The following is a 115,343-nucleotide window of genomic DNA, read 5'->3' as shown; positions in this document are numbered from 1 at the left end:
TGACGTCCGGTGAATCGACTGCCGTTTCCGCGATCGTCGACGAGCGCGAGATCGCCGAGGTGATCGCGCGTGCGACCGGCATCCCTGCCAGCCGTCTCACGGAAGGCGAGCGCGAGCGTCTCGCCGACCTCGAGGCCGATCTGCACGCGCGTGTCATCGGTCAGGACGACGCGGTCGCTGCGGTGGCGCGTGCAGTCCGCCGTAACCGCACCGGGATGGGTGATGCGCATCGTCCGGTCGGCTCGTTCCTCTTCCTCGGCCCGACCGGTGTCGGCAAGACGGAGCTGGCCAAGGCTCTCGCCGATCGTCTGTTCGACGACGAGACCGCGGTGATCCGGTTCGACATGAGCGAGTTCGGCGAGCGGCACACGGTGTCGCGGCTCGTCGGTGCTCCTCCCGGATACGTCGGCTACGACGAGGCAGGGCAGCTCACCGAGCGCGTGCGGCGCAACCCGTACTCGATCGTGCTGTTCGACGAGATCGAGAAGGCTCACCCTGACGTGTTCAACCTGCTGCTGCAAGTGCTCGACGACGGACGCCTCACCGATGGGCAGGGGCGCACGGTCGACTTCCGCAACACGGTGATCGTGATGACCTCGAACGTCGGCAGCGAGTTCCTGGCTTCGCGTTCGGGTGCGCTCGGGTTCGTGTCGTCGCAGGATGCTTCGGCGAACGGCTTCGCGTCGATGAAGGATCTGCGTGACCGCGTGATGGGCAAGCTGCGCGAGGCGATGCGGCCGGAGTTCCTCAACCGCATCGACGAGATCGTGCTGTTCCAGAAGCTCACTCGCGACGAGCTGGCACGCATCGTCCGCCTCATGCTCGAGGCGAGCTCGACCCGTCTGTCGGAGCGAGACATGCGCATCGATGTGTCCGATGCCGCAGTGGCATGGCTCGGTGAACACGGCTACGAGCCGGAGTTCGGTGCCCGCCCGCTGCGCCGCTTGATCCAGCGCGAGGTCGACGACCGCATCGCCGATCTGCTGATCTCGGGTGCTCTCGATGACGGCGGCGTCGTGCGAGTGGATGCCGCAGCCGACGGCCTCGTGGTCGAGGCGGCGGTGCACGCCTCCGCTTAGGCGAAGTTCTCCGCGAATCGACGCAGCAGATCCTCGCCGCCCACACCATGGGCGGCGAGGATCTCTGCTTCCACGGCGTCGAACGCCTCGGGGTCGAAGTATCCGTTGCCCCGGTAGAACGTCATCCGGTCGGCGAAGTCCCGCGGGCTCGGCTCTGGGTGGAATTGCGTCGCGTACAGTCCGGTGCCGACACGGTACGCCTGCACGGGGCAATCGTCGTTCGTCGCGAGCAGCACTGCATCCGCGGGTGCGGCGACAGCGCTCTCCTTGTGCGCGGTGAAGACGCTCAGGGCCGGTGCGCTGGGCCCGAAGACGGGGTCGGTCGCCGCGGCATCCGTCGTCTTGATCTGCGTCGCTCGGGTGGCTTCGGGGTGCGAGAGGGTCAGCGTGCCTCCGAGCATGCGGGTCACGACGCCGATCCCGAAGCACGTGAAGAAGGCTGCGGCATGACCGTCGAGCGCACGAGCGGCGATGCATTCGAGGTCGGCCTCGACGCGCTGCTGCAACGGCGATTTCACGGCATCCGTCACGTTGAACGGTGAACCGCCGATGACGAATCCGTCGTGACGGGCGAGCACCTCATCGGTGAGGGGACCCGCGAGCAGGTCGAACTGATCCAGGTCCTGGACGGCGAGCCCTCGCTGGAAGGAGACGTGCTCCGCCTCTGCTGCGCCGCGCTCCGGCCGCACGCAGACATAGAGAAGCGAAGCCATGACGATAACCTACCGTCGCTCAGCGCGAGGAGTTCGCGGTGCGTCCGCGCACGATCCCGACGAAGGTCTCGACGTCGGGGGTCGTGCGCTCTCTGGGCCAGGCGAGCGCGACCGTGGAGATCGGGCCTCCGCGCAGCGGTCGGTGGTCTGTGCCCTTGCGCTGATGCAGCCGCGCCAGCGACATCGGCACGATCACGATGCCGACGCCCGTGGCGACGGTGGCGATCGCATCGCCCGTGGTGGCGAGCGGAGCGAACTCGGGCGTCAGAACGCCGGGGATGCCGAGCGGACCGAGCACGTCATCGAGCGGCGTGATCAGCACCTCTCCGGCGAGATCTGACGGCTCGAGCTCGTCGACCGCGAGCAGATGCGACTCTGCGGAGGCGACGACCACGGCGATCTCGTCGTAGAGCGGAATCAGGTGCAGAGTGTCATCGTCCAGCGGAAGGCGGATGAGCGCGGCATCCAACTCGTCGATCGAGGCGCGCTGGGGCTCGGTCTCGATGGGCACGAGCTCCAGCGTGACGTGGGGCATGCGCTGCTTCCACGTGTCGATCCACCTGCCGGGAGTGGCTCCCGCAACGGCGCCGAGGCGGAACACACGCGGAGCTTCGCGCACGGGGCTCGAGTCGAAGACGACCTGATCGCGTGCGGCGGACTTCTTCCCCGACGGCGAGGGGGTGCGCGACGGCGTCCTCGCGGAGGCGGGACGCTTCGCGGAGCCTCCGCGCCCGCGCTGTTTCACCATGGATTCAGGGTACCCGCGCCACGGCGGAGACCACACCACGGCGAATTCACATCGCGTTCACGAACCAGTTGCGTTCGCGATCCACGGGCGACGCCTCCCGCGCCTTGACTGTCGCAGTCGGCCGTCCCGCCGATCCTCACCCTGCACTGTCACCGAAAGGTCCACCCCATGCAGTTCACCCTGAAGCGCGGCCTCGCAATCGCCGCCGGTCTCACGCTCGCGTTCGGCCTCGCCGCCTGTGCCCCCTCGCCGGCTGCCTCCGACACCGAGGGCGATGCCACTGCCGCGGAAGGCACATTCGCCTCCGGCAGCGCCGACAAGCTGATCTTCGCCGTGCTGCCCGACCATGAGGGCGCCGACCAGGACGCCCAGCCGATCGCCGACTGGATCGCCGAGATCACGGGCAAGGAGGTCGAGCTCTTCCAGGCCACCGACTACACCGCCGTCGTGCAGGGCCTCGCCGCAGACCAGATCGACATCGCGCAGATATCCGCGTTCACCTACTACCAGGCGCAGAACGCGGGCGCGGACATCGAGCCCATCGGCGCGCAGATCACCCAGGAGGGCGCCGAGCCCGGCTACTTCTCGGTCGCGGTCAGAAATCCCGCCGCCGCTGACGTGACCTCGCTCGCAGACTTCGCCGACCAGCCCGTCTGCTTCGTCAACCCGACCTCCACCTCCGGTTTCGCGGTTCCGATGGGCGGTCTGCTCGAGGCCGGCGTCACCGTCGCCGACGACGATCGTCTCTTCGGTGAGGAGCACGACCTGAACGCGAAGAAGGTCGCCGAGGGCACCGACTGCCAGGTCGGCTTCGCCCAGGACATCGACGCCGACCCGCTGATCACGTCGGGCGAGCTCGTCGAGGTCGAGCGCGTGCAGGTGCCGGCCGCACCGATCGTGCTGCAGGCTGCACTGCCGCAGGACGTCAAGGACCAGCTCTTCGACGCACTCGCCGACAGCACCCAGTCCGACCTGACGGACGCGGGCGTCGAGCTCAACGAGTTCCTGACCGATGGCTGGTTCGGCTTCGGTGCCGTCGACGACGCGTACTACGACCTCATCCGCACGCTGTGCACCGAGATCGCTGACGAGGTCGAGGCCTGCCGGGCGTGACCCCTCGCACCCCGACGAAATCGACTCAGGAGTATTGATATGACGAGCAGTGACACCCCCGCCGTCCGGATCACCGATCTGGGAAAGACGTACCCCGGAGCCGGGAAACCGGCTCTGGAGGGGGTGTCACTGTCCGTCGAGCCTGGGGAGATCGTCGTTCTGCTGGGTCTCTCCGGATCCGGCAAGTCGACGCTGCTGCGTCACGTCAACGGCTTGGAGACGCCGACTGAGGGCGCAGTACAGTCCCTCGGCCAGACTGTTTCGAGCCTGCGGGGACGGTCGCTGCGGGCGCTGCGCGGCCGCATCGGTTTCATTTTCCAGCAGTTCGAGCTCGTCGGCGCGCTGACGGTCCTAGAGAACGTGCTGACCGGAGGGCTGTCGACCCTCAGAGGACCGCGCGTCGGCATCAAGACGTTCCCGCGCCGCATGCGGGAGAAGGCGCTCGGTCATCTCGACCGCGTCGGCCTGCTCGACTTCGCCTACCAGCGTGCCGACAACCTCTCCGGAGGTCAGCAGCAGCGCGTCGCAATCGCTCGCGCTCTCATGCAGGATCCGGAGATCCTGCTCGCCGACGAGCCCGTCGCTTCCTTGGACCCCGAGTCGAGCAGCCAGATCATGTCTCTCATCAGAGAGATCGCGGCCGAGCGCTCTCTGACCGTCATCTGCTCGCTCCATCAGGTCGATCTCGCCTTGAGCTGGAGCGATCGGATCATCGGACTGCGCGCCGGCTCGGTCGTGCTCGACACCCGCACAGACGATCTCAGTCGCGAAGAGGTGATGGAGGTGTACGGCCGCGTCGCCACGACGACGAGCGAGATCGCCGCACTCGACGACGAGCTCGCAGAAGCGCGCGCACAGGTGCTCCGCGAAGAGCTTCGCCGGAAATCGGCTCGCGAGAACTTCGCCGAGGAGATGGCGAACGAGGAGCCCGCATGACACTGCTCGCTCCACCCGCGCCGCCCGCCCTCGCAGAGCGCGTGGCTGCAGTTCCACGGCCGGCCCCTCGGCTGTCCACGATCGTCTCCTACGGCGCCATCATCGCGATCCTCGGTCTCGGCGTCTGGTCGTTCATCGCGCTGGACTACAGCATGAAGAGCATGGAGACCACCGGGAAGAACATCACCCGGTTCCTCAACATGGCGACCCCCATGCAGTGGCCGGGCTGGGATGTCGCAGGCCAGCGGCAGGCGGATGGGGCGACGGCGTACGTCACCACGTGGGTCGGCTTCGAGCCGATCTGGCAGATGTTCCTCACGATCATCATCACCCTCGCGCTGGTCGTCGCCGGCACCGCGCTCGCCGCCGTGCTCTCGATCCCGGTGGCCTACGGGGCCGCGCGCAACACGACGCCGAATCTCACCGTCATGGCGCTCTGCCGTGGCATCGGCGTCATCGCGCGTGCGATTCCTGATGTCGTGTTCGTCGTCATCTTCGCCTTCCTCTGGTTCAACTCCGGCACGTTGCCCGCGATCGTCGCGATCGGGTTGCACTCCGTGGGCATGATCTCGAAGATGTTCGCGGATGCGATCGAGCAGACCGAGGAGGGACCGCGGCTCGCGATTCGTTCCGCCGGAGGCTCGAAGTCGCAGGAGTTCTGGTCGGGCGTCGTTCCTCAGGTCCTCCCGGCGTGGGTCGCGGTGACGCTTCACCGCGCCGACATCAACCTGCGAGGGACGGTCATCCTCGGCGTCGTCGGAGTGGTCGGCATCGGCTACGAGCTGGACGGCGCGCTGCACGGCGGCCCCGCCGGCATGCGCCGTGTCATTCCCATCGTGGTCATCATCATCGCGCTGTGCGTCGTCTTCGAGATCGTCTCGTCGCTGCTGCGCACCCGGCTGCTGAACGTCCAGCCGACCGGCAAGGGCGTAGGCGACACGGTCGCTCGTGCAGTCGCCAGACGGAACCCGAAGGGTGCCGAATCGGCACAGCCGGAGCGCACGAGAACTCAGGACCGCAACGCGCGGATCGAGGCAGCGATGCACCGCCCATGGGATCGGAGTCGCATCAGCAACACGCTCTGGGTGTGGCTGGGTATTCTCGTCGTCGTCGGCGCGTTCGTGTACACGGTGCCGGATGTCGCCAAGATGCTCACTCCGGCCTGGGATCAGATCGTCAGCGAAGAGCGTGACCGGGCCATCTGGCCACCGCACTTCGGCAGCCGCGACTGGGCGGACGTCCTCGCTGCAGTGATGACGACCATTCAGATCGCCTTCGCGGCGACGCTCATGGCGACCATCGTCTCGGCGATCGTCGGACCGCTCTCAGCCCGCAACGTCGCCCCGAACAGCTGGGTGCGCAACCTGTTCCGCGGCATCGCGCTGTTCATCCGTGCGATCCCCGACCTCGTCGTCGCGATCCTGTTCATCATCGCCGCAGGGATCGGGCCACAGGCCGGTGCCCTTGCACTCGGCATCGGCGGCGTGGGACTTCTCGCGAAGCTCATCGGAGATTCGATGGAAGAGGTGCCGAACGGCCCGGAGCGCGCATTGGTGGCGGCGGGAGGCACTCGCACGCAGGTGTTCTTCTCATCGACCATGCCGATGTCGGTGCCGGCGATGGTGAGCCATCTGCTTTACCTGCTCGAGCAGAATATCCGCTCGGCGACGCTGCTCGGCATCGTCGGCGCAGGCGGAATCGGCTTCCTGCTGCTGAACGCGCTGCAGGGGCGTCACTTCGACGAGGTGCTGGCGTACGTCCTCGTCATCATCGCGATGGTGGTCGTCGTCGAGTCAGCCTCGATCCTCATCCGACGCGCTCTGAAGTAGCGTTCACGGCGTCACGCCGCAAGCCACAGCCCTTTCCGGTCGGTGGCGATCCGCAGGCCGGCGGCGACGATCTCGTCGGCACCGATCCGCGCGCCGCGAGCGATACGTGCGCCTGCACCGATCTCGGTGCGGACGCCGATGTGCGCGCCATCACCGACGGCGGCCCCCTGACCGATGTGCGCGTGCGCATCGATGTAGGCGTTGTCGCCGATCACGGCATCAGGTTCGACCCACGCGCCGCGGGCGACCTTCGTTCCCGCGCCGACGCGCGCTCCTGGTTCGACATAGGCGCCGGCTTCGACAACAGCCTTCGGGTGCACCTTCGCGCCGTGCGCGACGAGACCGCGGCCGTTGACGTGCTTGCGATAACGCAGCGTGGAGCCCTGGTCGTCTTCGATATCGATGTAGTTCTTACCCAAGATTCCTCCCGTATCCGGACATCTCCGGATATATGAACAACCACGGGATGGGCGAATTCATTCCCGAACGGAGATGGTGCTCACCGCTGGCAGTTCGGACACCAGAAGGTGACGCGTTCGCGGGTGGGATCGGCGCCCTGCGCGCCACGACGGATGAGTGTTCCGCAACGCCGGCACGGGCGGTTGGCACGGCCGTATACCCAGGTGCTCTGTCCCGGTCTGTCGACTCCGGTGAAGGTGCGGTTCGAGCGCAGCCTGTTGGCGCGGATGGTGCGCGCGCCGAGGTCGAGGAGGGCCCTGACGTCCACATTCGGCGTCAGGGTCGTCGGCAGGATTCCACGCAGGAACAGCAGTTCTGCCGCGTACTCGTTGCCGAAGCCTGCGACATTGCGCTGGTCGAGAAGGGCGACGTGGATGCTGCGGATGTCGGCGTCGAGACGGCGCGCGGCTTCGGCGAGATCCCAGTCCTCTGAGAGCGGGTCGGGGCCGAGATGCGCGAGCAGCTGTTCTTCCGTGCTGGTGGGGATGAGTTCGACTTCGGCGATGTCGATGCCGACGGCTTCGCGATCGTTCGTGCCGACGATCGCGCGGACCTTGAAGTCCGGATGCCGCCACCTCTCGCCGGGGCGGTAGAGGAGCCACGCGCCGTCCATGCGCAGATGGGAATGCAATGTCTGATCGCCGATGCGCATCAGCAGGTGCTTGCCCCGGGAGGCGCATCCGCGAATGGTCCTGCCGGTCAGATCAGCGGTGGCGAAGGCGGGGACGCGAAGGTCGAACCGGGTCACTGCTCCGCCGGCCAGCGCTTCATGGAGTCGCAGCGCGGTGCGGAAGACAGTGTCGCCTTCAGGCATGGGAGGCGGGAGGCGGTTCGACCGCCTGCGGCGGTGGGGTCGCGCGCTCGGTCAGGGAACGCGCGAGAATCGTGGATCCCGCCACGGCGGCCGGCATCGTGACGATGGCGCCGAGCGGGACGAGGAAACACAGCTGCGTCGCCACGCCGAACCCGATGACCCTGGCCCGCCCGGACCGCAGCAGTTCGGAGCGCGAAAGGGTGGTCAGTCCGCGTGCGTCGAAGGCGCGGCCGGTGAGTTCCCGCGCGACCAGGCGGCCTGACAGGATCACTCCGATGACGGAGGCGAGCACTCCGCCGACCACGGGGACGAATCCTATGACGATCGTGAGCAGCGCCACGAGGATTCCGAGGACGATCAGGCGGATGCCCTCGCCGATCGTGGTCAGCAGCCCGGTGTCTCCGGTGGGCTCAGGGCCTCCGAGCGAGCGCTCGATGCCGCGCCAGATGCGCTGGTAGAACGGGTCGCCGATCGTGAGCGTGAGGGCGGTGAACACCGCGCCGGCGAGTGCCAGGGCGGCGATGAGGATGACAGCGCCGAGGCTGAAGCGCAACAGTTCCTGCCAGGGGCTGACCCAGCCGTCGGCGAACGGTGTGATCCACTCGGTGAGTGGTCCGAGAGCGAGCGCGAAGGGAATCAGCGCACCCGCGAGAAGCACGAACGCGATGACCGCCGGGATCAGTCCGAGCGCAAGCAGCTTCGTATGCGTGCGCCACATGCCGAACCCCCGGCCGAGGATCCGGACGCCGGCGAAGAACTCTCGGAACATGGCTCCAGCGTACCGATCGCGCTACAGCGCCTTGCGCAGGGCGAAGCCGCGCGGGGTCGCCACGAAGCCGGCCTCCTGCAGAGCCATCGCGAAGTCGGTGCCGTAGATCGCCTCGCCGTTGATCTTCTCCACCGTGAGCGTCTCGAGTCGGCGCGCGCGAGAGGTCGCGACCAGATCGGATGCCGCGGCTCGCAGCAGTTCCGGATCGTCGTCGAACGCGAGCACGGTGCGCCCTCCCCGCTCGAGGTAGAGCACGAGCGACCCGTCGACGAGCACGACGAGGCCGCCCGCTTTGCGTCCTGGGCGATGCGACACGCCCTCGCGCCGCGGCCATGCGAGCGCCGCGCCGTACGGGTTCGCAGGGTCGGTCGCGGCGAGTGTGACAGCTCTGCGCGGCGCCGGGTCGGCGAGGGCTGCGAAGGTGCGGAGGCGATCGACCGTGGCGGATGCCGCGAACTGCGCCGCCCCGAGCTTCTCGATGACATACCCGCGTCGGCAGTGCCCTGCCTCTTCGAAACCGGCCAGCACCCGGTATGCCTGGGCGAATCCGCCGGGGACGCCCTCGGCCTGCACTGCACCGCGAGTGACGACGCCGTAGCGGTCGAGCAGCAGTCCTGCGCTCACGGTGGCGCGACGCGCCGCATCCGTCTCGGCCGCCGGCAGCAGCGACCACCGCCCACCCACCGCTGTCGGCCGAGCGGGAGTGCGCGCCAGGGACATGCCGCGATACGTGCGAGTGCGAGGCGCGCGTCGGGTCACCCGGTGCGCCTGCGACCCGCCGGCGAGCAGCGACCGGATCGGGGCGAACGTGTCATTGGTGACTCTGCTCGACCAGGTGAGGTTCCACAGCGACTCGAGCACCGACTGCTCGTTCTCGGCGCCGGTCATCTCGCGCAGCTGTGTGGCGAAGTAGGCGCCGCCGGCGCTCAGCGCGCTCAGCAGCTGAGATTCGAGGGAGTCGGGCGCGAGTTCGTCTTCCGGGTCGGGCAGCGTGAACGGTGCCAGATCTGCAGGATGCAGGGACACCCATCCGTCGCGCCCCGGCAGCGTGCCGTGCCCCGACCAGATGACCTCGCCGCTGGCGGTCAGCTCGTCCAGCAGCGCCGGCGTGTAGTCGCGAACGCGGGAGGGCAGGATGAGCGACTCCCACGCGCTGGCGGGGATGGGCACGCCGGCGAACTGCTCGATCACCGATACGACGCCGTCGAGTCCCTCCAAGGGCCTCCCGAGATGCTGCCATTCGGGCAGGAACCGGGCGTACGCCTCGGGGGAGACCGGTTCGACGCTGCCGCGGATGGCGGCGAGCGAGCGCATCCGCAGGCGTCGCAGCACCTCGGTGTCGCACCATTCGATGTCGGATCCGCTGCCGGCCGCTTCTGGCAGGAAGTAGCCGCTGGTGAGGCGACCGGCGTTCTCCAGCCGCTGCAGCGTGTGCCGGGCGACGGCCGAGCCGATGCCGAAGCGGAGCGAGACGGCATCCGTCGTGAACGGGCCGTGCGTGCGCGCGAATCGGGCGACCAGGTCGCCGAGTGGATCGGCGAAAGGCTCGAGGAAGGCGACCGGGATGCCGGTGGGCAGAGCGACGCCGAGCGCGTCGCGGAGGCGTCCGGCGTCCTCGATCGCGGCGACATGAGGGATGCCGGCGATCGTGACAGGGATCGCTCGACGGGCGGTGATGAGGTCGTCGAGGTGCTGCTGCGCGGTGATCTCTTCCTCCAAGCGCAGCGCGACCTCCGCCGCATCAAGCGGCCCCAGCATCCGGAGCAGGTCGGCGACGCCCTCCAGCCCTCGTACGCGACGCTCGGGGTCGAGGCGCTGCGCCTCCTGCTCCCACTGGGCGAGCACATCAGGGTCGAGCAGCTCGCGCAGCTCGACGGTTCCGAGGAGCTCGCCGAGCAGTGCCGGATCGACCGACAGCGCGGCCGCTCGACGCTCGGCGAGTGGTGAGTCGCCCTCGTACATGAACGCGCCGACATAGCCGAACAACAGGTCGCGTGCATACGGCGACGGTTGCGCGGGCTCCGTTTCGACCAGTCGCACCTTGCGCTCGGCGATGGCGTTCGTGAGCCGTCTCAGCGACGGCAGGTCGTATACGTCCTGCAGCACTTCGCGCAGCGTCTCGAGGATGACAGGGAACGTGGGGTGGCGCCGTGCGACCTCGAGCAGCTGCGCGGATCGTTGGCGCTGCTGCCACAGCGGCGTGCGCTTGTTCGGGTTCATGCGCGGCATCAGCAGGGCACGTGCAGCGCACTCGCGGAACCTCGAGGCGAATAGGGCAGAGCCGCCGACCTCCTCGGTGACCACGTGCTCGAGCTCGTCGGGGTCGAACACGAACAGTTCGGCGCCGGGCGGCTCAGCATCGGCATCCGGGATTCGCACGATGATGCCGTCGTCGCTCGCCACAGCCGACCCGTCGACGCCGAGGCGCTCCCTGACGCGCGCGTTGATCGCGAGCGCCCACGGCGCATGCACCTTCATCCCGTATGGGGAATGAAGGATGACCCGCCAGTCGCCGACCTCGTCTCGACCGCGCTCGACCGTCAGCGTGCGATCGGTTGGGAGGGTGCCGGTGGCTTCACGCTGCTCGCTCAGATGCGCGAGCAGGTTGATGCGCGCCTGTCCGTCCAGACCGGCCTCGATCAGGCGCTGCGCGGCCTTCTCCGGGGCCGCGGTCGAGACCTCGCGGGAGAACTTCCCCAGTGCCTCACCGAGCTCGTAGGGGCGGCCGATGCCGTCGCCGTGCCAGAACGGCACCTTGCCCGGCTGGCCGTATGCGGGCAGCACGTTGACACGGTCGTGGGTGATCTCGGCGATGCGCCAGCTCGTCGTGCCGAGCGTGAAGACGTCGCCGACTCGGGACTCGTAGACCATCTCCTCATCGAGCTCGCCCACTCGGCGGCCCGCTCCCTCGCCGGCCACGAACACACCGAACAGGCCGCGGTCGGGGATCGTGCCGCCGCTGGTGACGGCGATCCGCTGCGCGCCGGGCCGTCCCGTGAGAGTGCCGGCGTCGCGATCCCAGATGACACGAGGGCGCAGCTCCGCGAACTCGTCAGAGGGGAAACGCCCAGCCAACAAATCGAGGGTCGCTTCGTAGGCCGAGCGGGGGAGCGACTGGAACGGCGCGCTGCGCCGCACGGTCTCGAACCACTCCTCGACGCTGATCGGCGTCAGGGCACAGGCGGCGACCGTCTGCTGCGCGAGAATGTCGAGCGGGTTGCGCGGCACGGCGATCGCCTCGATCTTGCCTGCCAGCATCCGTTCGGTGACGATCGCAGTGTGCAGCACGTCGCCACGATGCTTGGGGAAGAGCGCGGCGCGACTGATCTCGCCGACCTGGTGGCCGGCGCGTCCGACGCGCTGCAGGCCGGATGCCGCGGACGGCGGCGCCTCCACCTGGATGACGAGGTCGACCGCGCCCATGTCGATGCCGAGTTCGAGGCTGCTCGTCGCGACGACGCAGCGCAGGATGCCGGACTTCAGCTCTTCCTCGACGAGGGCACGCTGCTCCTTGGAGACCGACCCGTGGTGCGCCTTGGCGAGCACGGCATCCGCCCCAGCGGTGGATCCGGCCTGCGCCATCATCGCGGCAGGAGGCCCCGTGGGTTCCGGAACGGGCACCCCGATGCGTTCGGCGTAGATCTCGTTGAGCCGGCCGGTGAGGCGCTCCGCCAAACGACGCGAGTTGGAGAAGACGATCGTGGACTTGTTCTCGAGGATGCGATCGACGATCGCCTCCTCGACGTGCGGCCAGACGGATCCCGTGACCTCGGTGTACTCGGCCGGATCGTCGCTCGTGAGCGGGGCACCGGGCGGGGGAGGCGGGTTGGTCATATCATCCATCGGCACGACGACCGACAGGTCGAATGTCTTGGATGCCTTAGGCGCGACGATCTCGACGGGCTCGGAGCCGCCGAGGAAGCGAGCCACCTCGTCGATTGGGCGCACCGTCGCCGACAAGCCGATGCGCTGTGCGGGCGGGGTGTCTTCGCGGCCCGCTCGGCGCAGCGCATCCAGCCGCTCCAGGCTCACGGCGAGGTGTGCGCCACGTTTGGTCGCGGCGACGGCGTGCACCTCATCGATGATCACAGTGTGCACGTCGCGCAGAGTCTCGCCGGCACGGCTCGTGAGCATGAGGTACAGCGATTCGGGAGTGGTGATGAGAATGTCGGGCGGGTCGGAGACGAGCTTCCGGCGGTCGCTCGAGGTGGTGTCTCCGGATCGGACGCCGACGCTCACCGCCGGGGCCGCCAGCCCCAGCCGGCGGGCGGACTGCCCGATGCCGACCAGGGGGGAGCGCAGGTTGCGCTCGACGTCGACGCCCAGCGCCTTCAGCGGTGAGATGTAGAGGATGCGTGTGCGGGCAGTGCCTTTCGCGGGGACCGCATCTCCAGCATCCGTCCGCTCGCGGAAGACGCGGTCGATGGCCCAGAGGAACGCAGAGAGTGTCTTACCCGACCCTGTCGGGGCGACCACGAGCGCATGCCTGCCTGCCGAGATCGCATCCCACGCGCCCGCCTGCGCCGGCGTGGGCGCAGTGAAAGCCCCCCGGAACCAGTCCTGTGTGGCGGGGGTGAAACGGTCGAGCACATCGCTCATCCCTCCATCATCGTCTGTGGGTGGGACATCGGGCTGTCTCCTCATCTCGGACCTCGCAGATCGACAGTGGCCTGGTCAGTGCCACAGGGTTCGCCGCAGCCCATCGAGTTCTCGCCGCTCTTCGTCGGAGAGTGCGTGAAGGGTCTGGCTGTGCGCCCGGTCTGCTGCCATCGCGAAGAGGTGCGCGTGTTGGGGTGCCGTAGCAGCGAGCGAAGCGAGGCACTTCTGTAGTCGGATCTGCACTTCGATGATCCCCGCCCCGTCTCGCGAGATGGGCCGGAACGCGTCAACGATGAGATCGCTGAGTGCGACGGGTCTGATCCAGATATGCGGATACTTCACGGCTGCGTCTGGGTCGGTCTGCAGCGCCTTCGACAGAATGCGCTGCAGAACGCTGAGGATCTCGATCGCGGTGCCGGGGTCATTGGTCGACGGCGACAGAGCTCGGCTACCGATCTCAGCGAGAGCGATCATGCCGAGGCGTGGATCTTGTTCGTAGGTGCGGTGGGCTTCGATGCGGAAGGTGCCCACGACTGCCTTCCGCGTCTCGCTGTCCAGGGCTGTCGCCGAGCGGATGACGGCGAGTGGCGACATTGTGTCGGCGTATCGGCCCGCGAGGGCGAGCACGTGGATGTCGCAGTCGAGTCGGGAAGCGATGCGCTCGAGAGCGGCGACATCGACGAAAGTGACGTAGCCGGACTCGTGCGACGGAACAGATTCACCGATGATCTCCTTGGAGTCGGATGTCCGAGCCCCTAGTGAGGGAGAAGCGGCATAGGCGTTCAGCGTGGTCGATGCCGCTGCTTCGACGCGGTCGATGATGTCGGCCATGCGCCCGAAGGTGGAGAGGTGTGCAATCCACCGCAAGAGCGTGACGACGATGATGGCGACCATGATCAGCGTGCCGAGGAACAGGATGGTTCGTCCTTGGTCGCCGTAGTATCCCGTCGATAGGGCGATGATGCCTACGAGGGAGAACGTGAAACCGCCGACGAACGTAGAAAGAGCGTTCTGCGAGGTGGGGTCTTCGACGAGGAGTTGGGTCGCCCGAGGTGTCGCGGTGGTCGTGGCGGAGGAATACGCGGTGACCATCGCGGTGATTGAGAACGTCGTCACCGCGAGCATGGAGGTTGCGATGATCTGCAGGATTGAGCCGACTGAGTCCTGTCCGAGATCGATCACCAACATGAAGGGGAACAGCGTTCCCACCCACCCGGCAGCGAGTACGAAGACGATCGAGACCGCGGTGACCAGAGCGGCTCGCGCCCAGACTTTCTTTCCCAGCCGACGAAGGAGAACCCGGATGTTGCTTGTCACGGGGTCACCCCGCCGCGGGGACGCGCTGAGGGGCGTGGCTTCCTGCGGCATCCGCCCCGGGCCGACGAGTTCCTGCGCGAGGCGCGGGCGATCAGCGCATTCAATGAGAATTCGACGGCCGGGAGACGCACGACACCACCTTCCATGCGTGATCTTCGCTCGATCAGATACACGAACGGGGAAGAGAGTCTCCGGAGATGAACGCGTCCGTCGACATCGAGAGGAGTCTGGGCGAGAGTCATGCGCTCACCATACGCCTCGCCGTTCGCCGACCCGATGGGGTTGCAATGCGCGTCACACCCCCAATCTTCCATGGATGCATCTGTGCAGGTCGTATTCAGTGCGGAGCCTGGTCCGCGTACCGTGGAGTGCATGCCGAACGGTGCGTCGACCAATCTGAACAAGGTTTCAAATCCGACACAACTTCGCAAGCAGACGTGGGTGTACGCGTGTCGCCGCACGCTGCAGGAGTTTGCGAAGGACGGGTGTGTCGATGGTGCGGGAGCGTTGACATTCTTCGGGGTGCTATCGATCTTCCCGGCCGGGCTGGCGATCGTGGCATCGATCGGGATACTCGCCGACAGTGAGAGAGTCCTCGATCGTCTGCTTTCGCTGCTGGATGAGGTCGCTCCGCGGGCCGTGACCGACACTCTTCGGGCCCCGTTGGCCGAGGCTGCCGGAGCTTCAACCGCCGGTCTTACTCTGATCGTGGCGATCGTGACGGCGGTATGGTCAGCTTCGCTCTATGTGGGTGCGTTCGGCCGCGTTCTCAATCGGATCTATGGCGTTGATGAGGGGCGGCCATACTGGAAGCGCAAGCCCGCTCAGCTCGGCGTCACGATCATCTTGCTGCTTCTCGTTTTGATCGTTGTGGCCGTCGTCGTGTTGTCGGGGCCGGTGTCGCGTGTCGTCGGCGGTGCGCTCAACATAGGCGACGCCGCTCTGACCACCTGGGACGTCTTGAAGTGGCCGATGCTCACGGCCGCAGTCGTCTCGATGATCACGTTGCTGTACAAGGGCACGTCGAATCTGAAACAGCCGCCGCTGCGGTGGCTGAGCATCGGCGCCGTACTCGCTGTCGCCATGCTCGCCATCTCATCCGCAGGCTTCATCGCCTACGTGTCGAACTTCGCCGACTACAACAGAACCTTCGGCACGTTTGCCGGAGTGATCATCTTCCTGCTCTGGTTGTTCCTCATCAATCTGGCGTTACTCTTCGGCGCCGAGTTCAACGCTGAACTGGAGCGCGGAAGACAGCTGCAAGCGGGGCAGAAGGCAGAGTCGCAGCTGCAGCGCTCTCCACGAGACACCACTGTGAGCGAGAGGGCAGCACGCTCCCAGAAGATCACTGAGGAGCGCGGCATTCGATTGCGGCGGGGGGAAACGCTCGTGCCGAGGTCGGACACGCTCTTCAAGCGCAGCAGGCGGTTCCTGGAGAAGGTTTCGCGCGGGTTGAACCGGCGGCGGCCCTAGCTTCGCAGCATCAGGGATGGACCTCCTGGGTCAGCGCGGCGCCCGTTCCGACCGAGTCTTTGCCGATCACGCTCAGCGTACCGTTCGGCTCGAGGACGAGTGCGCCGACGAGTGCCACGTCGCCGAAACCTCCGCTGCGGACAGCCTGCATCATCTCGTGGCCCGCACCACCGGACGCGTCGTGATGGTCGGCCACTCCTACGGCGGAGCCGTCATCAGTGAGGCCGCGCTCAGCGACTGACGTGAAGAGCCTCTCGTACGTCGACGCATTCATCCCGGCCGAGGGCGAGATCCTCCTGGCCCTGCTGAACGTGATCCCTACCCTGGTGCTCCCGGGGACGTCGCCGATCGCGGCGAACGGCACCAAGCACACAGCACGACGAAAGTGAGGATTGCGGAAGAACGCGACCACGCCTTCGCGCTGCGCTCGATCGTGTCCGCTCATCGCCCACCGACCATCGTCCAGCGCACCGAGATCCTCCGCATTTCGGCGCTGGCCATCGCACTCGACAGCATCGTCACGAGCTTTGCTCGATCCACCGTAAACAATCGTTTTCAGCAGGGAGAGCTTGGGGCGGCATGCCGAGCAGTCAGCTCGCGCTGAGAATCAGATATCGCTCGTCATCGGTTCGGCCGCCCCAGTACACGTCGTCGTCCAGCATCTGCAGTTGAACGTCGGCCCGAAGACTCCCGACGAGTCGGGCACACTCGGAGGCCTTCAGACCCACACCATTGCTCCACTTGCCTTCGATCAGGACGAGCACGCCGCCCGGAGCCAGCAGCTCGATCCATCTCTGCAGTGTTTCGGAAGGGTCGCGCATCGCCCACAAGACGTGGCGGCAGAGAACCACTTCGAATGAAGCCGGAGGTAGTGGCGGCTCCGAGGCATCCGCCACTGAGAAGACCGGACGCGGTACGACCTTGGCCGCCTTCTCTCGAGCCCGCCGGATCATCTCCGTCGAGAAGTCCACTCCGTGCACGAGATGCTGCCCCTCTACCGCGAGAAGAGCGGACAGCGTTCCCGTGCCGCACCCCAAGTCTGCAACGCGACGGCCGGGTTCCCCGATCAACGGGAGTAGCAGATCGGCCCACGCGCGGCGAACCACCGGATCTCGGAGACCATGATCGGCGGCCTGATCGAACGTCTCTGCCTCTCGGTCCCACAGATCTCTCGCGTCTTCGATCACTCGCCGATACTTGCAGGAAGCACTCCGGAGTTCCACCCACGCCGAGCCTGCGAGTTTCGGCGAGGAAAGCGGCCAGCTGCCGGCGATCGCGCCGCGTAAGCAGGATCCGGTAGAGGATTTCGGCGGGATCTTCGGCCCGCTCCTTGGCGAGGCTTCATCGTGGCGGGAGTGCCGCCAGCGTGGGAACGTCATACCGAGTGTCGAAATGGTGTGGGGTCGTTCGTGGTCCATATGTGACGAGTGATCGATCCGCATCATCGCCGAGACAGGAAAGGCACTGCCGATGTACAACGATCCCATGATGGCGATACTTCTGTACCGGATGGAAACGAGGCGTGCCGAGAAGAACCTCGCCCACAAAGGGGAACGATGCGACGGCAGAAGGCGATCGACGGCGCCGGTACCTGAACGCCTGAAGCCGGGGCGGCTCTTGTCGTGGATGCGCACGTTCTATCGACGACGTGTCGAATCTCGAGGGCCTCGTTCGTAGCATCATCAGATAGACCGAAATGTGATCGCACACGAGACAAAACGGACGGCTGAGTATTCACGGTAGCGAGGTGAGTTTGATGGGGGACGGCTTGGTCTTCATACACGAGGTAGTCGCGCGCACCCACCGCGAGGAATGGGCCCGCATCGTTGCGGGACTCGCACGGCGATGCGGCGACCTCGACCTCGCGGAAGAGATGACCGCGGAGGCGTTCGCTTCTGCCGTCGAGCATTGGCCCGTGGACGGTCCACCGCCTAATCCTGGTGGGTGGATCACAACGACCGCGTACCGAAAGATGATCGATCGGCTGCGGCGTGAGGCGCACCGAGAGTCAAAGTATCTGGAGGCGCTCATCCTCTGCGATCCGACTCCATCCGAGCCTGTCGGCGCGGTGGAGGACGATCGCCTGCGACTGCTGTTCATCTGTTGCCACCCGGCCCTGACAATGAAGGCACGCGTCGCCTTGACGTTGCGTATGGTGGGCGGCCTCAAAGTATCCGAGATCGCGCACGCTTTTCTGGTTCAGGAGAGCACCATGGGCCAGCGGATCACTCGAGCCAAGGCGAAGCTCAAAGCGTCAAAGATCCCGTACCGCATGCCCGCTGCTGGTGACCTTTTGGAGCGGATCGACGGCGTGCTCGCGGTTCTCTACCTCGTGTTCAACGAGGGCTACTTCGCATCCGGGCCGAATGTGGCACCTCTCCGTCGAGACCTCACAGGCGAAGCCATCCGTCTCGCCCGACTGGTACGGGAGTTGCTGCCCAAAGAGCACGAGGCAACAGGGCTCCTGGCACTCATGCTGTTCTCGGAGGCGCGCGCGGACGCCCGGCTCAGCGCCGACGGGAGAGAGCTGATCCGTCTGGACGAGCAGGACCGCGGATCGTGGGATCGAGCGCTGATCAGCGAAGGACTCTCCCTGTTGGGCGGCGACCGTTGGCCGACGGTCAGATCCACTCCACGCAGACGGTTCATGCTCTTGGCTGAGATCAACGCGGTTCACGTCGAAGCGCCGCAACCCCGGGACACGAACTGGGAGCGGATCGTCTCGCTCTACGAACAATTGGAACTCATCGACCCAAGTCCACTCGTCACTTTGAACAAGGCGATCGCAATCGGCGAACTCGACTCACCGCTGGTCGCCTTGTCCATGGTAGAGCGCCTCCGCGGTGCCCTCGACGGCTTTCACGGCTTTCACGTGACACGCGCCGAGTTGCTGCGCGCGTCAGGCCAATCCGAACGTGCGCGCGCGGCTTACGGCGTCGCCATCGATCTCGCCCACAACATCGCGGAACGAACGCACCTCATCCGTCGCCGGAATCAACTAGCGGTACCAGCCGGGTATGAGAACCCGGATATCACAACGAATGGAGACATCAAATGAGCAGTGAGTATCTGGTCATCCACATGACCGACTCAACGGGAAAGCCCCTGTCCCAGACCGAAGATCAGCGATTGCTCGGGAAATGGGCCGAGGAAGGCCAAACTGCCGCGCGACTGCACGACGGCGCCCCCGTTGCAGGCCCCGAGCAGGCCAAGTCTGTGGCTGTTCGAAACGAACAAGTGCTCGTCACCGACGGGCCGTTCCCCGAGCTCAAAGAGTGGTTCGCCGGCTACGACATCATCACCGCCGACTCGACCGAAGAGGCGGCGACATACATGGCTAAGCACCCCACAGCCACAATCGGACGGATATACATCCTCCCCGTCGTGAAGCTCCCTTGGGACGAGAAATAAGCCCACCCGCCCCCTCTCAACCAGCAACAAGAAACGAGACGAACATGCCTCAATACGCCGTTCTCATTTACGCGAACGACTCAGCGCACGCGCCCGAAGCGACGAAAGAGCAGCTACGCGACTGCGATGATCACTATGACTCAATGGTCGCCACGGGAAAACTGCACAGCGCGTACGCATTCACTCCGCGCGACTACGCCCGCACACTTCGCGCACACGGCGCAACAGATGGCCCGTACAACGCGAACGGCGACGTCGTCGCCGGCATGTACATCCTGAATGCCGCAAGCCTCGATGAGGCGGCCGCACTCGCCAGCAGGGACCCGGCCCTGATCTCCGGCGGAGGTGTGGAGATACGTCCTGTGCACAGCGGTGGTGAAGTGGCGGAGCATGAGCCCGTCGACGCCGGATCTTCGACAAATGCATCTGCTCGAAGTGAACGATGACTACACAATCTCTGGTTTCCCAGCAACTCAGCCTCGGCCCTCGAGTACTATCACCACAGCTTCGGAGGAAGGCTCTCGTTGCATACCTTCCAGGAGTTCGGTCGCACCGACGAACCTGCTGATGCGATTGCACATGGCGTTCTCTCAGGGCCGGTCTCCTCTACGCCACCGACGGAGAGGAGACCGTATCGATGGTCGGAGTCAGTATCGCGCTCCTCGGAACGGCCGACGGCCCTACGCTCACTCGCCGGTTCGACGCACACGCTCAGAGCGGTCGCGTCCTTGATCCGCTTCAAGAGCGGAGCTGGGGCGCATACGTCGGACAAGTAGTCGACCGATTCGGAATCCGCTGGCTGATCGGCTGCGGAGACGACGAACGCGCGATGCGCGAGTGTGAATAGTGCGCGAGAGTAGGGGAGTTTCTTCGCGCGCCTTCCGCCCGACTTGCCAGTACTGGTGGGGGCCGGCAATCATGATCTTTCAGAACCGCTGTCCGCTGCGCTGACATCGGCGGGAATGTGGTCGCAATCGAACGCAACTCTGCACCTCGATGGTGCGACCATCATCGGGCTGGACTCGCACATTGCCGATCGTGATGACGGAATGTCGGAGGGTAGTAGTTCAATGAACATACGAAGAGTTCGACGATGAGTTCTCCGGTGTTGAATGCGCTGCTGGACGATGTCGTCACCACCCTCTCCTCGGTGGACCAGACGATCAACCAGCTGATGGCGACGAAGTCGGCGCTGTTGGCGACTGCTTCGCGCATCGCCGATGATGAGCCGTTCGATTCTATCGAATCGCGTGAGATGTCACAGCGCGCGGTGGCCACCGAGATCGCCGCCGCCCTGCGGCTGAGTGATCGTACGATCGAGTCCCACATGGGCACCGCTTCGCGACTCTCGGAGCGATTTCCCGCGACGGCCGCTTCATTCGGCGACGGTCGCATCTCGCAGGCTCACGTGCGGGTCATCATGGATGCCGGGGATCAGATCGAGGATGCTGAGAGCAGAGCCCGCTACGAAGCGATCGTGGTCGCGCGTGCCGAGGCGGAGACCCCGAACCGGTTGCGTCCGTTCGCCGCTCAGACGGCGGAGCGGTTTCGGGAGACATCGTTCACCGAGCGACACCGCGAAGCGCGGGAGAAGCGCGGAACGTGGGTGAAAGGCCGCGACGACGGCATGGGCGAACTCGTGTTGTTCGGGCCGAGCGCGATCATCAACGGCACGCACGATAGGGCGACCCAGATGGGCTGAAGGTGAAGGCCGAGAACGCACGGGCCGCGAAACGGACCGGTGGCGCTTCGGTGGGTGCTGCGGCGGATGACTTCGCAGATGAGCGGACGTTGAATCAGCTGCGGTTCGACCTGCTGGCCGATCTGATCCTCACCGGTACGCCGACCGGCCATGAGACCGACGACGGGCTGCTGGGTGAGATCCGCGCGCACGTTGACATCACGGTCCCGGTGCTGTCGTTGACCGACCCTGATGAGATCGCCTCTCCCGCGCATCTGGAGGGCGTCGGGCCGGTCGACCCCGCAACAGCTCGGATCCTGACCGGCAATGCACCCGGATTCGACAGGGTCTTCACGCACCCGGTGTCTGGAATGGTGCTCGGAGTGGACAGATATCGCCCCTCGGCAGAGATGCGGCGGTACCTGCGGGCCCGGGACAGACGGTGCAGATTCCCGGGATGCAGGTTGCTGGCGAGGCTCTGCGATGACGACCACACGATCGATCGCGCGCACGGAGGTGCGACGACGCTTGCCAACCTCGCCGATTTCTGCCGCCGACATCATGTGACCAAGCACCAGACTCCATGGAAGGTGCGACAACTCGGCGGTGGGGTATTGGAATGGACCAGCCCCACCGGCAGAAGCTACGTCGATCGCCCGCCGGGCGTCGCCACTTATGTCACCTTCGAAGACGTCGCCGACCGGACGCCATTCGAGCCGCCGTTCTGACGAAACGGTCGACAACCGGTCCGGTTCGATCCTGACGCGCTGGTCTTCTGGCGGATGCCGCGCTGCTCATGCTCTGGCGCCGTCGGCGTTCCGAGTCACCTCACCACTTCCTTGATCCGGCCCTCCTCATCGATCTCCAATGTCAGATCCAGCTCGAGCCGAGCCAGGAACGCATCATCGTGGCTCACCACGAGCACGGCGCCGCGGTACGCACGCAGTGCCTCGACCAGCTGGTCGACCGTGTCGAGATCGAGATTGTTCGTCGGCTCGTCCAGCACCACGAGATGCGGTGCCTGATCCGCGAGCAGCAGCTTCGCCAGCGCGACGCGGAAGCGCTCGCCGCCCGACAACGTGCTCACAGCGCGATCGGTTGTGTCGCCGCGGATGAGGAACCGTGCGAGCCTGTTGCGCAGTTCCTTCTCGGGGCTGGCTGGGGCGCCCTCAGCGATGTTCTCAAGCACTGAGCGCGATTCGTCCAGCCCGTCGATGCGCTGCGGCAGATACCCGATGCGATCGGTGTGGCCGCTCACGGAGGGCGTCCCATCCGCTTCGCCGTCCACCAGTCGCTCCAACAGTGACGTCTTGCCGACGCCGTTGCGCCCGATCAGCGCAACTCGCTCGGGTCCCTGGATCACCCAGGAACGCTCCTCGACGCCGATCGTGGCGATGCGGCGCGTGCTCGACACATCAGGATCCGGCAGGTCGATCTTCATCGAGGCGTCGCCGCGCACCCGCCGTCCGGCCTCGTCGAGCGCAGCCCGCGCCTCGCTCTCCTTCTCCGCGACCTCGGTGCGCAGCCTCCCGGCCGAGACCTGAGCCGCCATCTTCCGGCCGTTCGCGATGATCTTCGGAACCCGCTTCTCGACGAACGCCTTGTTCGCCACACGAGCTCTGCCCGCCAGCTTGGTCTCTGCCTCGATGCGCTGCCTCTTCTCCTTCTTCAACGACTGCTTGGCGTCGCGCTCGGCCTGGCGCGCAGCATCCTGCTCACCGTCCAGCCACGCACGCCATTCGGAGTACGGACCGCCGAACACGCTCAGCGTGTGCGCATAGAGCTCCGCGGTATCGTCCATCAGCTCGAGCAGCGAAACGTCGTGACTGACCACGACGAGCGTGCCCTTCCAAGACCGCACCATGTCCGCGAGGCGTCCTCTCGCGTCACGGTCGAGGTTGTTGGTCGGCTCATCGAGGAGCGTGATCGGCGCTCGACGCAGGCGGATGCCGGCGATCGCGACGAGCACCGCCTCACCACCGGACAGCTCGCCGACGTTGCGGTCGAGGAACGAAGGATCGAGCCCGGCCTCGGCCAGCGACACCTCCGCTCGCGCTTCGATGTCCCAGTCGTCGCCAACGGCGTCGAAATGTACAGAATCGACGTCGCCCGCCGCGATGGCGCGCACAGCATCCAGCGCTTCTGCGACCCCGAGCAGCTCGGCGACGCGGCGATCGACGTCGAGCGTCAGCCGCTGAGGAAGGTAGGCGACGTCTCCGGTGGTGTGGATCGTGCCGGACGTCGTCCTGAGCTCTCCGGCGATGAGGCGCAGCAGCGTCGACTTGCCGGAGCCGTTGCGTCCGACGAGGCCGGTGCGGCCGGAGCCGAACGAGCCCGTGACGCCGTCGAGTGCCGCCTGACCATCCGGCCAGGTGAAGGTGAGGTGATCAAGAGTGACCGACGCGCGAGTGGTCTGCATTGACATGGGTGTCTCCCGAGAGTGTGCGGATGCACTGACACGGGTCGCTGCTCGACGCCGAAAGGCGGAGGCGAAACCGGTAGGAAGGATCCGTGTCAGCGCGCGGAAAGAAGAGCGCGGAGGCGACGGATCAGATCAATGAACTTCCAAACACGGCGGACAGGACGTGACGACGATACCCGGGCGTGTCGCTCCGCGCAAGCCCCGGGCGTGTCGCAGTCGTCATCCGTTAATCGATCAGTCTTCTCGGCGTCACCGTTGCGAGCTAGCGTGGCCTGCATGAACACGCATCGCCGCGCCCGTGCTGCAGCTCTCGCGGCCTTATTGGTCGTCGGTGCCGCCGTCTCGACCGCAGCTCCGGCCGTCGCCGCACCTCCGCAGGAGGCGCGCGGCCAGTCGGATCTGCGGTTCGCCACCTTCAACGCATCGCTCAATCGCGGCGCCGAAGGTGCGCTCGTCGCCGATCTCTCCACCCCTGGCAACGCGCAGGCGGATGCCGTCGCCGAGATCATCCAGCGCACGAACCCCGACGTGCTTCTGATCAACGAGTTCGACTACGACGCAGAAGGCGACTCACTGCGGCTGTTCCAGGACAACTACCTGTCGGCGCCGCACGGTGACGCAGAGCCCGTCGAGTACGCCTATCGGTACTCCGCACCGGTCAACACCGGCGTTCCCAGCGGATTCGACCTGAACAACGACGGAGCGATCTCCGGTGGAGACGACGCGTGGGGCTTCGGACTCTTCCCCGGTCAGTACGGCATGGCGATCTATTCGAAGTATCCGATCGATCAGGACGCCATTCGCACGTTCCAGAACCTCCTCTGGGCGGACATGCCCGGCGCGCTTCTGCCCGACGACCCCGCGACCGCGGAGCTCGCCGACTTCTATTCGCCGGAGGAGCTCGCCCGGTTCCCGCTCTCGAGCAAGTCGCATTGGGACGTGCCGATCGAGGTGTCGAAGAACAAGACCGTGCACTTCCTCGTCTCTCACCCGACCCCGCCCACCTTCGACGGTGCAGAAGACCGCAACGGCCGACGCAACCACGACGAGATCCGCCTCTGGGCCGACTACATCGCAGGAGGCAAGGCCGGGTCGTACATCGTCGATGACCAGGGCAACGAGGGCGGCCTCGGGCGCAACGAACTGTTCGTGATCGCCGGCGATCAGAACGCAGACCCTAATGACGCCGACTCCACCGGCGGCGCGAGCCAGCAGCTGCTCGAGAGCCCGCGCATCAACACCGCCTCCGTGCCGACCAGCACGGGCGCCATCGAAGCGTCCGAACTGCAGGGCGGCATCAACCTCGAGCATGTGGGCGATCCGGCGCAGGACACCGCGGACTTCTCGGAGCCGCCGGGGAACATCCGCGTCGATTACGTGCTGCCCAGTCGCCAGATCAAGATCGTCGGATCCGGCGTCTTCTGGCCGGCGTCGGATGACCCGCTCTCGCGCCTGACCGGCGTCTACCCGTTCCCCTCCAGCGACCACCGCCTCGTCTGGGTGGACGTCGACGTTCCGGGCGGTGGCAAGAAGCACTGAGGCGTACCGCGGAGCATCGCGTCCGCCGCACGGGGGTGTTGTGAGGGCCCGCGCTCGCTAGCGTGGAGTCATGGCTGACGACCGGATGAGCGGCCACGAGGCGCGACAGCGGATGAGCTGGGGCGTCGGCATCGCCCTCGGCATCGCGATCGGAGTGGCATTCGCCGTCGCGTTCGGGATGGCAGGACGACGCACGTCGTCCGAGGAGGAAGGCGCAGATGCCGATCATGATGACGACGCCGACTCGACCGGCGAATCCGATTCAGCCCGCTGAGGCGTCGCGCCACTTCTCGAGGAAGACGCGCACGTCCGCCAGCTCGTCCTCAGAGATGCTGTGGGTGAGCCCCGGGTAGACGCGTCCGGTCAGCTCGGAGTGATCGGGCAGCCACCCGGCGGTATGGGCGATCAACGCAGCGGGGATCACGTCGTCGTTCGTGCCGCGGCCCCAGAACACTCTGGGGCGTGCCTCTCGGAGCACGGTGTCTTCTGGCAGGTCGCCCGGGGAGGCGTAGCCGCTCAGCGCGACCACGGCATCGAAGCGCGCGGGTTCGAGCCGCAGCGCCTGCAGCGCGACAGCGGCGCCCTGCGAGAACCCGAGCAGCGCCACGGTCGGCGCATCGCCTGCGGCCTCGTCGAGCCACCGCAGAAGCGCACGCGCGGCGAAGGTCACGGCATCCGGATCTCGTCCGTTCAGCCCATCGATCGCGTACCAAGACCTGCCGGGCAGGGGCCATGGTGGCGCCAGGGGAGCCGCGACAGAGGCGACGGCGATGTCATCGGGAAGGAACGGCGCGAGCCCGAACAGATCGTGCTCATCGGCGCCGTACCCGTGCAGCAGCACGAGCAGCGGCAGGCCGGTGCGCGCTTCGGGCGCCCAGCGCGTTGCGGCGGCGTCGATTCTGATTTCCTCGCTCACACATCCATCCTGCCAGCCGCCGCAGACACTGTTCCGGCACAGACACTGTTCCGGCACAGACACTGTTCCGGCACAGACACTGTTCCGGCGCAGACACTGGTAGAAATGAGGCATGTCGGTGCGCACACCTGATCCTGACCCCGAGGGGGGCGACGACGACCTCTCCCGGTTCAGCGAGCTACCGGCCGACGCGAACAATCCCGCATGGTTGAGTGAGTTCGAGCTCGCAGAGGCGAGGCGACGGCTGCCGATGCTGTATGTCGAAGCGATCCCCGTTCGCGCAGACGGGTCAGGGCTGGTCACCGAACTCGGCATCCTGCTGCGGTCCACGCCGCTCGGTGAGATGACACGCACGATCGTGTCGGGTCGGGTGCGTTACGGCGAGACCGTGCGCGACGCGCTGTTCCGGCACATAGAGAACGACCTCGGACCGATGGCCTTCCCGCTTCTGCCGTTGCAGCCGCTGCCGTTCACCGTGGCCGAGTACTTTCCGCTCCCCGGCGTCAGCGCGTATCACGATGATCGGCAGCATGCCGTCTCGCTCGCGTTCGTCGTGCCGGTCACCGGCACATGTGAGCCGCGCCAGGACGCGTTGGAGATCACGTGGTTCTCTCCCGAGGAGGCGGCGTCGGATGCCGTATCCGCCGAGATGGAGGGCGGCCGCGGCACTCTGATCAGGATGGCGCTGGCGAATCTCGGCCTGCTGCGCTGACGGCTCCGGAGGGTGCTGATCGCAGAAGCCCCTTCTTCTCTTTGATCCAATTTCCTATAGGATTGGCATCGTGGGTCGCACGTGTGCCCCTTTTCGCCTATAGGAGACCGCAATGACGCGATTGTTCAATGATCCGGATGACTTCGCCGCAGAGTCCGCAGTCGGCTTCGCTGCGGCATCGGGTCATTGGGTGCGTCCGGTGACCGGAGGCGTCGTCCGTTCCACACGCGGTGCTGAGCCGACGGTGTCGGTGGTGATCGGCGGCGGGAGCGGGCACTACCCGGCGTTCGCCGGTCTGGTGGGTCCGGGGCTGGCGCACGGAGCAGCGATGGGGAACCTCTTCGCCTCTCCGTCTGCGCACCAGGTGCACAGCGTCGCCACCGCAGCCCATGAGGGGCGCGGCGTTCTGCTGAGCTACGGAAACTACGCCGGAGACGTGCTGCACTTCACGCAGGCGCAGGAGCGCATGCGCGCCGCGGGGATCGACTGCCGCACCGTCGTGGTGACCGACGACATCTCCAGCGCACCGGCGAGCGAGATCGACAAGCGCCGCGGCATCGCCGGCGACCTCGTCGTGTTCAAAGTCGCAGGCGCCGCAGCCGAGGCCGGCCTCGATCTCGATGATGTCGAGAGGCTGGCATCGCTGGCCAATGCGCACACGCGGACGCTCGGGGTGGCCTTCGGGGGCTGCACCCTGCCCGGCGCCGACGAGCCGCTCTTCACAGTGCCGGAGGGGCGGATGGCCGTCGGTCTCGGAATCCACGGAGAGCCAGGCATCGATGAAGTCGACGTGCCGACGGCGGCCGGTCTGGCCGCACTGTTCGTGTCGTCGCTCCTGGAGGAGATCCCTGAGGGCGTGGAGCAGAAGGGCGCGCGTGTCGTCCCGATCTTGAACGGACTCGGCAGCGTCAAGTACGAAGAGCTCTATGTCGTGTACGCCGAGATCGATCGGCTGCTGGTCGAGGCCGGGATCGTCGTCGTCTCGCCAGAGGTGGGGGAGTTCTGCACGAGTTTCGACATGGCGGGCGTCTCGCTCACACTGCTGTGGCTCGACGATGAGCTCGAGCCACTCTGGCACGCGTCGTGCGACACCGCGGCATTCCGACGCGGAGCCGTCGAGGGACGCGTTGCGGTCGACACGGTCGAGGCCGTCGAAGAAGACATCGTGATCGGGCCGGCGAGTGACGGTTCCCGCCGTGCGGCAGCGACGATCGAACGCGCGCTGAACGCGATGGCCGCGATGCTGGATGCCGAGGCGGACGAACTCGGACGAATCGACCGCATTGCCGGTGACGGCGACCACGGCATCGGAATGCAGCGCGGAAGCCGTGCAGCCGCAGCCGCGGCATCCGCCGTCGCGGCCGAAGGGGCGGGCGCTCGCACGGCGCTGCAGCAGGCCGGCGACGCCTGGGCCGACAAGGGCGGCGGAACATCCGGCGCCATCTGGGGCGAGATGCTCGTCGCGCTCGGCGCCACGCTGGGCGATGACGACGACGTCGACGCGGCGCGAACCGCGGCCGGAGTCACCGCCATGAAGGATGCCGTGATGTCCTTCGGCAAGGCCAAGGTGGGCGACAAGACCATGATCGACGCGATCGTTCCATTTGCCGATCGCCTCGCTGACCTCGTGGACTCGGGTGCCGACCTCATCAGTGCATGGGCCGATGCCGCCGGTGCGGCCGATCAGGCGGCCAAGGACACGGCAGACCTCACCGCCAAGCTCGGCCGTGCCCGCTCGCACGGCGACAAGAGCATCGGCACTCCCGACCCGGGTGCGGTCTCGTTCGCACTCATCGCATACACGGTTCTCGACATCCTGAAGGGGAATGACTGACATGGCACTTCGACTGGTTATCGGCTCGGACGACGCGGGCTACGACTACAAGGAACGCATCAAGGCGGATCTGCTCGCCAACCCGCTCGTCGAGTCCGTCGTGGACGTCGGCGTCGACGCGGACGGGCACACCAACTACCCGAGGATCGCGACGAACGCGGCTGAGAAGGTCGCCGCCGGCGATGCCGATCGCGCGATCCTGATCTGCGGCACCGGGCTCGGTGTGGCGATCGCGGCGAACAAGGTCAGCGGCATCCGCGCCGTCACCGCACACGACTCGTTCAGCGTCGAGCGCTCAGTACTGTCCAATGACGCGCAGGTGCTCTGCATGGGCCAGCGGGTCATCGGCATCGAGCTGGCACGGCGCCTCGCATCCGAATGGCTGACCTACACCTTCGACCCGACCAGCGCCTCTGCCGAGAAGGTGCAGGAGATCTGCGCCTACGAAGGCTCCTGAATGGCGCCGGCGGTTCGTGACATTCTCGATGAAGTCGCACTGTCGGGTGCGTGAACGGCCGTCGGCGAGGGAGAATCAAGCATGACGATGGAATCCGAGAGCCGGCTGTCCGGTCTGCACGCGACGATCGAGCGCCGCGGCCTGCGCGATCACGTGTACGACCGCATCCTGCAGCTGCTGCTGAGCGGCGATGCCTCGCCGGGCGCACGCCTATCCATCGACACGATCGCCCGTCAGCTCGATGTCTCACCGACGCCAGTGCGCGAGGCGATGGTGCTGCTCGAGCGCACCGGTCTCGTCACCCGCGAGGCGCTCAAGGGCTACCGCGTCGCTCCGCCGCTCGACGCAGCCCAGCTCGCCGAACTGTTCGAGGCACGCATCATGCTCGAATCGACTGCCGCGAAGCTGGCGACACCGGCGGCAGCGCTGATGCTGGACGAGCTGCGGGCGGCAGAGGAGGCCCACCGCGTCGCAGGTGAGCGCGTGATCACCGGGATGGGTGCGGGTTCCCCTGCGGTCGAGCTCACCACGGCGTACTTCACGGCGGATGCCGATTTCCACCGTGTGGTCTTCCGCCACTGCGGCAACAGCTATCTGGACGACATGTCCGAATCGCTCGGCGCACAGCTGCACCGCATGCGGCAGTCGGTGCTGCACGGCGTAACGGATGTGCGGGAGGCGATCGCCGAGCACGAGGCGATCGTCGACGCCTTCGCGAGCGGCGATCAGGATGCACCGGAACGTCAGATGCGCCGCCACATCGAACAGGTGCGCTCGCGTTCGCTGGATCTCGAACGCAGCTGATTCCGTTCCGCGAGCCGGCCTCGGGGTCGCACCACGATCTCGCGCCTTGACGCTTCTCCTATTTCCTATAGGATCTATGAAGATTCGATCACTTTTCGAGTACGGATACGTCAACGGAGTCGTCATGACCGCAACGCCGCACCCCCTCACCAGCGATAACTGGCCCATCGCCGTCTGCATGCACGGGTTCTCTCCCGTCACCGCAGACGGCACGCCCCTGCACGATGCATCGGCAGAGACCTGGGACGGGGTGTTCCGTCGGGTGTCACGACTCGGCTTCACCGCGATCGAGATCGCGGACAGTCACATCCGCCCCTCCGAGCTCACCCCCGAGCGGCGCGATGAGCTCAAGTCCATCGCGGCATCCCACCAGGTGCAGCTCGTCTCGGTGCACGTGCAGCGCCAGAGCGTCATCGAGCCGGGCAAGGGAGAACAGAACCTCGCCTACGCGCACCGGGCGATCGACGCTGCGGCCGAGTTGGGCATGCAGGTGTTCTCGACCGGCCTCCACCAGCCGTTCACCCCTGCCCAGCGCAAGGCGCTGTGGTTCTGGACCGCGCAGGGCACCGTCGACCCCGATGACGCGGAGACGCGGGCATTGGCCGTCACTCGTCTGCGCGAGCTCGGTGAGCACGCGGCATCCGTCGGTCTGCCGATGGCTCTGGAGATGTACGAGGACACGTACCTCGGCACCGCGGACAGCGCCGTCCGGCTGATCGAGGAGATCGGGCTGGACAACGTGGGGCTCAACCCCGACATCGGCAACCTGGTGCGCCTGCACCGTCCGATCGAGGACTGGCGCGAAATGCACGAGAAGACGCTTCCGTACGCGAACTACTGGCACGTGAAGAACTACATCCGTGATGAGGCCGGCGACGGCAGCTGGCAGACCGCCGTGCCGACCAGCATGGAGCTCGGGCTCATCAACTACCGCGACATGGTGGCTCGGGCCGTCGAGCTCGGCTTCAAGGGCCCGTTCCTCATGGAGCAGTACGGCGGCGACAGCCTCGGCGTCTGCGCGACCAACCGCGACTACCTTCGCACGCTGCTGCCAGAGCCCGCACGCGCCTGATCTGCATCCTGCAACTCGACGCATCCGAAATTCGACCCAGGAGACGATAATGACCAATCAGGAACGCCCGATCTACGCCGTCATCGGCAGCGGATACATGGGCGGCGGCATCGCTCAGTGCCTCGCGATGTCCGGCGCAGAAGTGCGCATCGCGGACGTCGACATCGAGATCGCGAAGCAGAACCGCGACCGACTCATCGCGGAGGCCGAGCAGTTCGTCGCGGATGATCTGTTCCCCGCGGGCGCTGCAGAGATCATCGCGGGGCGCGTGACGGCGGCCACGATCGAGGATGCCGTCGCCGGTGCCTCATTCATCGAAGAGGCCGTACCGGAGAAGATCGAGATCAAGCACGCCACGCTTCGGCGCATCTCCGAGGCGGCCGCGCCGGGAGCGATCATCGGCAGCAACACCTCGACCATCCTGATCGGCAAGCTCGCGGAGGCGGTCGTGAACCCCGAGCGCTTCCTCGGCGTGCACTTCTCCAACCCAGCGCCGTTCATCCCCGGCGTCGAGCTGATCCCGCACGCTGCGACTGACGAGGCCATCCTGCCTGTCGTCGAAGCGATCGTGGCGGCCACGGGCAAGGAGACCGCTCGTGTCAAGGACGCGACCGGCTTCGTGCTCAACCGTCTGCAGTACGCGCTGTTCCACGAGGCGACCCAGCTCGTGGAGGAGGGCGTCGCCACGCCGGAGGACATCGACACGATCGTGCGCACGACCTTCGGGTTCCGCCTGCCGGTGTTCGGCCCGTTCGCGATTGCGGACATGGCAGGACTCGACGTGTACTCCTTCTGCTACGCATCGCTGCAGACCGAGTTCCCCGAGCGCTTCGCCACTCCGAAGGCGCTCTCCGACCTGGTCTCGGCAGGAAAGCTCGGCACCAAGTCCGGCGCCGGATTCCTCGACGTTCCCGCTGAGCGGACGCCCGAGCTCATCGCGTACCGCAACAAGGCGTACGTCGCGATCAAGAAGCTCATGGATGAGCTCGGCCCCGCACCCATCCACCCCTCGAACTGACCATCCACCCCTCGAACTGAGAGGAGCAGTGTTGTCCAGGACATTCCCCACCGAACGAACCGTCATCCTGACCGGTGCCGCGAGTCCGCGCGGAATCGGCCGCGCCACGGCGTTCCATCTCGCCGAGCTGGGCTGGAACGTCGGAATCATCGACGTCGACGGCGAAGCGGCGGCGCAGACGGCGGCTGAGCTCGCAGAGGCTCATGGGGTGCGTGCCGTCGGCGTCGGCGCGAACGTCGCCGATCGTGAGCAGGCCGTCGCGGCAGTCGACGCGCTCGAGGCGCAGCTTCCGCAGATCGTCGCAGTGGTGAACTTCGCCGGTGTGTCCTCACCGGTGCCGTACCTCGAGGTCACGCCCGAGGAATGGCACCGCGTCGAGTCGATCAACCTCGACGGCGTGCACTGGATCACTCAGCGAGTGGCACGCACACTCGCAGGCAACGGCGTCGGTCGAATCGTCGGCATCTCCTCCGTGTCGGCGCAGCGCGGTGGCGGCACGTTCTCCAAGACTCCGTACTCGGCGTCGAAGGCCGGCGTGATCGGCCTGATGCGCTCGATCGCCCGCGAGCTCGGCCCGCTGGGCGTGACCGCGAATGTCATCTCTCCAGGACCCATCGACACCGACATCATGGGCGGCACCCTCACCGAGGAGCGCAAGACGGCGATGGCGGCCGACGGTGTCCTGTCGCGCATCGGCACACCGACCGACATCGCTGCAGCCGTCGCCTATCTCATCAGCGAGGATGCCGGCTTCGTGACGGGGCAGACCCTGAACGTCGACGGCGGCCTCTACATGCACTGAAAGGTCTCACCATGACCCGTCCCTGGTCCAAAGGCCGCATCGCCTTCCTCGTGCTCGGAGTGATCTGCGTGGCCGCCGGCCTCTTCATGATCATTCCCGCGCTGGGCAGCTGACGCCCTCCCACCTAGAACCTCGCTCAAAGGAGAGTTCATTCGTGTCTGAAACCGTACCCGGCGCCACGGCGCCGTCCCTGCTGGCGAGTCCGCATCTCGCCAGTGGCATCAAGAAGGCGACGTTCCGCCTGATGCCGATGCTCATCATCCTGTACTTCGTCGCGTTCCTCGACCGCACGAATGTCGGTTTCGCGGAAGCGGCGTTGGAGACCGACCGAGGTATCTCTGCCGGTGCCTACGCGCTCGGCGCCGGCATCTTCTTCATCGGCTACGCGATATTCGAGATCCCGTCGAACCTGCTTCTGAACAGGTTCGGTGCCAGGTTCTGGCTGGCGCGCATCGCGATCACCTGGGGCATCGTCGCCGCGGCGTTCGCTTTCGTCAACGGCGAGACCATGTTCATCATCCTGCGATTCCTGCTGGGTGTGACAGAGGCCGGGCTCTTCCCCGGCGTGATCATGTTCCTGTCGCAGTGGTTCCCCAACAAGCGACGCGTGCAGATGTTCGCGCTGTTCTACCTGGCGCAGCCCTTCTCGCAGATGCTGGGCGCACCGCTGTCGGGCGGGCTGATCAGCTTCGGCGAGGAGGTCACGCCATGGGCCGGATGGCAGGTGATGTTCTTCGTCGAGGGCATGCTGGCCGTCGTCGCCGGCATCGCGGCGTTCTACTTCCTCGTGGACTCTCCGCAGAAGGCGAAGTTCCTCTCGGATGACGAGAAGCACGCGCTGCGAGTCGTGATGGAGCACGAGGATGCTGTCAAGGAGACCGACGGTCCGCGGGGCATCGGCGCCGCGATGGTGAACTGGAAGGTCTGGTACTTCACCATCATCTACTTCTGCCTGCAGATCGCCGTCTACGGCACAACCTTCTACCTGCCGCAGCAGGTCTCCGGCCTGATCGGACAGGACGTCGGCTGGCAGGTCGGTCTCGTCTCGGCCATCCCGTGGGCAGTGGGTCTGTTCGCCTGCTACTACGCAGGCAAGCATGCCGACACGATCAAGCGTCGCCGGGAGTGGGGCGCGTCGTTCTTCGTCATCACCGGCGTCGCGATCCTCGTCTCGGCGTGGGCCGGAGCGAACGGTCAGGGCCTGATCGGTCTGCTCGCGATCACGATCGCGGTCTCCGCATTCCTCGCCGCTGGGCCGATCACCTGGTCGTTCCCGACCTCGTTCCTCACCGGGGCGGCGGCGGCCGCCGGCATCGGCCTGATCAACTCGCTCGGAAACCTGGGCGGCTTCGTGGCACCCATCATGCGCACCGGCTTCAACGAGGCGGTGCCGACCGAGAGCGGCGCCTGGGGTGTGGTGTCGCTCGGCGTGTTCGCATTCCTCGCCGCCGCCATGATGTGGGCGACCCGCTTCTTCAGCGCGAAGGCGGACGCCCTCCTCGATGACAAGGCAGCGACGCCGGGACACTGACCTTCCCTGCTTCGAGGAATGCGGTGCGCACCGGCAACGGTGCGCACCGCATTCGTGTTCACCGGTGCTGCGTGGTCAGGCGCCCCAGCTCCGCGATGAAGGCGTCCACATCGGCCTCCTGGGTGTCGAAGCTGCACATCCAGCGCACCTCGTTGCGCGCAGCATCCCAGTCATAGAAGCGGAACGACTCGCGCAGCCGGTCGGCGACGCCGTCGGGAAGCGTCGCGAAGACGCCGTTCGACTGCGTCGGCTGAGCGAACTCGACGCCGCGGATGGAGCCTTCAGTGAGTCCTGCCTCGATACCGGAGCGCAGCCGTGCCGCCATCGCGTTCGAGTGACGGGCGTTGCGCAGCCACAGGTCGCCCTCGAGCAGCGCGATGAGCTGCGCGGAGACGAAGCGCATCTTGGATGAGAGCTGCATGTTGTACTTGCGGCCGTAGATCAGACCGGAGGATGCTTCGGGGTTCAGCACGACGATCGCCTCGCCCAGCATCGCGCCGTTCTTGGTGCCGCCGAAGCTGAGCACATCGACGCCGGCGTCACGGGTGAATTCGCGCAGCGGCACGTCGAGGGCGGCGGCGGCGTTGGAGATGCGAGCGCCGTCCATGTGCAGGCGCATGCCGTGGCCGTGCGCGTGGTCCGCGAGAGCGCGGATCTCGTCGACGGTGTAGAGCGTGCCGAGCTCGGTGGACTGCGTGATCGACACGACGAGCGGCTGTGCACGGTGCTCGTCGCCCCAGCCCCATGCTTCGCTGTCGACGAGCTCAGGGGTGAGCTTGCCGTCGTCCGTCGGCACCGTGAGCAGCTTCATTCCGCCGATCCGCTCGGGAGCGCCGCCCTCGTCGACGTTGATGTGGGCGGTGGATGCAGTGATCACGGCGCCCCAGCGCGGAAGCATCGACTGCAGGCCGACGACATTCGCGCCGGTGCCGTTGAAGACCGGGAACGCCTCGACGCCGTCGCCGAGGTGGTCGCGGAAGACCTCCTGCAGGCGCTCGCTGTATGCGTCTTCTCCGTAGGCGATCTGGTGGCCGTCGTTCGCTGCGGCGATCGCCGCGAGGATCTCGGGGTGGATGCCGGAGTAGTTGTCCGACGCGAATCCCCGGATCGCGGGGTCATGCAGTGTGCTCACCGCACCAGCCTATGTCGGATGTCGGTCGTCCTCGCTACGCTTCTTCTCGTGAGCGAGACTGCAGATTCCGCGGGAGCGATCGGCGAGGGCGTCGAGCGCTCTAGCCCCGGAGGTCCGAGTGCGAACCGGGCGTTCATCAACGTGCTCGTCAACACGCTCATCGCCAACGTCACGACGAGCTTTCTCTGGTTCGCCCTCACGTTCTGGGTGTACATCGAGACGCAGTCGGTGCTGGCCACCGGCATCATCGGCGGCGCCTACATGCTGTTCGTCGCGTTCTTCGCCATGGTGTTCGGCACGATCGTGGACCGGCATCGCAAGCATTCGGTCATGCTGCTGTCCAGCGTCGTGTCCGCTGGCGCGTTCGCGGCGGCCGGTGCGCTCTACCTTTGGCAGCCGGAGTCGGCGCTGCTCGACCTCGGCGGGCCGTGGTTCTGGCTGTTCTCCGGCATCATCCTGTTCGGAGGAGTGATCGAGCAGCTGCGCAACATCGCCCTGTCGACGACCGTCACGCTGCTGGTCGAAGAAGACAGGCGCGCGAACGCGAACGGCCTCGTAGGCACTGTGCAGGGCATCGCCTTCCTGGTGACCAGCGTGTTCTCCGGACTCTCGATCGGGTTTCTCGGCATGGGCTGGACGCTCGTGATCGCGATCGTCGCGATGGGTGTCAGCTTCGTGCACCTGCTCTTCGTGCGCATCTCCGAAGACACTCCGCAGCCCGATCCCGATTCCTCGAGCGCGCTCGACTTCCGCGGCAGCGTCAAGGCGATCCGCCTCGCACCAGGACTGTTCGCCCTCATCATCTTCTCGACCTTCAACAATCTCATCGGTGGCGTGTACATGGCCCTGATGGACCCGTACGGACTGACGCTGTTCTCCGTCGAGATGTGGGGCATCGTGCTGGGCGTCACCTCCACCGGATTCCTCATCGGCGGCGCGCTCGTGGCGAAGTTCGGCCTCGGCAAGCGGCCGATGCGCACGTTGCTCCTCGCCGTGATCGTCATGGGACTTCTGGGCGCGGTGTTCATGCTGCGCGAATGGTGGCTGCTGTACGCCGTCGGCATCTGGCTGTACATGATGCTGATACCTCTCGTCGAGGCGTCGGAGCAGACCATCATCCAAAAGGTCGTGCCGTTCCAGCGGCAGGGTCGAGTGTTCGGCGTCGCGGCGGCGATGGAGGCGGGAGCGGCTCCGATCACGGCGTTCCTGATCGCGCCGATCGCGGAGTTCGTGATCATCCCCTACATGGACACCCGCGCCGGTCAACAGCAGTGGGGATGGCTGCTTGGCGAGGGACAGGCCCGCGGCATCGCGCTGATCTGCCTGTTCGCCGGGTTGGTCATGGTCGTCGCGGCGGCGTCGGCCTTCCTCACCCGCTCCTACCGCAAGCTCACCGAGCTCTACGCGCACGCGCCGGCCCAGTCGGTCGGCGGTGTGGATGGTGAGGGCGCGGAGTCCGGCGAGGCACCGGATACTGCGGGCTCTGAGGCGCCCATGTTCGAAGCGCCGCCGCCTGTGCGGGGCATGCCGCCAGAGGTGCCCGACCGGCATTCCTAGAGTTCGATCACCTGATCATTGAGTGTCGTGGCATCCGCATCCCATAGTCCGAGAACGGCGCCGGCGAGCGATTCCGGATCGAGCGCCTTTGCACGGAACACAACGGATGCCGCACGCAGAGGTTCTCCGCTGTTCTTCGCGGATCTCGCGAATCCGTGCGCGACGGCGCGCGCCCATGCTTCACTCGCGGCCTTCACCGCGGCGTAGTTCGCCCCGCCCGCGAGCGGGCGCGCGACGGCAGTGGACGACACGATCGCGAAGCGCCCGGCATCCGAAGCCTGCAGCGCACCATCGAAGGCGCGGCTCGTCGCACGCACTGCGCGGAGCGCGGGCATGAGGGCCTCGAGATCCTCGTCGGACTGTCCGGCAAGACCTCCACCCCCTCGCCAACCGCCCACCAGTGATACGACACCGTCGACCCGGTCGAGCCGCCCGGCGAGTGCGGACATATCCTCGAGCGACGTCGCGTCAGTCACGGCGACGTCAGCCCCGGCATCCGCGACCGCAGCGAGGCGATCGTCCGATCGTCCCGTTGCGATAACACGTGCGCCCGCCGAGACCAGCGCCCTCGCGACAGCCAGTCCGGCTGCGCTCGTCGCGCCCGCGATCACCACCGTGCGTCCTTCGAGCCCACCCCCGAGGCTAGGCATCAGAGGCTCGAATGCCCGCCGTCGACTCGATCACGGGTCGCATCTTCTTCTCCAGCGCCTCGAAGAACATCGACAGGGGGAACTCGTCGTCCAGCACTTGGTCGGTGTATCCCTTGGGCGCCCCGGCGAGCACCTCAGCAGGCAGTCCACGCGCCCAATTCGACGCAGGGTTCGGGCTCAGCACGCTGCGCACCAGCTCGTACGCCGCCAGCCAGTGTGCCGTCTTCGGGCGGTCGATCGAGCGCCAGTACAGATCATTGACCGCGTCGCTGAGCGCGATCACGGCCGCAGGAACCTCAGCCCAGTCGAACGCGAGCTGTGTGTCGGTCCAGTGCAGCACGCCGCGCTGGTGCAGCCAGGCGAACAACAGCTGCCCTCCGAGTCCGTCGTAGTTGCGCACCCGCGAACCGGTGATCGCGAATCGGAAGATCCGGTCGAAGATGACCGCGTACTGCACGAGGTCGGCGTGCTCGAGCATCTGCTGCTCGGTGGCGGTCAGATCGTCACGGGCGGACAACCGCTTCTCGATCGCCACGCTCTCGCGGAACGCTGTGAGGTCGCAGCGCAGCTCCTCGAGCGAGTACAGGAAGTACGGCATCCGCTGCTTGATCATGAATGGGTCGAACGGCAGGTCACCGCGCATGTGCGTGCGGTCGTGGATGATGTCCCACATCACGAACGTCTTCTCCGTGAGATCGTGGTCATCCAGCATCCGCGCAGCCTCGGCGGGCAGCTCGAGCTTGGTGATCTCGGATGCCGCGCGCACGACGCGCCGGTAGCGGGCGGCCTCGCGGTCCTGGAAGATCGCGCCCCAGGTGAAGGCGGGAATCTCCCGCATCGCGACTGTCTCGGGGAAGAGCACTGCGCAGTTCGTGTCGTATCCGGGCGTGAAGTCCACCAGGCGCAGCGAGACGAACAGCTTGTTGGCGTAGTCAGCTGCCTCCAGCTCAGCGATGAACTCGGGCCAGATCGCCTCGACGATGAGCGCCTCGACGAGCCGGTCCGGCGAGCCGTTCTGGGTGTACATCGGAAAGACGACGAGGTGGCGGATGCCGTCGATGCGATGCCGCTGCGGCTGGAACGCCACCAGGGAGTCGAGAAAATCGGGCACGCCGAATCCGGATTCGGCCCAGCGCTCGAAGTCGTCGACGGATGCTGCGAGATACTCGGCATCGTGGGGAAAGGCGGGCGCGAGCGCGCGTATGCCGGCGATGATCGCCGCGACGTGGATTCGTGCAGCGTCGTGGTCGGCGGATGAAGGGATCGACCCGTCCTTGATCTGGAACTCGCGCAGCGCGATTGCGGCGTTCTTCAGGCGCGCCCAGGCCGGCGAAGTCTCAGCGGTGCGGGCATCCTCTACAACCTCGGGCTCGCCGACGATTGCGTTGATCTGCGGGTGGGTGGTGGTCATCGGGACCTCCGATCGGGTCATGAAGAGGAAATTTTCCGGCATAAGCCGCTGTTGTCCGATATTCTTTCACCTATGGAGGATGCTGTCGACCGTCAGATCATTGCCGAGATCTCCAGGGACGCCCGGGCGACCCTTGCGCAGCTTTCGGATGCCGTCGGGTTGTCGAGCTCAGCAGTGCAATCGAGGTTGCGCCGGCTCGAGTCGCGGGGAGTGATCGCGGGGTACCGCACGATCTTCGATGCGGAGGCGCTGGGCAAGCCGCTCTCGGCGTTCATCGAGATCACGCCGCTCGATCCTGGCCAGCCGGACAACGCACCAGAGCTGCTGGAGCCGTTTTCGGAGATCGAAGCGTGTCATTCGGTGGCCGGTGACGCCAGTTACATGCTGTTCGTACGTGTGGCATCGCCGCGCGCGCTGGAGCAGCTGGTGAACGAGGTGCGTCTTGCGGCGAACGTCCGCACGCGAACCACGGTCGTGCTGCAGACCTATTACGAGAACCGACCGATCGCCGTGGAGACCGCGGACTGAGTCAGAGCACGGCGCCGACCATCGCCTCCCCGAGCGGTGTGCGCAGATGCAGCATCCGCGCACCGTCGCGCTCGCTGGCGATGAGGCCGGCGTCTCGCAGGATCGTCAGATGGTGGGATGCTGTCGACGCAGCGATTCCGGCATCCCGCGCGACGTGCGATGTCGTGCGCGCGCTGCCAGCACCAAGGAGGATCTCTGCCCGCGCAGAGCCAAGTAACGCGCCGAGTGCGTCTGCGGTCTCCGTCGTGCTCCGCGCCCAGCCCGCCGTGACTCCGCGCGCTGGATAGAAGAGCGTCGGCTGGGCGGGTGGCTCCGTGAGCACCATGCACCCCCACGACGACATCACCGAGGGCACGAGCACGAGCCCGCTTCCGCGGCAGTCCACCTGTTCGCTGTGCCTGCGCAGTCGCACGCGCACGGCTCCGGCGCCCCAGCTGACGTTCGGATGCAGGTCGTCGGCCATCCCGGAGATGCCCGACGTGGCGATGGTGCGCGAGCGCACGGAGATGTCGGCGCGCAGCAGGCGATCGAGCTGCGGCCACACCGGGGCGATCGCGGCATCCCACACGTCCTGCCAGGCATCCGCGATCATCGTTCGCGCGCGTGCCGGCCGCTCTTGCATCTCGCGCAGCGCGCGCTGACGCGATCCGGTCGATCGCAGCACCATCTTCCCGAGGTCGACGCGCATCGGATCGAGTGGCGCCGAGCGCAATGCGTCGACCTCTGCATCCGGAGTCATGTCCCAGCTCGGCGCGGCAGTGAGGAAATCCGGCAGGTAGCCGTCGTTACCGATGACGGTCGCGAGCAGCTCGAAGCTGCTTTGGGGGAGTCCCTGCCGCACGGCGCGCAACCATCCCCACTGCAGCGGATGCTGCTCCGGACGCAGCAGAATGCGCACGGCGTGCGCGAGTTCGTGACCCGGCGAGACCCCGAAACGCACCGCCTGAATGTCGCCGGGACTCAGATCGAACTCGACCCGATGCTGCGGGTGGTCCACGCCCTCGACCGGGCGGCCGGCCACGATGTTTCGATCCACATCGAAACTCTATGACGATGATGCGGCGCTGTCGAGACTGGACGCATGAACACCGCACCTCTCTTCGAAGGAATCGTCGCCGCCGGCGACATCCGCATCGGCATCGGCCGCTCCCGCCGGTTCGCCGGCACTGAGCACGGCGCAGACATCTCGTACTTCTACGTCGAAAACCAGCCCGGCGAGGGTCCTGGCATGCACTGGCACCCGTACTCCGAGACACGGGTGGTGCTGGAGGGCACCGCACGCATTACTGTCGGTGCTGAGTCTTCCGTGGCCGGAGCCGGTGACACCGCTACCGGTCCTGCACACGTCCCGCATTGCTTCACCAATGTCGGCGAAGGCGTACTCCGCATCCTCGGCATTCACGCTTCACCCGCCATCATCCAGACCTTCCTCGACTGATCACTCACCAAGGAGAAACACCGATGTCATTTCAGGCCTACCTCGACACCGTTGAGACCAAGACAGGGCTCACGCCGCGCCAGCTCGTCGATCTCGCACGCGAGAAGGGATTCGACCAGAGCACCAAGGCCACACCGATCCTCGACTGGTTGAAGACCGATTACGACCTCGGGCGTGGCCACGGCATGGCGATCGTTCACGTAATCACGAAGGGTCCCCAGATCAGCACCAAGCACGTCGGCACCGACGGTACGCACGCAGACGCCGTCGACACGCTCTGGCTCGATGGCAAAGACAGTAACCCTCACCAGTAGGCGCATCAGCACGCCGACTAAGATTTCCTCCGTGGCAGCATCCTCGAAGCGCAAGACGTCAGCACCTCGGCGGAAGCCGGTGCGCACCAGCGGCAACCCGGCCAAGCGACCCATCGTAGAAGCGCCGCCGATCACGGCGCGCGACTGGATCGGCGCTGCACGGCTGCGCACACTGCCACTCGCGGTCGCTCCGGTCGCCATCGGAACCGGCGCCGCACAACTCGTTGACCGCGAGCTGCACTGGGTGATCGCGCTTGCCTGCCTCGCGGTCGCGGTCCTGATCCAGATCGGCGTGAACTTCACGAATGACTACAGCGACGGCATCCGCGGCACGGACGACCAGCGCGTCGGTCCTGCGCGGCTGACGGCATCCGGTCAGGTGCGCCCCCGCAGTGTCCTGATGATCGGGCTGGCGTTCTTCGCGCTCGCCGCGCTCGCCGGGCTCGCGATCGTCATCCGCACCGGCCAGTGGTGGATGCTGGCAGTCGGCGCAGCTTGCCTCGTGGCCGCCTGGTTCTATACGGGCGGCAAACGGCCCTACGGATACTTCGGTCTCGGCGAAGTGTTCGTGTTTGTGTTCTTCGGGCTGGTGGCGACGCTCGGCACCACCTGGGTACAGGCTTTCCAGTTGCCGCAGGAAGCCTGGCTCGGCGCCGTGGCCGCAGGGCTCTTCGCGTGCGCCGTTCTGCTTGCCAACAACCTGCGCGACATTGACCAGGACCGCCAGGTCGGAAAGCGCACCCTCACCGTGCTGATCGGGCGTCGAACGACGAAGATCGTCTACACGGTGTTCATGGTCGTGCCGTTCCTGATCGCGGCGTTCATCGCTCTGCTGTACCCGATCGCCTGGCTCTCGACGATGGCGCTGCTGGCTGGCATCCCTGCGACGATCATCGTGTGGTCGTATCGTCAGTCGCGTGAGCTCGTCGTCGCCCTCGGGCTCACGTCGCTCACCGCACTCGCCTACGCCGGTGCGCTGTATTGGGCGTTCGTCGGCTGAGAGACGTCAGTCCTTCGCAGTCGGGTTGCCCGCGGCGGTGTCGTGTGAGGCCGTGCCGTGCGATGCGTCGTCGAGCGCGGCATCCTCAGCATCGGCATCCTGCGCGGCAGCGCTCTGCCTGGCCGGCGACGTGCGGGCTTCGCGTCGCTGGTAGATCTCGGATGACGCCCCCGAAAGCGGCCCCCGCAGGAACAGGATCGAGATGCTCATGCCGATCAATGCGGCGAAGATGGCCGTGAGCCACCAGAGCTCTCGCATGATCGGGAACACCCACATCACCGCGAGTGGCACGAGGAACGCCAGCAGCCGCAGCACGGAGTAGACGAGGAGTGGCGGCATCTTCATCCCTCCAGTCTAAGCACGCTCGTGCGGCGCCAGACACGAGCCTGGCGCCGCACGGGTCGCCCCGAGGTCAGGGCTCAGTTGCTGCGGCGCATCGCCCGCACGCCGACGACGAGTCCGACGATCGCCACTGCGAGCGCGGAGATCCATCCCCATGCCACTGTGACGTTCGCGAAATCCCCGGAGAGCAGCGCCCGCTCGGCTTGAACGACCCAGTTCACCGGATTCACCGAGGCGACCGCCCGCATCCAGGCGGGTCCGTCATCGAGGGGGAGCAGCATCCCCGAGAGGATCAACAGCGGGAAGATCAGAGTCTGCTGCACGCCCCAGAACAGCCATTCCCGATTCTTCGACGCCAGCGCCAGTGAGTAGGACAGCGCCCCGAGTCCCACACCGAACACGGCAAGCAGCGCGAGGCCGACGACAAGGCCCAGAGGGTTGATCACGAACCCGAACGGCCAGGCGATGAGGACGATGATCAGCGCCTGGATCACGATCGGTGCGACCTCCTTCAGTGCGCGGCCGATCAGGAGCGATGGCCTGGCCAGAGGCGCGACAAGGGTGCGTTCGTGTGATCCCGTGCTGATCTCGTACTGCAGGTTCGATCCGGTCGCACCGGTACCGAACAGCACGAGCATGACGAGCACGCCGGGGACGAACCAGCGCAGCGTCTCGCCGGCGGGCTCGCCTGAGCCTCCGATGAGCAGTGGTGCGAACAGCCCGAGGAACACGAGCGGCTGCAGCAGGCTGAAGATCAACGAGAACGGGTCGCGGACCACAGGCTTCAGCTCCCTGGTCAGGACATTCCAGCTGTCGCGCGCGAGGTTCGAGCGTACGAGGGTGTCGGTGGTCATCAGAGGACTCCTGTCTTCTCAGCGGCGACGGATGCTGTCGCTTCGGTGTCTGCGTCTGTCTCGGCGTCCGTGCCCGCACCCTCGCCGGCTTCGCGAAGCGTGCGCCCGGTGAGTGCGAGGAAGACGTCATCGAGTGTCGGAGGTACTCCGGTCGCGCTGTGCACGGTGATGCCAGCGGCATCCAGCTCGCGCACGATCACAGGCAGCAGCCGATCGCCGTTCGGCGCGGTGAGGGAGAGGGAGGTATTCGCGTCGCTGATCTCCGTCTGCGCGAGAGAGTTCAGGATCGGGCGTGCTCGCGAGGCCTGCTCGAGATCGGTGAACCCGAACGTGAGCACATCGCCGGCGAGGTTCGACTTCAGCGCCGCAGCATTGTCGTCGGCGATGATGCGTCCCTTGTCCATGATCATCACCCGTTCGGCGTAACGATCGGCTTCTTCCAGGTAATGCGTGGTGAGGAAGACGGTCGTGCCATGCTGTCGGCGGAGTTCGAGGATGTGGTCCCAGAGGTTCGCCCTGCTCTGCGGGTCGAGGCCGGTGGACGGCTCGTCGAGGAAGAGCAGCGGAGGCGCGTGCATCAGACCGAGCGCGACATCGAGTCGGCGCTTCTGCCCTCCGCTGAGCTGCTGCACGGCGCGGCCCGCGAAGCTGCCGAGATCAAGTGACTCGATCAGTTCATCTGCGCGGCGGATGCTGTCACGCTTGCCCATGCCGTAGAACTTGCCCTGGCTGAGAAGTTCATCGCGCACGCGTTGCGCGAAGCTGCCGCTGGTGAGCTGTCCGACGTATCCGATGCGTGCTCGGACCTCAGCTGGATCCCTTCGGATGTCGTGCCCGACGACGCTCGCGGTCCCGGAGGTCGGCAGGATGAGTGTCGTCAGCATCCGCAGGCTGGTCGACTTTCCGGCGCCGTTCGGGCCGAGGAAGGCGACGAGCTCGCCGCGGGCTGCGGTGAAGGTGAGGTCGCTGACCGCCGCGACCTGGGCCTTCTTGACGGTGAAGACCTTGCTGAGGCCTTCGGTTTCGATGATCGGTTCGTGTGCCATGAAGGCAGAGTAGAAAATGATGCGGACAGATCCTGTCCGCATGATCTGGCAATCTTGAGGACATGTCCGACACGACAACCCGCGCCCTCGCGCTGCTCAATCTCCTGCAGACGCACCGGCACTGGCCGGGTACCGAACTGGCGATGCGACTCGGCGTGACCGAGCGCACGGTACGCAGAGACGTCGACCGGCTGCGAGACCTCGGCTACCGCGTGGAGTCCACTCCGGGAGTGGCCGGCGGCTACCGGCTCGAGGCCGGCAGCGCCGTGCCGCCACTGCTGCTCACAGATGACGAGGCGGTCACCATGGCGATCGGGCTGCGAGTCGCTGCGACTCAGCAGCTGGCCGGCGGGCCAGAGCTCACACTGACGGCGCTGGCGAAGCTGGAGCAGGTGCTGCCGTCCGATCTGCGCAGACGCGTCAACGCGCTCGCCGCATCGGTTCATCCTGCGCAAATCGGGAATGCCCCTGCGGTGTCGCCGGTCGTGCTCGGTGAACTCGCCCTCGCGTCGCGTGACCGTGAACGAGTGCGCCTGCGGTACACCGACCGACACGACGTGGAGAGCGTCCGGCGGGTGGAACCTCATTCCCTTTCGTCTGCGGGGCGCAACTGGTACCTGCTGTGCTGGGACCTCGATCGAGACGACTGGCGAACCTTCCGCGTCGATCGGATCGAATCGGTGGAGCACACCCGCGTGCTGTTCGACCCGCGCGACATCTCCGAGGAGGAGGTCGCGGAGCGAGTGCTCCTCGCGTCGTCGTGGTCGCCCCAGAAGCTCGAGGCGGCTGTCGTCATGGACCTCCCTCTCGACCAGATGGATCAATACTTCGGAGTGTGGGCGCATGGCGCGACGGCTCACGATGAGACACGCACCCGTTGGCCGATCGGAGGCTCGGACTGGCGTGAGACGCTCTACGGGATGCTGTGGATTCCTGCCGGCATCGAATACACGACCGACTTCCCTGAGCCGCACCGCGCGGAGCTGCGCGAGTCGCTGGAGCGGGCGCTTCGAGCGCTGGATGCGCCGCCTCCAGCCGCGCGTCGGTGATCGGCGTCGCGCAAGTCCTCGACGAAACGTGTCGTCATCGCGGGTCTCATATGGTTATCTCAGGTTGCGACCCTGGTCAGAGAAGTCACGGCCGGGTAACGTCGAAGACATCGCGGCGGTCCGGGTGGTCCCGGGCTCCAGTTCATACCTGAGGGTGTTGCGGGTTCGACTCCCGCCGTCGCGTCCACTTCAGAAGGGCCGGACGGGTAGTGTCTGCGGAAGCGACAGTGCGCGCTCGGGAGGAACCATGAAACGCGGATCCAACATGCCCGCGGTCGGGACGTACAACCAGACCCTGGTTCTCGACATCATCCGTCGCTCACCGTCGGGCGTGAGCCGGACCGAACTCGCGGAGCTCACCGGCCTGTCCGCGCAGACGCTCAGCAACGTCGCGCGTCGGCTCACTGTCGCAGATCTGATCGTCGAGGGCGAACGCGTTGTCACAGGTCCTGGAAAGCCGCGCACCTTGCTCAGGCTGAACCGCAGCGCACGGTTCGCCGTCGGTATCCATCTCGATCCATCGATCGACACGTTCGTCGTGGTCGATCTGTCGGGAGCAGTCGTCGCGCACATGGAGACGCCGCCCGACGATGCGGACTCGTCACCGGAACTGATCGCTGCGCTCGCCGGCAGTGCGAATGCGCTCCTGAAATCGGCAGACGTCCCCTTCGACCGCGTCCTCGGCATCGGCGCCGCGGTGCCGGGCCCGATCGACGACGCGACGGGGATGCTGCTGACGCCGCCACTGCTCCCGAACTGGCACCACACTCGCGTGCGCGATCTGCTGATCGAGGCGACGGGCCTGCCGGTCGTGGTGGAGAAGGATGTCGTCGCGGCTATGGTCGGCGAGCTGTGGGCGGATGCGGATCATGCGCTCCGGGATGCTGCGCTCCTGTACTACGGCGCAGGCGTGGGCCTCGGAGTGGCCATCGACGGCGACGCCGTCCGGGGTCGCACGGGAAATGCCGGCGACATCGCGCATCTCTCCATCGACCCGAGCGGCCCCCCGTGCCAATGCGGGCAGCATGGCTGCCTCGGGGTCACCGTGGCGCCGGAGCGACTGCTCCTCGAAGCCGGAGTGACCACCTCACTCGACATCCCCTGGGGAGCGATGCACGCAGCCATCGACGATCTCCGTACCCGCGCGCAGGGCGGTGATTCTCGCGCCCTCGCAGTGTGCGCCCATGCCGCCGAAGTGTTGGCGCGGGCGATCGTACTGATGAACAACATGCTCGACGCGGGCACGTTCGTGATCGGAGGCCCGGTCTGGAGCCGGCTCAGCGAACTGTTGGAGCCGAGGCTGCGCGCCGTCCTCCCGACGATCGCGCAGATCGCGACGACGCGCCCCCTCCGCCTCGTCGAGGCGCGGTTGGGTACGGATCTCGCCGCAGCGGGAGCGGCATGTCTTGTGCTGGACGGCGCGTTCACGGCCCGGACATCCGGGCTGATGATCAGCGCGTCCTGACCGCTCGACGCCATGAGCAGGACAGGGGTTGACAGAATATTTAAATATGTTTGAATAACACCGGCGCGATGTTGCGCACCAAGAGTGAGCAAAGGAGCTCCGATGAAGAAATCACTTGCCGGACTGAGTATCCTTGCCGTCAGCAGCCTGGCCGTCGCGCTGAGCGGCTGCTCGGGCGGCACCTCGAGCGGCAGCGACGACACTCTGCGCATCGCTTATCAGAAGACCTCGTCCTTCACGGCTATGGATGACCTCATGAAGACGGTCAAGGCCGAGTACGAGAAGGAATATCCGGACCGCAAGGTGGAGCTCGTGCCGATCGAAGCCGAGCAGGATCAGTACTTCACCAAGCTCGCTCTCATGAACGGCTCGGCTGACACCGCGCCGGATGTCATCTACGAAGACACATTCCAGATCCGCTCGGACGCCGCAGCCGGCTACCTCCTCCCGATCGACGACTACCTGGCCGACTGGGACGACTGGAGTCTGTACGACGACGGCGCGAAGCAGGCGGGTGTGGGCGATGACGGAAAGACGTACGGAGTCTCGCTCGGCACTGATACACGCGGCATCTACTTCAACAAAGACCTCTTCGAGTCCGCCGACCTGCCCTCGGACTGGAAGCCCACATCTTGGGAGGACATCCTGGACGCGGCACGCGCGATCAAGAAGAGCAGTCCGGACGTCACGCCGCTCAACATCTACGCGTCGAAGACGCTCGGCGAGGCCACGTCGATGCAAGGCTTCGAGATGCTGCTGTACGGCACGGGTGACGAGCTCATGGACTCCTCGACGAACAAATGGGTGACCGAGTCGGCAGGCTTCCTCGATGCGCTCGACTTCTACAAGACCGCCTTCGAAGAGGGGCTCGCCCCCGACCCAGCGGACGCGCTCGATCCAGGATGGGGATCCAAGGTCCAGAACGAGCTCATTCCACAGGGCGAGTTGGCGATCGCGATCGACGGCTCCTGGCTCCCGAGCGGATGGATCGCGGGCGACAACGCGTGGCCGGAGTGGCAGGACACCATGGGCCTCGCCGCCATGCCGACCCAGGACGGTGGCGGCGACGGCTTCACCTCGATGTCTGGTGGATGGACGCTCGCTGTAGGTGCCAACGCCAACGACCCTCAGGCCGCCTTCGACTTCATCGCCCAGGCGATGACGCCTGAGAACGCGCTCACGTATCACCAGGAGGCGGGTCAGATCGCCGTGCGTTCCGACGTGGCCGCCAGTCAGGAATACCTCGACTACAACCCCTCTTTCGAGTTCTTCTCCTCGCTGGTCGAGTACACGCATTTCCGGCCCGCGACGCCCGACTACTCGCAGATCTCGTCGAACATCCCGGTGGCCACCGAGTCGGTCATCACAGGGCAGTCCTCACCGGAGGAGGCGCAGCGCGGATACGACGAGGCGCTGATCGGAATCGTCGGCGAAGAGAACACGCAGGCGGGCTGAACGTCTCATGACCGCCGTAGCCGTCGCGCGGCCCGGGCACAGCCCGAGCCGCGCACTCTTCCGCCTGCTGCCGCTCGTTCCAGCGGTGCTGCTGCTGGCCGCATTCATGCTCGGTCCGATCGTGTACTCGCTGTACGGATCGCTCACCGACCGGGCACTCACCGGGCCACGCGCTGCGAACCCGCAGTTCGTCGGGCTCGACAACTACATCGAACTGCTGGGCTCCGCCGAGTTCTGGAACTCCCTCGTCCTCACTGTCGTCTTCGTCCTGGCGTCAGCGGTCATCGGCCAGAACGTGCTCGGAATGCTGCTGGCGGTGCTCATGCGCAGCTCGGCGCGGGCCGTGCGATCCCTCGTCAGCGGGATCGTCGTCCTGGCATGGGTGCTCCCCGAGATCGTGGCGGCCTTCGCGCTCTACGCCTTCTTCGCGAAGGACGGCACTCTCAACTCGGTGCTCGGCTGGTTCGGCATGGAGCAGACCGCATGGCTGTACCACCTGCCGATGCTGTCGGTCATCGTGGCGAACATCTGGCGCGGGACCGCCTTCTCGATGCTGGTGTACAACGCCGCGCTCGCCGAGGTGCCGCCCGACCTGATCGAGGCGGCGACCATCGACGGAGCGAACGCCTGGCAGCGCTTCATCCAGGTGACACTGCCGGTGATCCGGCGGTCGATCTCCACGAATCTCCTGCTGACCACGCTCCAGACGCTCGGGGTGTTCACCCTCATCTGGGTCATGACCGGCGGCGGGCCGGGCACGGCATCGGCGACGCTGCCCGTGCTCGCCTACCAGGAGGCCTTCAAATTCGCCCAAGTCGGCTACGGCACGGCGATCGCCACCGTGACACTCCTGATAGGTGCGGTGTTCTCCATCATCTACATTCGTGTGCTCAAGCCGGAGGTGGACTGAAATGGCCGCGCAGACCATGACCGAGACGCGCACGCTCGTCACGCCTGGGCGGAAGTCGGTGAGCGTGTCAGCCCCGCGCAAGCGGGCTCACACGGTCACAGCATCCATCATCCTGAGCATCATCGGCGTACTCTTCCTCGTGCCGCTCCTGTGGGTCGTGTTCGCGTCGTTCGATGCGAATGCCACCGTCTCGATGCGGATTCCGGAGTCGTGGACGCTCGACAACTACACGGGCGTCATGACGTGGGAGCTCACGTGGCTGCCACTGCTCAACTCAGTGCTGATCTCCCTCGGCACCGCGGTCATCACGGTCCTCGTCTCGCTGCTGGCGGCCTACCCGCTTTCGCGGTACGCGGCTCGGTATCAGAAGCCGTTCATGTACGCGATCCTTTTCGGCACCGGCCTGCCGATCACGGCCATGATGGTGCCGGTCTACTCCCTCTTCGTGTCTTTCGGCCTGCTCAACTCGACGTGGGGAGTCATCGTCTTCATGTCGGCGACCTCACTGCCGATGGCGATCTGGATGCTGAAGAACTTCATGGACTCCGTACCGATCTCACTCGAGGAGGCCGCCTGGGTCGACGGCGCGAGTTCGATGCAAGCACTTGCGCGCATCGTGGTGCCTCTCATGCGACCGGGGATCGGCGTGGTGTTCATCTTCGTCTTCACTGGTGCGTGGGGGAACTTCTTCGTCCCGTTCGTACTCCTGTTCACCTCAGATCGTTTTCCTGCCGCCGTATCGATCTTCAACTTCTTCGGGCAGTACGGCACGATCGCCTACGGCCAGCTCGCGGCGTACTCGGTGCTCTACGCAGCACCGATGGTCGTCCTGTACGTCATCGTCCAGAAACTCTCCGGCTCGTCCTTCGCACTCGCCGGTTCCGTCAAAGGCTGATCCGAACCCCCTCATCTCCTGAAGGAGCCTTTCATGCACGACCGTTCCCGACTCGCCCTCCTCCGCGTCGACCGTTTCGTTCGCGAGCGACTGCGCACCCGCATCCACCGCGCATCCGCACCGATCGCAGCCACCCGCTGGGACGCGGCCGGCGAGCCCGTTCCGTTCGCGGAGGCCGCGGCGGGCGAATACTCGCCGATCGCTCCCGGCGAGCTGTGGGGGCGCCCGTGGGGGACGACCTGGTTCCGCCTGCAAGGCGGCATGCCCGCGTCGTGGCGGGATGCTGACGGCGCACTGCCCGCGCGTACGCGGGCCGAGATCGTCGTCGACCTCGGCTTCACGCAGGGGCAGCCCGGCTTCCAGTGCGAGGCGATGGTGTGGGATGTGGCAGGCAGGCCCATCCGCGGGATCGCCCCGCTCAACAACGCCGTCGCCGAAGCGGTGGACGAGGCGGGCGTCATCGACGTCTACATCGAGGCGGCCTCCAACCCGGACGTCGGAAGCCTCTTCACGTTCGACCCGACCCACGTCGGCGACCTCGCGACCGCGGGCAGTGACCCCATCTACACGCTGCGCCACATCGACGTGCGCCTCCGCGACCTTGAAGTCGCGGATCTGCTCGCCGACACGCTCGCGCTGCGCGGCCTCGCCGAGGAACTGGACGACGGATCCCCGCGGCGCGCCGACATCCTCGTCGCCCTGGAGCGGATGATCGACGTCGTCGACCCTGATGACGTCGCCGGGACCGCGACCGCCGGGCGTGAGGTCCTCGCCCCCGTCCTCGCGAAGCCGGCATCCGCTTCCGCCCACACGCTGCACGCCGTCGGCCACGCGCACATCGACTCCGCGTGGCTGTGGCCGGTGCGCGAAACGGTCCGCAAGGTGTCGCGCACCTTCTCGAACGTCCTGTCCCTCATGGACGAGGATCCCGACTTCGTCTTCGCCGCGTCCAGCGCCCAGCAGTACGCGTGGATGAAGGAGTACTACCCAGACCTGTTCGAGCGGATCCGTGCCCGTGTGGCCGAGGGGCGATTCATCCCGGTGGGGAGCATGTGGGTCGAATCCGACACCAACATGCCGGGATCGGAGGCGATGGCACGACAGTTCATCGCGGGCAAGTCGTTCTTCCTGCGTGAATTCGGGATCGATACGCCAGAGGCATGGCTCCCTGACTCTTTCGGGTACTCGGGGGCGCTCCCGCAGATCGCCAAGGCTGCCGGCATCCGCTGGTTCCTGACGCAGAAGATCTCGTGGAACGAGACCAACAGATTCCCCCACCACACGTTCCAATGGGAGGGCATCGACGGCACGCGCCTGTTCACGCACTTCCCGCCCGTCGATACGTACAACTCACGAGTGACCGCGGATGAGCTCGCCCACGCCGAGCGCAACTTCGCCGACAAGGGCCGTGCCACGGTCTCGCTCCTCCCGTACGGCTACGGCGACGGCGGCGGCGGGCCGACGCGCGAGATGACGGCAGCGGTGGCCCGTACTGAATCACTCGAAGGATCACCGCGCGTCGTGCACAGCTCCCCGCGGAAGTTCTTCGAGACCGCTGAGGCCGAGTACCCCCGGCCCGAGGTCTGGTCGGGTGAGCTGTACCTCGAGTTCCACCGTGGTACGTATACGAGCCAACTGGCCACCAAGCAGGGCAACCGGCGCAGCGAGCACCTGCTGCGGGAGGCGGAGCTCTGGGCCACCACCGCGAGCGTGCGCCTCGGCATCCCCTATCCCGCAGAGCGGCTGCAGCGGGTCTGGGAGACCGTCCTGCTGCAGCAGTTCCACGACATCCTGCCGGGGTCCTCAATCGCATGGGTCTTTCAGGACGCCGAGCGCAACTACGCCTTCGTCGCGCGCGAGCTCGAGGAGATCATCGGCGACAGCCTGCGGGCGCTCGCCGGGGAGGGTGCACTGACACTCGAGGCGAACGCATCTCCGCATTCCAGAGAGGGCATCGCAGCGCTCGGCGCCGGTGCGAGCGACGGCGCGAAAGACGTTGAACCTCGTCGCGATGGAACCGCTGGATGGGTGCTCGACAACGGCATCGTCCGTGCGACGGTGGACGATCGCGGCCTGGTCGTCTCGGCTGTCGACATCGAGACGGGGCGAGACATCGTGATGCCCGGCCGTCCGGCCGGCCTGCTGCAGCTGCACCGGGACACCCCGACGCAGTGGGATGCCTGGGATGTGGACGTGCACTACCGCAACACCGTCACCGATCTGACCGAAGCAGTCTCGGTCGGGGTCGACGGGGCGTCCCTCGTGGTCGAGCGCCGGTTCGGAGCGTCCGCAGTGACCGAGCGGATCAGCCTGCGCGAGAACTCGCGCGTGCTGTCGTTCGCCCTTGAACTGGACTGGCACGAGAAGCAGAAGATGCTGAAATTCGCCTTTCCTCTCGACCTGCATACCGATCGCGCCGCGTCGGAGATCCAGTTCGGACACATCGAACGCGCGACGCACACGAACACGTCGTGGGATGCCGCGCGGTTCGAGACCGTCGCCCACCGGTGGATCCGGGTCTCAGAGCCCGACTTCGGCGCCTCGATCGTCAACGACTCGACGTACGGTCACGACATCACGCGTGAACAGCGCGATGAACGCGGCGGCACCATCACGATCGCGCGACTGTCGCTCATCCGCTCGGCACTTTTCCCCGACCCTGAGCAGGACCAGGGCCTCCACGAGCTGCGAGTCGGCCTCGTGATCGGCGCGGATGTCGCCGAAACTGTCGCCGAGGGATATCACATCAATCTCCCCCCTCGTCGTCTCGCGGACACCGCCTTCGATGCGATTGAACCCCTCGTGACCATCGACCACCCCGGTGTGGTCGTGGAAGCGGTCAAGCTCGCCGAGGATGGCAGCGGCGACGTCGTCGTGCGCCTCTATGAGTCCCTGGGGACTCGGGTGCACGCGACGCTCACGACCGGGTTCGCGTTCGCGGACGCGCGCCAGACCGACCTGCTCGAACGCGAGGTGGCCCTCGATGGCATTGATGTCGACGGCGACGGCGTGCGGCTCGAACTGCGCCCGTTCCAGATCGTCACGATGCGCTTCAGCCGCGTCTGAGACCGTCCTGAACGGTCAGGAGAATCGAGCGAAGGCGAGCGACAGCGCGGCCAATGCGACGGCGATGAGCGCCATGGCTGAGTAGGAGCCGGTTGCGACGGCGAGCAGCGGTCCGATGGCGGGTCCGAACGCGCCGACGAGCGTGATCGGCGCGGCGAAGACGCCGTTGATGGCTCCGTAATTGCGTGCACCCCATCGGTCGGCGACGGCCGACCCCTGCACGAGCGTCTGCGCGCCGCGGACAGCTCCGGTGGCGATGCCGATGGAGATGAGCAGCCACGGCGGTCCGGGGACGAGCGCGAGGAGAGCGAGGAATACGGTGCTGAGTGCAGCCGTCGCGGCGAGGGGGATCCAGGGAGCGGCGGTGTGCGGGATCGCGACGTACAGCAGCCGCCCGATCACCTGCCCCGCGCCGAGGAGGCCGAGCGCCCAGGCGGCGAGCTCGTAGCTCATGCCCTTCTCGGCGAACAGTGGGATGAGTGCCAGGGTGACGCTGAAGAGAGCTGCCGCCAGGGTGAGCATGGACAGCTCCAGCATCCAGAAGCGTCTGGTGCGGACGACAGCGCTCACGCTGTGCACCTCGACGCTGTCGTCGTGGGGGATCGGCGTCCAGGTGCGTTCGAGGCTGAACCAGTGCAGGGGCACGGTGGTGATCAGCAGGACTCCGGCGAGAAGAAGGAAGGTCGTGCGCCAATCGGTGATCGTGAGAAGCCCGGCGACGATGGGCGCGAAGACGGTGGAGGCGAGACCCCCGGCCAGAGTGAGGATCGTCATCGCGCCGCGGCGGCGCGCGCCATACCTTCGGGCGATGACGGTGAATGCCGCCTGATACAGCACGGCAGATTGGGCGATGCCCGCGATCACCCATCCGGCGGTGAACACCATCGGACTCGGTGCGAGCGCGACGGCGACGATCCCGATCGGTCCGAGGATGCTGCCGAGAGTCATGATGAGGTGCGGGCCGCGGGCATCTAGCCACCGCCCGACGAACACCCCGGCCAGGGCTGAGACGACGAGACCGGACGAGAACGAGAGTGTGACGAAGGCGACCGACCAGCCAGTGTCGTCCGCAATCGCAGGCGATGCGACGATGAGGGCGTAGAACAGGATGCCCCAGCTGACCACCTGCCCCACCGAGAGCGCGGCCAGCCGGCCACCCAGGCGGGGTGGGGCCTGCACGGCGGTCATACCGAGCGGAGTGCGTCGGCGGCCGCATCCAGCGCGCCGTCGTTGAGAGCGAAGTACGCCCATTTGCCGCGTTGCTCACGCGTGACCAGCCCGGCGTCGGCGAGGAGCTTCATGTGATGAGAAACGGTGCCCTGCGAGAGTCCGACCGGATCCGTCAGGTCGCAGATGCAGGCCTCTCCGCCGTCGCCTGCGGCGATGAGCGAGAGCAGCCTGACGCGAGTGGGATCGCCGAGAGCCTTGAACACGCGCGACACGCGCTCCGCATCCTCAACGGTGAGAGAGGATGTGACGCGCGGCACGCAGCAACTGCTCGTTTCGCTGGTGGTTGGCAGGCTCACGGTTCTAGTCTGACACGTATTGACATTCTTCGATAGATGCGTGACAGTCTGCATATTGAAGATTTTCGATTTGAGGAGATGTGATGTCTGAGCTTCCCGTCGTCGTCATCGGAGCAGGTCCCCAGGGTCTCGCCGCAGCGGCTCATCTTGTCGAACGAGGCGTCGACGTGATCGTGATGGAACGCGGCGCCGGGCCGGCGGCCGCGATATCCGAGTGGGGCCATGTGCGCCTCTTCTCGGCGTGGCCGGAGTTGACGGATGCGGCCGCTCGCCGTCTTCTCGAGCCGACAGGATGGAGCGCGCCGATCTCGGGCTACCCGACCGGAGCTGAATGGGTCAGCGACTACCTCGCGCCCCTCGCTGATGTTCTGGGGGAGCGGATCAGGTACGCCACGACCGTGACCGGCGTCTCCCGCCAAGGTCGCGACAAGGTCGTCGACGGTGGCCGCAAGAGCCAGCCGTTCGTGGTGCACGCGATCGATCGGGACGGCAACGAGTCCCGACTGATCGCCCGAGCCGTCATCGATGCAAGCGGCACATGGGGATCGCCGAACCCGGCAGGCGCCGATGGGTGCCCGGCGCTCCGCGAGACCCAGGCGTCGAGCTCGATCTCCTACCGCATTCCGGACGATGTGTCCGCGTTCGCTGGATCGCATGTCGTCGTCGTTGGGGCGGGGCATTCCGCAACCCACGCGGTCCTGCGGCTGAGCGAGCTGGCGCGGCGCTCGCCCGGAACGCGGGTGACCTGGATGCTGCGCCGGGGGAGCGCCGCGAACATCTTCGGCGGAGGCGCAGGAGACGGGCTTCCGGAGCGGGCCGCGCTCGGCTCTCGCGCCCGCAAGATGATCGACGAAGGCCTGGTGAATGTCGTGACCGGATTCCGCGTCGCGGAGTTCCGCCAGGATGGCGAGTCACTGACGATCGTCGCCGAGGACGGTGCCGTGGTCACTGATGTCGCGCACGTCTTCGCTCTGACCGGGTTCCGGCCCGACACGGAGATGCTGCGAGAACTGCGGATCGACCTGGATTCCACTCTAGATGCCGTCGCAGGCATCGCCTCCGAGATCGACCCGAACATCCACTCCTGCGGGTCGGTGTCCGCCACCGGGGCCAGAGAGCTCGCGCAACCCGAGCAGGGCTTCTTCATCGCCGGGGTGAAGTCCTATGGTCGTGCGCCGACGTTCCTCGCTCTGACCGGCTACGAGCAGGTGCGCAGCATCGTCGCGCACCTCGCGGGAGATCACGAGGCTGCAGCGCGCAACGAACTCGTGCTGCCGGATACCGGTGTATGTGGTGGTTCGGGCGACTTCGACAACAACGTGGGGACCTGCTGTGCTGCCCCCGCCGTTCTTCAGATCGGCGCGCGTCCCGTCCCCGTCGGCTGACCGCGCACGCGAAAGGGTGGGACCTCAGGTCGAGGTCCCACCCTTTCGCGTGTCAGTCGATGAGGCGGGCAGCGAGTCCGCGGACCTTCTCGTCGACGGCGTCACGGAGCTCACGCACGCCCTCGGCTTCCCAGTTCGACGGGTCAGGGAAGGACCATTCGACCAACTCTCCACCGACAGGGCCGGGGAGGGGGAGGCCCGGCTTCATCAGCACGACCACATCGGCGGATTCGAGATCTTCGATCGTCACCGCACGCGGACGTGCTTCGCTCGTGTCGATCCCGAGTTCATGCAGTGACTCGGCGATCGCCGGGTTGATCGTTTCGGCCGGGCTGATGCCCGCGCTCGTCGCTACCAGCTCCTCGGTGTCAACATTGGTGAGCAGGTGGGCGCCCAGCTGCGAACGCCCCGCGTTGTGATTGCAGATGAACACGACGGTCTTCGACTGGGTCATCGTTTCTCCGCTTTCTAAGTTGCAGCATGGTCGTTGCGCTTGCATGATCTACTCACCGGATGGCGAGCAGGTGAACGCTCCGCAGCATGGTTGCATTCGATATCGATGGATGTCAATATAGACGCATGTCGAATCAAGAGGTTGAGCTGGTCATCGTCGGTTCCGGACCCGCCGGATATACCGCTGCGGTCTACGCCGCTCGCGCAGGGCTCGAGCCGGTGGTGCTCGCCGGTTCCGTCACCGCGGGCGGTGCGCTGATGACGACGACCGAGGTGGAGAACTTCCCCGGATTCGTCGACGGCGTGCAGGGGCCTGAGCTGATGGAGTCGATGCGCGCCCAGGCCGAGCGGTTCGGCGCCCGCATCCTGCTCGATGACGCCACCAGCGTCGACCTCGACGGTCCGGTCAAGATCATCGAGACCGGCGCCGGTGAGACCTTCCGCGCTCGCGCCGTCATCCTCACCATGGGATCCGCCTATCGCAAGCTCGGACTGCCCGAAGAAGAGCGACTGACCGGCCACGGGCTCTCATGGTGCGCGACCTGCGACGGGTTCTTCTTCCGCGATCAGGACATCGTCGTCGTCGGCGGCGGCGACTCCGCGATGGAGGAAGCACTTTTCCTCACCCGCTTCGCGTCGAAGGTCACAGTCGTGCACCGCCGCGACGAGTTCCGTGCGTCGACGATCATGGCGCAGCGGGTGCTGGATCACCCGAAGATCGACGTCGCCTGGAACAGTGAAGTCGCAGGCATCATCGGAGCCGAGAAGGTGCGTGCGGTCACGCTCCGCGACACAATCACCGGTACCGAACGCGAACTGCCTGCCACCGGGGTCTTCGTGGCCATCGGTCACGACCCCCGCTCCGAACTCGTGACCGGAGTCATCGACACGGACGCCGAAGGATATGTGCTCGTGGACCATCCCTCGACCCGCACCAACCTGCCCGGAGTGTTCGCGGCCGGCGACCTCGTCGATCACACCTACCGTCAGGCGATCACCGCCGCAGGCACCGGATGCGCCGCAGCGCAGGACGCCCAGCAGTTCCTCTCCGATCTCGCAGACGCTCCGGTGCACGTGTCCGCAGCGGAAGAGGTCTTCGCATGAGCACCGCAACCGTTCCTGCACTACCTGCGACGCGTCGCCTGTCGACGCTTGACCGGTGGCTGCCGCTGTGGATCGGGCTCGCCATGGTCGGCGGCATCCTCCTCGGTCGATTCGTCCCCGGCGTGTCCCCGTTGCTCGCGAGCCTCGAGGTCGGCGGCATCTCCGTTCCCATCGCCCTGGGCCTGCTGGTGATGATGTATCCCGTCCTTGCGAAGGTCCGCTACGACAAGGTCGCGGCCGTCACGGGCGACAAGAAGCTGCTCATCTCCTCGCTCGTGCTGAACTGGTTGATCGGCCCCGCGCTCATGTTCGCGCTCGCCTGGATGTTCCTGCCCGACCTGCCCGAGTACCGGACGGGTCTCATCATCGTCGGGCTCGCCCGATGCATCGCGATGGTCGTCATCTGGAACGACCTTGCCTGCGGCGACAGAGAAGCCGCCGCCGTGCTCGTCGCGATCAACTCGGTCTTCCAGGTCGTGGCGTTCTCACTGCTCGGGTGGTTCTACCTCACCGTCCTGCCCGGCCGGCTCGGGCTCGACACTCAGGGGCTGGACTTCTCGGTCGGCTCGATCGCGCTCAACGTCCTCATCTTCCTGGGTGTCCCGTTGCTCGCTGGATTCGCATCACGGTTCGTCGGGGAGCGTCGCAAGGGGCGTGAGTGGTACGAGGAGAAGTTCCTGCCGAAGATCGGCCCATGGGCACTGTACGGGCTGCTGTTCACGATCGTGCTGCTGTTCGCTCTGCAAGGGGAGCAGGTCACGTCCCGCCCGCTCGACGTGGCCAGGATCGCGTTGCCGCTGCTGGTGTACTTCGCGGTGATGTGGTTCATCGGACTCTTCACCGGCAAAGCGCTCGGTCTCGGCTACGCACGATCTTCGACGTTGGCGTTCACCGCTGCCGGCAACAACTTCGAACTCGCGATCGCTGTGGCCATCGGCACGTTCGGTGCAGCGTCGGGGCAGGCGCTCGCAGGCGTTGTCGGCCCGCTGATCGAGGTGCCGGTTCTCGTCGGGCTCGTCTATGTCTCGCTCTGGGCGGCCCGTAAGTGGTTCCACACCGATCCGTACACCGCCGCTCCATCCGCCGTCGAGAGGGTGCCATCATGAATGTCACATTGACCGCTGACGAGACGTGCAGTCCCGTCAGCACGCATGCGATCGGGCAGGATGCCGCATCCTCGGTGGCATCCACGCTGAAGGCGCTGTCGGACCCGTTGCGACTGCGGATGCTCTCCGCCATCGCCTCCGACCCGCGAGGGGAGTCCTGCGTGTGCGACCTCGCCGAACTCGCCGAGGTGTCGCAGCCGACCGTGTCGCACCACCTCAAGGTCCTCAAGGACGTCGACGTGCTGACGTCAGAGCGCCGCGGCACATGGGTCTGGTACAAGATCAACCCCCAGCGTCGCCGCGCCGTCACGACGCTGCTGGATTCGTTCGCGCCGGCCACGGTTGCAGCGCCAGCGGCGGATGGTGCGTCCGAAGACATCCTCCGACCGGATTTCGATGCGCGCGTCACGCGCCTCGCCGATGAACTGGCTGCAGAGGTTCCTGACGTCGACGCTGCCGCCGTCCTCACCGTCGTCCGGGAGTCGTACACGGCTCTCGCCCGCACCGCCCGGGTGACCTCGGCCCTGATCCCGCTCACAGAGCGGTTCGCGCGTCAGAGGCTCAGCGACCTCACCCGCGACCGCGATACGGCCGTGCCCCAGGTGCTGTTCGTCTGTGTGGCCAACGCCGGTCGCTCGCAGCTCGCCGCAGCTCTTGTCAATCAGCTCGCAGGCGGCAAAGTCGTCGCCCGCTCTGCCGGCTCCAGCCCCGCGGATGTGATCCACCCGCACGTGCGATCACTGCTCGCCGAGATCGAAGGAGACGGGGCCGCAGAGCGGTTCCCGAAACCGCTGACGGACGATGCCGTCAGAGCGGCGGATGTCGTCATCACGATGGGCTGTGGCGATGTCTGCCCGATCATTCCGGGAGTCCGCTACGACGACTGGGCTGTGGGCGATCCGGCGCTCGCATCACGCGAGGGCGTCGAAGCCATCCGAGACGATATCGCCGCCCGAGTCCGCACCCTCGTAGACGACCTTGTCCACTGACCACTTCTCAACACCTGGAGACAGCATGACCGACACCACCAAGCCCTCCGTCCTGTTCGTCTGCGTCCACAACGCCGGCCGCTCGCAGATGGCAGCCGGATTCCTCCGCGACATCGCCGGCGACCGCATCGAGGTCCGTTCCGCCGGATCCATGCCGGCCGATCAGATCAATCCGATCGCGGTCGACGCCATGGCAGAGCTCGACATCGACATCACGGCAGAGCAGCCGAAGGTGCTCACCACTGAAGCGGTGCAGGCCTCTGACGTCGTCATCACGATGGGCTGCGGTGACGCCTGCCCGTTCTTCCCCGGGAAGCGGTACGAGGACTGGAAGCTCGACGACCCGGCGGGTCAGGGCATCGAGTCGGTGCGCCCGATCCGCGACGACATCCGGGCACGCATCGAGACGCTCGTCGGCGAGCTGGTCTGACGCGCAGTTTCCGAGCTGTTTTCCTTGCCCCTGTACGATGTGCGCCGCATGCAGTACGCCGACAATCCGCGGCGGACATGCGGATTGAGGGAGTCAAGATGGCGAAGACAACGAAGGCCGTGAAGTCGGCGAATGCTGCGCTGGATGCCGCGGCCGAGGCCGCGAAGGATGCGAAGCGTCTGAGTAGGACGCTCCCGAAGAAGGCCGCGAAGAAGCTGCGCGCACTCGCCGACGACGCCAAGGACGTGTCGAAGGCGAAGAAGAAGGTCGAGCGCAGTCCACGCAAGGTGGAGAAGAAGGCCGTCGCCGCGATCGAGCGCATCGAGAAGACTGCAGACAAGATCGAGAGCAAGCTCGCGGCGAAGGCAGAGGCCGCGAAGAAGGTGCAGGCAGAGGCCGCGAAGAAGGTCAAGAAGGCCGAGAAGGCTGCCAAGGCCGAGAAGTCTGCCAAGGCCGACAACGTATCGGTGCAGGATGCTGTGAAGCCGGTTGATGAGGCGGTTGCGAAGCCTGCAGCAACCAAGCTTGCGGTGACGAAGCCTGCGGAGACGAAGCCTGCCGCGACCAAGCCCGCAGCCACGGGCACTGCGGCTCCGAAGGCCGCGGGATCCGACCTGTCGACGCTCACCGTCGTACAGCTGCGCGCACGCGCAGCTGCCGAGAGCCGCACCGGATTCTCGCGGCTCAACAAGGCGCAGCTGATCACTCTTCTGTCGGCTTGAACCCGTCGATGCAGGAGTATCTCGACCACTCCGGCGCTGCGACCGCTCCGCGCACGCTGATCGACATCCTCCGGGCATCGGCCACGCAGCATCCGCAGGCATCGGCCCTCGAAGACGCCGACGGCGCGCTGAGCTATGCCGAGCTGCTGGCGCTCGTCTGGCAGACCGCCGCCCGGCTTCGAGAGAATGGCGTGGAGAAGGGCGACCGCGTAGGAGTGCGGATGCCGTCAGGCGACCGTGAGCTCTACATCGCGATCCTCGGGATCATGGCCGCAGGTGCAGCCTATGTGCCGGTCGATGCGGATGACCCCGAGGAGCGGGCGGATCTCGTCTTCGGAGAGGCCGGGGTCGCCGGTGTGATCACCGGAGCGGGCGCCTACGAGCCGCGTGCGGCCGAATCGCACGCGCCGACGAGGGCACTGTTCGACGGAGAATCACCGCACCCGAGTTCGAGCGCGATCGTCACAGTCGAGATACCCACCATCGATGACGACGCGTGGATCATCTTCACCTCCGGCTCGACCGGTGTGCCGAAGGGCGTCGCCGTCACACATCGCTCGGCCGCGGCCTTCGTCGACGCAGAAGCTCGACTCTTCCTGCAGGACGCACCACTCGGTTCTGGCGACCGAGTGCTCGCGGGCCTCTCCGTCGCATTCGACGCGTCGTGCGAGGAGATGTGGCTCGCCTGGCGCTACGGCGCATGCCTGGTTCCTGCACCGCGAGCGCTGGTGCGCTCCGGAGAAGACCTCGGACCCTGGCTTCTCGGCCACGGGATCACCGTCGTCTCCACCGTGCCGACGCTGGCCGCGCTGTGGCCGCAGGATGCCATCGAGAACGTCCGCCTCCTGATCTTCGGGGGAGAGGCCTGCCCGCCGGAACTCGTCGCACGACTCGTCTCGGACGGACGTGAGGTGTGGAACACCTACGGGCCGACCGAGGCGACGGTGGTCGCGTGCGCGGCGCTGCTCGACGGCGAAGGCGCTGTGCGCATCGGGCTGCCGCTGGACGGCTGGAACCTGGCCGTCGTGGACTCGGCCGGCAACCAGGTCGCAGACGGTGAGGTGGGCGAGCTGATCATCGGAGGCGTCGGCCTCGCCCGATACCTGGATCCTGCGAAGGATGCCGAGAAGTACGCGCCGATGCCGTCTCTCGGCTGGGAGCGCGCCTACCGATCGGGCGATCTCGTACGCGCCGATCCTGCAGGTCTCCTCTTCCAGGGTCGTGCCGATGACCAGGTGAAGGTGGGCGGTCGCCGCATCGAACTCGGCGAGGTTGAATCCGCGCTGCAGGCGCTGTCCGCGGTCTCCGCCGCCGCCGTGGTCGTGCAGCGTTCCGATGGCGGCGTGCCGCTGCTCGTCGGCTACGTCGTCCCTGCCGAGGGCTTCGACCGCCAGACCGCCCGCGCTGAGCTCGCCGAGACGCTCCCCGCGCCGCTGATCCCGCTCCTCGCCGTGATGGACGACCTTCCGGTGCGCACCTCCGGCAAGGTCGACAAGGCCGCCCTGCCCTGGCCGCTCGAAGACACCGACGGCTCGGACTCGTCGCTGTCGGGCACCGCGGCGTGGCTCTCCGAGCAATGGCTGGCGGTGCTCGGCATCCGTCCCGCCGATGAGAAGGCCGACTTCTTCCAGCTCGGCGGCGGCTCCCTCGCCGCCGCTCAGCTCGTCTCCCGCATCCGCGTCCGCGCGCCCGAATTCACGATGGCCGACGTCTACGATCTGCCGAAGCTCCGGCAGATGGCGGATGCCGTCGAAGAAGAAGCCTCCGACGACGAGGTCGAAGCGACCTTCAGCACCGCGCACCCCACGCCGAGGATCATGCAGTGGGTGCAGAGCATCGCCGGTGTGCCGTTGTTCATCCTCACCGGCATCCGCTGGACGCTGTGGCTGCTCACCGGCAGCTGGCTGATGCAGCTCGTACCGGGATTCGAGTTCCTGCCGGACGCGCCCTGGTGGGTCATCGTCATCGGTCTGCTGATCTTCGTGATCCCGTTCGGTCGGATGGCCGTCTCGGCCGGTCTTTCGCGGCTGTTGCTCGCAGGAGTGCGACCCGGTGACTATGCCCGCGGGGGAGGAGTGCATCTGCGCCTCTGGCTCGCCGAGCAGATCGCCCACCAGATCGATCCGGTCGGCCTGGCCGGTGCGCCATGGGTGACGTATTACGCGCGCGCTCTCGGCGCGAAGATCGGCCCGAACGTCGACCTGCATGCGTTGCCGCCGGTCACGGGCATGCTCGACGTCGCGGAAGGTGCGGCGATCGAGCCCGAAGTCGACCTTTCGGGGTACTGGATCGACGGCGACACCGTGCGCATCGGCGGCATCCGCATCGGCAGGGGCGCCACGATCGGCGCGCGCAGCACCCTCGCGCCCGGGACGAAGATCGGTCGTGATGCTGAGATCGCACCGGGGTCAGCGGTGTTCGGCAGAGTCCGCGCCGGTCAGCGATGGGCGGGCTCTCCTGCGGTGCGCGTGGGCGGAACATCCAGCCCGCTCGCGCCGGAGCGTCCTGCCGCTCCGCGAAGATGGCTCTGGGCCTACGGCCTGTCGTCGGCCGGTCTCGCGCTGCTGCCCTTCGTCGCGTACGCCGTCGGCCTGCTCGTGATCGCGCAGGCGATCCGCGGGTCCGCTTCGCTCCCCGAGGCTCTGCCGGCTGTCGCCGCGTGGCTGATACCGGCGACGCTCGCTGCCGGAGTCACGCTCGCGGTGCTGGTCGTGGTGCTCACTCGACTGCTGTCGATCGGCCTGGATGAAGGCATCCATGCCGTTCGCAGCCGCGTCGCCTGGCAGGCCTGGTCGACCGAGAGGTTGCTGGACTCTGCCCGCACCATCCTGTTCCCGATCTACTCGAGTTTGTTCACGCCGATCTGGCTGAGGATGCTGGGTGCCAAGGTCGGTCGCGAGGTCGAGGCATCCACTGTGCTGCTGATCCCGTCCATGACGACGATCGACGACGGCGCGTTCCTTGCCGACGACACGATGGTCGCGGCATATGAGCTCAAGGGCGGATGGATGCGCCTGGACCGCGCGCGCATCGGCAAGCGCGCGTTCCTGGGTAACTCGGGCATGGCCGGTCCCGGTCACCGGGTGCCACGCGACGGTCTCGTCGCCGTGCTCTCGGTCGCGCCGGAGAAATCCAAGCCGGGCTCGTCCTGGCTCGGTTCGCCCGCCATGCGGCTCCGCCGCGTGGTCAACGATGCCGACCTCGAGCGCACTTACCGTCCGCGCGGCGGGCTGCGTGTCGCCCGCGCACTGTGGGAGCTGTGCCGCTTCATTCCGGTGATCGTCAGCTGTGCGCTGGGAATGGCTGTCCTGTTCGCGCTCGCTGCGATGATCGATGCCTGGGGCATGGCCATGACCGCCGTGCTCTCCGGTGTCATCGTCATGCTCGCCGGTCTGTTCGCGGCCGCCATCAGCACGATTGCGAAGTGGGTCATCGTCGGGCGCATCCGCCCTGGCGAGCATCCGCTGTGGTCGAGTTTCGTCTGGCGCACCGAGGTCTCCGACACGTTCACGGAGATGGTGGCCGCACCGTGGTTCGCGAACGCGGCCGCCGGCACGCCGATCCTCGCGATGTGGCTGCGCTCACTCGGCGCCGAGGTCGGTCGCGGCGTCTGGACCGACAGTTACTGGCTTCCGGAACCCGACCTCGTGACGCTCGGAGACGGAGCGACCGTGAACCGCGGTTGTGTGGTTCAGACGCATCTGTTCCATGATCGGGTGATGAGCACTGACACGGTGACCCTCGAAGCCGGGGCGACGCTGGGCCCGCACAGCGTCATCCTCCCCGCCGCATCGATCGGCGCGGATGCCACGGTCGGCCCCGCGTCACTCGTCATGCGCGGCGAGACCGTTCCGGTCGGCAGCCGCTGGAGCGGCAACCCGATCGGACCGTGGCGAGCAGTCAAGGTCCGCGCGTACCAGTCTGCCGACCTGTGAGCGGCGATCCGTACGTCGCGCAGAGCGGCGACGCGAACCTGAGCGTCGACCACTACGAGCTCGAACTCGACTACAAGGTGACGACGAATCGTCTCAGCGGCACCGCGGTGCTGCGCGGATACGTCCACGCGGCGACCAGCGCGCTGTCGTTCGATCTCGTGGGGCTGCGCGCCTCACGGGTGCGCCTCGACTCCGGCAAGTCGGTGCCGTTCCGCCAGAGCGACCGCAAGCTGCGGATCACCCTCGCCGCGCCGCTCGCCGCCGGTGACCCGTTCGCGGTCTCCATCGCCTACGCCGGCGCTCCGAGGCCGCGCCGATCGCGATGGGGCACGATCGGCTGGGAGGAGCTCGAGGACGGTGTGATCACCGCCTCGCAGCCGACGGGGGCGCCGACATGGTTCCCGTGCAACGATCTCCCCTCCGACAAGGCGACCTATCAGCTGACGTTCACCACTGATTCCGCCTACACCGTCGTTGCAGGCGGCACCACGTCACGGTCGATCCGCGGCGGGAAGACGACCTGGATCTTCGGCCGTGACATCCCGACGGCCACATATCTCGCGACCGTGCAGATCGGTCGGTACGTTGCGAGGCCGATCGACTTCAAGGGCGTGCTGGGCGAGATCCACTACCCGCGCGCACTCGAGGCCCGCGTGCTCGCGGACTTCGCAGACCTCCCCGAGATGATGCGGGTGTTCGAGGAGACGTTCGGCGCCTATCCGCTGCCGGACTACCGGATCGTCGTCACGGAGGACGAGCTCGAGATTCCCCTCGAGGCGCAGGGCGTCGGCATCTTCGGAGCGAATCATGTCGACGGCGAAGGTGGATCGGAGCGTCTCGTCGCCCACGAACTCGCGCACCAGTGGTTCGGCAACAGCGTCGGCCTGTCGCAATGGCGCGACATCTGGTTGAACGAGGGCTTCGCCTGCTACGCGGAATGGATCTGGTCCGAGCGTTCAGGCGGCCGTGCCACGCACGCTGAGGCCGTGGATCATCACCGTCGGCTCGAGGCCCTGCCCCAGGACGTCATCCTCGGCGAACCCGGTCCTGACTTGATGTTCGACGATCGGATCTACAAGCGCGGTGCGCTCACCCTCCACGCCGTGCGACTGACGGTCGGTGACGAGTCGTTCTTCCGGCTGCTGCGCGCGTGGGCCGAGCGCTTCCGCTGGGCCACCGCGACGACGGCTGATTTCATCGATCTGGCCGAAGAGGTTACCGAGTCATCGCTCGCCGACCTGTTCCATGCGTGGCTGGAGGCGGCGCCGCTTCCGGCGCTGCCTCTACGACTGCCACACTGACGATGTGGCCCGGCGGGCCGGCAGCGGGAGCGACCACGATCCGCTCGTCCCGGCCGGGAACGCGGACGACCCGCCCGCCCGGCAGCAGCATTCCGGAGCGCTCGCCGAATGCAACATCCGAGGGCGGGACGCGCAGCCCCCGCCCGTCGGCCTTGACCGCGGCTTCGATTTCGGTCCATTCGCGCAGTCCTGGTGGCGTGCGGGGCGCGAACAGGCGCGCCAGCTCGCTCATCGAGGCGTCGACATCCGAAGTGCGATGCTCGATGTCGATGCCCACGGCGGATGCCGATTCCAGGGCGACCGCGGCCGCTGCGACCATGTCTCCGGCGTAGCTGACGCTCACGGCGAACGGGGCACCTTTGGCGTCTGGCCGGCCGTGATCACCGCCGCAATGCTCGCAGACGCTCTCGATGCGAACGGCGCCCGACACGATCCCTGGAACCAGCGCCTCCAGGAGTCGTCGTCCGGTGGCGAATCGGCGCGCCCGCGCGGCATCCATGCCGTCGTGACGAATCCTCTGAGACGGCCCCAGCATTCGCTCCGCATCGAGCAGGTCGGCGTCGTCGACTGCGCGGGTCCAGGCGATCCGCACCGGACCCAGAATGGTCTCGTCGATCATCACGCCCCTCAGCGTAGGCCCAGTCGAGCTCTCCGAGTCGGGAGTCCAGGCGCGGATAACCCGCCTAGAATGGAGGTGTGGCGAGACTATTGATCGTCGGGGGCTTCCTGGCCCTCGTCTTCTGGGTGTTCAGCATCGTCGACTGCGCAGTGCAGCCGGCGACGCGGCACCGTGGCGCGTCGAAAGCCGCCTGGATCGCGATCGTGGTTCTCATCCCCGTGCTCGGCGGCATCCTCTGGTTCGCTCTCGGACGCCGGCGTCCGAGAGATCAGGAGAGCATTCGTCGAGCCGCTCCCGACGATGACCCTGAGTTCCTGCGCAGCCTCGGCAAGACTGAACAGGACGAGCGGATCCGTAGGCTCGAAGAGGAACTCGCCCGCCTGGACGACGAGACAGACCCGCCGGCGGCTGAGCCGCGATCGTGACGGCGTCGCCGGCATCGGATGCCGCGGCATCGCTTCTTGCTGAAGTCATCGCGCACGGTGTGCGCGACATCGTGATCGCGCCGGGCTCGCGCTCACAGGCTCTCGCCCTCGCTGCCGTCCGCTTCGCCAGGCAAGGCGATGTGCGCGTGCATGTGCGGATCGATGAACGTGTCGCCGGATTCACGGCACTGGGCCTTTCGCGCGAGACGCGCGTTCCCGCGGCCGTCATCTGCACATCCGGTACGGCGGCGGCGAACCTGCTCCCCGCGGCGATGGAGGCGTTCCACTCCGGTGTGCCGCTGCTGCTGCTCACGGCCGACCGCCCGCCCGAACTGCGCGGCGTCGGAGCCAATCAGGCGACGATCCAGCCGGGGCTGTTCGACCCATTCGTGCGGCTCTCACTCGACGCCGCTGTCCCCGGCGACGGATCGTGGGACGGCCTCGCAGAGAAGGCTGTCGCTGCGGCGATGGGGGCGGATGCCGCGCCCACAGCCCTCTCGGGAGTCGCCGGGCCAGTGCACCTGAACCTTCCGTCACGCGAGCCGCTCTCCGCTGTACTGGCAGAGGGCGCCGAGGTCGCTCCAGGGACTGCGCCGACAGCGACGGAGGGGGAGCCGTTCGTTCTGACACGCGGCCTCCGCACCGTGGTGATAGCTGGAGCGGATGCCGGAGCAGAGGCCGAGGAGATCGCCCATGCCGGCACGTGGCCGCTGATCGCCGAGATCGTCAGCGGCGCACGCTACGGCCGCTACATCGTGCACGGCTACCGCGAGATGCTGCGCGACGATATCCTCGGTGGCCGGATCCAGCGTGCCGTGGTGTTCGGGCATCCCACCCTCAGCCGCGAGGTCACCGCCCTCCTGCGCCGCGACGACGTCCAGGTGATCGCAGTGCGCTCCGGCGGTGAGGAACTGAATCTCAACGGACGTGCGGTGGCCGCAGCATCCGTCGCCGTCGCCCCCGGCGAAGCCGACCGCTCCTGGATGGGGGCGTGGATGGAAGCCTCTGCGGCATCCGTCGTCGACCTCAGTGAGAACGCACCGGATCAGGAAGGGCTCGCATCGACCGACTTCGCCGCTCGCCGAGACGCGGTGCGCACCGAACTCGAGGCAGTGCGGCGTCCCCTCGATCGCGAACTGCTCGTCGATGCCGTGTGGCGTGCGACGTGGCCGCACGACCGTCTGATGTTCGGGTCGTCGCGGTTGGTGCGGGTCGCCGATGCCGTGCTCGGCGGCAAGAAGGTGCCGGTGCATGCCAATCGAGGCTTGGCAGGCATCGACGGCACCATCTCCACCGCCATGGGCATCGCACTCGCCAGCCAGGCCGAGGGCGCAGCCGGTGTCACCAGGGTGCTGTTGGGCGATCTCGCGTTCCTGCACGACATCGGTGCGCTGCTGCTGCCGCCGGACGAGCAGGAGCCACGCATCCAGGTCATCGTAGGCAACGATGGCGGCGGCACGATCTTCGATTCGCTGGAGGTGGCGTCGTCCGCCCCGCGCGAAGACCTCGACCGCGCCTTCTACACTCCGCACACGACCAGCCTCGAGCAGCTCGCGCTCGCGTACGGCTGGACGTATCAGCGGGTCACGACGCGCGCTGCGCTCGACCAGGCGCTCACCACGCCGGCCGGGGGCCGGCAGCTCATCGAGGTGCCGCTTCCTCGTGACTGATGTCGAGACGAGCAGATTCACCGCATGGAGTGCCGAGATCCGGCAGGTTCACGGAAGGATGTACGCATGAGCACACGAGGCTGGTCAGGCGAAGCATCCGAGATCCTGCAAGTGGACGAGGCGTTCCTTCTGGCGAACGTCGCTCCAGGGAGCCACCCCGGCTACGGCGGTGACAAGAAGAGCGGAGTGAAGGACCTCGCGGCCGGAACCGAGTCGCTCGGTGAACTGCAGGAGCGCCTGTATGCGGCGAGTCGCACGGGCGACACGACGGATGCGGTGCTGCTGGTGTTGCAGGCGATGGACTCCGCGGGCAAGGGCGGCATCGTCCGGCACGTCGTCGGCGGTGTCGATCCCCAGGGGATCGCGCTCACCGCATTCAAAGCGCCGACCGAGGAGGAGCAGGCGCACGACTTCCTGTGGCGCATCGAGCAGCGGCTTCCGCAGCCCGGATTCATCGGCGTCTTCGACCGATCTCACTACGAAGACGTGCTGATCGGGAAGGTGCGCGAGCGCGCCTCCGCGGACGAGATCGAGCGGCGATACGACGCGATCAATGCGTTCGAGGCCCAGGTGGCCGCATCCGGCACCCGCATCGTCAAGGTGATGCTGCACATCTCGCCGGAGGAGCAGAAGGAACGCCTGATGGAGCGCCTCGAGCGCCCGGACAAGCACTGGAAGTACAACCCCGGCGACGTCGACGAGCGGATGCTGTGGCCGAAGTACATGGACGCCTACCAGACGGTGTTCGACCGCACTTCGACCGAGGTCGCCCCCTGGCACGTCGTGCCCGCCGACAGCAAGTGGTACGCGCGGCTGGCCGTGCAGGAACTGCTGCTGGCAGCGCTGGAGGACATCGACCCGCAGTGGCCGGCCGCCGATTACGACATCGAAGCGGAGAAGAAACGCCTGGCCGCGAGTTGAGCTCGGGCAGGCCGTCGCTCAAAGCGGGGTCGTGCAGCCGCAGGAGTCCCGGACGACGAGTTCATGATCCGCGAACTCATGCACGGGGACAGCAGTGTCGCCGGTGAGGATCTCGATCGAGCGCGCGGCGATGGCGCGTATCGGCTGGCGCACAGTTGTGAGTGGAGGGACGGTGAACTCCGAGTGCTCAGTGCCGTCGAATCCGATCACGGCGAGGTCTTGCGGAACTCGGAGACCCAGCAGATAGGCGGCGTGGAGCACCCCGTTGGCCTGTTCATCCGTCGCGCACGTGATCGCGCGCGGGCGATCGGAGCTTTCCAGCCAAGGGATGCTGACGGCCGAAGCAGCGGCGCGAGAAGAATCGCTGTTGCGCTCCTCGTGGCGGATTTCACGGCCGCTCGCCGCGATGGCACGGAGGAAGCCGCGACGGTGCTGATCGGCACCCACGGACTGGGCAGGGCCGTTGAGTAGGCCGATGCTCTCGAACCCGTGTTCAGTCAGATGAGAGGTCGCCGCCTCGGCGGCCGATTCGTAGTCGATGGTCACGGAGGAGACCTGCGAGTCCGAGGCGAGCGGATGCAGGGCGACGACGGGGATCGATGCCTGCTGGAATGCCGAGAAGTCCGGCTCATCGAGCAGCGACACCATCACCACTGAGTCCACGCGCCGTTCGACGAACGCTGCGATATGCCGGGCTTCGCGGGCCGTATTGAGCCGGGAATCGCCGATGAGCAGCAGATCGCCGCGTTCGATGGCTGCGTCCTCCAGTGCTCCGGCGAGCTCACCGAAGTAGGGGTTGGCGATATCGGGGACGATGAGTCCGATCGTGGCGGTCCGGCCGAAGCTCAGGGCGCGAGCGAGCGCGTTCGGTCGGTAGTTCAGCTGCGCAGCGGCGGCGAGCACGCGTTCCTTCGTCTCGGGAGACACATTGCGAGGCCCGTTATTGAATACATAGCTGACGACGGCAGTGGAAGTGCCGGCGAGCGCGGCGACGTCACGTCCGGTGGACATCATTCTCCTCTGTGGTCGCTAAGCGGTTAGACCTGCATGGATGCTAACAGGATCGATGCATCTTGCGGTGCGCTCGGTATGTCGTTTAGAGTTCAATCTAACCGCTTCGTCTATGCGGTTAGAATCCGGCGTCGAGAAGTGCGCCCCACAGACATCAGGAAGGTGAACCCATGAAGCGTTCACGAGCTGCGTTGCTTGCCGGACTGGCGATCGGTGCACTGTTCATCTCGGGCTGTTCCGCCGCGGACGACTCCGGCTCCGCTGACGGGACGTTGCAATTCCTCGGCACCGATGATCCAGCGACCTATGCCCCCGTCATCGAGGCATTCGAAGCGTCGCACCCCGACATCACCGTCGAGTACACGCAGGTGCCGTTCGATCAGTACTCCAGCACACTGCAGCAACGGCTGGGAGCAGGGGACGACACCATCGACGTCTACGGCGTCGATCAGCCCAATCTCTCCCAGCTCGCGGCACAGGGCTTCCTCGAAGACCTCAGCGATCTCGAGGACGAGGCGAAGGCCGCCACCAGCGAAGGCCAGTACGAGATCAACCGGTACGACGGCAAGATGTGGGCGCTGTCGGTGTGGAATTCCACCCAGCTGATGTTCTACAACCGCGATGCACTGACCGCTGCCGGTATCGAGGCACCCACCGCGGATCCCGACGCTCGTTGGACCTGGGAGCAGGTCGCAGAGGCAGGTCGCGCCGCGCAGGCGGCCGGTACCCCGTACGGCCTGGTCCTCGAGCAGATCGAGGCGTACTACCAGCTGCAGCCTCTCGCGGAATCGCTCGGCGGGGGCTCTGGCATCGTCGGTGACGACATGCTGACTGCCGACATCGCGAACGATGCGTGGGTGCAGGCGATGAACTGGTACGGCGAGACATTCGCCAGCGGACTCGCCCCGCGCGGTGTCGGCGGCTTCCAGACGGCACCGATCTTCAGCGACGGCGATGCCGCCTTCTTCGTCGGAGGGCCCTGGGATGTGGGCCGGATGGCTGCGGATGCCGACTTCGACTGGGGTGTCGCGCCGATGCCGTACTTCGAGGGCGGCGATGCGGTGACGCCGACAGGCTCCTGGTCATGGGGAATCAACACTGCGTCGAAGAACAAGGACGCTGCTCGTGAATTCATCGAGTTCGCGGCGTTCGATGCGGCCGGTGCGCTGTCGACGGCGGAGGCGACGACGATCATCCCCGCCAACACTGACGCGGAAGCCGAATATCTTCCCGGTCTCGAAGAGCTCGGCGGTGAGCACGCGGCGGGCGTCGCCGATCTCATCTCCTACGAAGTCGAGAACACCGCGGTCTCGCGCCCGACGTCGGTCGGGTACGTGCAGTTCGAGGCGGAGATGAACAAGGCCTTCGCCGACATCCGTAACGGTGCAGACGCCGCCGAACGGCTGGAACAGGCCGCGAGCCAGATCGAAACCGCTTGGACAAAACTGTAATGACGACGCGTCTGTCGTCCGGTATGGGCGCTGTCGCCCATACCGGCGCGGCGGCGCGCAGGCCACGGTGGCGGAGCCGTCCGGCGCTGATCGCGCTCGCCTTTCTCGCTCCTGCGCTGATCACACTACTGGTCCTTCGCATCGCACCAGCAGCTGTGGCGCTGTGGCAGAGCCTGTTCCAGAGCGGGTTGCTGAGCGGAGATCGCTTCGTCGGCCTGGGCAACTATGTCGATCTGTTCGCGAGCCCGGACTTCCAGGGTGCCCTGGGCGTGACGCTCCTGTTCACGGTGCTGATCAACCCGATCCAGGTCGCCGTGTCATTCCTGCTCGCCGTGCTCTACACGAAGCGGCTCGCCGGTGCGAAGATCTGGCGTTCGCTCGTCATTCTGCCCATCGCCGTGCCTCCGGCCGTCTCCGCGGTGATGTGGAGCGTGATATATCGTCCGGATGGCCTGGCCAATGCGTTCCTCGATCTCTTCGGCATCCCTCCGCAGCCGTTCCTGACCTCTCCGCAGCAGGCGCTCGTCTCCATCATGGTCCTGCTCTCGTGGATCGGTGTCGGCTATTGGATGATGTTCCTGATCGCGGGAATCAACGACGTTCCGCGGTCGTACTATGAGGCGGCGTCGCTGGACGGCGCCTCGTCATGGCGGCAGTTGTGGAGCATCACGTTCCCGCTCGTCCGCCGGCCGCTCGCATTCGTGCTGGTGGCGGACACCGTCTCGAACCTGCTCGTGTTCGCGCCGGTGCAGATCCTCACCAAGGGTGGACCGGAGGGCTCGACCAATCTGCTGATGTACGACATCTTCACTCGCGCGTACACGCTGGGAGATCTGAACACCGCGCAGGCGGAGGTCGTGATCCTCGTGCTGGTCACCGTGCTGATCGTCGGGTTGCAGTTCCGGCTGTTGAAGGCGGAGGACTGACATGACTGTGACCACTGCTGGGCGGCGCGTGCGCCGCAGTGCCCCGCGGCGCCGTCTCGGACTCTTCGGCACCTCGGTGCTGGGCGCGGCGATCGGGATCGCGTTCCTCATTCCGCTGTGGTGGACCGCGATCAACTCGCTGCGACCCGGTGCTGAGACCTTCCGTTATCTCAACCCGCTCGAATGGCAGACGTTCATCACGCTCAGCCCCACGTTCGACAACTACGTGGTTCTGGCGAGCTCCGACTTGGGACGGGCCATCCTCAACTCGCTGTTCATCAGCCTGGCGACGGTGGTCTTCGGACTCGTGATCTGCGCGACTGCCGCGTATGGTCTGGCCGCATTCCAGTTTCGAGGCCGCGGCGTGCTGTTCTCCGTCGTCATCCTGTCGTTCCTCATTCCGTTCGACGCGATAGCCATCCCGCTGGCCGACATGTTTCGCGACTGGAATCTGCAGAACACGTTCTTCGGGCTGATCCTGCCTGGACTCGGCAACGGCATGGCGATCTTTCTGCTGCGGACCTTCTTCCTCGCCGTCCCCGAGGAACTGATCGAGGCCGCCCGACTCGACGGACTGGGATGGTGGGGCGTCTTCTGGCGGATCTACCTGCCGTTGTCCGTGCCCTCGCTCATCGGAGCAGGACTCATGCTGTTCCTGTTCCAATGGCAGGCCTACGTATGGCCGCTCTTGATGGGCACGGATCGCGCGCACATCGTTGGTCCGGTCGCACTGTCCAACCTGCAGGGGCAGTTCGCCGTCGACTACGGCGTGCTGTTCGCGGCATCCGTGATCCTGATCCTCATCCCGCTGGTGATCATCCTGAGCTTCCAGCGGTACTTCATCCAGTCCGTCTCCACGACCGGACTCAAGTAGCACTGTCGCCATGCCGCTGGCATGGCCGGAATAGGAGTACGCGCATGCGCACCCACCGAATCATTCTCGACACCGACCTCGGCACCGATGTCGACGACGCGATGGCATTGAGCCAGCTGCTCGGCCTGAGCGACGTCGATCTCATCGGCGTGACGACGGTGTACGGCGACGTCACGCTCCGTGCCCGTCTGGCGCGGCGCATCATCGCTCTGTCGGGACGCGACGTGCCGGTGTACGCCGGGCGCGACACGACGCTCTCTGGCCGTGAGGTGTGGTGGGCAGGGCACGAGGGCGCGCTGTACGACGATCTGGAGACCGAGCGGGTCGAGGACGAGGATGCTGTCGACTTCCTCGTCAGGACCGTGATCGCCCAGCCCGGCGAGATCGACGTGGTCGCGATCGGTCCGCTCACGAACATCGCCGCAGCTATCCGGTCCGATGATCGATTCGCCGGTGCGGTCCGCCATCTCTGGATCATGGGGGGAGATTTCGTCGGCGACGAACCGGAGCACAACCTCCGCAGTGACTCGGCGGCCGCCGAGATCGTGTTCGCGGCCGGCATCCCCACGACGATCACCGGCCTGGAGATCACGCGTTTCGTGGAGATACGCAAGGATCAGGTGGATCGGATGGGCGAGGCAGGCGATCTCGGTCGTCTTCTGGTCGCCGAGATCGAGCAGTGGTGGCGGTTCTGGAACGAGGAGTGGAACGTCCCGCATGACCCAGTGACAGTCCTGACACTGGTCGAGCCGGCGCTGTTCGCGTTCTCGGACACCGGGAGCATTCGGATCGAACGCGTCGGTGACGGAGAAGGGCGCACGGTGTTCGAGCCGGGGGAGGGCACGATCCGCGTGGTTCAGCGGATCGACGCGGTCGCCGTCGCGGAACGGATCGTCGACGCGATCGTCGAGGCCGGTACAGTCGCCAGTACGTGACTCAGGCCAGCGCGTCGACCAGCGGGCGGAACTTCACCCTGGTCTCCACCAGCTCTGCTTCGGGATTGCTCGCAGCGACGATTCCGGCACCCGCGTATGCGGTGACGCCGAGCGTCGTGCCGTCGTCCGTGCCGCGCAGGGATCCGACCTCGAACTGCGCGCAGCGCAGCGCGATCGCCCACTCGCCGTTCCCGTTGCCGTCGACCCAGCCGACCGGCCCCGCATAGCGGCCACGGTCGAACGGCTCGAGCTCGCGGATCGCGGAGATCGCGGCCTTCGTTGGGGTGCCGGCGACGGCCGCGGTCGGATGCAGCGCGCCGATCAGATCGAGCGCCGAGGCCCCGTCCGACAGCTCGCCCTCCACATCGGTCGCGAGATGGAAGAGGTTCGGCAGCTTCAGCAGGAACGGCTGCTCGCTCGATGCCAGAGCCCTGGTGTGCGGGCGCAGGGAGATCAGCACACTCTGCACGGCGTACTGGTGCTCGTCGATGTCCTTCACGCTGGATGCCAACGATGCGGATGCGGCATTGTCCTCATCGGCATCCGCTCCACGCCCGATGGTGCCGGCCAGCACGCGCGCGGTCACCGCACCGTCCTGCACGGTGACCAGCGTCTCGGGGCTCGCGCCGATCAAGCCGTCGACGGCGAACGTCCATGTGTCGGGATATCCGGTCGACAGCTCACGCACGAGCCGGCGGAGATCGCTGCCACCGGGGACCGTTCCGGAGAGATCGCGTGCGAGTACGACCTTGCTGAACTCGCCCTCACCGATGCGACCGAGCGCAGCACGGATCGATGCCTGATATCCGTCCGGACTCTGCTGTCCGGGGCCGAGCGTGCCCGCCCAGTGCGGCCCGTACGCGCGTCGCTCGAGCGTGGCATCCGGTCGATCCTGTGGAAGGTCTTCGCCGGCGAGTGCGATGCGTGTGATCCAGCCGCGGCCCTTGCGCCTGCCGAGAATGACGGAGGGCACGACCAGGACGCTGTCCGAGGCGGAGTCCTCATCGAACGTCAGAGCGCCGAAGCCGACCAGACCGGTACCGGGTAGATTCACCGGATCGTCGATCTCGGCCGCCGCAGCCAGCTCACGCCAGGCATCAGCCATCATCTCGGAGCGCATGGGCGCGGTGCCCGCGGGGACGCGGATGAAGGCCGGCATCGAATCGCCGACCGCGACGATGCCGTCGCCGCGGCGAAGCCAAGCCAGGGGAGCGGAGGGGTGCGCGTATGCCAGAAGGTCCTCGACCGGATCGATCTCACGGGTCTGCACGATCAGGCTTCTGCTCACATCCCCAGAATAGTTGTCCGATCCGGTGCATAGAGTGAAGGTATGAGCGTGCGACCTGAACCCGGTGCCGAGATGGTGTTCCAGTGGCGGAAATGGGACGGATCGCCGCACTGGCGGCACGAGTCGGTCTACCTCGGAGCCGACGCGTGGGGCGACTGGGTCGGACAGCCGATCGGGTGGCGCAGCGCACGACCCGGCGCGGGGTTCGAGGCCGTCGGTCCCAACGTCACCCTCGTCCCGGCATCCGGCGATTTCGCGCTCACCGTCAACCGGAATCACCCGGGCGGCATGCGCGTCTACATCGATCTCGGCTGGGACATCCACTGGTCGGACGATCCGCTGCTCGCCACTGGCATCGACATGGACCTCGATGTCGTCCGGATCGAAGGGGAGCGCGGCACCTGGGTCGACGACCGCGACGAGTGGGCCGACCACAGCATCCGATACCGGTATCCGGCCGAGATCATGACGCACCTCGAGGAACTCGCCCTCGACCTCGAGACGCGGGTGCGCGCACAGGTCGCCCCGTTCGATGACGCGGTTCCCGATCTGTGGCTGGATCGCCTGGAGGCGCTGCACCTCGACCGACCTAGACTGGACGCGTGACTCAGTCCAAACGCGCCGACCTCGGCAAGGATCCCCAGCGCGTCAGCGGCATGTTCGATCAGGTCGCCGCAGGCTACGACCGCACGAACACCGTCATGACGTTCGGCAACGACGCGTTCTGGCGTGCGGCCACCACTCGTGCAGTCGCGCCGAAGCGCGGTGAGCGGATCCTCGACCTCGCTGCAGGCACGGCGTCATCATCGGCATCCATCGCGATGAGCGGAGCAGACGTCGTCGCAGCCGATTTCTCGCCGGGCATGCTCGCGGAGGGCAGACGACGCCACGGCAATCTGAAGAACCTGTCGTTCGTCGAGGCCGACGCCATGAACCTGCCGTTCGCCGACGACGAGTTCGACGCGGTGACGATGTCCTACGGCCTGCGCAACGTGCAGCAGCCGAAGAAGGCTCTCGCCGAACTGTTCCGCGTCACCAAGCCAGGGGGACGAGTCGTCATCAACGAGTTCTCCACCCCGCCAGGCAAGGTGTTCCGGGGTCTGTACCGCTTATACAACGCGCAGGTGCTGCCGCGAGTCGCTCGGGTAGCCGGCACGAACGGCGACGCCTATGACTATCTGAACGAGTCGATCAAGGACTGGCCAGATCAGCGGACGCTGTCCGCGTGGCTTCGCGAGGTGGGCTGGACCGACGTCGCGTATCGCAACCTCTCGTTCGGCATCGTCGCGCTGCACCGGGGGATCAAGCCGGCGAAGGCGAACAAGCCGTCGAACACCGCCAAGGCGACCAGGACCGCACGGCCGAAGAAGGCGTGAGCCCCAGGTAGGGTGGAACCGTGACTTCGAGCCCTGCCGCCCCGGGTTCGCGCCTCGCGAGCCGTCTCGGCTTCAGCGACCGCGTGTTCATCGGCCGCGCCGCGCGGCGGGTGGCCGATCAGATCGAAACGGGGCTCGACCTCGTCGAGAACGGCCTCGCCGAAGATCTGCGCGTCGCCGATTCCGTCGCGGATGCGGCGAGCCGCTATCTCTACGAAGCGGGTGGCAAGCGCATCCGTCCCGTGTTGACGCTGCTGACCGCACAGCTCGGTGAGGGCAACATCCCCGCCGTGATCGACATCGCCAAGGCGTTGGAGATGACGCATCTGGGCTCGCTGTACCACGACGACGTCATGGACGGCGCCGACCGCCGGCGAGGCGTCCCAGCGGCGCACGCCGTCTGGGGGAACAGCGTCGCGATCCTCACCGGAGACATCCTCTTCTCGCGTGCGAGCCAGTTGATGTCGCGCTACGGCGACCGTGCGATACGGCTGCAGGCCGACACCTTCGAGCGTCTCGTCATGGGACAGCTGCACGAGACCGTCGGCGCGCAGCCGGGGGACGACCCCATCGAGTTCTACATCCAGGTGCTCGCAGACAAGACCGGCTCGCTGATCGCTGCCGCGACCCAGGGTGGTGCGATCTTCTCGAACGCTCCTGCGGAATTCGAAGAGCCGCTGCGTGTCTACGGCGAGAAGGTCGGCGTCGCCTTCCAGCTCCTGGATGACGTGATCGACCTGTCGGCGAAGCCCGAGGAGACCGGCAAAGTGCCCGGCACCGACCTTCGCGCCGGTGTGCCGACCATGCCATACCTGCTGCTGAAGAAGGAGACGGATGCCGCATCCGCTGCCCTTGCTTCGCAGATCGACGAGGGTGTGGCGCGCATCGCTGACGGCGCCGACCCCGCGATCCTCGACCAGCCGCTGGCCGAGCTGCGCGACCACGCCGTGACGCAGAAGACGCTCGAGCTCGCGCGCACCTGGACAGGCGATGCCATCGACGCATTGGTGCCGCTGCCCAGGGGCACGGTGCGCGAAGCGCTCACCCGCTTCGCAGAATCACTCGCTGACCGCAGCAGCTGACCTTGAGTCGATCGCCGCTGCATCCGAAAGGACACTCATGACCAAGCTCCGCCTGGCCATCGTCGGGGCGGGCCCCGCAGGCATCTACGCCGCCGACATCCTGCTCAAGACCGAGCGCTCCTTCGACGTGTCGATCGACCTGTTCGAGCAGCTGCCTGCCCCTTATGGTCTCGTCCGCTACGGGGTCGCGCCCGACCATCCACGCATCAAGGGCGTCATCAACGCCCTCCGCGACGTGCTCGATCGCGGTGACATCCGCATTTTCGGCAATGTGCGCTTCGGTGAGGACATCACGCTCGCCGACCTCAAGAAGCACTACAACGCGGTGATCTTCGCGACCGGTGCCATCCGCGACTCGAAGCTCGACATCCCCGGAATCGACGCCGACGGATCGTTCGGAGCCGCAGACTTCGTGAGCTGGTTCGACGGCCACCCCGATGTGCCGCGCGAGTGGACGCTGGACGCCTCCTCCGTCGCCGTGCTCGGCAACGGCAATGTCGCCCTCGACGTCGCCCGCATCCTCGCGAAGCACGCAGAGGACCTGCTGCCGACCGAGATCTCCGACAACGTCCACGCCGGACTCGAGGCCTCGAAGGTCACCGACGTGCATGTGTTCGGCCGCCGTGGTCCGGCGCAGGTGAAGTTCACGCCGCTCGAGCTGCGCGAACTGGGTGAGCTGCGCGACGTCGACATGGTCGTGTACGACGAGGATTTCGACTACGACGATGCATCGCTGGCGGCGGTCGCGAGCAACAAGCAGGTCAAGGTCATCGACCGTGTGCTGCAGCAGTGGCGCACACGTCCCTCGGCGAACAATGCCGGCGGCGAGGCGAGCAGGCGCCTGCACCTGCACTTCTGGGCCAAGCCCGTCGAGATCAAGACGGATGCCGAGGGCAAGGTCGCGGCGATCGTCTATGAGCGCACTGAGCCGGACGGATCGGGCGGGCTCCGCGGCACCGGAGAACTGCGTGAGATCGCGATCGGTCAGCTGTACCGCGCCGTGGGCTACTTCGGTTCGCCGCTCAGCGACGTGCCTTTCGACAAGAAGCACGGCGTGATCCCCAACCACGAGGGTCAGGTGCTCGCGAAGGACTCCAACCAGCGCGTGCCAGGCGTGTACGCCACGGGATGGATCAAGCGCGGCCCGGTGGGGCTCATCGGTCACACCAAATCCGACGCCATGGAGACCGTGCAGCACCTGGTCAACGACCAGGGCTCGTGGTGGCAGCCGGAAGACCCGTCCGACGCTGCTATTCCTGCACTGCTCGAATCGCGGGGCGTGAAGTGGACCGACCTCGCGGGCTGGCACCGACTCGATCAGCACGAGATCGCTCTCGGCGCGCCGCACGAGCGCGCGCGTGTGAAGGTCGTCCCGCGCGACGAGATGGTGCGGATCTCCCGCGGGGAGTGAGCGGGCTCAGCTCGCCGGTTCGGTGACCTTGACCGTGAAGGTCACGGTGTCGCCGCTGGTCGAGTTGTCGAGTGTGACCTCGCTCTCGCCGACCTTCACGGCATCCAGTCCGGGATTGAACTGCGCGCTGCCGTCGTCCTTACCGGGGACGAAGGTGACGACGTCGGAATCCTCGATCTCGGCGGTCCAGTCGAGGTAGGTCTCGTCATCACCGGTCAGATCGATCGCATTGCCTTCGGCGACTTCGACGGTCGTCCCGTCGATCTCGTTGATGTCGACGATCACCGGCGGCAGCGTCTTGCCGTCGGATGCGGCGGGTGCGCAGCCGGTGACCGTCATCGCCGCTCCGAGTGCGATGAGCGCGGCTGCGGCGCGAAGTGCGTGTGAACAGCTCAAGCGTGTCATGTGACCCTCCGAGGTGGTGCGCTCTGCGATGTCCGCCGCCGGGCGCGTCGATGCGCTCAGCCTAGGGCAGTGCGGCAGAGGTGCGCGGCGCACTGGGTAGGGTGGCTTGCATGACCGACTGGGTGCCGGATGTGCTGGGCGACGAATTCGAGCAGCGCACGCTCCCGCTCGGCGAGGACGCCGAGGGCGCGGTCGACGCGACGCTCGTACGAGCGCTGCCGGCACCGCGACTCGAGCACCGACCTGGCGGCTGGGAGCGCTTCGTCAGTGGGCTGCGCGGTCTGCCTGCCGTCGACGATGCCGTGCCCTTGCTCGATGGTGTCGACGTGCTCTACGTGCACGGTTGGTCGGACTACTTCTTCCAGAAGCGCTTGGCGCGATTCTGGTCTTCGCGGGGAGCGCGATTCTTCGCGCTCGATCTGCGCAAATACGGCCGCAGTCTCCGTGACGGCCAGACTCCCGGATACATCGCCGACCTCACGACCTACGACGAGGACATCGCCGCGGCGCTCGATGTGATCGCGGAGGATGCCGACACGTCGCGTGGTCCGCGTCGTCTGGTACTGATGGGCCATTCGACCGGGGGCCTGGTGCTGAGCCTGTGGGCCTCACGGCACCCGGGCGCCCCATCCGCCGTCATCCTGAACTCGCCATGGCTGGAGTTCCAGCTCGCACCGTTGCGCGCCGCGATCGCGCCCGTCGTCGAGCTGCAGGCCCGGCTGCGGCCGCTCGATGTGGCGCCGCAGATCGATCTGGGTTTCTATGCGAGGGCACAGGCGGAGGCCGCCGATCCGGATGACGTCGTGGAGACGAATCCGGCATGGCGGCCGGTGCCGTCGATGCCGGTGCACGCAGGATGGCTGCATGCGATCCTGCGCGGTCACGGTTCCGTCGCCGATGGCCTCTCGATCGCGTCTCCGGTGTGCGTGCTGCTCTCGGCCCGCTCGGCGATACCGAGCCGCTGGTCGGAGGAGCTCACTTCTGCCGACACGGTGCTCGTGGTCGATGACATCGCGCGGCGCGCTCTCAAGCTCGGCTCATCAGTGACCATCGAACGCATCGACGGCGCCCTTCACGACGTGTTCCTGTCGCGGAGAGTGGCTCGCGACGATGCTTACGCGCGGTTGGAGCGTTGGGTCACAGGGTGGGCTCGCGCTAGCGGAAATTGATGAACTGCAGGTCGACGTCGAGGTCTGAACCCTTGAGCAGTGCGATGACCGCCTGCAGGTCGTCTCGGCTCTTCGACTGCACGCGCAGCTCGTCGCCTTGGATCTGGCTCTTCACGCTCTTGGGACCCTCATCGCGGATAATCTTGCCGATCTTCTTCGCGTTCTCCGAGGAGATGCCGTCCTTCAGCGTGGAGACGATGCGGTATTCCTTGCCGCTCGCGAACGGCTCGCCCGACTCGAGGCTCTTCAGTGAGATGCCGCGCTTGATGAGCTTCGACTGGAACACATCGAGCACGGCTTTCGCCCGCTCCTCGGTGTTCGCCTTGATCAGGATGGACTCGCCGCTCCACTCGACCGACGAGCCGGTGCCCTTGAAGTCGTAGCGCTGCTCGATCTCCTTGCGCGCCTGGTTGAGAGCGTTCTCCGCCTCTTGGTGGTCGACCTTGCTGACGATGTCGAAGGATGAGTCTGCCATGGGCTCAGTCTATCGATCCGGCATCCCGATGGCGGATTTGGAAGCGCTTCCATGGTGGCGAGCGTGGTGGCGCCTGTATTACGGCTTGGTATCGGAGACGCCAGGCATTGCGCACGCGACGGAATTCATTGCATACTGTAAGCGCTTGCAGGATTGCAGGCGCGAGCGGCCTGCACCGGTGCATCCACCGACAGCGCCGGACGATCACGCACTGAGAGAGGCACACACCAATGAAGGTGAACAAGAGGGGCATCGCCGCATTCGGCGCCATCGCAGTCGTTTCGACGCTGACGCTGGCAGGCTGCGCAGCCGGTGACACCGGAGACTCCGCTGGCGACGGGGCAGACTTCTCCGGCGAGATCACGGTCTGGGTCGACGCTGACCGTGCCGGCGTCCTGGAGGACGCCGCTGCAGACTTCACCGAGGCCACGGGCGTCGAGGTCAAGCTCGTCCAGAAGGAGTTCGGCGAGATCCGCGACCAGTTCGTGCAGCAGGTTCCGACTGGCAAGGGGCCCGACGTCGCCGTCGGCGCACACGACTGGCTGGGTGTCCTCGCCACGAACGGCGTCATCGCGCCGGTCGAACTGGGAGATCGTGCAGGCGACTTCGAGCAGGTCGCCGTCGACGCCTGGAGCTACGAGGGTCAGACCTATGGCGTGCCCTACGCGATCGAGAACATCGCGTTGCTGCGCAATACCGACCTCGCTCCCGAGGCGCCGACCGACTTCGCCGACATGATCGCGAAGGGGCAGGCCGCCGGCACGGAGTACCCCTTCATCGTTGGCCTTGACCCCGAGGCATCCGACCCGTACCACCTGTACCCGTTCCAGACCTCGTTCGGCGCTCCCGTCTTCGGCAGCAACGCCGATGGCAGCTACAACGCCGCCGACCTGCAAATCGGTAACGAGGGCGGCCAGAGCTTCGCGACGTGGCTCGCAGAGCAGGGCGCCGCAGGCGTGCTCAACACGAACATCACCGGCGACCTCGCTCGTGAGAACTTCGTGGCAGGCAAGTCGCCGTTCTTCCTCACCGGTCCGTGGAACGTGCCGGCAGCCGAAGAAGCGGGCCTGAACATCGCCGTCGACGCCATCCCGTCGGCCGGTGGTGAGGACGCGCAGCCGTTCGCGGGTGTGCAGGGCTTCTTCCTCAGCGCAGAGAGCGAGAACCGTCTCGCAGCCAACGAGTTCCTCCTGAACTACGTCGGCAGTGAAGAGGTGCAGACCGCGCTCTACGAGGTCGGCGGCCGCACGCCGGCATTGACCGCATCGTTCGAGGCGGCTGTTGCCGCAGACCCCATCACCGCAGGTTTCGGTGAGGTCGGCGCGAACGCTGTCCCGATGCCGAGCATCCCCGAGATGGGCGCCGTGTGGGAGTTCTGGGGCGTGACGCAGGCGGCGATCATCAATGGCCAGGGCGACCCGGTCGCACTGTGGAACACCATGGCAGCCGACGTTCAGGCGGCGGTCGAGTAGACATCGACACCGGGGTGGGGTGACATCCGACGAGGATGCGCCCCACCCCTTCCCGCTGCGACGACCCGAACGAGGAAGGCCGATGACGACGCCCACCACCGAGGCCCGCGACACCGAGGCCGCGCCCCCGACCAAGCGACAGCGCCAGGCGGCCGACATCGCCGACGCCGCGAGCGGTGGCTGGAAGCTGCTGCTGTTCAAGGTGATCGCGCTGGGCATCATCGATGCGCTCGCGATCTACGCGATCTTCGTCCTCATCCAGAGCGACCAGTGGATCCCGGCGATCATCGTCCTCGCCGTCACCGGAGCCGCGAACTGGATCTACTTCAGCCGCGGCAACCTCCCCGCGAAGTACCTCGTCCCCGGGCTCATCTTCCTGTTCGTCTTCCAGATCTTCGCGGCGCTCTACACCGGATACATCGCATTCACGAATTACGGCACCGGCCACAACAGCACCAAAGAGAGCGCGGTCAACTCGCTCATGCTCGCCGCGCAGGAGCGCGTGCCGGACTCACCCGCGTACGAGCTCACCATCGTCGAGCAGCTCGGCGAGTTCTCGTTCCTGGTGACCGAATCCGACGGAGACGTGCTGCTCGGTGGTTCCGAACGCCCGCTCGCCGAGGTCTCGGTTGCCGAGATGGACGGCGACAAGGCTGTCTCCGTCCCCGGCTACAACACGCTCGGATTCGGTCAGATCGTCGCGAACCAGAACGCGATCGCCGACATGGCAGTCCCCCTCTCCGACGACCCTAACGACGGCGCTCTGCGCACCCCTGACGGATCGATGGCTTACGTCTATCTCTCCAAACTCGTCTACGACGAGGACGCCGGCACCATGACCGACACCCGAAGCGGGGTCGTCTACTCCGACATCGGCACCGGGGCGTTCACGGCCGACGACGGCACGGAGCTCATGCCCGGCTGGCAGATCAACGTCGGCGCCGACAACTTCGTCAGGGCGTTCTCAGAGGAATCCATCCGCGGCCCGTTCTTCACGGTGCTCATCTGGACCTTCGTCTTCGCGTTCCTCTCGGTGTTCACCTGCTTCGCGCTGGGTCTCTTCGTCGCGATCGTGTTCAACGATCCACGGATGAAGTCCAAGAAGTACTACCGCGTGCTGATGATCCTGCCGTACGCGTTCCCCGGCTTCCTCTCGGCGCTGGTCTGGGCCGGGATGATGAACCAGGAGTTCGGCTTCATCAACGAGGTGCTCCTGGGTGGGGCGAACATCCCCTGGCTCACCAACGAGTGGCTGGCGAAGTTCAGCATCCTGCTGGTGAACCTGTGGCTCGGGTTCCCGTACATGTTCCTGATCTGCACCGGGGCGCTGCAGGCCATTCCCGAGGACGTCCAGGAGGCCGCGCGCGTCGACGGGGCAAGTGCATGGCAAGTGTTCCACGCGATCAAGCTGCCGCTGCTGTTCGTGTCCGTCGCACCGCTGCTGATCTCCTCGTTCGCGTTCAACTTCAACAACTTCAGCCTGATCTACATGCTCACCGGCGGTGGGCCGAGGGATGTCACGGCCGGAGTGAACGTCGGCGCGACCGACATCCTCATCACGATGGTCTACAAGGTCGCATTCGTCGGCTCGAACGCCGACTACGGTCTGGCCAGCGCGTTCTCGATCATCATCTTCATCCTGGTCGCAACCATCTCGGTGCTCGCCTTCCGCCGCACCAAGGCACTCGAGGAGCTGAACTGACATGAGCATCAGCACTGCACGACCACCGTCCACCAGCGCGATCGTCACCCAGTCCGCCGGCGTCCGCGGCGAGGCGAAGGAACCGCGTCGACCGTTCAAGAAGTACTTCCGCGAGACCGGGTGGCGGCACATCGTCGGCATCGTCATCGGCGTCTTCGCGCTCTTCCCGCTGCTCTACATCTTCTCGGCGTCGCTGAATCCCGGCGGCACATTGCTCACCGCCAACGCGCTGTTCAGCAACTTCAACTTCGAGAGCTATGTGACATTGTTCAACACGGCCCGTCACCCGTACGGCGCCTGGTTCGTGAACACGCTCGTCATCGGCCTGGTCACGAGCGTGGGAACCGTGTTCCTCGGAGCGCTAGCGGCGTACTCGTTCTCGCGGATGCGGTTCACCGGGCGCCGGTTCAGCCTCACCGCGCTGCTGGTCGTGCAGATGTTCCCGCAGATGCTGGCGATGGTCGCGATCTTCCTGCTGATGGTGACCATCGGTGACATCTTCCCCGCGATCGGACTGAACTCCCACGTCGGGCTGATCATGATCTACCTGGGCGGCGCGCTGGGCGCGAATACCTACCTGATGTACGGATTCTTCAACACCGTGCCCGCGTCCATCGACGAGGCGGCGAAGATCGACGGTGCAGGCCACGCCCGCATCTTCTTCACCATCATCCTGCGACTGGTCGCGCCGATCCTCGCCGTGGTGGGGCTGCTGAGCTTCATCGGCACATCCAGCGAGTTCATCCTCGCGAGCGTCATCCTCATCGACCCCGACAAGCAGACCCTTGCGGTCGGGCTGTACAAGTTCGTCTCCGACGAGTTCTCCAAGAACTGGAGTGTCTTCGCGGCAGGCGCCGTGCTAGCCGCGATCCTGCCGGTCGCGCTGTTCCTCGCGCTGCAGAAGTACATCGTCGGCGGACTCACGGCAGGAAGCGTGAAGTAAGCGCTGCGGCGACGCAGGCGTTCTGCCAGACTCACAACAGAAGAAAAACCAAAGGGCTCTGTCATGGCATCCGGCCGTGCAACCACGTCGATCACTCCGACGGTGTTGTTGCACCGTCCTGTCCGTTGAAAGGCCCGACATGACTCTTCTTCCCCACCACGACGGCTCCGCGCTGTACGTCTCCAACGACGCCCCCGATCTTGGCGACGTCGTCACAGTGCGCCTGCGTGTGCCCGCTGGCTACGGTCCGCTCGCCGCTGTCCGCACCCGCTCCAACCCCGACCACGAACCCGCGTGGACGGATGCTGTGCGCATCGGCTCCGTCGACGGCTGGGACTGGTGGGAGGCACCGATCACGGTCCGCAACCGCAGGCACGGCTACCGCTTCGTGCTGCAGCATGAGGACGGCCCCGATGGCGAGCGGGGCGCAGTCGAGTGGCTGAACCAGACCGGCATCCATCGCCTGGAGACGCTCGATGCGGAGGATTTCGCGCTCGTTGCCTACCCCGCACCGCCCGCCTGGCTGCACGAAGCGGTGATGTACCAGGTGTTCCCCGACCGGTTCGCGCGCTCGGCCGAGGCCGATGAGCATCCGACACCGGAGTGGGCGATCCCGGCGGAGTGGGACGAACCGGTGGATGCCGTGATGCCGGGGCGCTCGCAGCAGTTCTACGGCGGCGACATCCCAGGGATCATCGAGCGCCTCGATCACCTCACCGCGCTCGGCGTGAACCTCCTGTACCTGACGCCGGTGTTCCCCGCGGCATCCAACCACCGCTATGACGCCTCCAGCTTCGACCGGATCGATCCGCTCCTCGGGGGAGATGAGGCGTACATCCGGTTGATCGAGGAGGCGCACGCGCGTGGCATCCGGGTGATCGGGGATCTCACCAGCAATCATTCCGGTGACCGGCACGAGTGGTTCCAGGCCGCTCTCGGCCACCCGGGCGCCGTCGAGGAGAACTACTACTACTTCACGGACGACGCCAACACCGAGTACGAGTCGTGGCTCGGCACGCCGACCCTGCCGAAGTTCAACTGGGCCTCAGACGAGCTGCGCGAGCGCTTCATCTCCGGTGACGACTCGATCGTCGCCAAGTGGCTGAAGCCGCCGTACAGCGCCGACGGCTGGCGCATCGACGTCGCCAACATGACCGGGCGGCTCGGCGACATCGACCTGAATGACGAGGTGCGACAGTTGCTGCGCGAGACGCTGCTGCGGATCAACCCCGACGCGATCCTGCTGGGCGAGTCGACCAACGATGCTGCCAGCGATCTGCAGGGTGACGGATGGCACGGGGCGATGACCTACCCCTCGTTCACCCGTCCGCTGTGGGGTTGGCTGAGCGAGCCCACCGGGGAGTCGTGGTTCACCGGAGAAGGTGAAGAGATGACCGAGCCGTGGTTCTTCGGACAGCCCATCGGCGGCATCCCTCGGTACACCGCACGCGACTTCGCAGGAGCGGTAGCGCGGTTCACCGGTGGCATCCCGTGGCGGGTGCGGCTCGGGAACATGCAGCCGCTGGACACGCACGACACCGGCCGCTTCGCGACGAATGCGGCCCCCGGGACCGTGCCGGTCGCCGTCGGACTGTCGATGACGATGCCGGGTGTGCCGGTGGTCTTCGCCGGCGACGAGTTCGGGCTGACGGGCGCCGATGGCGAGGCCAGCCGCACGCCGATGCCGTGGGGCACGGAGGCGGAGTCCGCGACCGCCGCACTCCTCGCCCAGTACAGCCATCTGATCGCACTGCGCCGTGAGCACCCGGTGCTCGGCAGCGGCGGAATGCGCTGGCTGCACATCGACGACGAGACGATCGTGTTCGTGCGTGAGTCCGCCGCGGAGTCGGTGCTGGTCCTCGCGACGCGCGGGGGAGCGGATGTCGAGATCCCGGCTGGCGCGCTCGCCGGTGCGGAGTCCGCCGAGTCCCTGTTCGGGGAAGCGACTCTGGCCGCGGCATCCGACGGTTCGGTCGCCGTCACCGCCGACGGTCCTGCGTTCGCGGCGTGGTCGCTCCCCGGGGTCGCGCTTCCGGACGGCTCGCTCCGCACCGACTAACTTGTCTCGCATGCTACCTTGTGATGCATGACAGGGGACGTCGGCGCGCAGATGCGCAAGGGCGTGGTCGAGTACTGCGTGCTCGGACTCCTCGCGCGTGAGCCGATGTACGGGTGGCAGCTCGCGGAGGCACTGTCAGATGCCGGGCTGATCGCCAGCATCGGCACTCTGTATCCGCTCCTGGGTCGCCTGCGCGACAACGGCTGGGTCAGCACGTTCGATCTGCCGTCCGAGAGCGGCCCTGTGCGAAAGTACTACCGACTCACGGATGCCGGCACCGCGCAGCTCGCGCGCTTTCGCGCCCAGTGGACACCCTTCGCCCGTGTCGTCACGGGGTTCGTGGGAGAGGAATGAATATGACCGAACCGGACGCCGACCGCCTGCGCCGTGATCTTCTCCGACGACTCGATGCGGCGATGACCGACCTCCCGTATGGGGTGGCGACAGAGATCCACGACGGCATCGAGGAGGAGCTGGGCGGGCTGGATGCCGAGGCCACGGCCGACCGCATCGCGCAGCTCGGTGATCCTGGCACGATCGCTCGTGAGGCGATGGCCGAGGTGCCCGTCAGTACGTTGATCGCTGCCGCGCCATCGGAGCGCTCTGCTCTGACGCCGCAGAAAGCACCTCTCGTCGAGACCCGCGGCTACGCGATCGCAGCGGCACTCGTCTTCGCCTTCGGCGGGTTCATCGTCCCGGTGGTCGGCTGGTTCGTCGGGGCTGTGCTCGTCTCATCGAGTGCACTGTGGCGGCGCTGGGAGAAGATCGTCGCGATCGCGTTGCCGTTCGCAGTGGCGGCGCTCATCGCCGTCGTGATCTGGATCGCGCGACTCATCACGTCTTCGGCTGTGCCCGCAGGTGAGCAGGAGCACAATCCGCTCATTCCGTATGGGCTGGACATCTGGCATTCCAGCATCCTGCTCATCTTCGTCCTCATCCCCGTGATCGGCGGCTGGCTCCTCTGGCGGCTTCGTCGCCGATGAGGCAGTCATCCCGGCGAGGTTCCACGCGTGTCATCTCGGGTGGACGCATGCACTGGTCGTACGGTGGAGCCATGGCACAGGTGGGCGGACGCAATCGCGCCATGAGTTGGGTTGCCGGACTCTTCTGCGCCGGCGTCATCGTCGCACTCCTCTGGCTGGCGATGCCGATGGGGCCGCTGCTGATCGAGTACGCCGGCGACACCCTGCGCGCGATCGTTCCCGGCGAGCGCTGAAACCCGTAGCATCGCCGGTCACGCGACACGTCGGCACGCCTCCGGGGCCGTTGGCCTGCACGGCGATAACCTCGCACTGCACATATCCGACGAGAGGCGCCCCCATGAGTGACCCCGAGGTTCCCCAGCCCGAGCGGCCGAAAGACGTCAACGACGTCGTCGACAGCGCGAACGAGGGACTTGCCGACGCAGCAGCGGCAGGCGCTGAGGTTCCTGGCGACAGTGATTCCGTCGAGCAGGACTCTGTCGCCCAGGGCTCCGTCGAGCCGACCGCTGCTGACCAGCCCGCCGTCGACCCTGACCTCGCTGCATTCGAAGATGCCGAGAAGTCCCACCCCGGAACGTTCGCGACTCCTGAACTCAACCAGCAGTCCGAGTCCTACGACGACCGAGCGAACGCCGACTATCGTGCCGACGCGTCAGCCACCACGGCCGGCCCCTTCGGCGCGGACCGCGCGAACGCCGACTACCGTGCTGACGCCGAAACGGTGCGTTCGGACTCCATCGCCGACACCGCCTACCTGCCGCCAGCGGCAGACGACGCCGAGACGAGGGTCGTGCCCTCTGAGCCGACCGTGGTCGTCGCACCGGTCACCCAGCAGCAACAGCAGCCCATCTTCGTGCAGGCGCCTGAGCCTCCGCGCGACCGCGGCAACCGCGGCACCGCTGCCGGCATCGGGCTTCTCGCGACCATCGTGTTCGCGATCCTGTACCTCGGCACCGCGCTCGGTCTCGGCGCCCTCGCAGGCGACGTCACCGTCGAGAACATCGGCGAAGCCGCGCTGGCGCCGCTCACGACCTGGGGCTTCTGGGTTCCGATCGTCGTGTTCTTCATCGGCTTCTGGCTGCTCGGCGCCGTCATCAACCGTGGCCGCTGGGGGCTGTGGGTCGTCTTCGGCATCATCGTCGGGCTGTTCGCCTATGCCGGGCACATTCTCGGCCAGCTGTTCGAGGCGCCGTTCTGGCTGATCTCGACGTCGGAGGGCAACGAGCTCGTCGGCAGCCAGCTGCTCGCCCCCCTCGCGATTGCCGCATTCGTCTTCGGGCGCGAGCTCACCATCTGGTTCGGCGCATGGGTCGCTCGCAGTGGCGCACGCAAGACCGAACTCAACTTCGAGGCTCAGCGTGAGTACGAGCGCACGCTTGAGGCCGGTCCGACCCTTCCGAGGTAATCACGGACATCTCTTCTCCTGACCCCCGCGGCCCTGTGCCTGCGGGGGTCTCGGCTGTCCTGGCGACGGTCATGACGACGATCGGATTCTTCGCGATCGCCGTCTTCGGCCTCGGTGCGCTGAGCGTCGTGACGGATGCCGATATCATCTCGGTACCGGACACTGGCCAGGCTCCCGGCATCACCGGCACGATCGTCGCCGTCGCGGTGTTCGCCGGCATCTTCTATCTCGCCGTCCGGATCACGCACCCGAAGTTCCGTTCCGTCTGGACGATATCGATCGCCACGGCGTTCGCACACATGCTCGCGGCAGCGATCGGCGCACTGGTGGTGACGGGTGACTTCGTGAATGCCCTGGCGGTCATGGGGGAGCTCATCACCGGTGGCGCGAGCGTCGTGATTCTCGCAACGGCGGCGATCGCAGGCTGGGCGGGTGTCGCGCTGCGGCGCACACGCGCGAAGCGTCCGCGCTGGCCGTGGGAGCGCGACGATATCGACGAGAACTGATCGACTCACGCGAGAATCGCGCGGATGACCGTATTCTGGAAAACGTGGAGCGGTCGCTAGAGACGCAGGTCGACCAGGCCGTCGAGGCCTGGCTGCGCTGGGTGCCGCGTTGGGAGCCCGCCACTCATCGCGGACGCATCGCCCCGTGCCGCCGCTGCCTGGGCTCGCCCATCCTCTCCGCCGCCGGCATCGGTGCGAACGTTCCGCACGGCGTGCAGCATGGTCTCTCCACGCGTATCAAGACGATCGTCGATCACGCGGTCGCCGAGTACACGGCCCGCAACCTGCCGATGCTGCAGTCCGAGCTCGATCAGCAGGCTGCACGCAACCGCGCGCGCAGCTATCGCCCCACCGAAGACCTGGAGCCGGAGTTCGAAGGGCTGCCGCTCGACCCTGATCCGGTGCCGGGTGCGCCGTTCCTCTTCACGATCGCAGGACTCGCGGATGAATCGAGTGTCGAGCTCCCGCCGCTGCCTCCGCTGACGGAGGATGCCAAGGCCGCGCTGCGCCAAGAGGTCGCCCTCGCCGACGAGTACGCGAACATGGTCGGACGTGAGATCTGCGGCATGCTGCTTCGGCACCGTCTCAACGTGCAGGCCGCCATCTCGCAGCACGTCGAACCGCAGATCGAGGCGCTGCTGGAGGAGCTGACGTCCTCGCTGGACTCTCCCTTCGACCCCGAGGCTCCGTAGCGCGCGCTCTCTCCTATGACCCGTGCGTTTCCTGTGAGCGCGCGGCTGTGGCTTGAATCGACCTCGCATCCAAGGCTATCGTTTTTCGATAGATACCGGCCGCTTATCGATAGGCGAACTGATGCAACCACGTGTGACCGCTGTGCTGAAAACTCTGATCGCCGTGATGCTGCTCCTGCTGCTCGCCGCTCAGGTGTGGATGATCCCGGGCCTCGCCGCGGCCACGGCGGACAGATTCCCCGAGTTCGCGAACCTTGAGATCCCGGGCCTCATCGCTGCGGTGGTGTTCCTCATCTGCGTGGAAGTGGTGCTCATCTGCATCTGGCGGCTTCTCTCGCTCGTGCGGACGGAACGCATCTTCAGTTCGAAGGCGTTCATCTACGTCGACGTCATCATCGCCACGATGATCGCAGCCAGCCTGATCATCATCATCTCGAACGTGGTCATCCTGTTGGCCGAGGCGGGCTCTCCGTCGATCCTGCTCGTGTCGGTCCTTGGCGTCGTCGTCGGAATAGCCCTCGCGCTGCTCGTCGTCGTGCTTCGTGGGCTGCTGCGCAAAGCACTCGAACTCGAGCAGGACATGTCCGAGGTCGTCTGATGCCCATCGTCATCGACCTCGACGTGCAGCTCGCGCGCAAGAAGATGAGCGTGCAGGAGTTCGCGGACGCGATCGGCATCACCCCCGCGAACGTCGCTGTGCTCAAGAACGGACGAGCCAAGGCTGTGCGCTTCACCACGCTCGACGCGATCTGCCAGGTGTTGGAATGCCAGCCGGGCGACATCCTGCGCTGGATTCCCGACGCGGATGATGGCGACCGCGACGGATCGGGGGAGTGATGAGCACCACGACCGACGTGATCAGCTGGGGTGAGAGTGTCGCCCGGCACCTGCTGGGCAACACGACCTGCCCGGTCTGCGCTTTCGAACGACTGGCCGACGGATGCTGCCCCCGCTGCGACGCAGACCTCCGTGGTGCCTACGGCATCGAACTGTGGGAGGCGTCGGAGGCGGCAGCCGCGGCGCTCCGCGCACGTGAGGCGGTGCTGAACCGCGTGCCCCACGTGCGTGCACACCGCGCCGACGCGGTGCCGGCGCCCGCGGCCGCCCCAGCGCCGCACGCCGTGTCGGCCGTCGCCCCTCGTCCTGCGCCGCCGGGCGGAACGGATCCCACGCCGCCCGCACAGCCTGCACGCTCAAGTGCCACGGTGCAGTCCGTGCTCGCGATCGCCGGCGCAGGACTCTTCGCGATAGCGGCTCTGATCTTCACGTTCCTGAATCCGGATCTCTCGGACCGCGGAATCCGCAGCATCGTCGTGGGACTGGTGACGCTCCTGTTCCTCGGCGGCGCTTGGATGCTCGCCCGACGTGGATTGCAGTTCTCCGCAGAAGCGGTCGGCGCTCTCGGACTGGTGTTCGTGGCTCTTGACGTCTATGCCATCGCCGCGCTCGGTGTGACCGACGCGGCTGCCTGGCTGCTCGCCGGACTCGCGACGGCAGCGGCCGGAACGGTGATGCTCGCCGCAGGCCGCCTCTCGCGAGTCCGAGTATGGCAATGGGCCGCGATGCTCGGCATAGCGTCCGTGCCTGCCATGTTCGGCTACGCGGCCGGGTCGAGCTATGTCTCGGCTCACGGATACCTCGCAGCGGCCGTTCTGGCGACTGTCCTGACAGCGGCGTCGCCGAGGACCGCCACGCGTTCACTCGCAGCCTTCCAGGTGATCGCCGTGCTGAGCGCCGTGCCGCTCTCCGTCTTCGGCGCCTTGTCCTTCGGCGCCACGGTCATCGCGATGCTCGGCCTCAGTGGGATCTTCGCGCTCATCGCATGTCACGCCGTCCTGGCGGCGCGTCAGCTGCTGCGGCACTGGTGGAGCTTCGTCGCCGGCGGCTCCGCGACGGTGGCACTCGTCCTCGCGATCACATCTCCGGTGGCGCAATCGGCCGGCGAATGGCTGCCTGCGGTGCTGCCGACCGCTGCGGCGTTCGCGTTCGCCCTGGTCGCGGTCGTTCCGGGATTGCGGATGATCGTCCGCTCGATGCTCGCAGCGGGTGGCCTCGTCGTGGTCGGTGTGCTCGGGCTGCTGCCGCTGCTGTACGCCGCGACGACGCTCTTAGATGCCCTTGATGCTGTCGTGCGCGGAGAGAGCTGGCCGATGCTGACGGCGCCTTCGGACTGGGCGGCGCTGATCGGGATGGCGGGGATCGCCTCGGGGCTCGCCCTGTTCGGCGGTCTCGCCCGCGATCGCGATATCCGCCGGACCGGCGACGAAGACGTGCGCCGCCAGTCGCTGCGCGGTCTCGCCGCCGGCACCGACGTCGTCGCGATCGGCGCAGCCGTGCTCACCGTTCTCACCCTCGCGTGCAGCGACCTCCTGCCTCTCGCGGCGCGGCTCGTCATCGTGCTGACTGCCGCCGCGGTCACGGCGATCGCGCTCAGCAGAGGGAACCGCCCTGTCACTCCCCACCGCATCGTCCTGCTCATCGGTGTCCACGCGGCTGTCGCGGTCGGCATCCTGATCTCGTGGCTGGATCCGCAGATCGCGCCGCTCGCAGGGATCGGGGTGATCGCCGTGCTGGCGCTGTCGAGTCGGCCGCTGCCCAGCGGCACCAGATTCCTGCACGTCGGCGCCGGCTTCGCCTATGCGCTCGTGTGCCTCGCCCAGGCGCTCACGCAGACGACACTCGGCAGCATAGCCGTGCTGTCCCTGGTGACATCGGCGGGACTGGTCGGCGCTGTCATCGTGACATTCCTGCCGCGGGTCGGTGCTCGCGACTGGTACGCCGTCCTCGTCATCACTGCGGTGCCGTTCGTCGGTGGAATCGTCCAGGTGGTCTTCGAACGCAGCGGCTGGACCGCGCTGTCGACCGCACTGATGTTCGCGCTCGCCCTGTCACTGGTGCTGACCAGGCGCCCAGGGCTCAACATCGTGCTGCGTACGATCGCGAGCGGGATGCTGGTTCCCACCGTCGCGGTCGTCGTGGTGTGCCTCGGCGCCCAGGTGCTCGCCATAAGCGCATCGCCGGTCACGCTCCCCGTCATCGCCGCGATCGTGGCGCTCGTGCTGCCGAGCACCACCCTGATCCGAGATGCATTGCGTCGCAATGGCCTGCCGGCGGATGCTGCGGCCGCCGCGCGTGTCGCGATCGAGGCATCGGCGCTGCTGACCGGCGTCATCGCCACCGCCCTGGCGATCGCCAGGGAGGCCGCGGGACTCGGCACCACGTTCCTCGTGCTCATGATCCTCGGTATCGGCGCTGCGGCCAGTGCGGTGCTCACCCGGCGCCGCTACGGATGGTGGGTGGCCGGCGCGGCATTCACCGGCGCGCTGTGGTGCGTGTGGGCCATGAACGGCGTCGACCTGCTCGAGGCGTATCTGCTTCCGCCGTCGTTGGCAGCGGTGATGATCGCCGCTGTGATCACAGCGCGCGGAGCCGACGTGCGCGGACTCTATGCTGCCGGACTCGGCGTCGCCGTGCTGCCGAGTATCGCGCTGCTCGCACTTGTGGAGCCGGACACGCGCGCCTCCGTGGAGGTGCCATGGCGGGCGTTCGCGCTGCTCGGGGGAGGGGCGGCGTTGCTGGCCGTCGGCGCGTGGTTCGCGCGCATCAGCCGGCGCGTGGGCGCCGCTCGAATGCGCACCCTCGTCGTGCCGACCCTCGGTGCAGCCGGCGTCGCGGCGATCGCCGGGCCTGTGCAGGGCGTGAGGATGGGACTCGGCGTCGATCAGGCCTTCCTGCACGGAGCAGCGCTCTTCGCGGCCTGTTTCGCAGTCTCCGCGGTGGCGGCGATCATCCTCGTGTGCTCTGGTCGCGGCATACGCTCGTCAGCGCGTGCGGACTCGCCGGTGCGCGAGACGCGCTGGATGTTCGCACCCGCAGTCCTCGCCCTCGCCGCCGGCACGTGGTGCGCGATCGAGCGCGACTGGGGGTCGATCTGGCTGATGTGGGCACTGATGATCGGCATCCTCGCTCTGATGCTCACCAGCGCCGTGCGCGCACAGCGCACCACGCTGCCGCCGGTGTGGTTCCTGTTCGGCGTCGCGTTCATCACCGCCGTCGTCGCGTGGAGCCCCCGAGAGCTGAGAGTGGAGTGGTTCTCACTGCCGCTCGGCGCGTTCCTGCTGCTCGCCGGCATCCATGGTCTGAGAAGCGGGCGGACGGAAAGCGCGGGTGGAGTGGATGCATGGCCGGCCGGCCACCTCGGCTCGTGGCAGCTGCTGGCGCCGGGGCTCATCACGATGATGAGCGCTTCGATCGCCTCGACGTTCACCGATCCGCTGACCTGGCGGGCGATCCTCGTCATGGTGCTCGCACTCGCCGCGATCATGGTCGGTGCCGGCAGGCGTCTTGCGGCGCCGTTCATCCTCGGCATGATCGTGCTGCCGATCGAGAACGTGTTCGTCTTCTCGGTGCAGATCGGGCGGGGGATCGCCTCGATGCCGTGGTGGATCACGCTCGCCGTGATCGGCGCGGTGTTGCTCATCATCGCCGTCACGTACGAACGACGCAGTGGAGACGCAGACACGGTCGTCGCTCGCATCCGTGATCTGCGGTGATCGTGACTTCGGCACGGGTCCGGACACGCCGACGGATCGCGACATCGGCCGTCATTTGACCGCGTACGTTACGCGGCATTACACTTGATCAGGTATGTGCACGTCTCGGCGTGCCTGCACACGGGCACCGGTCCATACCGGTCTGCCCCCACGGCATACCCATCACACCAAAAGCACGTCGATTCCGGCGTGCCGGTGGGTCATGATGTGAAACCCATCACGCTGTCACCGTGCAGCATTATGAGGAGAGAACGTGCCAACCATTCAGCAGTTGGTTCGCAAGGGTCGCTCGCCCAAGGTCACCAAGACCAAGGCGCCGGCGCTCAAGTCGAACCCGCAGCAGGCCGGGGTATGCACCCGCGTCTACACCACCACCCCGAAGAAGCCGAACTCGGCGATGCGCAAGGTCGCTCGTGTGAAGCTCCGCAACGGGGCCGAGGTCACCGCCTACATCCCCGGCGAGGGCCACAACCTGCAGGAGCACTCCCTGGTGCTCGTCCGCGGCGGTCGTGTCAAGGACCTCCCCGGTGTGCGTTACAAGATCGTCCGCGGCGCCCTGGACACCCAGGCAGTCAAGAACCGTAAGCAGGCTCGTTCCCGCTACGGCGCGAAGAAGGGTTGAGTTAGATGCCTCGTAAGGGTCCCGCCCCCAAGCGCCCCGTCGTCAACGACCCGGTATACGGCGCTCCGATCGTCACCTCGCTGGTGAACAAGATCCTCGTCGACGGCAAGAAGTCGCTGGCAGAGTCGATCGTCTACGGCGCCCTCCGCGGCGTCGAGGCGAAGAATAGCCAGGATGCCGTCGCCACGCTGAAGAAGGCGCTCGACAACGTGCGCCCCACCCTCGAGGTCCGCAGCCGCCGCGTCGGCGGCTCGACCTACCAGGTCCCGGTCGAGGTCAAGCCTCACCGTGCGAACACCCTCGCGCTGCGCTGGCTCGTCAGCTACGCCAAGGGTCGCCGTGAGAAGACCATGACCGAGCGTCTCCAGAACGAGATCCTGGATGCCTCGAACGGTCTGGGCGCTGCGGTCAAGCGTCGTGAGGACACTCACAAGATGGCCGAGTCGAACCGCGCGTTCGCTCACTACCGCTGGTAAACAGCTTCGCCCGGTCAGGGGCGGCCTCCGCCCCTGACCGAGCACCCTTCACCTCGTCGCTCAGCGACATCTCGAAGATAAGGACACTCCTGTGGCACAAGACGTGCTCACCGACCTGAGCAAGGTCCGCAACATCGGCATCATGGCGCACATCGATGCCGGCAAGACCACCACCACCGAGCGCATCCTGTTCTACACGGGCGTCAACCACAAGCTCGGCGAGACGCACGATGGCGCCTCGACCACCGACTGGATGGAGCAGGAGAAGGAGCGCGGCATCACGATCACGTCTGCCGCCGTGACCTGCTACTGGGACAAGAACCAGATCAACATCATCGACACCCCCGGTCACGTCGACTTCACCGTCGAGGTGGAGCGCTCGCTCCGCGTCCTCGATGGCGCAGTCGCCGTCTTCGACGGCAAGGAGGGCGTCGAGCCCCAGTCCGAGACCGTGTGGCGTCAGGCTGACAAGTACAACGTTCCGCGCATCTGCTTCGTCAACAAGATGGACAAGCTCGGCGCTGACTTCTACTTCACGGTCGACACGATCATCAACCGCCTCGGCGCCAAGCCGCTCGTGATCCAGCTGCCGATCGGTGCGGAGAACGACTTCGTCGGCGTCATCGACCTCGTCGAGATGCGTGCACTCGTCTGGGAGGGTGACTCCAAGGGCGACGTGACCATGGGCGCCAAGTACGAGATCCAGGAGATTCCTGCTGACCTCAAGGAGAAGGCTGCCGAGTACCGTCAGCTGCTCCTCGAGACCGTCGCAGAGACCGACGACGCGCTGCTGGAGAAGTTCTTCGGCGGCGAAGAGCTCTCGGTCGCCGAGATCAAGGGAGCGATCCGCAAGCTGACCGTCGCTTCGGAGATCTACCCGGTCCTGTGCGGTTCGGCGTTCAAGAACCGCGGCGTGCAGCCGATGCTCGACGCAGTCATCGATTACCTGCCGAACCCGCTCGACGTCGGTGCCATTCAGGCGCACGACCCGAAGGACTACGACACGATCGTCGAGCGTCACCCCGATGCGAACGACCCGTTCGCCGCTCTCGCGTTCAAGGTGGCGGTGCACCCGTTCTTCGGTCGCCTCACTTACGTTCGCGTCTACTCGGGTCACCTCGACTCCGGTTCCGCGGTCGTCAACTCGACCAAGGGCAAGAAGGAGCGCATCGGGAAGATCTTCCAGATGCACGCCAACAAGGAGATCCCGGTTCCCTCGGTCACCGCCGGAAACATCTACGCGGTCATCGGTCTCAAGGACACCACCACCGGTGACACCCTCACCGACCCGACGTCCCCGGTCGTCCTCGAGTCGATGACGTTCCCCGAGCCCGTCATCGAGGTCGCGATCGAGCCGAAGACCAAGGCCGACCAGGAGAAGCTGGGTGTCGCCATCCAGAAGCTCGCTGAGGAGGACCCGACCTTCCGCACCGAACTCAACCCCGAGACCGGTCAGACGACCATCAAGGGCATGGGCGAACTGCACCTCGACATCCTCGTGGATCGCATGAAGCGCGAGTTCAACGTCGAGGCGAACGTCGGCAAGCCGCAGGTGGCGTACCGCGAGACGATCAAGAAGTCCGTCGAGAAGTACGACTACACGCACAAGAAGCAGACCGGTGGATCGGGTCAGTTCGCGAAGATCCAGTTCAACATCGAGCCGCTCGACCTGGACGCCGAGAAGACCTACGAGTTCGTGAACGCCGTCACCGGTGGTCGCATCCCGCGTGAGTACATCGGCTCCATCGATGCCGGTTTCCAGGACTCCATGAACGTCGGCGTTCTCGCCGGCTTCCCGATCGTGGGCGTCAAGGCGACCATCGTCGATGGTGCAGCGCACGACGTCGACTCCTCGGAGATGGCGTTCAAGATCGCTGGATCGATGGGCATGAAGGAAGCCCTGCGTCGCGCCAACCCTGTGCTTCTCGAGCCGCTGATGGCCGTCGAGGTCCGTACTCCTGAGGAGTACATGGGTGACGTCATCGGTGACCTGAACTCGCGTCGTGGTCAGATCCAGTCGATGGAGGACGCCGCCGGCGTCAAGGTCGTCCGTGCACAGGTTCCGCTGTCCGAGATGTTCGGATACATCGGCGACCTGCGCTCGAAGACCTCTGGTCGCGCGGTGTACTCGATGGAGTTCCACTCCTACGCCGAGGTCCCCAGGGCCGTGGCCGACGAGATCGTCCAGAAGACCAAGGGCGAGTAAGCCCTTTCGTCCGGGCGGCCTGCGGCCGCCCGGACAACACACAACTTCACAAAGCTCTCTCTACTAAACTGAGAATCAAACCCCGTAGGGAACCGGTCACAATCCAGTGCTCGGCAATCTCTACACGAACGTCCTGAGGAGGACCAAGTGGCCAAGGCCAAGTTCGAGCGCACCAAGCCGCACGTGAACATCGGAACGATCGGTCACGTCGACCACGGCAAGACGACGCTGTCGGCAGCCATCTCCAAGGTGCTCGCTGACAAGTACCCGTCCGACACCAACGTGCAGCGTGACTTCGCTTCCATCGACTCGGCGCCGGAAGAGCGCCAGCGTGGTATCACGATCAACATCTCGCACATCGAGTACGAGACCCCCAAGCGCCACTACGCGCACGTTGACGCTCCCGGCCACGCCGACTACGTCAAGAACATGATCACCGGTGCAGCCCAGATGGACGGCGCCATCCTCGTGGTCGCCGCCACCGACGGTCCGATGGCTCAGACCCGTGAGCACGTTCTGCTCGCCAAGCAGGTCGGCGTGCCGTACCTGCTCGTCGCGCTGAATAAGAGCGACATGGTCGATGACGAGGAGATCCTGGAGCTCGTCGAGCTCGAGGTTCGCGAGCTGCTCGCGGCCCAGGGCTTCGACGAGGACGCTCCTGTCGTTCAGGTCTCGGCGCTCAAGGCGCTCGAGGGCGACGAGAAGTGGGTCAACAAGATCGTCGAGCTCATGGAAGCCGTCGACAACAGCGTTCCGGACCCGGAGCGCGACCGCGACAAGCCCTTCCTCATGCCGGTCGAGGACGTCTTCACGATCACCGGTCGTGGAACTGTCGTCACCGGCCGCGCCGAGCGTGGAACCCTCAAGATCAACTCCGAGGTCGAGATCGTCGGCATCCGCCCGACGCAGAAGACCACGGTCACGGGTATCGAGATGTTCCACAAGCAGCTCGACGAGGCATGGGCCGGCGAGAACTGTGGTCTGCTGCTTCGCGGTCTGAAGCGTGAAGACGTCGAGCGCGGCCAGGTCGTCGTTCAGCCGGGCTCGGTCACCCCTCACACGAACTTCGAGGGCACCGCCTACATCCTCTCCAAGGACGAGGGTGGCCGTCACAACCCGTTCTACACGAACTACCGCCCGCAGTTCTACTTCCGCACCACCGATGTCACCGGCGTCATCTCCCTGCCTGAGGGCACCGAGATGGTCATGCCTGGCGACACCACCGACATGACGGTCGAGCTGATCCAGCCGATCGCCATGGAAGAGGGCCTCGGCTTCGCCATCCGTGAGGGTGGGCGCACCGTGGGTGCCGGTACGGTCACCAGCATCATCAAGTAGGAACCTCTTACTTCGCAAAGGGGTCGAGCCTTCGGGCTCGGCCCCTTTGTCGTCTGGAAGAGATCAGGGTTCCGTTCGGTGCGGTTACCGTGCAAAATGGGATTGAGCGGCAGGCTCTGCCGACATCACAACCGTAGGGGGAACCGCAATGGGCATCGACGACCTCGTCAACCAGGGCAAGGATCTGTATGAGCAGAACAAGGACAAGATTGCGGAGGCCGTCAAGAGCGAGCAGGCCGAGGACGTGAGCGACAAGGTTCTCGACGGCGTCGCCGACTTCGCCAAGAAAATCGCACCCGGGGCAGCAGCGAAGATCGACGAGATCCGCGACAGTGCTGACAAGGCCGTCGGTAACGAATAACGATCTCACGAGAAGGCGGCGCACTACGGTGCGTCGCCTTTTCTGTGGGTGGCCGCTTTCATGCTCAGCGAACCGATAGGATGCTAGCGGGAGTTGCACAGAAGAGCGGCTGTCTCAGGTGCGTCAGATAGAGAGAACAAAAGTCGTGGTCGTCGAATCCCGTATCTCCCGCGGTCTCCGCACCTTCTGGGCCGGAGCCCTGGTCTTGATTCTGGCTGTCGCCGGCCTCACGTCGACGACTATGGCCGCGAGCGCAGCCGAGGGCGATCCACAGTTCCTCACTGTCAGGAAGAGCGTTGCCCCCGAAGAGGTATCGCCGGGGCAGCCGTTCACCTACACGATCGCGGTGAACTGTTCCGAGTCGGCGTGCCAAAATGCGACTCTCGACGACGCGCTGCCCGCAGAGCTCGCAGGCTACCCAGTGCAGAACGTCAACTACTCGCCCGCCGCGGCGACCGTGCCGCGCGACGTCACATGGACCGTCGACGGTGAGACGAGCTCGACGAACCCTGCGTCGCTCACCGCAGACACCGCGCTGCACATCGACTTCATCGGCCCTACCGTCTCTCCGGCCGGCACCGGCCTCGAAGAAGGCAACACGTTCACCGTCACCATCACCCTGCAGGTGCCCGACGACCTGACCCCGGGCACCCGGGTGATCACCAACACTGCCGAAACGCTCGCCGACAATTCGGCGCCAGACGCCGACGACGCCACCATCACCATCCTGACTCCCGCTGTCATCGCCGTCGATGCGACCAAGCAGTGGAACCCGAACTCGCAGAGCTTCAGCCCCGGGCAGGCATCGACCATCGCCCTCGGAGTGACCAACGCCTCCAACGGCCCGGTCGAAACGCTCGTCATCCAAGAACCGCAGACCGCAGCAGACGGTGCGAGCGCACTCGATCCGAGCAACCCCTTCACCATCACCGACTTCACCGGCTTCGGCGACACCGCCCTGCCCGCGGGTGCAGACGCAGTGCAGGTCGATCTCTACTTGAAGCAGGCCGACGGCACGTGGACATGGGTACCCGGGCCTCCATCTGCAGAGCTTGCGCTGCCCAGCGACCTCGATCCCGCTGATGTCGGCGGCATCCGTGTCACATACACCGGCGAGTCCATCCAACTGGGCGCCACCGGCAGCGTGTCCCTGAACCTGGAACAGCGCGCGACGCAGCGCGACACAGGCGATGATCTCTCCGTCTCGGTGCAGACCGTCGACAACGTGGTCCAGGGCACTGCCGCAGTCGAGGGCCGCGACCCCGTGTCCGATACCGCCAACGCCTCATACGAGCTCACTCCGGCCGCGATCGCCGCCGCGACCACGAAGGACATCACGCCGTCGCGTCTGGCAGCCGGCGACACCGCCGCCGCGCGTATCGTCGGCACGAACTCCTCCGACGTCGGCGTCAACATCCTGCGCGTCGCAGACCTCGACTACTTCGATGAGGACATCACCTTCGGTGGCTTCACCGCTGCGCCCACCTGGCCCGCGACGGCGACGGCGGGGACCCTCGTTTACCACCCGCTCGACGGCAGCGCAGACATCGAGATACCCCTCGTCGACGGTGCCATCCCCGCGTTGCCCGGCGTACTGATCTCCGGCTTCGAAATCGTGTTCACCGCAGAAGACGGCGGCATCGAGTCAGGAAGCTCGACCGGCATCGACTTCACGATCAACACCTCCGAAGACGCCGTTGCGGCGGGCGCCGGCTCTCGCAACACGACGAACACCGCCACCACGACGGTCACCGCACAGAACGGCGTCACTGACGACGCCGTCGATGACGCGACGCTCACACTGCTCGAGCCCGCCATCGATGTCACGCTGACCAAGAGCATCCGCCCGTCCTCCTCGGTTCAGCCGGGGGAGACAGTCGTGACACGGCTCGCGTCGAACCTCAAGACCACCTCCGACTACGTCACCGCGAGACAGATCGTCGTCGAGGATGCCTGGACGGGAGACGGCGGCTTCTGGGACGCCTTCAACCTCCGCTCCGTCGCATCCACTCAGGTACCGGGCAACACGTCGCTGACCATCCAGGTCCGAGGAGCGGACGGGACCTGGATCGACCTGCAGGTGTATCCGCGGCAGGATGAGGCGCAGCTCATCTCGCTCAGCGAAGCCCAGATCCAGGCGCTGCTCCCGGGTGGGGTCGACATCACCGATGTCACCGGCATCCGTTTCACCTTCGATAACGCCGATGGCTTCGCCTCTGACACGACCGTCACCCCCTACGTGGTCTCCGAGGCCCGTTCAGACCTGCGCTCCGGCGACCCGACCACGCCCGCTCCCGACGAGCCGGTGACGTACGAGAACCACGCGACGACGACCGGCACCGGCGCGACAGAAGCGGGCACGCCGCTCACCGACGACGACGAGGGTGTTGCTGCAGGAACCGTCGAGACTCTGACCGGCACCGGCCCGGTCGGTATCGACAAGCACTGGAATCAGGAGACCGTAGCAGCCCAGTCGCAGCAGAACCGCACCACGACGCTGAGTTGGCGTGTGGGCAGCGGGTACGAAGAGATCGCGATCACCGATTCGGCACCGGATGCCGCGTTCGGTGACCCGAACGGCTCTGTCGAGGAAACGGTGTTCGACGCCTTCGACCTCTCGCGCCTCAACGTGATCAATGCCGACACTGAGCCGTTCTCGAACGGCTGGTTCTTGCGCTATGACAGCATCACCGCCGTCGAGCTGTTCATCGGCGGGCAGTGGACTGCAGTTGCGGTCCCTGCGGCCGGGTGGATTCAGAACGGCGCGTTCGTCGGCTACGCGCTGACGCCCCAGCAACGCGCTGACACGACAGGGGTACGCATCCTGCTGGCGGAGAACACTCCGGCGCGTGAAGCCGCTGCTCAGGCGGGGCCGAGCTACGACCCGTACGCACCACTGCCCGGAACGGGCGTGGGCTCCGGCAGCGTGCAGCGCACCTTCGATCTCACCTGGCAGATCCGCGATCAGAAGCGCTCCGACGGCGCCTGGGTGACCGAGACGGCGACGTACAACACGGCAGACGCCGGCGTGGTCGACAACTCCGCGCGCATCGACGGCACGCCACTGGCAGGCGGAGACGTCGTCAGCGACACCGACAACGACACGATCCTGATCACGAACCCCGGCCCCGGCGTCGTGGTCGAAAAGTCGGTCAGCAATGCTGGTCCGCTGTATGTGCCGCGCGAGGGCACGGATGCTGCGGGCTACCCGACCACGACATTCACGCTTCAGGCGAAGAACGACTCCGTCTCGAAGGCGTCCTACGTTCGTGTGACCGATCCGCCGGCGTGTACAGATTCAGACGATGCAGCGCTATGTCAGAGCGAGGCCACGAGGGCGGGCGCGCTCGCGGACCCGTTCACCGCCGATATCGACTGGCTCACCGCCGACGGTCAGGGCACACCGTTCAACCGGTTCGACCTCAAAAAGGCCACTATCTCGGCAACGATCCCGTCGCAGGTCGACCTGGATGCGTCCACGGTGTGGCTGCTGCGCTACGAGAGCGACGCATACGTCTCGGAGCAGACCACCGCGACCGCCGTCAACGCGGCCAGTGCCGCCGATCTGGCGACGGTCGTCGGCATCAGTGTCACATTCCAAGGGTCTGATCCTGTCACCACTGGTGGCACGATCACTGCCGCCAACAGGCTGAACGTCGTGCTCGACACGCAGCTGCGCACGACCATTCGCGAGACCGGCAACCCGCAGGTCGTTGCAGCCAATGAGACCGTCGACGTCGCCAACCGAGTGTTTGCACAGTCGTACGACCCGATTCTGGCCGAGGGCACCGCAACCGGCGACGGCGACGATGTCAACGTGGTGCTGACCGGTGGCGACATCAACGTCGGCGCCACCAAGACAATCGCGCCGAACGCGTTGACCGAACCCACCCGTCACGATCCCGTCACCGTGACGATCGGCGCGAATCAGGGCACCGATCCGGTGAGCACCCTGCCGCCGGCACAGGTGACGCTGACCGACGACCTAACGAGCTCACCTGACTTCTGGAACTCCTTCGACTTCACCGGCCTCGGTGCGATCAACGCCCCTGCAGGCTCGGATCGTGTCTCAGTAGCCGTGTTCGGGCCGTTCGGCGCTGACGGCGAACCGGCATGGGTCGAATCGGCTGCGACACCGTTCGCCGAAGCGACGGTCCCCGTCGACGCTGGCCAGTATGGCGACATCCAGGGCATCCGCATGCAGTTCTCGCGTGAGGACGGCGGGTTCTTCTCCGACGTGTACCCCACCCCTGCGTGGACCACGGCCACCGCGTTCACCGTGCAGTTGCGCGACACGTTCCGCGACAGCGGTGACGTGATCGATCTCGAAGACCGTCTCACTGTAGACAACGAGGTCGTCGTCATCGCTGATCGGCTCAACGGCGAATCGTCCGAAGCGAGGGAGGCCGCGGCCACCGTCGCGATGAGCCCCGGCACGTTCTCGATCGATGTGCACAAGCAGGTCAACGACGGCACTTCCCGAGTCGCGAACATCGGTGACATGGTGCCGTGGGATCTGACGTTCACCAACACCGGCACCGGATATCTTTCGATCACCGAACTGCGCGATGCGCCTCCGGTGTCGCTGAAGTACCTCGGCGACGAGCCGGTGTACTCGCAACAGCCCGACGGTTCTCTGCCGCTGCCTGAGGGGCTCTCGCTCGAGGGTGATGATCTCGTGTTCACCTGGGCGCAGGGCGCTCAAATGCTCCCGGGTGAGACGTTCAGCATCCGCATCCTGCTCGAGCTGCAGCCCGGACTGCAGACCGGCGAGCGCGCGATCAACGAGTTCACCGTGAGCACGGTGGAGAACCTCGAGCAGTGCACCGACGCCGCAAGGCCGAGCGCGCTGACCGATGCGTGGGATGACGACGATCGCACATGCGGCACGACCGAATACGTGCAGCCGTCAACGTCGAACAACCTGTACGTCGTGAAGGGCGTGCGCGGTGAGCGCGCTGGTGCGATTATCCCGAACAACCCGACCGCGATCTGTCAGCAGAACTTCGTCGCCACCGGCGGGGCGTACTATCGCTCCCCGTGCGCGGCGAACAGTGTGATCGGCGGCACGGATCACTGGATCCTGCGCGCGCAGAACGCGGGCACAACGGTGTTGAACGAGGCCGTTCTCATCGATCAGTTCCCCGTCGCCGGTGACCGGTTGCTGCTTTCGGGTACATCGCGCGGCTCGCAGTACCGCCCGCAGATGCTCGACGATCTCGAGATCACCGCACCAGCCGGCACCACGGGCGTGATCGAGGTCACCTTCTCGCCCGACGTCTGCGTCGGTACATACGGCAACCTTCAGAACCAGGAGCCGTGTGCGCAGAACGGTGAGCAGTGGGTGCTCGCCGACTCGATCGCCGACGAGGACTGGAAGAACGTCTCCGGCCTGCGGATCAGCCTGAACTTCGGCACCGCTGGACTCAACCCGGGCGCCTTCGTCGATGTGACCTACAGCACGTCGAACACCGTCGCGTCGGTCGACGACCCGAGCGGTGCCCCCGGCGTGGTGCCGGTCGACGACACGTTCGCGTGGAACCAGTTCGGCGCGAAGTTCCTCTTCCGGAATGCGACGAGCTACGGCAAGATCGCCCCGAACCGTGTTGGCGTTCACCTGGTGACCGGTTCGATCCAGTTCTCCAAGGAGGTCACCGGTGATGCTTCCGGCTACGCGCCGGATGAATTCCGCTTCGACGTCGTGTGCACGATCCAGGGGGTCGCACTCGACATGGGCGAGCTCGCGGTGGTCGAGCTGAACTCCGCGAACGAGTACTCGCAGCGCATCGATGGCATCCCGTTCGGCGCCTCGTGCGACGTGACGGAGCAAGGACCGGTCGGCGAGTTCGGTGAGACCACTCGCAGCGGCAGCCCGGTAACCCTGGTGGTCGCCGAAGAGAACCGTCAGGGCGCGGTGCCGGAGGCGCAGATCGCCGTGATCGGCAACGAGTACGCGTACTCGGGCCTGTCGGTCACGAAGACCGTCGACACCGACGCAGACCAGGGTGAGTTCGGTCCCTTCGACTTCACCCTCTCGTGCACGACCGCAGTCGGCACGCCGGTGGTGTTCGAGGGCGATGAGACCGAACTCGCGTTCACCCTCTCCGATGGTGAGACCTTCACCGCCCCCGAGGACACGATCCCGGCACGGGCCACCTGCCTGGTCTCCGAAGCTGACAGTACGGATGCGGATGAGATCGTCATCGTCGGAGACAACGTCACCGACAACCGCGACGGCACTGCATCGGTGCTCGTAGGCACGACGGATGCGGCGGTCGAGTTCACGAACGGCTTCAACAGCGGGGTGCTCAGCGTGAGCAAGGTCGTCGACGGCGAAGGCGCCTCCCTCTACGGAGCGGGCCCGTTCGAGTTCACAGCCGTGTGCACCTACCGCGGTCAGACCCTGCTGGAGACCGCATTCACCCTCGATCCGAACGGGCAGCGCACTTTCGGGGTCTACCCGACCGGCACGAGCTGCGTCGTCGAGGAGACCGCGACAGGTGGAGCCACCCGCACTGCCATCGATCCCGCCGACGGCACAGTCGTGATCAGCACAGAGGAAGGCGCGACGAACGCGGTCATCGCGACCAACACGTTCGATCTCACCTCCATCCAGGTCGACAAGTCGGTCACCGGTGACGCGGCGTCCTTCGCCGCCGCCGAGTTCCGCGTCGATGTGGTCTGCTCGGTGCGTGGCATCGACGTCCCGCTCGGCGCGGACGGCGTGGTCGAGCTCAATGAGGCGAACGGCTTCTCCTCCCGTGTCGACGCCATCCCCACCGGCGCCGACTGCACGGTGACCGAGCAGGGCGAGGTCGGCGAGTTCGGTGAGACCGGACGCACGGGCAGCCCCTCGGAGATCGACGTGGAGACCGTGGTGGATGACACGCAGGACGTGCCCGCATCGCAGACGGCGTCGATCGTCAACGAATACACCTACTCCGGGCTTTCGGTCGTCAAGCGCGTACAGAGCGGAGCGGATGCCGAGTACGGCCCGTTCGAGTTCACCCTTTCCTGCATCAGTCGTTCCGGCATCCCGGTTCTCTTCGATGGTGACGTGGCCGAGTACGCGTTCACGCTCGCCACCGACGAGACGTTCACGGTACCGGAGGACACCATTCCGGCGAACTCCACGTGCCTGATCACCGAGGTCGACAGTGCCGCGGCGAACAGCATCACCGTCGCTAGCCCCGCTGTCACCGACCTCGGTGACGGACGTGCCGAAGTCGAGGTCGGGCCTGACCCGGTGAACGTGGAGTACACCAACGTGTTCGATGCGGGCACCCTCACGATCCAGAAGAACGTCGACGGCGCGGGCGGCGAGCTCTACGGCAACGGCCCCTTCGCCTTCACTGCGGTGTGCACCTATCGCGGGCAGACGCTGCTGGACGCATCGTTCGTACTCGGCGCGGGCGAGGAGACGTCGTACGGCGCCTTCCCGACCGGCACCGAGTGCATCGTCGACGAGACGAATGCCGCTGGCGCCACCGAGACCGCGTACGCACCGGCCGATGGCACCGTGCTCATCACCGCCGACGAGAACACGATGGCGACCGTGACGGTGACGAACACCTTCTCGCTCAGTTCGATCGAAGTACGCAAGTCGATCACGGGCGACGCCGCCGCCTACGCGAGCGGCGAGTTCCTCGCCGACGTGATGTGCACCGTCGGCGGCACGGCAGTCGACCTCGGTGCGAACGCCACCGTCGCGCTCACCGCGGCGAACGGCTTCGCCTCCCGCATAGACGGCATCCCGACCGGTGCCGTGTGCGAGGTGACCGAGCAGGGTGAGGTCGGCGACTTCGGGGAGACCAGTCGTCCAGACTCGGACACGACCGTGACGGTGGATACTGTCGTCGCAGCCGACGAAGAGGTGCCCGCCGAGCAGATCGCTGAGCTCGTGAACGACTACGCCTTCTCCGGCCTGTCGGTCACCAAGCGGGTGGATGCAGCGGCCGAGGCCGAGTACGGCCCGTTCGACTTCACCCTCACCTGCACGAGCGCCACCGGCATCCCGGTGACCTTCGACGGGGGAGCGGCGGAGTTGGCCTTCACTCTCGAGGCCGACGCGACGTTCACTGCGGACGAGAACACCATCCCCGCCCGTGCTGACTGCCTCGTCACAGAAGTCGGCGGCAACGCAGACAGCGTCGTCGTCGTCGGAGACAACGTCACAGACAACGGCGACGCGAGTGCCTCGGTGCACGTCGGCGTGACGCCTGCGGCCGTCGAGTTCACCAACGGCTTCGATGCCGGTGTGCTTGTCGTGCAGAAGGTCGTCGACGGTGAGGGAGCGAACCTGTACGGAATGGGCACGTTCGAATTCACCGCCGTGTGCACGTACGACGGGCAGACGCTGTTGGACGCGACCTTCTCACTCGTGAGCGGAGACACCCGCTCGTTCGGTCCGTACCCGACCAACACCTCTTGCATAGTCGAGGAGACGGATGCCGGCAACGCCACCAGTACCGCTTTCGACCCGAGCGACGGCATCGTCGCCGTCGGTGCAGGCAGCTCGTCGACAGTGACTGCGACCAACACATTCGACGTCTCGTCGATCACGGTGACCAAGAAGGTCACCGGCGATCTGGATGCGGACGGTGCACGCGGCGTATTCACCGTTGACCTGCAGTGCACGGTTGACGGTGCCGAATTCGTGATCCCCGGCGATGCGGAGCGCGAACTGCGAGTGGAGGGTGGCTACCAGGCCACCTTCTCCAACCTGCCTGCAGGGGCAGACTGCGTCATCGCGGAGACCGAGACCGGCGGGGCAGTGCGCACCGCGATCTCGGTCGCAGTCGACGGCGGCTCGCCCCTCTCGGTCGACGGCACATCGGCTGATGTCTCCGCTGTCGGAGACGTGCAGGTCGAGATCACGAACGAGTTCGTGAAGGATCTGCCGAGGACGGGCCTCGTTGTACCGCCGATCGTGTGGGGCGCGATCCCGCTCGTCCTGTTCGCCGGGCTCGCTCTGCTTCTGGCCGGAGGGCGCCGCCGCGAGGAGGTTTAATCGCCTGAACAAGAGACGGGGTGGATGCGACGATCGCATCCACCCCGTTCTCGTGTGGTGAGTTCTTCCCGGGTTCGACTAGTATGAATCCAGCCGCCTGGGGATCTTGCGGCTCGGTTCATCGAAGGGGTTCGGTGAACTGCGAATGCGCAGCTGTTGCTGCGCGCAAATCTGGGGAATGATGTTGGGGATCATCACGCGTCGTGCGCCGTCCGTGCGCCGATGCCTCACCTCGCCTCCACGGCGGTCGATCCGCCGTGCCCTCGACGAGGATTTCGGCGGCCCTCCGCGTCGAAGCCCTCGTGTTCGGTGCGCCCCCTCGCACTGAACACTCCCCCAGGCGGGGTGGGGCATGGGGATGCCTCGCCCCGCTGCCGGGCCACGCAAGACGGCTCGGCAGGCGGGGGATCCGATGCGCGACACGCCCGGGTTTGCGTAAGTGAAATCCGGCTGGCAGAATAGACAGGTTCCACATTCCGGCGGTGCGTTTTGTGCGCTCATCGGATCACCACCAGGGCAGTGCATAGGCGGCGTCATCTCCTCGGAGATCGCGCGCAGGGACCTAGGCCGCGGGTGGCAGAACAGCAACCACCTCCTCACGGAGGTTCTGCCGTGCGTCGAAAGCCGCGCGGGATGACAGAAGAACAGTGGTGCCCTTCGTCGGGCGCCGGGCCGGAGACGGTGCGGCATCCGGTGAGAGAAGTGCCGAGGCGCGAACAGCGTCGACGTGCGTCCAATGCCCCTGGGTCACCCGGCCCAGGACGGTAAGACGCCTTATAGAGAGTGAACAGACAATGGCGGGACAGAAAATCCGCATTCGCCTGAAGTCGTATGACCACGAGGTCATCGACTCGTCGGCGCGCAAGATCGTAGACACCGTGACCCGTGCGGGCGCGACTGTCGTCGGCCCGGTGCCGCTTCCGACCGAGAAGAACGTCGTGTGCGTCATCCGGTCGCCCCACAAGTACAAGGACAGCCGCGAGCACTTCGAGATGCGCACCCACAAGCGTCTGATCGACATCGTCGACCCGACGCCCAAGGCAGTCGACTCGCTGATGCGTCTCGACCTTCCGGCTGACGTCAACATCGAGATCAAGCTCTGAGGATCGACATGGCTGACATCAACGCAAAGATTTCCAAGGGAATGCTGGGCACGAAGCTCGGCATGACTCAGGTGTGGAACGCGGACGGCAAGCTCGTCCCCGTCACCGTCATCGAGCTGGCACCGAACGTGGTCACTCAGATCCGCACGCCCGAGAAGGACGGCTACAACGCCGTGCAGATCGCGGCAGGCCAGATCGACCCGCGCAAGGTCAACAAGCCCCTCACGGCCCACTTCGAGGCAGCCGGCGTCACGCCGCGCCGTCACGTCACCGAGATCCGCACAGCGGATGCTGCTGACTACTCGCTCGGTCAGGAGCTCACGGTCGACGGCCTCTTCGAGGCAGGCCAGCTGGTCGACGTCGTCGGCACCAGCAAGGGCAAGGGCACCGCGGGTGTCATGAAGCGCCACAACTTCAAGGGCGTTTCGGCATCGCACGGTTCGCACCGCAACCACCGCAAGCCCGGCTCGATCGGCGCGTCCTCGACCCCGAGCCGCGTCTTCAAGGGAATGCGCATGGCCGGCCGTATGGGCGGCGAGCGCGTGACCGTTCTCAACCTGACGGTGCACGGCATCGACACCGACAAGGGACTGCTGCTCGTCAAGGGCGCCGTTCCCGGTGCTCGTGGCCGCATCGTCTACGTCCGCAACGCAGTGAAGGGGGCCTAGTCCATGGCTGACTCGTCTCTCGCGCTCGACGTCCTCAAGGCCGACGGCAAGAAGGCTGGCTCGATCGAGCTGCCCGCCGCGCTCTTCGACGTCAAGACGAACATTCCGCTCATCCACCAGGTCGTCGTCGCGCAGCTCGCGGCGGCTCGCCAGGGCACTCACTCGACCAAGCGTCGTGGTGAGGTCTCCGGTGCCGGCCGCAAGCCCTTCAAGCAGAAGGGCACGGGTAACGCCCGTCAGGGCTCGATCCGCGCGCCGCACATGACCGGCGGTGGCATCGTCCACGGCCCGAAGCCGCGTGACTACTCGCAGCGCACCCCCAAGAAGATGATCGCCGCAGCCCTCCTGGGCTCGCTCAGCGACCGCTTCCGCGGTGAGCGTCTGCACGCCATCGAGTCCTTCGGTATCGACGGTACGCCTTCGACGAAGGCTGCCGTGAGCTTCCTCACGACCGTCGTCACGTCGAAGAACGTGCTCCTCGTGATCGAACGAGGCGACGACATCACCACGAAGAGCATTCGCAACCTCGCGAACATCCACGTGCTGACGTACGACCAGCTCAACGCCTACGACGTGCTCGTCTCTGACGACATCGTCTTCACCAAGGCCGCGCTCGAGGGCTTCATCGCCTCGAAGACCGGCGCAACCGAGGAGGTCTCGGCATGACCGAGCAGGCAGGCGCCCTCCAGTCGGCGTTCAACAAGGACCCCCGCGACATCATCCTGAAGCCGGTCGTCTCTGAGAAGAGCTACTCGCTGATCGACGAAGGCAAGTACACCTTCCTCGTCGACCCGCGTGCTACGAAGACCGAGATCAAGCTCGCCATCGAGAAGATCTTCGGCGTCAAGGTCGCGGCGGTCAACACGATCAACCGCGTCGGCAAGGCCCGTCGCACCCGCTTCGGCACGGGAAAGCGCAAGGACACCAAGCGCGCCATCGTGAGCCTGAAGTCGGGCACCATCGACATCTTCACGGCAATCGGCTGATCCGGGGGATAAAGGACAATCATGGCTATTCGCAAGTACAAGCCCACGACCCCGGGTCGCCGCGGCTCGTCGGTGGCTGACTTCGCCGAGATCACACGATCGACGCCGGAGAAGTCGCTGCTGCGCCCGCTCTCGAAGACCGGTGGTCGCAACAACCAGGGCCGCATCACGACCCGTCACATCGGTGGTGGACACAAGCGCCAGTACCGTGTCATCGACTTCCGTCGCAATGACAAGGACGGCGTCAACGCCAAGGTCGCTCACATCGAGTACGATCCCAACCGCACCGCGCGCATCGCACTGCTGCATTACTTCGACGGCGAGAAGCGTTACATCATCGCGCCGAACAAGCTGAACCAGGGCGATGTCATCGAGTCGGGTGCATCGGCTGACATCAAGCCGGGCAACAACCTTCCGCTCAAGAACATCCCGACCGGTACTGTGATCCACGCGATCGAGCTCCGTCCGGGTGGCGGGGCGAAGCTCGCACGTTCGGCAGGTGCCTCGGTGCGACTCGTCGCCAAGGAAGGCATCTACGCGCAGCTCCGTCTGCCGTCGGGTGAAATCCGCAACGTCGACGCTCGCTGCCGCGCAACGATCGGCGAGGTCGGCAACGCCGAGCAGTCGAACATCAACTGGGGCAAGGCCGGCCGCAACCGCTGGAAGGGCATCCGCCCGACCGTCCGTGGTGTCGCCATGAACCCCGTCGATCACCCGCACGGTGGTGGTGAGGGTAAGACCTCCGGTGGACGTCACCCTGTCACCCCTTGGGGCCAGGCAGAGGGTCGTACCCGTCACGCCAACAAGGAAAGCGACAAGTACATCGTTCGTCGTCGCACCGCGTCTAAGAAGCGTAAGTAGGAGTAGAGAAGATGCCACGGAGTCTCAAGAAGGGCCCCTTCGTCGACGAGCACCTGCTTCGCAAGGTCGTCGTGCAGAACGAAGCCGGTTCCAAGAACGTCATCAAGACCTGGTCTCGCCGGTCCATGATCATCCCGGCCATGCTGGGTCACACGATCGCGGTCCACGACGGACGCAAGCACATTCCTGTGTTCGTCACCGAGAGCATGGTCGGCCACAAGCTGGGCGAGTTCGCGCCCACCCGCACCTTCCGCGGCCACGAGAAGGACGACAAGAAGGGCCGTCGCCGCTGACGCGGGGACGATAGAGGAGAGAGAAATGGTGGAGTCCATCGCACGCGTGCGACACATCCGCGTGACCCCTCAGAAGGCTCGTCGTGTCGTCGCGCTCATCAAGGGCAAGCAGGCCCAGGAGGCTCTTGCGATCCTGAAGTTCGCAGCACAGAGCGCCAGTGAGCCGATCTACAAGCTTGTCGCGTCGGCCATGGCCAACGCGCAGGTGAAGGCGGATCGCGACGGCGAGTACCTCGACGAGCAGGACCTGTACGTGGTCAACGCGTACGTCGACGAGGGCACGACGCTCAAGCGTTTCCGCCCCCGCGCACAGGGTCGCGCTTTCCAGATCAAGAAGCGCACGAGCCACATCACGGTCGTGCTCTCGACGCCGGAGGCTGCTGTCGCAGCCGATGACGAAAGCAAGAAGAAGGCGAGCAAGTAATGGGACAGAAGGTAAACCCGTACGGCTTCCGCCTCGGAATCACCACGGATCACGTCTCGCGTTGGTTCTCGGACTCGACGAAGCCGGGTCAGCGTTACGCCGACTACGTGGCCGAGGACATCAAGATCCGTAACCTGCTCAAGAAGCAGCTCGACCGCGCCGGTGTCTCGAACATCGAGATCGAGCGCACTCGTGACCGCGTCCGCGTCGACATCCACACCGCCCGTCCGGGCATCGTGATCGGTCGTCGTGGTGCTGAGGCCGAGCGCATCCGTGGCGACCTCGAGAAGCTCTCGGGTAAGCAGATCCAGCTGAACATCCTCGAGGTCAAGAACCCCGAGGCTGACGCTCAGCTCGTCGCACAGGGCATCGCCGAGCAGCTTTCTGCTCGTGTGGCGTTCCGTCGTGCGATGCGCAAGGGTCTCCAGGGCGCGCAGCGCGCTGGTGCCAAGGGCATCCGCATCCAGGTCTCCGGCCGCCTCGGCGGCGCTGAGATGAGCCGCTCGGAGTTCTACCGCGAGGGTCGTGTGC

The 115,343-nt window shown here is 66.2% G+C and carries 105 protein-coding genes and 1 tRNA gene (2 of these 106 only partly in view); 81 read left to right on the top strand and 25 right to left on the bottom strand.

Annotated elements, in window-relative coordinates; translation table 11 throughout:
• Positions 1–1,079, top strand: partial view of an ATP-dependent Clp protease ATP-binding subunit gene (locus tag HDC95_RS06115; RefSeq protein WP_259062399.1) — the end only. The gene continues 1,462 nt to the left of window position 1, outside the view; only the last 1,079 of its 2,541 coding nucleotides appear in the window; its start codon lies off the left edge, out of view; it ends in the stop codon at positions 1,077–1,079.
• Here HDC95_RS06115 and HDC95_RS06110 read toward each other — a convergent pair.
• Together HDC95_RS06110 and HDC95_RS06105 are read right to left on the bottom strand one after the other, a co-directional pair.
• Positions 1,076–1,792, bottom strand: a complete 717-nt coding sequence (locus tag HDC95_RS06110) for a glutamine amidotransferase-related protein (protein WP_259062398.1) — start codon at positions 1,790–1,792, stop codon at positions 1,076–1,078. The two genes, HDC95_RS06115 and HDC95_RS06110, sit on opposite strands and share 4 nt — an antisense overlap.
• A gap of 19 nt (positions 1,793–1,811) precedes the next feature.
• Positions 1,812–2,540 carry a LysR family substrate-binding domain-containing protein gene (locus HDC95_RS06105; protein WP_259062397.1) on the bottom strand — a complete coding sequence of 243 codons (729 nt, stop codon included), beginning with the start codon at positions 2,538–2,540 and terminating at the stop codon, positions 1,812–1,814.
• 168 nt (positions 2,541–2,708) lie between these two features.
• Between HDC95_RS06105 and HDC95_RS06100 the strand changes: the two genes are divergently transcribed.
• The 3 genes from HDC95_RS06100 to HDC95_RS06090 are packed head-to-tail and all read left to right on the top strand — an operon-like array spanning position 2,709 to position 6,418.
• The gene (locus HDC95_RS06100; protein ID WP_259062396.1) at positions 2,709–3,653 is read left to right on the top strand and encodes a PhnD/SsuA/transferrin family substrate-binding protein; all 945 of its coding nucleotides are present in this window, start codon (positions 2,709–2,711) and stop codon (positions 3,651–3,653) included.
• A gap of 39 nt (positions 3,654–3,692) precedes the next feature.
• Complete coding sequence (gene phnC, locus HDC95_RS06095) at positions 3,693–4,589, top strand: phosphonate ABC transporter ATP-binding protein (RefSeq protein WP_259062395.1); 897 nt, start codon at positions 3,693–3,695, stop codon at positions 4,587–4,589.
• Positions 4,586–6,418 (top strand): ABC transporter permease, encoded by a 1,833-nt coding sequence (locus HDC95_RS06090; RefSeq protein ID WP_259062394.1) that lies wholly within the window; start codon positions 4,586–4,588, stop codon positions 6,416–6,418. The genes phnC and HDC95_RS06090 overlap by 4 nt, the downstream gene beginning before the upstream one ends.
• An 11-nt stretch (positions 6,419–6,429) precedes the next feature.
• Here the strand turns inward: HDC95_RS06090 and HDC95_RS06085 are convergent, their stop codons facing one another.
• The 5 genes from HDC95_RS06085 to HDC95_RS06065 all read right to left on the bottom strand — a co-directional run bounded on the left by HDC95_RS06085 (position 6,430) and on the right by HDC95_RS06065 (position 14,376).
• Positions 6,430–6,837 carry a transferase gene (locus HDC95_RS06085; RefSeq protein WP_259062393.1) on the bottom strand — a complete coding sequence of 136 codons (408 nt, stop codon included), beginning with the start codon at positions 6,835–6,837 and terminating at the stop codon, positions 6,430–6,432.
• An 80-nt stretch (positions 6,838–6,917) separates the two neighbouring features.
• Complete coding sequence (locus HDC95_RS06080; RefSeq protein ID WP_259062391.1) at positions 6,918–7,691, bottom strand: DNA-formamidopyrimidine glycosylase family protein; 774 nt, start codon at positions 7,689–7,691, stop codon at positions 6,918–6,920.
• Entirely contained in the window at positions 7,684–8,460 is a 777-nt protein-coding gene (locus HDC95_RS06075) for an EI24 domain-containing protein (protein WP_259062390.1), read from the bottom strand. Before HDC95_RS06075 ends, HDC95_RS06080 begins: the two co-directional genes overlap by 8 nt.
• A gap of 21 nt (positions 8,461–8,481) precedes the next feature.
• Complete coding sequence (locus HDC95_RS06070; RefSeq protein WP_259062389.1) at positions 8,482–13,059, bottom strand: ATP-dependent helicase; 4,578 nt, start codon at positions 13,057–13,059, stop codon at positions 8,482–8,484.
• Between the two features lie 75 nt (positions 13,060–13,134).
• Positions 13,135–14,376 carry a DUF2254 domain-containing protein gene (locus tag HDC95_RS06065; RefSeq protein ID WP_259062388.1) on the bottom strand — a complete coding sequence of 414 codons (1,242 nt, stop codon included), beginning with the start codon at positions 14,374–14,376 and terminating at the stop codon, positions 13,135–13,137.
• A 372-nt stretch (positions 14,377–14,748) separates the two neighbouring features.
• Between HDC95_RS06065 and HDC95_RS06060 the strand changes: the two genes are divergently transcribed.
• Genes HDC95_RS06060 through HDC95_RS16880 form a run of 3 tightly spaced genes read left to right on the top strand, consistent with a single transcriptional unit; the run spans position 14,749 to position 16,238 of the window.
• Positions 14,749–15,849 (top strand): YihY/virulence factor BrkB family protein, encoded by a 1,101-nt coding sequence (locus tag HDC95_RS06060; protein ID WP_259062387.1) that lies wholly within the window; start codon positions 14,749–14,751, stop codon positions 15,847–15,849.
• A 16-nt stretch (positions 15,850–15,865) separates the two neighbouring features.
• Positions 15,866–16,090, top strand: coding sequence for an alpha/beta fold hydrolase (locus HDC95_RS16885; RefSeq protein WP_396652675.1), 225 nt, complete (start codon positions 15,866–15,868; stop codon positions 16,088–16,090).
• Position 16,091: 1 nt separating this feature from the next.
• Positions 16,092–16,238 (top strand): hypothetical protein, encoded by a 147-nt coding sequence (locus HDC95_RS16880; RefSeq protein ID WP_396652674.1) that lies wholly within the window; start codon positions 16,092–16,094, stop codon positions 16,236–16,238.
• Between the two features lie 201 nt (positions 16,239–16,439).
• On the opposite strand, the gene HDC95_RS06050 is transcribed toward HDC95_RS16880, so the two are convergent.
• The gene (locus tag HDC95_RS06050) at positions 16,440–17,483 is read right to left on the bottom strand and encodes a class I SAM-dependent methyltransferase (protein ID WP_259062385.1); all 1,044 of its coding nucleotides are present in this window, start codon (positions 17,481–17,483) and stop codon (positions 16,440–16,442) included.
• Between the two features lie 122 nt (positions 17,484–17,605).
• Here HDC95_RS06050 and HDC95_RS06045 point away from each other — a divergent pair, with 122 nt between their 5' ends.
• From HDC95_RS06045 to HDC95_RS06020, 5 genes are all read left to right on the top strand, one after another.
• Positions 17,606–18,907: an RNA polymerase sigma factor gene (locus HDC95_RS06045; RefSeq protein WP_259062835.1), complete on the top strand. Its 1,302-nt coding sequence runs from the start codon at positions 17,606–17,608 to the stop codon at positions 18,905–18,907.
• Positions 18,904–19,260 (top strand): YciI family protein, encoded by a 357-nt coding sequence (locus HDC95_RS06040; protein ID WP_259062384.1) that lies wholly within the window; start codon positions 18,904–18,906, stop codon positions 19,258–19,260. Before HDC95_RS06045 ends, HDC95_RS06040 begins: the two co-directional genes overlap by 4 nt.
• Positions 19,261–19,304: 44 nt before the next feature.
• On the top strand, positions 19,305–19,706 hold the full coding sequence (locus tag HDC95_RS06035) for a YciI family protein (RefSeq protein WP_396652673.1): 402 nt from the start codon (positions 19,305–19,307) through the stop codon (positions 19,704–19,706).
• 647 nt (positions 19,707–20,353) lie between these two features.
• Positions 20,354–20,962, top strand: a complete 609-nt coding sequence (locus tag HDC95_RS06025) for a 13E12 repeat family protein (RefSeq protein WP_259062382.1) — start codon at positions 20,354–20,356, stop codon at positions 20,960–20,962.
• Positions 20,963–20,964: 2 nt separating this feature from the next.
• Positions 20,965–21,669, top strand: coding sequence for an HNH endonuclease signature motif containing protein (locus HDC95_RS06020; RefSeq protein ID WP_259062381.1), 705 nt, complete (start codon positions 20,965–20,967; stop codon positions 21,667–21,669).
• A gap of 95 nt (positions 21,670–21,764) precedes the next feature.
• On the opposite strand, the gene HDC95_RS06015 is transcribed toward HDC95_RS06020, so the two are convergent.
• Positions 21,765–23,360, bottom strand: a complete 1,596-nt coding sequence (locus HDC95_RS06015) for an ABC-F family ATP-binding cassette domain-containing protein (RefSeq protein WP_259062834.1) — start codon at positions 23,358–23,360, stop codon at positions 21,765–21,767.
• Positions 23,361–23,639: 279 nt separating this feature from the next.
• Here HDC95_RS06015 and HDC95_RS06010 point away from each other — a divergent pair, with 279 nt between their 5' ends.
• Both HDC95_RS06010 and HDC95_RS06005 read left to right on the top strand, forming a co-directional pair.
• Positions 23,640–24,902, top strand: coding sequence for an endonuclease/exonuclease/phosphatase family protein (locus tag HDC95_RS06010; protein WP_259062380.1), 1,263 nt, complete (start codon positions 23,640–23,642; stop codon positions 24,900–24,902).
• Positions 24,903–24,972: 70 nt separating this feature from the next.
• The gene (locus HDC95_RS06005; RefSeq protein WP_259062379.1) at positions 24,973–25,176 is read left to right on the top strand and encodes a hypothetical protein; all 204 of its coding nucleotides are present in this window, start codon (positions 24,973–24,975) and stop codon (positions 25,174–25,176) included.
• Here the strand turns inward: HDC95_RS06005 and HDC95_RS06000 are convergent.
• Positions 25,165–25,818 carry an alpha/beta hydrolase gene (locus HDC95_RS06000; protein ID WP_259062378.1) on the bottom strand — a complete coding sequence of 218 codons (654 nt, stop codon included), beginning with the start codon at positions 25,816–25,818 and terminating at the stop codon, positions 25,165–25,167. The genes HDC95_RS06005 and HDC95_RS06000 overlap by 12 nt on opposite strands.
• Positions 25,819–25,930: 112 nt before the next feature.
• Between HDC95_RS06000 and HDC95_RS05995 the strand changes: the two genes are divergently transcribed.
• The 8 genes from HDC95_RS05995 to HDC95_RS05960 all read left to right on the top strand — a co-directional run bounded on the left by HDC95_RS05995 (position 25,931) and on the right by HDC95_RS05960 (position 34,048).
• Positions 25,931–26,530, top strand: coding sequence for an NUDIX hydrolase family protein (locus HDC95_RS05995; protein WP_259062377.1), 600 nt, complete (start codon positions 25,931–25,933; stop codon positions 26,528–26,530).
• Positions 26,531–26,642: 112 nt separating this feature from the next.
• On the top strand, positions 26,643–28,364 hold the full coding sequence (locus tag HDC95_RS05990; RefSeq protein WP_259062376.1) for a dihydroxyacetone kinase family protein: 1,722 nt from the start codon (positions 26,643–26,645) through the stop codon (positions 28,362–28,364).
• A gap of 1 nt (position 28,365) precedes the next feature.
• A complete protein-coding gene (locus tag HDC95_RS05985) occupies positions 28,366–28,821 on the top strand; it encodes a ribose-5-phosphate isomerase (protein WP_259062375.1) in 456 nt (151 codons plus the stop codon).
• Positions 28,822–28,902: 81 nt separating this feature from the next.
• Entirely contained in the window at positions 28,903–29,625 is a 723-nt protein-coding gene (locus tag HDC95_RS05980) for a GntR family transcriptional regulator (RefSeq protein ID WP_259062373.1), read from the top strand.
• A gap of 76 nt (positions 29,626–29,701) precedes the next feature.
• Positions 29,702–30,697 carry a sugar phosphate isomerase/epimerase family protein gene (locus HDC95_RS05975; RefSeq protein WP_310503233.1) on the top strand — a complete coding sequence of 332 codons (996 nt, stop codon included), beginning with the start codon at positions 29,702–29,704 and terminating at the stop codon, positions 30,695–30,697.
• Positions 30,698–30,746: 49 nt separating this feature from the next.
• Positions 30,747–31,715, top strand: coding sequence for a 3-hydroxyacyl-CoA dehydrogenase family protein (locus HDC95_RS05970; protein WP_259062372.1), 969 nt, complete (start codon positions 30,747–30,749; stop codon positions 31,713–31,715).
• 31 nt (positions 31,716–31,746) lie between these two features.
• Positions 31,747–32,517, top strand: a complete 771-nt coding sequence (locus tag HDC95_RS05965; protein ID WP_259062371.1) for an SDR family NAD(P)-dependent oxidoreductase — start codon at positions 31,747–31,749, stop codon at positions 32,515–32,517.
• Between the two features lie 154 nt (positions 32,518–32,671).
• On the top strand, positions 32,672–34,048 hold the full coding sequence (locus HDC95_RS05960) for an MFS transporter (protein ID WP_259062370.1): 1,377 nt from the start codon (positions 32,672–32,674) through the stop codon (positions 34,046–34,048).
• 58 nt (positions 34,049–34,106) lie between these two features.
• Here the strand turns inward: HDC95_RS05960 and HDC95_RS05955 are convergent, their stop codons facing one another.
• Positions 34,107–35,180, bottom strand: a complete 1,074-nt coding sequence (locus tag HDC95_RS05955; RefSeq protein WP_259062369.1) for a low specificity L-threonine aldolase — start codon at positions 35,178–35,180, stop codon at positions 34,107–34,109.
• A gap of 78 nt (positions 35,181–35,258) precedes the next feature.
• Between HDC95_RS05955 and HDC95_RS05950 the strand changes: the two genes are divergently transcribed.
• Positions 35,259–36,737, top strand: coding sequence for an MFS transporter (locus HDC95_RS05950; RefSeq protein WP_396652679.1), 1,479 nt, complete (start codon positions 35,259–35,261; stop codon positions 36,735–36,737).
• Here HDC95_RS05950 and HDC95_RS05945 read toward each other — a convergent pair.
• Positions 36,734–37,387, bottom strand: a complete 654-nt coding sequence (locus HDC95_RS05945) for an SDR family oxidoreductase (protein ID WP_259062368.1) — start codon at positions 37,385–37,387, stop codon at positions 36,734–36,736. The two genes, HDC95_RS05950 and HDC95_RS05945, sit on opposite strands and share 4 nt — an antisense overlap.
• Positions 37,380–38,798, bottom strand: a complete 1,419-nt coding sequence (locus HDC95_RS05940) for a DUF6421 family protein (RefSeq protein WP_259062367.1) — start codon at positions 38,796–38,798, stop codon at positions 37,380–37,382. The genes HDC95_RS05945 and HDC95_RS05940 overlap by 8 nt, the downstream gene beginning before the upstream one ends.
• A gap of 72 nt (positions 38,799–38,870) precedes the next feature.
• On the opposite strand from HDC95_RS05940, the gene HDC95_RS05935 reads away from it, so the two are divergent.
• The gene (locus tag HDC95_RS05935; RefSeq protein ID WP_259062366.1) at positions 38,871–39,326 is read left to right on the top strand and encodes an Lrp/AsnC family transcriptional regulator; all 456 of its coding nucleotides are present in this window, start codon (positions 38,871–38,873) and stop codon (positions 39,324–39,326) included.
• Between the two features lies 1 nt (position 39,327).
• Here HDC95_RS05935 and HDC95_RS05930 read toward each other — a convergent pair whose 3' ends face one another.
• Positions 39,328–40,362, bottom strand: a complete 1,035-nt coding sequence (locus tag HDC95_RS05930) for a winged helix-turn-helix domain-containing protein (protein WP_259062365.1) — start codon at positions 40,360–40,362, stop codon at positions 39,328–39,330.
• A gap of 45 nt (positions 40,363–40,407) precedes the next feature.
• Here HDC95_RS05930 and HDC95_RS05925 point away from each other — a divergent pair, with 45 nt between their 5' ends.
• Genes HDC95_RS05925 through HDC95_RS05915 form a run of 3 tightly spaced genes read left to right on the top strand, consistent with a single transcriptional unit; the run spans position 40,408 to position 42,078 of the window.
• Entirely contained in the window at positions 40,408–40,764 is a 357-nt protein-coding gene (locus HDC95_RS05925; protein ID WP_259062364.1) for a cupin domain-containing protein, read from the top strand.
• Between the two features lie 23 nt (positions 40,765–40,787).
• A complete protein-coding gene (locus HDC95_RS05920; RefSeq protein ID WP_259062363.1) occupies positions 40,788–41,078 on the top strand; it encodes a DUF4287 domain-containing protein in 291 nt (96 codons plus the stop codon).
• Between the two features lie 31 nt (positions 41,079–41,109).
• The gene (locus tag HDC95_RS05915; RefSeq protein ID WP_259062362.1) at positions 41,110–42,078 is read left to right on the top strand and encodes a 1,4-dihydroxy-2-naphthoate polyprenyltransferase; all 969 of its coding nucleotides are present in this window, start codon (positions 41,110–41,112) and stop codon (positions 42,076–42,078) included.
• A 6-nt stretch (positions 42,079–42,084) separates the two neighbouring features.
• On the opposite strand, the gene HDC95_RS05910 is transcribed toward HDC95_RS05915, so the two are convergent.
• The 3 genes from HDC95_RS05910 to HDC95_RS05900 all read right to left on the bottom strand — a co-directional run bounded on the left by HDC95_RS05910 (position 42,085) and on the right by HDC95_RS05900 (position 44,320).
• Complete coding sequence (locus HDC95_RS05910) at positions 42,085–42,423, bottom strand: DUF4229 domain-containing protein (RefSeq protein ID WP_259062361.1); 339 nt, start codon at positions 42,421–42,423, stop codon at positions 42,085–42,087.
• Between the two features lie 74 nt (positions 42,424–42,497).
• Positions 42,498–43,274, bottom strand: a complete 777-nt coding sequence (locus tag HDC95_RS05905) for an ABC transporter permease (protein WP_259062360.1) — start codon at positions 43,272–43,274, stop codon at positions 42,498–42,500.
• Positions 43,274–44,320: an ATP-binding cassette domain-containing protein gene (locus HDC95_RS05900; RefSeq protein ID WP_259062359.1), complete on the bottom strand. Its 1,047-nt coding sequence runs from the start codon at positions 44,318–44,320 to the stop codon at positions 43,274–43,276. The genes HDC95_RS05905 and HDC95_RS05900 overlap by 1 nt, the downstream gene beginning before the upstream one ends.
• A 62-nt stretch (positions 44,321–44,382) precedes the next feature.
• Between HDC95_RS05900 and HDC95_RS05895 the strand changes: the two genes are divergently transcribed.
• The 7 genes from HDC95_RS05895 (at position 44,383) to HDC95_RS05865 (ending at position 53,160) form a co-directional block, all read left to right on the top strand.
• A complete protein-coding gene (locus tag HDC95_RS05895; protein WP_259062358.1) occupies positions 44,383–45,369 on the top strand; it encodes a YafY family protein in 987 nt (328 codons plus the stop codon).
• A 111-nt stretch (positions 45,370–45,480) separates the two neighbouring features.
• Positions 45,481–45,556 (top strand) — tRNA-Met (locus HDC95_RS05890).
• Between the two features lie 60 nt (positions 45,557–45,616).
• Positions 45,617–46,834, top strand: coding sequence for an ROK family transcriptional regulator (locus HDC95_RS05885; protein ID WP_259062357.1), 1,218 nt, complete (start codon positions 45,617–45,619; stop codon positions 46,832–46,834).
• A gap of 102 nt (positions 46,835–46,936) precedes the next feature.
• A complete protein-coding gene (locus HDC95_RS05880) occupies positions 46,937–48,289 on the top strand; it encodes an extracellular solute-binding protein (RefSeq protein ID WP_259062356.1) in 1,353 nt (450 codons plus the stop codon).
• Between the two features lie 7 nt (positions 48,290–48,296).
• Complete coding sequence (locus HDC95_RS05875; protein WP_259062355.1) at positions 48,297–49,199, top strand: carbohydrate ABC transporter permease; 903 nt, start codon at positions 48,297–48,299, stop codon at positions 49,197–49,199.
• 1 nt (position 49,200) lies between these two features.
• Positions 49,201–50,094, top strand: a complete 894-nt coding sequence (locus HDC95_RS05870) for a carbohydrate ABC transporter permease (RefSeq protein WP_259062354.1) — start codon at positions 49,201–49,203, stop codon at positions 50,092–50,094.
• A 33-nt stretch (positions 50,095–50,127) separates the two neighbouring features.
• On the top strand, positions 50,128–53,160 hold the full coding sequence (locus HDC95_RS05865) for a glycoside hydrolase family 38 C-terminal domain-containing protein (protein WP_259062353.1): 3,033 nt from the start codon (positions 50,128–50,130) through the stop codon (positions 53,158–53,160).
• A gap of 15 nt (positions 53,161–53,175) precedes the next feature.
• Here HDC95_RS05865 and HDC95_RS05860 read toward each other — a convergent pair whose 3' ends face one another.
• Together HDC95_RS05860 and HDC95_RS05855 are read right to left on the bottom strand one after the other, a co-directional pair.
• On the bottom strand, positions 53,176–54,348 hold the full coding sequence (locus tag HDC95_RS05860; RefSeq protein ID WP_259062352.1) for an MFS transporter: 1,173 nt from the start codon (positions 54,346–54,348) through the stop codon (positions 53,176–53,178).
• Positions 54,345–54,686 carry a helix-turn-helix transcriptional regulator gene (locus tag HDC95_RS05855; protein WP_259062351.1) on the bottom strand — a complete coding sequence of 114 codons (342 nt, stop codon included), beginning with the start codon at positions 54,684–54,686 and terminating at the stop codon, positions 54,345–54,347. Before HDC95_RS05855 ends, HDC95_RS05860 begins: the two co-directional genes overlap by 4 nt.
• Positions 54,687–54,769: 83 nt before the next feature.
• On the opposite strand from HDC95_RS05855, the gene HDC95_RS05850 reads away from it, so the two are divergent.
• A complete protein-coding gene (locus HDC95_RS05850; RefSeq protein ID WP_259062349.1) occupies positions 54,770–56,071 on the top strand; it encodes an NAD(P)-binding domain-containing protein in 1,302 nt (433 codons plus the stop codon).
• A gap of 52 nt (positions 56,072–56,123) precedes the next feature.
• Here HDC95_RS05850 and HDC95_RS05845 read toward each other — a convergent pair whose 3' ends face one another.
• Entirely contained in the window at positions 56,124–56,525 is a 402-nt protein-coding gene (locus HDC95_RS05845; RefSeq protein WP_259062347.1) for a low molecular weight phosphatase family protein, read from the bottom strand.
• A 125-nt stretch (positions 56,526–56,650) separates the two neighbouring features.
• Here HDC95_RS05845 and trxB point away from each other — a divergent pair, with 125 nt between their 5' ends.
• The 7 genes from trxB to HDC95_RS05810 all read left to right on the top strand — a co-directional run bounded on the left by trxB (position 56,651) and on the right by HDC95_RS05810 (position 66,111).
• Positions 56,651–57,628 carry a thioredoxin-disulfide reductase gene (gene trxB, locus HDC95_RS05840; protein ID WP_259062346.1) on the top strand — a complete coding sequence of 326 codons (978 nt, stop codon included), beginning with the start codon at positions 56,651–56,653 and terminating at the stop codon, positions 57,626–57,628.
• Positions 57,625–58,734: an ACR3 family arsenite efflux transporter gene (gene arsB, locus HDC95_RS05835; RefSeq protein ID WP_259062345.1), complete on the top strand. Its 1,110-nt coding sequence runs from the start codon at positions 57,625–57,627 to the stop codon at positions 58,732–58,734. The genes trxB and arsB overlap by 4 nt, the downstream gene beginning before the upstream one ends.
• Positions 58,731–59,723 (top strand): metalloregulator ArsR/SmtB family transcription factor, encoded by a 993-nt coding sequence (locus tag HDC95_RS05830; protein WP_259062343.1) that lies wholly within the window; start codon positions 58,731–58,733, stop codon positions 59,721–59,723. The genes arsB and HDC95_RS05830 overlap by 4 nt, the downstream gene beginning before the upstream one ends.
• A gap of 25 nt (positions 59,724–59,748) precedes the next feature.
• Positions 59,749–60,153 (top strand): arsenate reductase ArsC, encoded by a 405-nt coding sequence (locus HDC95_RS05825; protein WP_259062341.1) that lies wholly within the window; start codon positions 59,749–59,751, stop codon positions 60,151–60,153.
• A 98-nt stretch (positions 60,154–60,251) separates the two neighbouring features.
• A complete protein-coding gene (locus HDC95_RS05820; RefSeq protein WP_259062339.1) occupies positions 60,252–60,875 on the top strand; it encodes a hypothetical protein in 624 nt (207 codons plus the stop codon).
• An 8-nt stretch (positions 60,876–60,883) separates the two neighbouring features.
• Positions 60,884–64,810, top strand: a complete 3,927-nt coding sequence (locus HDC95_RS05815; protein ID WP_259062338.1) for a Pls/PosA family non-ribosomal peptide synthetase — start codon at positions 60,884–60,886, stop codon at positions 64,808–64,810.
• Positions 64,807–66,111, top strand: a complete 1,305-nt coding sequence (locus HDC95_RS05810) for a M1 family metallopeptidase (protein ID WP_259062337.1) — start codon at positions 64,807–64,809, stop codon at positions 66,109–66,111. The genes HDC95_RS05815 and HDC95_RS05810 overlap by 4 nt, the downstream gene beginning before the upstream one ends.
• Here the strand turns inward: HDC95_RS05810 and HDC95_RS05805 are convergent.
• Complete coding sequence (locus HDC95_RS05805) at positions 66,026–66,733, bottom strand: 4'-phosphopantetheinyl transferase superfamily protein (RefSeq protein ID WP_259062336.1); 708 nt, start codon at positions 66,731–66,733, stop codon at positions 66,026–66,028. The two genes, HDC95_RS05810 and HDC95_RS05805, sit on opposite strands and share 86 nt — an antisense overlap.
• 74 nt (positions 66,734–66,807) lie before the next feature.
• On the opposite strand from HDC95_RS05805, the gene HDC95_RS05800 reads away from it, so the two are divergent.
• The 3 genes from HDC95_RS05800 (at position 66,808) to HDC95_RS05790 (ending at position 69,746) form a co-directional block, all read left to right on the top strand.
• On the top strand, positions 66,808–67,155 hold the full coding sequence (locus HDC95_RS05800; RefSeq protein ID WP_259062335.1) for a PLD nuclease N-terminal domain-containing protein: 348 nt from the start codon (positions 66,808–66,810) through the stop codon (positions 67,153–67,155).
• Positions 67,152–68,825 (top strand): 2-succinyl-5-enolpyruvyl-6-hydroxy-3-cyclohexene-1-carboxylic-acid synthase, encoded by a 1,674-nt coding sequence (gene menD, locus HDC95_RS05795; RefSeq protein ID WP_259062334.1) that lies wholly within the window; start codon positions 67,152–67,154, stop codon positions 68,823–68,825. Before HDC95_RS05800 ends, menD begins: the two co-directional genes overlap by 4 nt.
• Before the next feature lie 66 nt (positions 68,826–68,891).
• Positions 68,892–69,746 (top strand): PPK2 family polyphosphate kinase, encoded by an 855-nt coding sequence (locus tag HDC95_RS05790; RefSeq protein WP_259062333.1) that lies wholly within the window; start codon positions 68,892–68,894, stop codon positions 69,744–69,746.
• Positions 69,747–69,764: 18 nt separating this feature from the next.
• Here HDC95_RS05790 and HDC95_RS05785 read toward each other — a convergent pair whose 3' ends face one another.
• Positions 69,765–70,757 (bottom strand): LacI family DNA-binding transcriptional regulator, encoded by a 993-nt coding sequence (locus HDC95_RS05785; RefSeq protein ID WP_259062332.1) that lies wholly within the window; start codon positions 70,755–70,757, stop codon positions 69,765–69,767.
• 170 nt (positions 70,758–70,927) lie between these two features.
• Between HDC95_RS05785 and HDC95_RS05780 the strand changes: the two genes are divergently transcribed.
• The 4 genes from HDC95_RS05780 to HDC95_RS05765 are packed head-to-tail and all read left to right on the top strand — an operon-like array spanning position 70,928 to position 74,943.
• A complete protein-coding gene (locus tag HDC95_RS05780; protein WP_259062331.1) occupies positions 70,928–72,208 on the top strand; it encodes an ABC transporter substrate-binding protein in 1,281 nt (426 codons plus the stop codon).
• On the top strand, positions 72,208–73,134 hold the full coding sequence (locus tag HDC95_RS05775; protein WP_259062330.1) for a carbohydrate ABC transporter permease: 927 nt from the start codon (positions 72,208–72,210) through the stop codon (positions 73,132–73,134). The genes HDC95_RS05780 and HDC95_RS05775 overlap by 1 nt, the downstream gene beginning before the upstream one ends.
• A 1-nt stretch (position 73,135) precedes the next feature.
• Entirely contained in the window at positions 73,136–74,008 is an 873-nt protein-coding gene (locus HDC95_RS05770; RefSeq protein WP_259062329.1) for a carbohydrate ABC transporter permease, read from the top strand.
• Positions 74,009–74,052: 44 nt separating this feature from the next.
• Entirely contained in the window at positions 74,053–74,943 is an 891-nt protein-coding gene (locus HDC95_RS05765; protein WP_259062328.1) for a nucleoside hydrolase, read from the top strand.
• A 1-nt stretch (position 74,944) separates the two neighbouring features.
• Here HDC95_RS05765 and HDC95_RS05760 read toward each other — a convergent pair whose 3' ends face one another.
• On the bottom strand, positions 74,945–76,231 hold the full coding sequence (locus HDC95_RS05760) for an isochorismate synthase MenF (RefSeq protein WP_259062327.1): 1,287 nt from the start codon (positions 76,229–76,231) through the stop codon (positions 74,945–74,947).
• Positions 76,232–76,273: 42 nt separating this feature from the next.
• Here HDC95_RS05760 and HDC95_RS05755 point away from each other — a divergent pair, with 42 nt between their 5' ends.
• The 4 genes from HDC95_RS05755 to HDC95_RS05740 are packed head-to-tail and all read left to right on the top strand — an operon-like array spanning position 76,274 to position 80,100.
• Positions 76,274–76,837 (top strand): hypothetical protein, encoded by a 564-nt coding sequence (locus HDC95_RS05755; RefSeq protein ID WP_259062326.1) that lies wholly within the window; start codon positions 76,274–76,276, stop codon positions 76,835–76,837.
• Entirely contained in the window at positions 76,834–77,607 is a 774-nt protein-coding gene (locus HDC95_RS05750; RefSeq protein ID WP_259062325.1) for a class I SAM-dependent methyltransferase, read from the top strand. Before HDC95_RS05755 ends, HDC95_RS05750 begins: the two co-directional genes overlap by 4 nt.
• Before the next feature lie 20 nt (positions 77,608–77,627).
• On the top strand, positions 77,628–78,689 hold the full coding sequence (locus HDC95_RS05745) for a polyprenyl synthetase family protein (protein ID WP_259062324.1): 1,062 nt from the start codon (positions 77,628–77,630) through the stop codon (positions 78,687–78,689).
• A gap of 37 nt (positions 78,690–78,726) precedes the next feature.
• Entirely contained in the window at positions 78,727–80,100 is a 1,374-nt protein-coding gene (locus HDC95_RS05740; RefSeq protein ID WP_259062323.1) for an FAD-dependent oxidoreductase, read from the top strand.
• Between the two features lie 6 nt (positions 80,101–80,106).
• Here HDC95_RS05740 and HDC95_RS05735 read toward each other — a convergent pair whose 3' ends face one another.
• Positions 80,107–80,505: a hypothetical protein gene (locus HDC95_RS05735; RefSeq protein ID WP_259062321.1), complete on the bottom strand. Its 399-nt coding sequence runs from the start codon at positions 80,503–80,505 to the stop codon at positions 80,107–80,109.
• A gap of 110 nt (positions 80,506–80,615) precedes the next feature.
• On the opposite strand from HDC95_RS05735, the gene HDC95_RS05730 reads away from it, so the two are divergent.
• The gene (locus HDC95_RS05730; protein WP_259062319.1) at positions 80,616–81,674 is read left to right on the top strand and encodes an alpha/beta hydrolase; all 1,059 of its coding nucleotides are present in this window, start codon (positions 80,616–80,618) and stop codon (positions 81,672–81,674) included.
• On the opposite strand, the gene HDC95_RS05725 is transcribed toward HDC95_RS05730, so the two are convergent.
• Positions 81,661–82,149 carry a YajQ family cyclic di-GMP-binding protein gene (locus HDC95_RS05725; RefSeq protein WP_259062317.1) on the bottom strand — a complete coding sequence of 163 codons (489 nt, stop codon included), beginning with the start codon at positions 82,147–82,149 and terminating at the stop codon, positions 81,661–81,663. The genes HDC95_RS05730 and HDC95_RS05725 overlap by 14 nt on opposite strands.
• A gap of 230 nt (positions 82,150–82,379) precedes the next feature.
• Between HDC95_RS05725 and HDC95_RS05720 the strand changes: the two genes are divergently transcribed.
• The 27 genes from HDC95_RS05720 to rpsC all read left to right on the top strand — a co-directional run.
• On the top strand, positions 82,380–83,621 hold the full coding sequence (locus HDC95_RS05720; protein ID WP_259062315.1) for a maltose ABC transporter substrate-binding protein: 1,242 nt from the start codon (positions 82,380–82,382) through the stop codon (positions 83,619–83,621).
• 82 nt (positions 83,622–83,703) lie between these two features.
• Positions 83,704–85,323 carry an ABC transporter permease subunit gene (locus HDC95_RS05715; RefSeq protein WP_259062313.1) on the top strand — a complete coding sequence of 540 codons (1,620 nt, stop codon included), beginning with the start codon at positions 83,704–83,706 and terminating at the stop codon, positions 85,321–85,323.
• A gap of 1 nt (position 85,324) precedes the next feature.
• Positions 85,325–86,266: a sugar ABC transporter permease gene (locus HDC95_RS05710; RefSeq protein ID WP_259062311.1), complete on the top strand. Its 942-nt coding sequence runs from the start codon at positions 85,325–85,327 to the stop codon at positions 86,264–86,266.
• Between the two features lie 139 nt (positions 86,267–86,405).
• A complete protein-coding gene (locus tag HDC95_RS05705) occupies positions 86,406–88,325 on the top strand; it encodes a glycoside hydrolase family 13 protein (protein ID WP_259062309.1) in 1,920 nt (639 codons plus the stop codon).
• Between the two features lie 27 nt (positions 88,326–88,352).
• A complete protein-coding gene (locus HDC95_RS05700) occupies positions 88,353–88,679 on the top strand; it encodes a PadR family transcriptional regulator (protein WP_259062308.1) in 327 nt (108 codons plus the stop codon).
• A 2-nt stretch (positions 88,680–88,681) separates the two neighbouring features.
• Positions 88,682–89,308, top strand: a complete 627-nt coding sequence (locus tag HDC95_RS05695; protein WP_259062307.1) for a hypothetical protein — start codon at positions 88,682–88,684, stop codon at positions 89,306–89,308.
• Positions 89,309–89,379: 71 nt separating this feature from the next.
• Positions 89,380–89,541: a hypothetical protein gene (locus tag HDC95_RS05690; protein WP_259062306.1), complete on the top strand. Its 162-nt coding sequence runs from the start codon at positions 89,380–89,382 to the stop codon at positions 89,539–89,541.
• Between the two features lie 104 nt (positions 89,542–89,645).
• Positions 89,646–90,713: an ABC transporter gene (locus HDC95_RS05685; RefSeq protein ID WP_259062305.1), complete on the top strand. Its 1,068-nt coding sequence runs from the start codon at positions 89,646–89,648 to the stop codon at positions 90,711–90,713.
• Positions 90,714–90,784: 71 nt separating this feature from the next.
• A complete protein-coding gene (locus HDC95_RS05680; protein ID WP_259062304.1) occupies positions 90,785–91,219 on the top strand; it encodes a hypothetical protein in 435 nt (144 codons plus the stop codon).
• Positions 91,220–91,263: 44 nt separating this feature from the next.
• Positions 91,264–91,911, top strand: coding sequence for a spermidine/putrescine ABC transporter substrate-binding protein (locus HDC95_RS05675; RefSeq protein WP_259062303.1), 648 nt, complete (start codon positions 91,264–91,266; stop codon positions 91,909–91,911).
• Between the two features lie 121 nt (positions 91,912–92,032).
• Positions 92,033–92,509 (top strand): DUF2975 domain-containing protein, encoded by a 477-nt coding sequence (locus HDC95_RS05670; protein WP_259062302.1) that lies wholly within the window; start codon positions 92,033–92,035, stop codon positions 92,507–92,509.
• Entirely contained in the window at positions 92,509–92,748 is a 240-nt protein-coding gene (locus HDC95_RS05665; RefSeq protein ID WP_259062301.1) for a helix-turn-helix transcriptional regulator, read from the top strand. Before HDC95_RS05670 ends, HDC95_RS05665 begins: the two co-directional genes overlap by 1 nt.
• Positions 92,748–96,464 (top strand): SCO7613 C-terminal domain-containing membrane protein, encoded by a 3,717-nt coding sequence (locus tag HDC95_RS05660; protein ID WP_259062300.1) that lies wholly within the window; start codon positions 92,748–92,750, stop codon positions 96,462–96,464. The genes HDC95_RS05665 and HDC95_RS05660 overlap by 1 nt, the downstream gene beginning before the upstream one ends.
• A gap of 253 nt (positions 96,465–96,717) precedes the next feature.
• Complete coding sequence (rpsL, locus tag HDC95_RS05655; protein ID WP_033106047.1) at positions 96,718–97,086, top strand: 30S ribosomal protein S12; 369 nt, start codon at positions 96,718–96,720, stop codon at positions 97,084–97,086.
• Positions 97,087–97,091: 5 nt separating this feature from the next.
• A complete protein-coding gene (gene rpsG / locus HDC95_RS05650; RefSeq protein ID WP_033106048.1) occupies positions 97,092–97,562 on the top strand; it encodes a 30S ribosomal protein S7 in 471 nt (156 codons plus the stop codon).
• A gap of 91 nt (positions 97,563–97,653) precedes the next feature.
• Entirely contained in the window at positions 97,654–99,768 is a 2,115-nt protein-coding gene (gene fusA / locus HDC95_RS05645; protein WP_259062299.1) for an elongation factor G, read from the top strand.
• A gap of 147 nt (positions 99,769–99,915) precedes the next feature.
• Entirely contained in the window at positions 99,916–101,106 is a 1,191-nt protein-coding gene (gene tuf, locus HDC95_RS05640) for an elongation factor Tu (RefSeq protein ID WP_259062297.1), read from the top strand.
• A 148-nt stretch (positions 101,107–101,254) separates the two neighbouring features.
• A complete protein-coding gene (locus tag HDC95_RS05635; RefSeq protein ID WP_259062296.1) occupies positions 101,255–101,467 on the top strand; it encodes a hypothetical protein in 213 nt (70 codons plus the stop codon).
• A gap of 145 nt (positions 101,468–101,612) precedes the next feature.
• Positions 101,613–110,477, top strand: a complete 8,865-nt coding sequence (locus HDC95_RS05630) for a DUF5979 domain-containing protein (protein ID WP_259062295.1) — start codon at positions 101,613–101,615, stop codon at positions 110,475–110,477.
• A 794-nt stretch (positions 110,478–111,271) separates the two neighbouring features.
• The gene (rpsJ, locus tag HDC95_RS05625) at positions 111,272–111,580 is read left to right on the top strand and encodes a 30S ribosomal protein S10 (RefSeq protein ID WP_030147986.1); all 309 of its coding nucleotides are present in this window, start codon (positions 111,272–111,274) and stop codon (positions 111,578–111,580) included.
• 8 nt (positions 111,581–111,588) lie between these two features.
• Complete coding sequence (gene rplC / locus HDC95_RS05620) at positions 111,589–112,248, top strand: 50S ribosomal protein L3 (RefSeq protein ID WP_259062294.1); 660 nt, start codon at positions 111,589–111,591, stop codon at positions 112,246–112,248.
• A 3-nt stretch (positions 112,249–112,251) separates the two neighbouring features.
• Positions 112,252–112,914 carry a 50S ribosomal protein L4 gene (gene rplD, locus HDC95_RS05615; protein WP_259062293.1) on the top strand — a complete coding sequence of 221 codons (663 nt, stop codon included), beginning with the start codon at positions 112,252–112,254 and terminating at the stop codon, positions 112,912–112,914.
• Entirely contained in the window at positions 112,911–113,234 is a 324-nt protein-coding gene (rplW, locus tag HDC95_RS05610; RefSeq protein WP_259062292.1) for a 50S ribosomal protein L23, read from the top strand. The genes rplD and rplW overlap by 4 nt, the downstream gene beginning before the upstream one ends.
• A 21-nt stretch (positions 113,235–113,255) precedes the next feature.
• On the top strand, positions 113,256–114,095 hold the full coding sequence (rplB, locus tag HDC95_RS05605; protein WP_259062291.1) for a 50S ribosomal protein L2: 840 nt from the start codon (positions 113,256–113,258) through the stop codon (positions 114,093–114,095).
• An 11-nt stretch (positions 114,096–114,106) separates the two neighbouring features.
• Positions 114,107–114,388, top strand: a complete 282-nt coding sequence (rpsS, locus tag HDC95_RS05600) for a 30S ribosomal protein S19 (protein WP_234001509.1) — start codon at positions 114,107–114,109, stop codon at positions 114,386–114,388.
• A gap of 25 nt (positions 114,389–114,413) precedes the next feature.
• Positions 114,414–114,812, top strand: coding sequence for a 50S ribosomal protein L22 (gene rplV, locus HDC95_RS05595; protein WP_259062290.1), 399 nt, complete (start codon positions 114,414–114,416; stop codon positions 114,810–114,812).
• A protein-coding gene (gene rpsC / locus HDC95_RS05590; RefSeq protein WP_259062288.1) for a 30S ribosomal protein S3 crosses the window boundary here: on the top strand, positions 114,812–115,343 show its 5' portion. Its footprint extends 218 nt past the window's final position; the window shows 532 of its 750 coding nt (coding positions 1–532); the start codon lies at positions 114,812–114,814; its stop codon lies off the right edge, out of view. Before rplV ends, rpsC begins: the two co-directional genes overlap by 1 nt.

It is taken from the genome of Microbacterium sp. AK031 (assembly GCF_024807145.1).
GTDB lineage: Bacteria > Actinomycetota > Actinomycetes > Actinomycetales > Microbacteriaceae > Microbacterium.
This window is presented reverse-complemented; position numbering and strand designations above follow the sequence as displayed.

What these genes read in the sequence shown, in the direction of transcription:
- HDC95_RS06110 (WP_259062398.1), bottom strand. Translation starts at nt 1,792, where the DNA reads ATGGCTTCGCTTCTCTATGTCTGCGTGCGGCCGGAGCGCGGCGCAGCA.
- HDC95_RS06105 (WP_259062397.1), bottom strand. Translation starts at nt 2,540, where the DNA reads ATGGTGAAACAGCGCGGGCGCGGAGGCTCCGCGAAGCGTCCCGCCTCC.
- HDC95_RS06100 (WP_259062396.1), top strand. Translation starts at nt 2,709, where the DNA reads ATGCAGTTCACCCTGAAGCGCGGCCTCGCAATCGCCGCCGGTCTCACG.
- phnC (WP_259062395.1), top strand. Translation starts at nt 3,693, where the DNA reads ATGACGAGCAGTGACACCCCCGCCGTCCGGATCACCGATCTGGGAAAG.
- HDC95_RS06090 (WP_259062394.1), top strand. Translation starts at nt 4,586, where the DNA reads ATGACACTGCTCGCTCCACCCGCGCCGCCCGCCCTCGCAGAGCGCGTG.
- HDC95_RS06080 (WP_259062391.1), bottom strand. Translation starts at nt 7,691, where the DNA reads ATGCCTGAAGGCGACACTGTCTTCCGCACCGCGCTGCGACTCCATGAA.
- HDC95_RS06075 (WP_259062390.1), bottom strand. Translation starts at nt 8,460, where the DNA reads ATGTTCCGAGAGTTCTTCGCCGGCGTCCGGATCCTCGGCCGGGGGTTC.
- HDC95_RS06070 (WP_259062389.1), bottom strand. Translation starts at nt 13,059, where the DNA reads ATGAGCGATGTGCTCGACCGTTTCACCCCCGCCACACAGGACTGGTTC.
- HDC95_RS06060 (WP_259062387.1), top strand. Translation starts at nt 14,749, where the DNA reads ATGCCGAACGGTGCGTCGACCAATCTGAACAAGGTTTCAAATCCGACA.
- HDC95_RS16885 (WP_396652675.1), top strand. Translation starts at nt 15,866, where the DNA reads ATGGACCTCCTGGGTCAGCGCGGCGCCCGTTCCGACCGAGTCTTTGCC.
- HDC95_RS06045 (WP_259062835.1), top strand. Translation starts at nt 17,606, where the DNA reads ATGGGGGACGGCTTGGTCTTCATACACGAGGTAGTCGCGCGCACCCAC.
- HDC95_RS06040 (WP_259062384.1), top strand. Translation starts at nt 18,904, where the DNA reads ATGAGCAGTGAGTATCTGGTCATCCACATGACCGACTCAACGGGAAAG.
- HDC95_RS06035 (WP_396652673.1), top strand. Translation starts at nt 19,305, where the DNA reads ATGCCTCAATACGCCGTTCTCATTTACGCGAACGACTCAGCGCACGCG.
- HDC95_RS06025 (WP_259062382.1), top strand. Translation starts at nt 20,354, where the DNA reads ATGAGTTCTCCGGTGTTGAATGCGCTGCTGGACGATGTCGTCACCACC.
- HDC95_RS06015 (WP_259062834.1), bottom strand. Translation starts at nt 23,360, where the DNA reads ATGCAGACCACTCGCGCGTCGGTCACTCTTGATCACCTCACCTTCACC.
- HDC95_RS06010 (WP_259062380.1), top strand. Translation starts at nt 23,640, where the DNA reads ATGAACACGCATCGCCGCGCCCGTGCTGCAGCTCTCGCGGCCTTATTG.
- HDC95_RS06005 (WP_259062379.1), top strand. Translation starts at nt 24,973, where the DNA reads ATGGCTGACGACCGGATGAGCGGCCACGAGGCGCGACAGCGGATGAGC.
- HDC95_RS05995 (WP_259062377.1), top strand. Translation starts at nt 25,931, where the DNA reads ATGTCGGTGCGCACACCTGATCCTGACCCCGAGGGGGGCGACGACGAC.
- HDC95_RS05990 (WP_259062376.1), top strand. Translation starts at nt 26,643, where the DNA reads ATGACGCGATTGTTCAATGATCCGGATGACTTCGCCGCAGAGTCCGCA.
- HDC95_RS05985 (WP_259062375.1), top strand. Translation starts at nt 28,366, where the DNA reads ATGGCACTTCGACTGGTTATCGGCTCGGACGACGCGGGCTACGACTAC.
- HDC95_RS05980 (WP_259062373.1), top strand. Translation starts at nt 28,903, where the DNA reads ATGACGATGGAATCCGAGAGCCGGCTGTCCGGTCTGCACGCGACGATC.
- HDC95_RS05975 (WP_310503233.1), top strand. Translation starts at nt 29,702, where the DNA reads ATGAAGATTCGATCACTTTTCGAGTACGGATACGTCAACGGAGTCGTC.
- HDC95_RS05970 (WP_259062372.1), top strand. Translation starts at nt 30,747, where the DNA reads ATGACCAATCAGGAACGCCCGATCTACGCCGTCATCGGCAGCGGATAC.
- HDC95_RS05945 (WP_259062368.1), bottom strand. Translation starts at nt 37,387, where the DNA reads ATGCCTAGCCTCGGGGGTGGGCTCGAAGGACGCACGGTGGTGATCGCG.
- HDC95_RS05940 (WP_259062367.1), bottom strand. Translation starts at nt 38,798, where the DNA reads ATGACCACCACCCACCCGCAGATCAACGCAATCGTCGGCGAGCCCGAG.
- HDC95_RS05935 (WP_259062366.1), top strand. Translation starts at nt 38,871, where the DNA reads ATGGAGGATGCTGTCGACCGTCAGATCATTGCCGAGATCTCCAGGGAC.
- HDC95_RS05925 (WP_259062364.1), top strand. Translation starts at nt 40,408, where the DNA reads ATGAACACCGCACCTCTCTTCGAAGGAATCGTCGCCGCCGGCGACATC.
- HDC95_RS05920 (WP_259062363.1), top strand. Translation starts at nt 40,788, where the DNA reads ATGTCATTTCAGGCCTACCTCGACACCGTTGAGACCAAGACAGGGCTC.
- HDC95_RS05910 (WP_259062361.1), bottom strand. Translation starts at nt 42,423, where the DNA reads ATGAAGATGCCGCCACTCCTCGTCTACTCCGTGCTGCGGCTGCTGGCG.
- HDC95_RS05905 (WP_259062360.1), bottom strand. Translation starts at nt 43,274, where the DNA reads ATGACCACCGACACCCTCGTACGCTCGAACCTCGCGCGCGACAGCTGG.
- HDC95_RS05900 (WP_259062359.1), bottom strand. Translation starts at nt 44,320, where the DNA reads ATGGCACACGAACCGATCATCGAAACCGAAGGCCTCAGCAAGGTCTTC.
- HDC95_RS05895 (WP_259062358.1), top strand. Translation starts at nt 44,383, where the DNA reads ATGTCCGACACGACAACCCGCGCCCTCGCGCTGCTCAATCTCCTGCAG.
- HDC95_RS05885 (WP_259062357.1), top strand. Translation starts at nt 45,617, where the DNA reads ATGAAACGCGGATCCAACATGCCCGCGGTCGGGACGTACAACCAGACC.
- HDC95_RS05880 (WP_259062356.1), top strand. Translation starts at nt 46,937, where the DNA reads ATGAAGAAATCACTTGCCGGACTGAGTATCCTTGCCGTCAGCAGCCTG.
- HDC95_RS05875 (WP_259062355.1), top strand. Translation starts at nt 48,297, where the DNA reads ATGACCGCCGTAGCCGTCGCGCGGCCCGGGCACAGCCCGAGCCGCGCA.
- HDC95_RS05870 (WP_259062354.1), top strand. Translation starts at nt 49,201, where the DNA reads ATGGCCGCGCAGACCATGACCGAGACGCGCACGCTCGTCACGCCTGGG.
- HDC95_RS05865 (WP_259062353.1), top strand. Translation starts at nt 50,128, where the DNA reads ATGCACGACCGTTCCCGACTCGCCCTCCTCCGCGTCGACCGTTTCGTT.
- HDC95_RS05860 (WP_259062352.1), bottom strand. Translation starts at nt 54,348, where the DNA reads ATGACCGCCGTGCAGGCCCCACCCCGCCTGGGTGGCCGGCTGGCCGCG.
- HDC95_RS05850 (WP_259062349.1), top strand. Translation starts at nt 54,770, where the DNA reads ATGTCTGAGCTTCCCGTCGTCGTCATCGGAGCAGGTCCCCAGGGTCTC.
- HDC95_RS05845 (WP_259062347.1), bottom strand. Translation starts at nt 56,525, where the DNA reads ATGACCCAGTCGAAGACCGTCGTGTTCATCTGCAATCACAACGCGGGG.
- trxB (WP_259062346.1), top strand. Translation starts at nt 56,651, where the DNA reads ATGTCGAATCAAGAGGTTGAGCTGGTCATCGTCGGTTCCGGACCCGCC.
- arsB (WP_259062345.1), top strand. Translation starts at nt 57,625, where the DNA reads ATGAGCACCGCAACCGTTCCTGCACTACCTGCGACGCGTCGCCTGTCG.
- HDC95_RS05830 (WP_259062343.1), top strand. Translation starts at nt 58,731, where the DNA reads ATGAATGTCACATTGACCGCTGACGAGACGTGCAGTCCCGTCAGCACG.
- HDC95_RS05825 (WP_259062341.1), top strand. Translation starts at nt 59,749, where the DNA reads ATGACCGACACCACCAAGCCCTCCGTCCTGTTCGTCTGCGTCCACAAC.
- HDC95_RS05820 (WP_259062339.1), top strand. Translation starts at nt 60,252, where the DNA reads ATGGCGAAGACAACGAAGGCCGTGAAGTCGGCGAATGCTGCGCTGGAT.
- HDC95_RS05815 (WP_259062338.1), top strand. Translation starts at nt 60,884, where the DNA reads ATGCAGGAGTATCTCGACCACTCCGGCGCTGCGACCGCTCCGCGCACG.
- HDC95_RS05790 (WP_259062333.1), top strand. Translation starts at nt 68,892, where the DNA reads ATGAGCACACGAGGCTGGTCAGGCGAAGCATCCGAGATCCTGCAAGTG.
- HDC95_RS05785 (WP_259062332.1), bottom strand. Translation starts at nt 70,757, where the DNA reads ATGTCCACCGGACGTGACGTCGCCGCGCTCGCCGGCACTTCCACTGCC.
- HDC95_RS05780 (WP_259062331.1), top strand. Translation starts at nt 70,928, where the DNA reads ATGAAGCGTTCACGAGCTGCGTTGCTTGCCGGACTGGCGATCGGTGCA.
- HDC95_RS05775 (WP_259062330.1), top strand. Translation starts at nt 72,208, where the DNA reads ATGACGACGCGTCTGTCGTCCGGTATGGGCGCTGTCGCCCATACCGGC.
- HDC95_RS05770 (WP_259062329.1), top strand. Translation starts at nt 73,136, where the DNA reads ATGACTGTGACCACTGCTGGGCGGCGCGTGCGCCGCAGTGCCCCGCGG.
- HDC95_RS05765 (WP_259062328.1), top strand. Translation starts at nt 74,053, where the DNA reads ATGCGCACCCACCGAATCATTCTCGACACCGACCTCGGCACCGATGTC.
- HDC95_RS05755 (WP_259062326.1), top strand. Translation starts at nt 76,274, where the DNA reads ATGAGCGTGCGACCTGAACCCGGTGCCGAGATGGTGTTCCAGTGGCGG.
- HDC95_RS05740 (WP_259062323.1), top strand. Translation starts at nt 78,727, where the DNA reads ATGACCAAGCTCCGCCTGGCCATCGTCGGGGCGGGCCCCGCAGGCATC.
- HDC95_RS05735 (WP_259062321.1), bottom strand. Translation starts at nt 80,505, where the DNA reads ATGACACGCTTGAGCTGTTCACACGCACTTCGCGCCGCAGCCGCGCTC.
- HDC95_RS05730 (WP_259062319.1), top strand. Translation starts at nt 80,616, where the DNA reads ATGACCGACTGGGTGCCGGATGTGCTGGGCGACGAATTCGAGCAGCGC.
- HDC95_RS05725 (WP_259062317.1), bottom strand. Translation starts at nt 82,149, where the DNA reads ATGGCAGACTCATCCTTCGACATCGTCAGCAAGGTCGACCACCAAGAG.
- HDC95_RS05720 (WP_259062315.1), top strand. Translation starts at nt 82,380, where the DNA reads ATGAAGGTGAACAAGAGGGGCATCGCCGCATTCGGCGCCATCGCAGTC.
- HDC95_RS05715 (WP_259062313.1), top strand. Translation starts at nt 83,704, where the DNA reads ATGACGACGCCCACCACCGAGGCCCGCGACACCGAGGCCGCGCCCCCG.
- HDC95_RS05710 (WP_259062311.1), top strand. Translation starts at nt 85,325, where the DNA reads ATGAGCATCAGCACTGCACGACCACCGTCCACCAGCGCGATCGTCACC.
- HDC95_RS05705 (WP_259062309.1), top strand. Translation starts at nt 86,406, where the DNA reads ATGACTCTTCTTCCCCACCACGACGGCTCCGCGCTGTACGTCTCCAAC.
- HDC95_RS05700 (WP_259062308.1), top strand. Translation starts at nt 88,353, where the DNA reads ATGACAGGGGACGTCGGCGCGCAGATGCGCAAGGGCGTGGTCGAGTAC.
- HDC95_RS05695 (WP_259062307.1), top strand. Translation starts at nt 88,682, where the DNA reads ATGACCGAACCGGACGCCGACCGCCTGCGCCGTGATCTTCTCCGACGA.
- HDC95_RS05690 (WP_259062306.1), top strand. Translation starts at nt 89,380, where the DNA reads ATGGCACAGGTGGGCGGACGCAATCGCGCCATGAGTTGGGTTGCCGGA.
- HDC95_RS05685 (WP_259062305.1), top strand. Translation starts at nt 89,646, where the DNA reads ATGAGTGACCCCGAGGTTCCCCAGCCCGAGCGGCCGAAAGACGTCAAC.
- HDC95_RS05680 (WP_259062304.1), top strand. Translation starts at nt 90,785, where the DNA reads ATGACGACGATCGGATTCTTCGCGATCGCCGTCTTCGGCCTCGGTGCG.
- HDC95_RS05670 (WP_259062302.1), top strand. Translation starts at nt 92,033, where the DNA reads ATGCAACCACGTGTGACCGCTGTGCTGAAAACTCTGATCGCCGTGATG.
- HDC95_RS05665 (WP_259062301.1), top strand. Translation starts at nt 92,509, where the DNA reads ATGCCCATCGTCATCGACCTCGACGTGCAGCTCGCGCGCAAGAAGATG.
- HDC95_RS05660 (WP_259062300.1), top strand. Translation starts at nt 92,748, where the DNA reads ATGAGCACCACGACCGACGTGATCAGCTGGGGTGAGAGTGTCGCCCGG.
- rpsG (WP_033106048.1), top strand. Translation starts at nt 97,092, where the DNA reads ATGCCTCGTAAGGGTCCCGCCCCCAAGCGCCCCGTCGTCAACGACCCG.
- HDC95_RS05635 (WP_259062296.1), top strand. Translation starts at nt 101,255, where the DNA reads ATGGGCATCGACGACCTCGTCAACCAGGGCAAGGATCTGTATGAGCAG.
- rpsJ (WP_030147986.1), top strand. Translation starts at nt 111,272, where the DNA reads ATGGCGGGACAGAAAATCCGCATTCGCCTGAAGTCGTATGACCACGAG.
- rplC (WP_259062294.1), top strand. Translation starts at nt 111,589, where the DNA reads ATGGCTGACATCAACGCAAAGATTTCCAAGGGAATGCTGGGCACGAAG.
- rplD (WP_259062293.1), top strand. Translation starts at nt 112,252, where the DNA reads ATGGCTGACTCGTCTCTCGCGCTCGACGTCCTCAAGGCCGACGGCAAG.
- rplW (WP_259062292.1), top strand. Translation starts at nt 112,911, where the DNA reads ATGACCGAGCAGGCAGGCGCCCTCCAGTCGGCGTTCAACAAGGACCCC.
- rplB (WP_259062291.1), top strand. Translation starts at nt 113,256, where the DNA reads ATGGCTATTCGCAAGTACAAGCCCACGACCCCGGGTCGCCGCGGCTCG.
- rpsS (WP_234001509.1), top strand. Translation starts at nt 114,107, where the DNA reads ATGCCACGGAGTCTCAAGAAGGGCCCCTTCGTCGACGAGCACCTGCTT.
- rplV (WP_259062290.1), top strand. Translation starts at nt 114,414, where the DNA reads ATGGTGGAGTCCATCGCACGCGTGCGACACATCCGCGTGACCCCTCAG.